This is a genomic window from Chryseobacterium shigense (assembly GCF_900156575.1).
Classification (GTDB): Bacteria; Bacteroidota; Bacteroidia; order Flavobacteriales; family Weeksellaceae; genus Chryseobacterium; species Chryseobacterium shigense.
Genome location: NZ_FTNY01000002.1, coordinates 1 through 115343, shown reverse-complemented (window position 1 = coordinate 115343; position 115343 = coordinate 1). Strand labels below are relative to the sequence as shown.

The following is a 115343-nucleotide window of genomic DNA, read 5'->3' as shown; positions in this document are numbered from 1 at the left end:
AACGGATACAATCAAAACCTTAAATGGGAAGAAAGTTTAAAATATAATCTAGGACTGGATTTCGGATTCTTACGAAATAGAATCAAAGGTACATTGGACTTTTATATGGCAGATACAAAAGATTTGTTATCTATAGTACCGGAAGGACCTTTGGAGAACTTAAGAATTATAGGACCTAAAAACATAGGGAAGCTTCAGTCTAAAGGCATTGATCTTGGATTGGACGTAAAAGCCATTCAGAAGGAGAATTTTACCCTGAACTTCAACTATAATGTATCCTACAATAAAATAGATATAAAACAGCTTGAAGTGAATGGTATTGATAAAGGAGGAGTTGGTTTAGGAGGTTTTGTACAGACGTTCAGAGAAGGCTATTCTCCTTACGCATTCTGGGTATATCAGCAGATTTATGATTCCAACGGAAGACCGGTAGAAGGAGCCTATGTAGACAGAAATGGGGACGGAACCATAACTTCTGCGGATAAATACAATTACAAAAAACCTCAGGCAGATGTAACAATGGGACTAATGACCAATGCGACCATCGGCAAAAACTGGGATTTTTCAATGGGCTGGAGAGCAAGTATCGGAAACTATGTGTATGATCAGATTTCTGCAGACAGATCTCATGTAGGAAATATCAACAACACGGTAGACAATACAATTAATAATGCTCCTGTAGATTTCAATTCCACACATTTTATAACAGCAAATAAAATGTCTGATTATTATGTGAAGAACGGAAGTTTCCTGAAGCTGGACAATGTTACCGTAGGATATACCTTTAAGAATTTTATAGGAAATAATGCATCCCTAAGGGTGTATGGTGCAGCACAGAATGTTCTTATTATTACGAAGTACAAAAACCTTGATCCGGAAATCTTTAATAACGGGGTTGATAATTCGATCTATCCGAGAGCCAGAATGTTTACTTTAGGTATTAATGCTAATTTTTAATCCGCTTTTACAATGAAACTTAACAGAACAAAAATATTTAAATTAAGAAATTTAGCCATTGCGGGTTTATTTCTTTTTACAACTTCATCTTGCTTAAACGATCTGGATGTTGAAGTAAACGACGACGAATTATATACATCAGAACAATTTTATGCCAATCCGGCTTCTTATAAACAATTTCTTGCTAAAATATATGCAGGACTGGCTGTAACAGGTCAGAAGGCAGGAAACGGAGAATCTGATTTGGGTGCTGAAGAAGACGGAGGTCCGAATGAAGGTTTTTCACAATACTTAAGAGGATACTGGCAGCTGCAGGAATTGACTACAGATGAGGCTATTATTGCCTGGGGAGAAAGTGATAACCCCACCATCAAGGATCTGAATTTCAATAACTGGAATGCAGATAATGTTTTCAACGAAGCTTTTTTCGCAAGAGTATTTTTCCAAATAAGCCTTGTTAATGAATATCTAAGAGAAACAACCGATGAAAAGCTGGCCTCAAGAGGAGTTTCAGAAGAGTTAAAGGCCCAGATTAAAACGTATAGAGCTGAGGTGAGGTTTTTAAGAGCTTTATCCTACTATCACGCGATAGATATTTATGGGAAAATGCCTTTTGCTACAGAAAATGATGCTCTGCTTACGAAGCCCATTATGCAGACCAGAGATTTCATGTTCAATTATGTAATCAATGAATTGAATGCTATAGAAGGTGAATTACCTGCTCCGAGAATGAATGAATATGGAAGAGCAGATAAAGCAGCAATCTGGATGCTGAAAGCCAAATTATATCTGAACGCCAAAGTATATACCGGTACAGATAAAAGTACTGAAGCACTGGCGGAAGTAGAAAAAGTAATTGGCTCCACTTATAAAATAGCCCAGATTCCTTATGCTAGCTTATTTAAAGCAGATAATCATATCAATGGTGCTCAGGAGGAAATCATTTTCCCTATCGCATTTGATGGGGTTAGAACACGAACTTATGGAGGAACTACATTCCTTGTGCATGCCAACTGTACCAATGAAGTAGGAGTAACCTTAGGGGTAGACTTCGGATGGCAGGGATACAGAGTGAGACAGGAATTTATGCAGTCAGCCGGAAGTACAGACCCGAGAATCATGAAAGTAGCAGGAAATACTGATCCAGCTTCCATTTCCGATTATCTGAAATTTGATCAGGGAACAAAACTGACCAAATTCTCCAATAAGACGTCTACAGGTGCCAATGGAAGTGATGCTAATTTTGTAGATGCAGATTTTCCACTATTCAGAATGGCAGATGCTTATTTGATGTATGCTGAACTTGCAGTAGTTAATGGAAAAGGAAGTCTGGCAACAGCTTTAAACTACATCAATGCACTTAGAACAAGAGCTCTTGCACCTACGGTACAGCAGTCAGCACTTACACCTGATTTTATCCTGAACGAAAGAGCAAGAGAGCTATATTGGGAAGGATACAGACGTCAGGATCTGATTCGTTTCGGAAAATATCTCTCAGGGTATACATGGCAATGGAAAGGCGGAAGTATGGGCGGTGGAAATCTGCAGGAATCCAGATTACTTTTCCCGATACCGAACAAGTATCGTAATTTAAATCCTAATTTATCTCAGAATCCTGGTTATTAAAAAACAACAAAATGAAGAATCTTTTTAAAATATGGATAGCTCTTTTCGTAGGAGTGTTGGCTGTTTCTTGTGAAAAAGACGAGGATCGTGCCGTAATCAGTGAAACAACAGCGGCAAAAGTATCAGCAGACAAAAACGCTGTGGTACTCGATGAGCTTAAAGGAGCCGAAACCTCCATCTCATTTTCATGGACGAAAGCAGGTTTTAACATTGCTTCTGTTCCGGCACAGCAAATAGAATTTGCGCTGAAGGGAACGGGTTTCAAGAACAGTACGACTTTTAATTTTGATAAAGATGCTGTTTCAGGAGGAATTACACACGCTGCACTGAATACCATCATGTTTAATATTGGAGCTGTTTCCGATACAGCTAATGATATTGAAGCAAGGCTTATAACTTCAGTGGGAACTGCTCCGTTTTATTCCAATGTAATAGATGTTAAAATAACACCGTTTACCCCTAATCCGGATATTATTTATCCTAAGATCAATGTTCCGGGTGCCTATGCAGGGGCAGCCGGTTATGCAAGCTGGACTCCGGCTAATTCTCCTAATCTGTTTTCCCCTGAAAAGAATGACAGTTACAGAGGATTTATCTGGATTAGCAATCCAACAGGTGATAACGGTAAGTACAAATTTACGATCAATCAGGATTGGCCGGGGAATAAAGGTGATGACGGAACAAAAACCGGAAAATTGGTTGCGGACGGGTCGGATATTGTGCCGGCTTCAGCAGGAACCTTCTACATGAAAGTAGATTGGGCTAACAACACTTATTCTTCTATGCTTGCCAATTTTGGAGTAATTGGGGATGCTACACCTACAGGATGGGGTTCAGATACAGATTTTGTCTACAGTCCGGTTTCTAAAACCTTTGTCATCAACTCCATTATGCTGAGCAGTACCGGAGTATTTAAATTCAGGGCTAATGATGATTGGGCAATGAAATTCCAGCCTAAAAAAGATGAGCAGACTTTGGTTTCAGGAAAAGCTGTACAAACCTATTTCAATGCTGAAAATACAGTAGAAGGAGATCCGGGTTATAAAGTATCCGAAGCAGGAAACTATAAAATAGAGCTGGATCTTCATAATTCAGCGTATTACAAATTAACCGTTACAAAGTTGTAAAATATACCAATTAAGTTGATAAAGTGTTGCTTTACCGCAGCACTTTATCTATTTTTAAGTTTATAAATAGTCATTATGAAGAAAATTACAGTTGGAGCAATGTTGCTCTCAATGATGTTCGTAGGGGTGAAAGCACAGTCTTTGAAATCACCGGATGGAAAATTTGAAATGAATTTTCAGCTGAAACAGGGAGTACCTTATTATAACCTGAAGTATAACGGAGCTGTGGTGGTGGAAGATTCTAAGTTAGGATTAAGATTATTTAAAGACTCAGCCATCAAATTCGCATCTGAAATTGCCAAAGCAGATGACGCCAAATTTGATTTGAACAACGGATTCACCAAAACAGATGAAAAACGTGACTCCAAAAACGAAACCTGGCAGCCGGTTCTGGGCGAAAAGAAAAATTATATCAACCATTACAACGAACTTGCAGTGACGCTGGATCAGTCTTCTACAAGCAGAAGTATAGTTGTAAAATTCAGACTGTTTAATGACGGCCTTGGATTCCGATATGAATTTCCACAGCAAAAAAACCTCAATTATTTCGTGATCAGGGAAGAAGATTCTGAAATCGATTTTCCAACCGATATGAAGGCCTGGTGGATTGTGGCAGATTACGATTCTCAGGAATACCAGTATCAGGAAACAAAAATCTCTGAAATTCCTGCACAATGGGACAAAGCATTCGATGCGAATGCCTCACAGGCGTTGGTGAAAAATGCAGTTCAGTCTCCGTTAATGCTTAAAAAAGAAGGCAAAGATCCTTTATATATCAATGTTGCGGAAGCAGCCGTTTTAGATTATCCCGCTTCCCATCTTGAAGTGGATGCTCAGAATTTTAAATTCAAGACCCATCTTACTGCCGACAGACAAGGAGCGAAAGGATATATTCAAACCCCTTCAGTAACGCCTTGGAGAACCATTATTGTGTCACCGAAAGCAGAAGAGGTGATGGAGTCTAAAATGATTTTTAACCTCAATGAACCTACAAAATATACCGACACCTCTTATATTCACCCTACAAAATATATGGGCGTATGGTGGGAAATGATCATCGGAAAATCACAGTGGGCTTATTCTACAGCTGAAAACGTTCACCTGGATAAAACCGACTTTTCAAAGCTTACCCCGAACGGAAAACACGCTGCCAACAATACAAAAGTAAAAGAATACATCGATTTTGCTGCTGAGAACGGTTTCAAAGGATTACTGATCGAAGGCTGGAATATCGGTTGGGAAGACTGGTTCGGTCACTCAAAAGAATTTGTTTTTGATTTCATTACTCCATATCCAGATTTTGACATCAAAATGCTCAATGATTATGCCCATTCAAAAGGCATCAAGTTAATCATGCACCACGAAACGTCAGGCTCTGCCACCAATTATGAAAGATGGTCAGACAAAGCCTTCCAATTGATGAATAAATATGGCTACGATGCCGTAAAAACAGGGTATGTAGGGGATATTATTCCAAGAGGGGAACACCATTATTCTCAATGGACCATCAACCATTTTTACAGAATTGCTGAAAAAGCAAACGAATATAAAATCATGGTCAATTCCCACGAATCAGTTCGTCCTACAGGAGAAAGCCGTACCTACCCGAATTATATTTCCGCAGAAGCCGCCAGAGGAACCGAATATGAAGCATTTGGAGGAAACAAGCCGGATCATCAGACCGTTCTTCCTTTCACAAGATGGATGGGTGGATCTATGGATTATACGCCGGGAATTTTCCAGACTAAACTGGATTATTATTTCCCTGGTGATACACGTTTCGTTAAAACCACACTGGCAAAACAGCTTGCTTTATATGTAACAATGTATATGCCTCTTCAGATGGCAGCAGACCTTCCTGAAAACTATAAAAAACATATGGACGCATTCCAGTTCATTAAAGATGTGGCGGCAGATTGGGATGACACTAAAATTTTATCTGCTGAGCCGGGAGACTACGTGATCACGGCCAGAAAAGCCAAAGGAACTGACAACTGGTTCGTTGGCGGTATTACAGATGAAAACAAGCGTGATTACACGGTAGATTTCTCTTTCCTGGATAAAGGAAAAAAATATGAGATTACAGTATATGAAGATGGAAAAGATGCAGATTACATCGATAATCCTCAAAGCTATAACATCTACAAAAAACAGATCACCAGCAAATCTAAATTGAATTTCAAAATGGCCAGAAGCGGCGGTTTCGCTATTTCTGTTAAACCTGTTAATTAATAGGTAAATTTATATGAATTATGCCCCGGCTCATTCTGTCTTAGGAAAAATGATTCGGGGCATTAATTTTTTATTGAACCCAATTGACCCTGTTTTTTAAAATATAATATTAAATTGAAATCAGATTCCGAATCATGAAAAAAATATATGTTGTATTCGCGCTTTCAGCAGCTGCCACAGCTTTTTCCCAAACAAAACCTTTAGAAAAGGTGGAGCCCGCCTTTTGGTGGAAAGGAATGAAAAATCCCGAACTTCAGATTCTGGTGTACGGAAAAGATATTGCCCATAATGAAATTGAACTTTCAGATGGAATCAAAGTAAAAAACATTCAGAAAGTTGAAAACCCCAATTATTTATTTGTTACGGTCAATACCAATGAGATCAATGTCCCGAAGTTTAAAATCAATCTTAAAAAAGGAAAAAAAAGCATCGGTTCCTATACCTATGAACTGAAAGAAAGAGCACCCGGATCTGCCGACCGTGAATCTTTTACCTCAAAAGATGTGATGTATCTAATCATGCCGGATCGTTTTGCCAATGGAGATGAAAAGAATGACTCCAGGCCGGATCTCATTGAAAAAGCAGACCGAAGCTTACCAAACGGAAGACATGGTGGTGACCTTCGGGGAATTATCAACAACCTTGACTATATCCAGAACCTCGGGGCAACTTCTGTCTGGCTTACTCCCGTTAATGAAGACAATGAAAAAGTGTATTCCTACCACGGATATGCACAAACAGATTTGTATAAAATCGACGGCCGATATGGAACCAACGAAGAATACCGCGAACTTTCACAAAAACTGAATCAACGCAATATGAAGCTGGTCATGGATTATGTGACCAATCACTGGGGAGTGTCCCACTGGATCATCAAAGACCTGCCTTCAAAAGACTGGATTCACTGGTTTGACGAAGGGAAAAATGGTTTTTACCGCTCCAACTACAAAACAACCACCCAGTTTGATACCAACGCCTCAGAAATTGATAAAAAATATGCACTGGATGGCTGGTTTGATACCACGATGCCTGATATCAATCAAAAAAATCCGCTGGTCTTAAAATACCTGACCCAGAATGCCATTTGGTGGATTGAATATGCAGAATTAGGCGGTCTCCGTGTAGATACCTATCCATATAATGATAAAGAAGCCATGGCCAGCTGGGCAAAGGCAATTACCGATGAATATCCCAAATTTAATATTGTAGGGGAGACATGGCTGTACACGGCAGGACAGATCTCTGCATGGCAGAAAAACTCCAAAACAGGAGAAGCAGCGAATTACAATTCAAACCTGCCTTCCGTAATGGATTTTATGCTCTTCGCCGATATGCCGAAAGCCCTTAAAGAAAAAGAAGGCTGGGACACTGGAATGATCAAACTTTACAATGTTTTTACCAGCGATTTCCTGTATCCGGATATCAATAATCTTCTGGTCTTTTTTGAAAATCACGACACCGAAAGATGGAATGAGATCTTCAATGCCGATCCTAAAGCCTATAAAATGGCATTGACCATGATTTCTACAGTCAGAGGTATTCCGCAGATCTATTATGGTTCTGAAATAGGCATGAAAGGCGATAAGAAAAAAGGTGGCGATGCAGATATCCGCAGAGATTTTCCAGGAGGATGGAAATCAGATTCAAATAATGCATTTAATCCGTCATCACAAACGGCACAGCAAAAGGAATTTTATCAGTTTAGCCAAAAATTATTAAACTGGAGAAAAGGTAAAGAAGTGATTCATAGCGGGAAAACTAAAAATTACGTTCCTCAGGATGGAGTCTTTGTTTATTTCAGGGATAATGATAAGGACAAGGTAATGATCATCATCAACAATAATGACAAAGACCAGACGTTAGACTTAAAGCGTTTTGCAGAATCTTTGGGCAGCGTTACCAAAGGAAAAGACATTATTTCAGAAAAAGAATTTTCTATAGAAAAAAATCTTACAATACCTGCAAAAACTCCAATGGTGATTGAACTCCAAAACTAAATTAATTATACAATGAAAAATATAACAATAATCTGCACGATGATGCTATTGGGACTTGGTTTTACAGGAATGAATGCCCAATCTGATACTGCTCAATTTGAAAAAAACAAAACAGAAATAGGAGTTATGCTCGATGGATTTAACGCTGCTGCTGCAAAGGCTGATTTCAATACCTATTTCAATTATTTCGCAGATGAATCTACTTTTATCGGGACAGATGCCACCGAAGTCTGGGATAAAAAAGCCTTCATGGTTTGGGCGAAACCGCATTTTGACAAAAAGAAAACCTGGAATTTCACTGCTCTGAAAAGAAATATCTATTTCAGCAAAGATGGGAAACTGGCCTGGTTTGATGAACTGTTGGATACCCAGATGAAAATATGCAGAGGTTCAGGGGTCGTAGAAAAAATAAAAGGTAGCTGGAAAGTAAAGCAATATGTACTCTCTGTAACCGTTCCCAATGACGTTGTTGATAAAGTAGTTGCAGAAAAGACACCGATTGAAGAGGTTTTAATTAAAGAATTAAAAGCAAAATAATGGAGCCACCGCACAGTTCACTTTCACAAAGAATAAAACCCAATCTTTCCATGCCTCAGATCATCAATATGAGTATGGGGTTTTTGGGAATCCAGATGGCTTTTGGTCTGCAAAATGGTAACGCCAGCAGAATTCTGGCCAATTTGGGCGCTGACGTTCATGAACTGTCATGGTTCTGGCTGGTAGCGCCCATTACAGGATTGATCGTTCAGCCGATTATCGGGCATATGGGAGACAACACCTGGAGTCCTTTGGGAAGGCGAAAACCTTATTTTTTAATTGGAGCGATCCTTTGCGCCCTTGGCCTTGTGCTTCTTCCCAATGCAGCCACCGTGACCCATCTTTTTGCTGCTAACGCTTTATTGCTGGCTGTACTATTTCTGGCGATGATGGATGCTTCCGTTAATATTGCAATGGAACCTTTCCGGGCTTTGGTAGGAGACATGCTTCCCAAACATCAGGGAACCCTGGGCTTCTCTGTTCAGACCATTCTGATTGGGATAGGCGCAGTAGTCGGATCATATATCCCGGGTATACTGACTTCGTTAGGCGTGTCCAATGAAGCACCTGAGGGATTTGTAGCAGATAACGTGATCTACTCTTTTTATGTGGGAGCCAGTATACTCCTACTGACCATTTTGTACACTATTTTTACAACTAAGGAATATTCTCCGGAGGAATTTGCAGCTTTTGAAGACGGGAAAGAGGCCCCGCAGGAACCTTCAAAATTCACGGATATTTTTAAAGATTTTGCAGGCATTCCGGCACAGATGAAAAACTTGGGTGCTGTACAGTTCTTCTCGTGGTTTGCATTGTTCACGATGTGGGTATTTACGACAAGTGCTTTAGCGACTCACCATTTTGGGCTTTCTCCTGAAGATACCCATTCCAAAGCATTCAATAATGCAGGAGATCTGACCGGCAAACTATTCGGAATGTATAATCTTTGGGCTATTCCCTTTGCGTTTTTATTAACCCCGATCGCCAAAAAAATAGGAAAGAAACAAACACATGCATTGGCCCTTTTGTGTGGCGGATTTGGTTTGATTTCCATGTATTTTATTAAAGACATTAATCTTCTATGGATTTCTATGATAGGCCTGGGATTCGCCTGGGCGAGTATTCTTGCTATGCCTTATGCGATGCTTATTGAAGTGATTCCACAAAGGAAGATGGGAGTTTACATGGGAATTTTTAATTTCTTTATTGTTATTCCACAGATTATCAATGGTTTGTTAGGTGGTCCTATTGTAAGCAATATCTTCGGAAATCAGGCTATTGATTATATTGTTGTTGGCGGTGTATGTATGCTGATTGGAGCTGTTGTTACCATGATTTTCGTCAAATCAGAAGACGAAACACCGAAGGAAATAGAAGGAGAGATCAAACAAGTACATTTTTAGAAGGTAGATATAGAAGTTAGAAGGTAGAGAATGGAATATCTCAAAAGGTATTACAATAATAGATCACAATAAAACATAATAAGCGGACTAAAGTCCGCTTATTATGTTTGGTAAAAGAAAAGATATAGCCATAACTTAATGATCTTATCTCTTTAATTTTTCTTAATGGTTTAAAATAAAATTGCTCATGAGCAATTGTCAAAACTGACCATTCACTGATCTAGGCCAAAGCGGTTTCAATCGCTGCAACTGCCTTTGAAAAATTCTCCTCTTTTAGTTGAGGAACCATCATTCCCTGAGATTTGAAAACTTCCACATCGGTAATTCCAATGAATCCAAACAGAGTTCTTAAATAATGCTCCATATTCTCAATAAGTCCGTTTTCATAAACGCCGCCAACCGCAAAATTAAGATACAGTTTTTTGTTTTGTAAAAGGCCTTTTGGTGTTCCATCCGCATAAGAAAATGTCTTTCCCGCTACCGCGATACTGTCTATCCATGATTTTAAAGTAGAAGGAAAAGTGAAGTTGTAGAAAGGAACACCAATAACAATGATATCAGCCTCCTGAATTTCTTTTAATGATTGCTCGGAATATTTCGAGGCTTCCTTCTGTTCATCATTCTTTTCTTCGTCCGGAATTCGGGAAGCATTAAAATGATGAATGTCCAAATGGGGAATCGGGGTTAAAGCCAGATCACGAACCGTCACTGTACTGTCAGGATTTTTATCTAACAATTGATGGATGACCGTTTGAGAAAGTTTATTACTTACTGAGTCTTCTCCACTGATACTGCTCTGAATATTTAAAATATTTGCCATTTTGTTTGAAATTTTTTCGTTTTTATTAATGACAAAATTATTGTAATTTTACTTTCCAAAGTATAGCAGTTACCTAAAGGAAAGTGAAAAAAATGGAAAAACAGCATAATCATAAAGATTGCATGCAGGCATTAAAACCTGTCCGGGACACGCTGGATGTTATTAATGGGAAATGGAAATTGCAGATTATCATTTCTTTGAATGCAGGCAATAAACGTTTTACGGAAATTGAAAGAAGTATTCCTAAACTGACATCAAAAGTTTTAGCCAAAGAATTAAAAGAACTGGAACAAAATGGTTTAGTAGAAAGAATTGTTAAAGATACCTATCCGGTAAGCATAGAATACCATCCGACGAACTATACCGGTACCTTACATCCTGTAGTAGAATCTTTAAAAGATTGGGGCGAAAACCACCGTAAACACATCTTCGGAATTCCCACGGAAACTGAAACCCCCGAAAAAGCTAAATAAATGCTCATTACCATTGAGAAATCTGCTCAATCCGCAAAATCCGCGCGAGATAAAAAATAATACATTACAGGAATAAATAGGGATTAATTTGAATATAAAATTCAATAGGAGCGGGCTTTAGCCCGCTTTCAAATTAAGCATATCAATAAAGGCTTTTGCCAAAACTTAAAATTCCACCAGATCAGAGCACATGAAATCACATATCAAAACTAATCAATATCCCCAATCAATTTTATCTTTGATAAAATCCTCGCGCCTTAAATATCCGGAGAGTAATAATCTTGCGCCTTTGCGTTTAACCAAAAAACAGCCTAAAATCCTTTCTTAACCTACATCAACACTTTCAAACACCTCTATATCCTACATTTGTACCATAAAATAATCACAGTATGAAAACAGTATATCATAAAGCAGATTCAAGAGGCCACGCAGATCACGGCTGGCTAAATAGCTACCACACCTTCAGTTTTGCCAACTATCAAAACAAAGACAGAATGAATTTTGGTGTTTTAAGAGTATTGAACGACGATACCGTTTCACAGGGAATGGGATTTGGAACACACCCGCACAGGGACATGGAAATTATATCAATTCCTTTGGAAGGAGATTTGGAACATAAAGACTCAATGGGAACTACTGCCGTTATCAAAAAAGGAGAGATCCAGGTCATGAGCGCCGGAACCGGAGTGATGCACAGCGAGTACAATAAAAATAAAGACGAAGCAGTGAAATTTCTGCAGATCTGGGTTTTCCCTAAAGAAGTGAATGTGGAACCGAGATATGATCAGAAAAGCATCAAAGAAGGGGAGAAAATCAATGGATTCCAGCAGATTTTGTCTCCCAATAAAAATGATGACGGAGTTTGGATCCATCAGGATGCATGGTTTAATCTGGCTAATTTCAAAGCAGGAAACGGCAAAAATTATATGCTGAACAAAAAAGGAAATGGAGTTTATGCCTTCGTTTTAAAAGGAAGCGCCAAAGTAGGAGACCGGGTTTTGAATGAAAGAGACGGATTGGGAATCTGGGACACGCAGAGTTTTAATATTGAAGCAGTAGATGATGCTGAAATCTTATTAATGGAAGTGCCAATGGAGCTTCCGGATTATTTAAAATAATAAAATACAGATTTTGAAAATCTTTGCGATCTTTGGGTAAAAATAAAGACTTATTAATAATCAAAATACATTAAACAGATAAACAATAATGAAAGTTTTAGCAATAGCAGGAAGCAATTCAGATGCTTCAATGAACAGACAGTTAGTAGCCTATGCATCATCTCTGTTTGACCATGAAGAAGTAGAAGTAATAGATTTAAACCCTTTCGAAATGCCCATCTATAAGCACGAAAGAGAATTGGCAGGAGGTGTTCCTCAGGAAGCAAAAGATTTTGCCTCAAAAATTGATGGAGCTGATCTTCTTTTGGTATCATTGCCTGAGCACAACGGAACTTATTCTACAGCATTCAAAAATGTGTTCGATTGGGTATCCAGAATTAAAGACAGAACGGTATTTAATCAGGTGCCCATGTTATTGATGTCAACCTCTCCGGGAGGCAGAGGCGGAGCGGGAGTTTTAGAAGCTGCATCGAAGCGTTTTCCTTCCCATGGTGGAAATATTGTAGAAACTTTCTCACTTCCTTTCTTTAATGACAACTTTGATAAAGCGGCACAAAAGATTTCCAATGATGAGAAAGACAGCGAATTAAAAGATAAAATCAAGAAGATTGCAGCCATTGAAACCCTCCTTGAAAAATAGAGTTTGAATATTAATTTAAAATTACTATTTTTGCAAAAAGAAAAAGATGAAAATTCAGACCACTTTTAAAGAATGTTTCTCAGAGAAAGGGAAAACTGTGGACTCTGAAATTCTGAGATAAAATAACGGCCGATAATCTACCAAGATTGTCGGCTTTTTTATTTTCTAAAACCGATATAAAAAGTAATTATAGAAATAAAATGTACCAATATACCAATGTATCAATATACCAGTTTTTTGGTTTTCCAAACAAGATGATTGTTACATTGTTAAACTGATATATTGCTACACTAATAAAATTATTAAACATGAGCAACACTTACAAATCAGCAGGCGTAGACAAAGAAGAAGGGTACAAAACGGTTGATAAGATCAAAAAAGCAGTAGGCGAAACCCATAACTCAAATGTATTGAACCATTTGGGGAGTTTTGGAGCTTTCTATGAGATCGGAGGATATAAAAATCCGGTGCTGGTTTCAGGAACAGATGGAGTAGGAACCAAGCTGAAAGTAGCTTTGGATACCAAACAATACGATTCTATCGGGGTCGACTGTTTCGCCATGTGTGCCAATGACATCCTTTGCCATGGTGCAAAACCTCTATTCTTCTTAGATTATCTGGCTTGCGGAAAGCTGGATTCAGAAATTGCTGCTGAAATCGTTCTTGGAATGGTGAAAGCTTGTAAGGACAACAACTGCGCATTGATTGGTGGTGAAACTGCTGAAATGCCGGGAATGTACCAGCCGGGAGATTATGATGTTGCAGGATTCTGTGTAGGGATCGTGGAAAAAGATCAGATTATTGACGGTTCTACCATCAAAACAGGAAATAAAATCATCGCACTTCCAAGCTCAGGATTCCACTCCAACGGATTTTCATTGGTAAGAAAAGTATTCCCTGACTTCCAGGAAGAGTTTGAAGGAAAACCTTTATACGAAACCCTTTTAGTACCTACAAGATTATATTACAAAGATATTCATAAAGTGTTGGAGGAAGTAAAAGTTTCCGGTATTGCTCACATTACAGGAGGAGGACTTTACGAAAATGTTCCGAGAATTATTCCTGAAGGGCTTTGTGCTTCTATCGATGCTGCCAAGATCAAAATTCCTAGTGTAATGCTTGAACTGGAAAAAAGAGGTGGCGTATCCCGTGAAGAAATGTTCGGAACCTTCAATATGGGAGTAGGAATGATCATCGTAGCTGATGCAGATCACGCAGAAAAAGTATTACATCTTTTAGACGATGCTTACGAAATCGGAGAGATCACGGAGGGAAGCGAGAAAATCAATTTAACAATATAACAATATAACAATGTACCAGTGTACCAGTGTACCAATTGAATTCATTGTTACATTGCTAGACTGATCCATTGTTAGATTATCAACATGAAAAATTTAGTTATACTCGTTTCAGGTTCCGGGACCAATCTGCAGAGAATCATAGATACCATTGACAACGGAGAAATCCAGAATGCAAAAGTATCTTTGGTAGTGGCAGATAGAGAATGTTACGGACTTGAAAGAGCAAAAAACCATCATATAGACCATCTTTTGATCCCAAGAGGAAAGAACTTCAGCAATGAATTGGGACATGTGATTCCGAAAGATACAGATCTGATCGTATTGGCAGGATTCTTATCCATTCTAAAACCTGAATTCTGTGAAAACTGGACAGGGAAGATTATCAATATCCATCCTGCATTGCTTCCTAAATTCGGAGGAAAAGGAATGTGGGGAATGCATGTTCACAATGCCGTTATTGAAGCTGGGGAAAAAGAAAGCGGTGCAACCGTTCATTTTGTAACTCCAGGCATTGATGAAGGAGAACCGATTCTTCAAAAATCATTTGAAGTAACGGCAGAAGATACTCCGGAAACGATTGCAGAGAAAGTACATCATATTGAATATGAAATATTTCCAAAAGCGATCAATAAAGTTTTAGGAAATCAATAGAATAATGTACCAATATAACAATGTACCAATGTACCAATTATGATCATTATTACATTGCTAGACTGTTACATTGATCCATTGTTACATTAAAAAAGAAATCTAAGTAAATAAAAGTAAGTCCGGGGGTGAAAGACCGGGCTACAGTTTGAAATAGCTGTGAAAAGTAAAAATTGAAAGTAAAAGTCTTGAAGGGACAATTTAATCAAGGATAGGATTTTTATCCTAATGCTTATAAAAAATCCCCAAGGACGATTTAAAACAAACATAGGATGCAATCCTATGGGAAAAAATCAAAAAGTAAAAATGAGTAAAAAGAGAGTTTTAATCAGTGTTTCTGACAAAAGCGGCCTGATCGAGTTCGCCCAGTTTTTGGAAGCCCAGAATTATGAGTTGATTTCTACGGGAGGAACGTTCAAGCATTTGAAAGATGCTGGTTTAAATCCGATTCAGATCGATGAGGTAACCAATTTCCCTGAAATGCTGGACGGAAGAGTGAAAACCCTTCACCCTAAAGTACACGGAGGTCTTTTAGCAGTTCGTTCCAATGAAGAACACATGAAAACCGTTCAGGAACATGGAATTGATCTGATCGATATGGTGATCGTCAACCTTTACCCTTTCTTTGAAAATGTAAACAAAGATATTTCTTTACATGAGAAAGTAGAATTCATCGATATCGGCGGTCCTTCAATGCTTCGTTCGGCAGCTAAGAACTTCGATTCTGTTACCGTAATTACCGATGTGGAAGATTATGCAACGGTAAAACTGGAAATGGAACAGAACGGTGATACATACATCGAAACCCGTAAAAAGTTGGCAGGAAAAGTATTTAACCTTACTTCAGCTTATGACGGGGCTATTTCAAGAATGCTTTTAGATGAAGAATATCCTGCGTATCTTAATGCTTCTTATAAAAAAGCATCTGATTTAAGATATGGTGAAAACCCTCACCAAACTGCTGCTTACTACGTTTCTACGTTTGAAAACGGTGCGATGAAAGATTTCGAACAACTAGGTGGTAAAGAACTTTCTTTCAATAACCTTCGTGATATGGACCTTTGCTGGAAGGTAGTAACCGAATTCAAAGAAGAAATGGCATGCTGCGCAGTGAAGCACTCTACCCCTTGTGGAGTAGCCATCGGAACTTCAGCATTGGAAACTTACCAAAAAACTTTCGAATGTGACCCGATTTCTATTTTTGGCGGCATTGTTGCAATGAACTACAAGATCGATGCAGCAACAGCTGAAGAGCTGAACAAAACGTTCCTTGAGATCGTCATGGCTCCGGAATTTGATGAAGCAGCTCTTGAAGTTTTAAGAAAAAAGAAAAACCTTAGAATTATAAAAATCGTTAACCCGGTTTCTGACAAGCAAACGTGGGTGAAAATTGACGGAGGTATCCTGGTTCAGGATAATGACTCCCATTTTTCAGACGATATCAAAGTAGTAACTGAAGTACAGCCTTCAGAAGAACAGAAAAAAGCCCTTCTTTTCTCTCAGAGAGTCGTGAAGTACGTAAAATCAAACGCGATTGTTGTTTCCAATGGTATTCAGGCCTTCGGAATCGGTGGCGGACAGGTGAACAGAATCTGGGCGACCGAGCAGGCCATTGAAAGAGCAAAAGAGAAATTCACAGGAGATCTTGTACTGGCTTCTGACGCCTTTTTCCCTTTCCGTGACGTAGTAGATTTCTGCGCTAAAGAAGGAATTAAAGCAATCATCCAGCCAGGTGGAAGTGTAAAAGATCAGGACAGTATTGAAGCTGCCAATGAGCACGGTATTCCTATGATGTTTACCGGGGTGAGACATTTTTTACATTAATTAAAATAGAATTAAAAAATAATTTGGGATTGTATTTATAGCATTCAAAATTATATATTTGTAAAATAGACTAGATAATAAATAAAGTATGAGAATATTAATCATAGGTGAAGGCGGTAGAGAATCTGCTTTAGCAGCAAAGCTTCAGAATGACCCAAGAATTTCTAAAATGTTTTTTGCTAACGGTAATGCTACCACCGATGTAATAGGGAAAAATGTTCATTTATCAGAGATCAAAGAACTGAGAGATTTTGCCATTAAAGAAAAGGTGGATCTTACCATTGTAGGTCCTGAAGCACCTCTTGTTGCAGGTCTGAAGGATGAATTCAAAAAGCACGATCTTAAAGTTTTCGGTCCGAACCAAAAAGTAGCGAGTCTGGAAGGAAGTAAAGCTTTCTCTAAGAAATTTATGCAGACCTATGATATCAAAACGGCTAAAGCGGTAGTATTTGATTCATATAATGATGCTAAAGAATATGTTCAGACTCAGCAGTATCCTTTAGTAGTGAAGGCAAGCGGTCTGGCAGGTGGAAAAGGGGTAGTTATCTGTGACAACCTTGAAGAAGCTGAAGCTACGATCCACGATTTCATGATCAGAAGAATTTATGGAGATGCAGGAATCCGTCTGGTTATTGAAGAATATTTAGAAGGTTTTGAAGCTTCCATCATTGCATTCTCCAACGGTGAAAAGATTTTCCCTTGTATCGCGGCCAAAGATTATAAAAAAGCTGGAAATGGAGATACAGGACCAAATACCGGTGGTATGGGATCTGTAGCACCAAGCCCTGATTTTACGCAGGAGCATTATGCCGATTTTGAAAAAAATATCTTACAAACTACCATTAACGGTCTTAAAGGAGAAGGATTCAGCTTTAAAGGAATCATTTTCTTCGGATTGATGGTGACTAAAAACGGAACTTACCTTCTGGAATACAACATGAGATTCGGAGATCCGGAAACTCAGGTATTAATGGCATTAATGGAAAACAATCTTCTTGATGTGATCCAGGACTGTATGGAAGGAAAAGATATCGAGCTTAAGTTTAAAGACGAAAAAGCAGTATGTCTTGTTATGTGTTCAGGAGGTTACCCTAGAAATATTGAAACAGGTTTCGAAATTGTAGGAGAGGACAAACTGAAACATTCCAAACTTCTTTACGCAGGTGCCGTAAGAAAAGCGGACAAAGTAGTTTCTAACGGTGGAAGAGTTCTGAACATCGTTGCTACAGGAGCTACCTATGACGACGCCCGCAAAAAGGTTTACGAAGATGCAGCCCATATTCATTTCGATTACGGCTTCTACAGAGAAGACATCGGAAAGTTTTAAAATAAATCACGAAAAAAGATTTGGAACCTTTCCAAGTCTTTTTTTGTAAAACAGTCAATATTAGATACCGGATGCAAGATCTCAGATACCAGGCCCAAAGTCTGAAATCTGAGGTCTGAAATCTGAGATCATTCAAAACATATCAATCAATTATCATTTATAAAATAAAATGAACAACGGTATTATCATATTAGATTTCGGGTCACAGTACAACCAGCTTATCGGAAGAAGAATCCGTGAGATGGGTGTATATTCCGAAATTCTTCCTTTCAATACACCTTTACAGGATATTTTAGCAAAACAGCCCAAAGGAATCATCCTTTCCGGAGGACCAAGCTCTGTGAACGCAGAAAATGCTCATCTGGTAGAAAAAGAATTGTATGAACAAGGGATTCCTGTATTGGGAATTTGCTACGGAATGCAGCTTACCGCTCACCTTTTAGGCGGAAAAGTAAACAAGGGTGAAAAAGGAGAGTACGGAAAAGCTCATTTGGATATTGTCAAAGAAAATGCTTTGTTAAAAGGAGTTACTCAGAATTCTATCGTATGGATGAGTCACTTTGACGAAGTAGGAGAATTGCCTTCAGGTTTTGAATTAAATGCAAAATCAGGAGTTATTGCTTCTATTTCGAATGAAGACAAAAAAATATATTGCGTTCAGTTTCACCCGGAAGTTTCTCATACGGAAGAAGGCGGTAAAATGCTTGAAAACTTTGTTTTCCCAATCTGTAATGCTGAGAAAAACTGGAAACTGACGAACTATATCGAAAAAACAGTTGAAGAAATCCGTGAAAAAGTTGGAGACAGCAGAGTAATCCTTGGACTTTCAGGAGGTGTTGACTCTTCTGTAGCAGCGGTTCTTATTCACAAAGCCATCGGGGATCAGCTGACGTGTATCTTCGTGGATACAGGGTTATTGAGAAAAGAAGAAGGCCAGAAAGTAATGGACAACTATGGAGAACATTTCCATATGAACATTAAAATGGTTGATGCTAAAGAAAGATTCCTTTCAAAATTAGCAGGAGTAGACGATCCGGAACAGAAAAGAAAGATCATCGGAAACGAATTTATTCATGTTTTTGATGAAGAATCTCACAAAATTGAAGGCGCTAAATTCTTAGCTCAGGGAACCATCTATCCTGACGTTATTGAAAGCCAGTCTGTGAACGGACCATCTGCAGTGATCAAGTCTCACCACAATGTAGGAGGACTTCCTGAAGATATGGAATTCGAATTATTGGAACCTTTAAGAGAACTTTTCAAAGATGAGGTTAGAAAAGTAGGTGAGGAGTTAGGTATTCCACATCATTTGGTACACAGACACCCATTCCCGGGCCCTGGATTAGGAATCAGAGTATTGGGCGCTGTAGATGCTGAGAAAGTGAAAATCCTTCAGGAAGCTGATGATATTTTCATTGAAGAATTATACAAAAATGATCTTTACGAAAAAGTATCTCAGGCTTTCGTAGTCCTTCTTCCTGTGAAATCAGTAGGAGTAATGGGAGATGAAAGAACGTACGAATATACAGCAGTAGTACGTTCTGCCAACACCATCGACTTTATGACGGCAACGTGGAGCAGACTTCCTTACGAGTTCCTGGATACAGTATCCAGCAGAATTATCAACGAGGTAAGAGGAATCAACAGAGTAGCTTATGATATTTCAAGCAAACCGCCTGCAACGATTGAGTGGGAATAATCTTGCTTAAATTAATATACATAGATCCTGCCTCTGGGCAGGATTTTTTTATGATATTGGGTTTAAAATTGTTTTATAGAAAATAGTATCAATACAATACTTATTAAGATTAATAAAAAATATATTCCTTTAAATATTTTATTCTCACCAACCATAAAATAACTTATCAATAGTGATAATCCTGAAAAAAAATAAAGGAGATTTTTTCCATCACGGCTATTGAGATTTGAACTGAATAATAAATTTAAATTATGAGAAACATTATTTGCTGAGGCTGAATTTAAAAAAAATAAGGCAAAAATGATGAGGACTGCTATAGAATGAATCAGACGAAATATTTTCATTTTTATGGATGTGTTTTGGGAATAACTTTCTCTGCTGATTATTTTTCCCTAAATTTAAGTAAAATTACGTCAAATGCAAATAGAAACAAGAGCCCTGACCCTTCAGGATTATGATGAATTGGTAGTAACGATGAAACGCGCGTATCCGCAGATGTCCGAATCTATTTGGTCTAAAAAGAGCATCGAAAAGCTCACCAGAATATTCCCTAAAGGTCAGATCTGTATCACTGTGGATGGAAAACTGGCTGCGGTAGCCCTTTCCATCATTGTGAATTATGACGAATTCGGAGATGATCATACCTATGTAGATATTACAGGAAATTATACCTTCAATACCCACCTTTCCACTGGAAATGTACTCTATGGAATTGAAGTTTTTGTAGATCCTGAATTCCGTGAGCTGCGTCTCGGTAGAAGACTGTATGACGCCAGAAAAGAATTATGTGAATTGCTTAACCTGAAGTCCATCATTCTGGGCGGAAGAATTCCGAATTATCATAAATACAGTGATGAGCTTTCTCCAAGAGAATACATCAGAAGAGTAAGAGACAAAGAAATTTACGATCCCGTATTGTCATTCCAGCTTTCCAATAACTTCCTGCCTATAAAGATCCTAAAAAAATATCTTCCTGAAGATGAATCATCACTGGAAAATGCCGTTTTGTTGCAGTGGAACAATATCTACTACAGCAAAAAGCCCAATACCATGCAGGACAGCATCATCCGTTTGGGATTGGTTCAATGGCAGATGAGGCATTTTAAAAATATCGATGCTTTTTATGAGCAGGTAGAGTTTTTTGTTAATGTAATGGGGGATTACAAGTCCGATTTCGTTCTTTTCCCTGAGCTGTTCAATACTCCGTTGCTGGCACCATTCAATAAGCTTTCAGAAAGAGACAGTATGATAGAACTGGCTAAACTGAGTGAAGAAATCAAAAACAAAATTTCTGAACTGGCCATTAGCTACAACGTCAATATTATCTCAGGAAGCATGCCTGTTTTTGATACATATACTAATGATTTGTATAATGTGAGCTACCTCTTGCACCGTGACGGTCGCATTGATGAATACCGTAAAGTCCACATCACGCCAAACGAAAGAAAATACTACGGCATGAAAGGCGGAAACGAGATCAGAGTTTTTGATACCGACTGCGGAAAAATAGGTCTGGTGATCTGCTATGACGTAGAATTTCCCGAATTGCCGAGGATTCTCGCAGATCAGGGCATGAAAATTCTTTTTGTCCCTTATCTTACAGACACTCAAAATGCCTATATCAGAGTACGTCATTGCGCGGCAGCGAGAGCGATAGAAAATGAATGTTATGTTGCTATAGCAGGATGTGTCGGCAACCTTCCGGGAGTCAATAATATGGATATACAGTTTGGGCAGGCTGCCGTATTTACCCCTTCAGATTTTGCCTTTCCATCTAATGCCGTAAAAGGTGAAGCCACTCCTAATACAGAAATGACCCTCATTGTAGACGTAGACCTTAATCTTCTGAAAGATCTCCACCATAACGGCTCTGTTCAGGTAATGAACGATCGTAGAAAAGACCTCTATGAAACCTACCTGAAGTAAGAAGAGTATAATAACAATAAAAAATATCCTGTCATGCGGCAGGATATTTTAATTTTTACACCTTAAAATATAGAGCATTTACCCAGATCTGACTCCGGTCTCTGTTATTCTCAAAGTTCTTAAGCATCAACTTCCGGTCGTATTGTATTTTTTTGTCGAAATACAGTTTCCCGTTGATAAAGACTTTGATTTTTTTGTCAAGATCAACCATTTCAGGAGAGATGAGGATTGAAAGAGACTGAATACAGGACGTTTCGATCTTAAAAATATTGCCGGAATATTCAGCTTTTACTTTACCCGATTTTCTTGGGAAATCAAAAGCATTTTTATTTACATCTTCAGTGATTAAACTGTCCTTTTCATCATACTTCATCCATTTTGTTATTTTAAAATTTAAAGCTTTGTGCCACTGCGCTTTGGATCGCAGCGTATCAAGCCTGATATCAGAAAGCCAATCCGCATTTCCATACTTTTCGTCATCATATTCCCAGGAAATTTCTTTTGGAAAAGGATTTCTTCTTCTGGTTTTTAAATCACTGAAAAGTATGTTGTAAGCCGCTTCCGATTCATCAAACTGCGGAAACCAATGTGGAAACCCATTGTAACGCTCTTCCTTATAGTCGGCTTTGATCCCTTCCATTAACCTCGTGAAATCATCATTGGCATTCGGAGGATAATAATAGTCCTGATCAGTAGAGAAGTTGATAAAAGAACGATTTTTTATATTTTCAATAAAAGTTCCGCCTGTAAAAACTTTAGGATACGTATTAAATCCATAGAAACCTGCAAACTGTCCGGGCTGTTTCATCAGATAAGAAAACGAGCCCGTTGCGCCGTTGGAATGCCCGGAAATAAAAACCTTATTATCATCCACATTGATAGCCTTTTTCATTTGTTTCAGCATTTCCGGAATCATAAAAAAACCATCATCGGGAGTCATCCAATTGTATTTTTTGCCTCCTTTCGGAAAAACCAGAATGACATGATTCAAATCTGCATATTTCTTGTAAAACCTGTTCCATCCGCCAAGGTTTTCCGCAGGCATCTGATAATCTGTGAGGACATTGTTGCGAACGGCACCGTGAAGGAAAAAAAGAACCGGATATTTATTTTCGGGATCATAGTCTTTGGGCAGATGAACCAGATAAGAGGTTGTCGTAGAATCATTTACTTTGAACAAAATGGAATAGTTCTGTTGCTTTTTCGGTAGATAAGGAGCAGAATTCTTTATTTTTGAATACAGTACAGCTGCCTTTTCTTTTTCCTTAAAAGAGTAGTCCTTGATCCTGAAAAATTCATCCTGAATTTCTCTCAGGTCTCTGTAAAACAATTCTTTGTCCCGTAATGCACTTTTTACAAGCGTTTTCCATCTGGGATCATCCAGTAAATTTTTATATTCACTTTTAGAAGATTCCCCAATGACATAATCCCAGCCGGGATAACCATCTTCATCTGCTTTCATTGCTGCTAAGGGGATAAGGTACTGAAAAGCTTTATCATAATTTTTCAGCTCTGAGGCCAGCACCGAAGCTTTGTAAAGTCCTGTTCCGTCAATGCTGTCGGGATAGATTTTAAAAGCATCTTCATACAGTGTCAAAGCTTTTTGATATCCGGTCTCATCTTTAGCTTTCCACATGGTTTCCAGTGCCTTTTGAGTTAAAGTGGAATAGTTTTCCTGTCCGTTGACAAGAAAACAGAGCAGGGTTAATCCCAATGTTAAATAATATCTCATAGATTTAAAAGTCGATGGGACAAACCTACGAAGAGCAGATTTAAAAAACTTGTAAAAATGGAACCTTGAAAATTAAGGTTGCAGATACCAGAAAGTATCCTGAGTGCCCAATACGGTACCCTTATCAAAAAAGCTTTTAGGCGAGTTTTTTGTGAAATTTTTATAGACTTTGTTAAAATGAGACTGGTCATTATAATTGAACTCATGCGCCAGCTCTGTGAAATTTCTGTCGGGGTTGTCAAACAGTTTTTCATTAATGGTCTTTCGGAAAAGGACAATTTCATGAAATTTTTTTACAGAAACCCCTAAATGAGCCTGGAAATTCCTGTTCAGATATTGTCTGCTAATGCCTAATGTGGAGGAAAGCGCTGCAACCGTAAAATCGTCACACCGACTGAAAATATACTCTATAGAGTGCTCAAGAATAGAATGGTCAAACCTTTTAAACCTCTTTTCTAAGCAATTGTCCAAAAGATTGGTGAAGACTTCCGGTTGATCCGTTGAAAAAATTTTCTTCAGCTCATCTTCACTGAAGAATTCAAAATCAGTTATATATTCTGCAAAGTTCAGATGTTTGTAAAACTGTTGTATTCCCAAAGGGTGAAAGACAATCACGAGTCTGTACACCTCTCCAGATTGTATGATATGCAGTACTTTCTCCCGGGTTGGGGTAAAGATCTGTAAAGGTTTGGCATTTTCATCGAAAACAATATGCCCCTTTTCGGCAAGGATATGAGATCTGTAAAGAGAAATCGTATTGTTGAAGTGAGGAAAGCATTGAAATTCATTCACATGGTTGCAGGGTTTTACATCGAGATAATAATAATCAATGTATTGTCTGATCAACGAACTTTTCGGTTTGAAAGTTTTAAATGTTTCTTTCATGTAGTTTTCAATGTTTTAAAACCTTTGCTTAAAAATAAAAAAAGAGCAGATCATGTTCTGCTCTATAGTAATAATGACTTTATACATTTTATACATACTGCGGGCATATCACAGCCGGACAGATCAGTCGGGGACATCTCGGTCTTCCGTCAGTAGGGCAGCATTCATTCGAACAGTTCCCGCCGATAATGATACCATTTCCGCTGATACCTTTTAATTGCGTTCTTGAAAGTTTGTTGTTTTTTAAATTTTTCATTTTGTAATATTTATAGGTTAGTTTGTAATTTGATAAATATAAAGATAAAAAAAACCTTTAAATAATAGTCTATATAGATTTTTTTTTATTTGTATCGATTTTATTATCTGGAGGTTAGGAAAATAAATGAAGAAAAATTGTTATTTTTTTTTCATGATATTCTCGAAATTTACTATCTTCACTGATCAATTTAAATAAAATATAATGACAGGAACAGTAAAATGGTTTAACGAAACAAAAGGTTTTGGTTTTATTACACCAGACGGAGGCGGAAACGATATTTTTTGCCATCATTCAGCCATTCAGTCTTCAGGCCTTAGATCTTTAAAAGAAGGACAGGCAGTAGAATTTGATATTAAAGAAGGTAAAAAAGGACCTGAAGCAGACAATGTTAGAATAGTAGGATAATAACTTATTAAGATATTGTTTAAAATAAAGCTGCCATACTATGGCGGCTTTTTTTATGGCTGGGGTCAGGCAGGAGACTGTTCTGCTGATCGCATGAGCATAGATTCAAATTCAAATAAAAATAGCAATAGGAACAATTTTTGGAGTAATTTGCATCAACTATCTACAAATATATGTTTGACAAGCAGCAAAGAAAACTGAAAAGATCAGCCAGACTTATTTCCGTACTCAGTAAATACGGATTTAAAGATATGCTGGCAAGAATGAATGCAGGGAATAAGCAGGAACCGGTTTCTGCTGATCCCGATGAAGTTGTTTCAAAAGGTACCGTATATGAAAGAATCAGGCTGGTGCTGGAAGAACTGGGACCTACTTTTGTAAAATTGGGTCAGACATTCAGTAACAGGGAAGATCTTCTTCCCCCTGAACTTATTCAGGAGCTGCAAAAGCTTCAGGATAAGGTAGATATGATCGATATGGATGTCGAGGAAATTCTGGAAAACGAATTTAATATATCGGTAAAAGATCATTTCCTTGAAGTAGAGAAAGAACCTCTGGCAACAGCATCTATTGCTCAGGTATACAAAGCTGTTTTGCTTAATGGAAGTCCTGTCATCCTTAAACTTAAAAAAGCTGATGTGCAGACCCTCATTGAAGACGATCTGCTTCTCATCAAAGACCTTGAAAAATTGGTTTCCGCTTATTCGGAGATAGGAGAAAAACTAAATCTTAAACAGGCGATATCAACTTTTGAAAAATCCTTACTGGAAGAGGTCTCTCTGATCAACGAGAAAGAAAATATCCTGCATTTTGCCCGAAATTTCAAGAATAACAAAGAAACCTACGTTCCGAAAATCTATGAAGAATTTTCGAATAACAATATTCTTTGTATGGAATTTATCGATGGGATAAAGGTGACTGATAAAGCCGCTCTTTTAGCCCATGACATCGATCCCGTAAAGGTTTCTGAAGTGGGTTTGAGACTATTTGTATCTCAGATTCTGGATTACGGTTTTTTTCATGCCGATCCGCATGCCGGAAATATTTTGGTGAAAAAGAATGGGAAGATTGTCTTTATCGACTTCGGTGCAGTAGGAAAGATACAACCCAATGATAAGGAGATCCTTGAAAATATGATCGTAAGTTTTGTGGCTAAAAATCCCCATAAAATAGTTCGTTATCTCAAAAAAATGGCAGTCAGTTATGAAATTCCCGATGAAAGAAGATTTGAAAATGATGTAGAAGATATTCTGAATTTTGTTCACAGCTCATCATTGCAGGACATCAACGTTCAGGTGATCATTAATAAAATGAAGGATATTCTAAAAGACAACAGGCTTTATATGCCGGACTATTTTTATCTTTTGTTTAAAGGAATCAGCCTGATAGAAGGAGTAGGAAGAACCATTAATCCGGATCTGGATATTGTGAAAAGCCTTCATCCGTATACCAGAAAAATAGTAACGAAAAAGATAAGTCCAAAGAACCTTTTAAAGACAGGAATGGACAGAATGCTGAATTTTACAGATAATGTAGATGAAATTCCGAAAGAACTCCGGTCTGTTCTTCAGAAACTGGATGATAACAAATTCACCGTATCCAGCGAGATTAAAAATATTGAGAAGACGAACCAGCTGATCAAATCCAGTATCATCAATTTAATTTTGGCCATGATCCTTGGTGCTAATATTATTGCTACAGCTATCGTATTTACTTCAGAATCGGGACCAAAAGTAGGAGAGATGTCTTTGGTTGCTGTTTTGGGGTTTGCTTTTTCTGTAATATTGGTTTTGGTCATTTTGTTGAGAGTAACCAGGAAGTGAGAAAGAAGAGTGTAGACAGGAGACATCAGATCTCAATTATCCTCTTTAACTTTTCATTCTAATTAATACTAGAGCATAAAAGCAGAATCACGGAACTCAAAAAGAAAACTATTCTATGAAAAAACTAATCTTAATCGCTGTGACTTTAACCGGTTCGTTATGCATGGCTCAGGAAGCTTCTGCGGAAGGCCTTCTGGGCGACTTTGATGGCAATGGAACCAAAGAATATGCCTATACTAAAGTCAGTGACTGTACTGATGAATGTGACGGAAAGTGTGAAACCACCATTTATTTCAGTGACAAAACAATAAAACCTTTTATAGTTTCCCCGGCTTACGATGGTACTTTATATAATCTCGGAGATCTTAATGAAGATGGAAAAGATGAAGTCGGTTTTTATCCCGGATGGTGCACCAGCTGCTGGCGCGGCTTCCTGGTATATACCTTAAGCAAAACAGGATGGAAGACTCTGCTTCCTTCCATCTCCACCCATTGTTCACAGTGGGAAGATGAAAAATTCCCGATCAAAAAAGATCCTAAAAAGAAAGGATATGTGATTATTACATCAAGCGAATGGGAAAACGATGATATCAGGATTAAAAGTAAGAGTGTGAAGGTAAATTGAGCTTCGGAGTGAGTCAAGCTGTCAGTTGCTGGTTATTAGTTCGTAGTAATTAAATTAATGAATTCAGCGTCTGATGTCTGAAATCTGACGTCTTGCATCTTGCATCTTGGCTCTTACATCTTAAAATTCACCATTCACACAAGATTATCCTCTAAATTTAAATACCTATCTTTGCACCATGGAAAAACTCACTTTTGCGGATTTTGACCTGCCGGTTAAAATTCTTGATGTTTTAGCGGATCTGGAATTATTCGAACCTACCCCTATTCAGGAAAAGAGCTTAGGCCCTATACTTTCCGGAAGAGATGTAATGGGAATCGCGCAAACCGGAACCGGGAAAACATTAGCCTATCTTCTGCCCGTTCTTAAAACATGGAAATACAACAAAGCAGGGAATCCTACTGTTTTGATTCTTGTTCCTACAAGAGAATTGGTGGTGCAGGTAGCCGAAATTGTTGAGAAACTGACAGAAAATATTACCGCCAGGGTAATCGGAATATATGGCGGAAAAAATATCAATACACAGAAGCTCTTATTTAATGCCGGATGTGATATTTTGGTAGGAACTCCGGGAAGGGTAATGGACCTAGCGATCGATAATGCCATTTCACTGAAAGAAGTTAAGAATCTGATCATTGACGAATTTGATGAAATGCTGAACTTAGGTTTCAGACCACAGCTTACCCATATTTTCGAAATGATGAAGCCCAAGAGACAGAACATTCTTTTCTCGGCTACGATGACGGAAGCGGTGGATGAAATGCTGGAACAGTATTTTGCAAGCCCGATAGAGCTTTCACTGGCCAAATCAGGAACGCCTCTTGAAAAAATTGAACAGACCGGTTATAAAGTTGAAAACTTTAATACAAAAATCAACCTTCTTGAGCATTTATTGAAGAATAATGAAGACATGTCTAAAGTCTTGATCTTTACCAATAATAAGAAAAACTCTGACCTTCTTTTTGCTAAAATTGATGAACTTTTCCCTGAAGAATTTGATGTCATTCACTCAAACAAATCCCAGAACTACAGGCTTAAAGCCATGAAGAGGTTTGAAAATGAAGAGATCCGAGGATTGATTACTACCGATGTAATGGCCAGAGGTCTTGATATTTCAAATATCACCCATGTTATCAATTTTGAAACCCCTGAAATCCCTGAACAGTATATTCACAGAATAGGGAGAACGGGTAGGGCAGACAAAGACGGTAAAGCAATTACTTTCGCCACTAAAAAAGAAGAAACTTCTATTCTCGACATTGAAGTATTAATGGATAAGGATCTTAAGTTCCATGATTTCCCGGCAGAAGTGAAAATAAACCCTAAGAAAATCGCTTCCGAAGAAGATGTGATCATTATGAAGAATCCTGCACAGGTGAAACTGTATGAAGGAGGAGGCGCATTCCACGAGAAGAAGGATAAGAACAAAAAAGAAAACTGGGGTGGACCTTCAAAAAGAAAAGCACCTAAGAAATTTGGAGCCAACAGAGCTCAGCAGAAGTCGATATCAGTATCAAAATCTACTAAGAAAAAGAAATAAAAAAAGGCCGTCTCACCATTAGTGAAAACGGCCTTTTTTATGGTTTTTCCCCGAGCTCCTGCAGGAGAATGTTTTTTGTATGAAAGATTCTCAACCCACATGATTTAGTGGGGAGACCAATTCTTTTGTTACAGCTTCTTTAGGAAGCCTTTATTATTTCATATAAGGTTGCATCACTTTTGCCCATGCTTCATATCCTTCCGGAGTCAGGTGGAGCATATCTTCCACGAAAAGATCTCTTCTTACATTTCCATTAGAATCTTCCATGGCTTTCGTAATATCAATAAACTCGGCATTCGGTTCTTTTTTCATGAAAGCGGCGATCTTTTTATTCGTTTCTTTCATCTGTGGCCAAAGAACTTCGCGGCTGGGAGAATATTTTATTGAAATAAAATCCACTTCGATGGTAGGAAATTTTTCACGAATCTTTTTGTAGAACGTTTTAAACCTGTTGACCACCACTTTGGCTTTCAGGTCATGATTGTCTGCAAAATCGTTATCACCACAATAGATAATGATCTGTTTAGGCTGATAAGGGCTTAAAAGATCATCGGCAAAATCATTCAGATCCGTCATTCTTGAGCCGCCAAAACCTCTGTTAATAATCGTTTTGCCCGGAAAATAGCTGGCGACGTCTGTCCATTTCGTAAAAGAGGAACTTCCTATCAGAAGAATGGCGTCTTTTGGAGGTGGATTTTCCTGATCGGCTTTTTTGAAATTCTGAATGTCTTGCCAGAACATTGGCTTTTTTTCCTGTGAAAAGGACAGGGCGAAATACAGCAATAGAAATGCTGAAAGAATCTTCTTCATTGTAATCAAATTTTAAATGTCGTATAAAAGTAATAAAAAACTCCCGATAAAATCGAGAGTCTGTGTTTATCTTTTGTAGGTAACGTAGATCAGATCGTCGATACCGTCATTGTTCAAATCCGATGCTGCGAACAGCTGTGCTAGTTTCAGATCCTGACTTGTCAGCACTTCCACTCTGTACCACCTTTCAGTGTCATTGTCATTTTTAATGCTTAGCAGTTTAGACTCTTCAGTGTAGGTATATTTACCTTCAGTTTTTCCGGCTATCTGGCATTCAAGCCCTGCTGCGGAATAATAAGTATTACTGGTGTAATAATCAGTTCTGAAGTACAGGATATTTTTAGCTTCACAGTCAGAAGGAGTTTCAGTCTTAAGTACTGTTTTATTGTCTTTTCCGGAAATAGTTTGTATTTTACTAATCTTCCAGTCTCCGCTCATCATTTCCAATTCATAAGCTTCTATGTTGTCATCTTTACAGGAAGTTAGTGCCATAGCTGAAAAGGCAAATAAAAGTAGCTGTTTTTTCATTTTCACAAATTTAAGAATATGCTAAAATATAAATAAATTTGAAATATTTATAATGAAATCCTGCTTTTTTAAACGAATGTTTATAAATAACAGGATTTTATATAATGAATTTTTGAAAGGGATACGTTTTTATGGGAGTAAACAGTCGGTTGCACGCAATAAAGATCATGTTCAAGTTGGCATATTAGGTCAGTGATCAATTTTGCTTCGCAAGGAAATCGTTAGTTTACTAATTAATAAGCCACGAGGAAAGATATCAGAGACTAACTTCATAACTCATTTACCCCGATCCGGCAAACCTAATAACTCATCTCCACAATCTTATAAGCATCCTGAGGCGTCAGTTTTTTATACTCACCCAGGCCGGACCATTTTCTGTCTGTAAATGCTTTTTCTACTCTTTCAGCGGTACCTTTGTAATCTTCTGTATATTCGGAAAGTTTAGTTTTGATATCCAGGCTGTGGAAGAATTCTTCCATCTTTTTGATTCCTGCCTCAGCTTTTTCTTCCAATGTTCCATCTTTGATTCCCCATACTCTTTCAGCGTACTGAGCCAGTTTTCCTTTTTTGGTTTCAAAGTTATAACGGTAGTGGGAAGGAGCGATAACGGCTAAGGTTCTCGCATGATCAATTCCAAAATAAGCAGTCAGCTCATGCCCCATAGCGTGTACCGCCCAGTCTGTGATCACTCCTTTCTGGATAAGTCCGTTCAGAGCCATCGTACAGCACCACATAAAGTTTCCGGCAGCGTCATAATTAAAATCATCAGCTAAAACTTTTGGAGCTGTTTCCTGAAGGCTGATCAGAATACTTTCCGCAATTCTTTCCTGAAGGTCTGCAGAAGAAGGCGCGGTCATATATTGTTCCAATACATGCGTGTAAGCATCTGTAATTCCGTTGACAATCTGGTTTTTAGGAATTGTTCTGATAACTTCCGGATCTAAAACAGAAAACTGAGGGAAAAGGCCCGGTCCGCCTGAAGACAATTTTTCGTTGGTTTCTCTTCTTGAAATGACATATCCTGAATTCATCTCAGAACCAGTTGCCGGAAGGGTCAGAATAGTTCCGAAAGGCATTCCTTCCCCTTCAAATGTTCTCACTGAATTTCTAAGGATTTCCCACGGCTCCCCATCATAATTGGCGGCAGCTGAAAGAAATTTTGTTCCATCAATTACAGATCCTCCGCCTACGGCCATAAGGTAATTGATATTTTTTTCTTTGATCAAGCTTAAAGCATTGATCAGTACTTCATACTCAGGGTTCGCAGGAACACCTCCGAATTCATATACATCATGATCTATCAGCGCTTCCTTTACCTGATCGTAAACACCATTGTTTTTGATGCTTCCGCCTCCGTAAATCATTAATATTCTGGCATCTTTTGGAACTTCACGGGAGATCCTGGCGATTTCACCTTTTCCAAAAAGTATTTTTGTAGGATTTTTAAATTCGAAATTAAGCATTGTTCTAAATTTATTTAATTCAAATTTACGGAAAGCAATATAAAAAGTGAGTTAAGGAAATTTTAAAATTACGATCACTCTGTTTTATAATAACAATTTAAAATTTAATCCAGATTGGAAATAAGATGTTTAAGAAGCAAGACATCAGACATCAGACATCAGACTGAAGACTTTGGACCGCTGTGGAATTTGAATGGTGAATTTTTATAGTAAACATGAGATATCTGATCATATCTATCCAATGCTGATCCGATAAGTTTAATAGCAATAGATTGATAATCAATTATTTTCAATTTTTTAAATGCCCTGTGAAAGATAAATTTTAGCGTCCCTGATAAACTTTTCTTTGTCTTTTTTTATATTTTCAACCAGTTTCTTCCTTTCATCTGGAATCCCTAGATACTTTTCACCCCAGAGATTAATTTCAACAATGATGGGAATCAGGTCAATCCCTTTTTCTGTAAGATGATAGAGAATTTTTAACTTTCTGTCCGGATGGTCTTTTTTATCGATAATTTCCGATTCCAGCAAATGCTGAAGTCTGGAAGCCAGAATATTGGTTGCGATCTTTTCGTCTGCTTTCAGAAAATCTCCATACGTACATTCTTTCTTTAACATCAGGTCGCGGATAATCAGAAGGGACCATTTATCCCCCCAGATTTCCAGAGACGAACTGATAGGGCAGTCCGATCTTTTTTTACTCATAGCCATATATTTTAAATAATACTTGCAAAATGAAAGTATTTATTTTAATTTTACTTTCGTTTTGCAAGTAAATTTAAACATAAAAATTGAATAAATCAAATGGAGAATTTTGATATTGCCGTTATCGGATCAGGACCTGGTGGTTACGTCGCCGCGATAAGAAGTGCACAACTTGGCTATAAAACAGTGATCATAGAAAAATATGATACCCTGGGCGGCACCTGTACCAATGTAGGGTGCATTCCTACCAAAGCTCTACTGGACAGCTCCCATCATTATGCTGAGGCATCTCATCAGTTTGGAGATCATGGGATAAAGCTGGAAACTCTGGCTGTAGATTTCCCGCAGATGTACAAAAGAAAATCTGAAGTCGTATCCAAAAACACCGCCGGCCTCGATTATCTGATGAGTAAAAATAAGATTACCCGTTTAAAAGGTACAGCGGGTTTTATCAATAATTCTTTGATAAAGGTTACTGATGAAGATCAAAGTATTGAAATCAATGCCCAAAATTACATTATAGCAACAGGTTCCAAACCTTCATCCATACCCGGAGTAGAGATTGATAAAAAAAGGATTATTACCTCTACAGAAGCGCTGTCTTTAAAAGAACATCCGAAATCCATGGTCATCATAGGAGGTGGAGTGATCGGAGTAGAAATGGCATCCATATTCAGTCGTATTGGAACTCAGGTGACCATTCTGGAATATGCTGACCATCTTATTGCCGGAATGGATCATGAACTGGGCAAAAGCCTTCAGAAGATTATGAAAAAAGAAGGTGTTGACATCCGTTTGGGCCAGTCTGTTTATAAAACAGAGAATTCAGGATCTTCTGCTAAAGTATTTTTCAGAGATAAAAATAATGCAGAACATGAACTGGAAGCGGAATATATTTTGGTTGCGGTTGGAAGAAGCCCTTATACAGCAGGCTTGGGATTGGAAAATACAGGAATACAGATGGATGACCGCGGATTTATAAAGGTTGACGAAAAAAGAAAGACTTCCGTTTCCCATATCTACGCAATAGGTGATGTGGTTGGAGGGGCGATGCTTGCTCATAAAGCTGAAGAGGAGGGCGTTCTTGTTGCAGAAATAATCAATGGACAAAAACGTCAGATCCATTATGACCGTATTCCTTCGGTGGTATATACCTGGCCGGAAGTGGCTTCTGTAGGATTTTCTGAAGAATATTTAAAGAAAAACAATAGAAGCTATCATGTTGGAAAATTCCCCTTTTCTGCCAGTGCAAGAGCAAGAGCGTCCATGGATACAGAAGGTTTTGCAAAAGTCCTTGTAGACCCTAAATATGGTGAAATACTCGGCGTGCATATCATTGGAGCCAGAGCCGCAGACTTGATTGCTCAGGCTGTTATAGCACAGGAATATGAAGTTACGGCAGAAGATATGTTCCGTATCTCCTATGCGCATCCTACCTATTCCGAAGCTCTTAAAGAGGCTTATTTGATGGCTTCCGGTCAGGGAGCAATCAATATTTAATATAATAAAGAGGTTGTTTCAAAAGGTGAATGGAAATTCTTGCATGAATTTTCATCTGTAAGCATTTTTCAACATAAAAATCTGTGCAATCAGCTTATCTGCGTGAGTTTTTTATCTTTTGAAACAGCTCTTTTATTTAGAATCGGTTTGAGAAGAAGTATTACAATTCTCACTTTTAAAATAAACCCCATTGTTTTTGGACTCCAGTTTACCGTTTTTTCTGTTGATCTTTATAAAATATGACTCCCTGATTTCGGGACAGCCTTTAGACTTTGAAAGGTATAGATTAATATGTCTGTCCTCAATTTTATATGAACTTCCTGCTTTATTACTTGTATCTACCGAAAAACCATACGTTTGAGCCAATAACAGAGCTTCCGGAAGATTATCCACCGTTCCGATAAATTCCCTCAACTGCTGTTCACTGGAAAAATAAACGGATCTTTCTTTTTTGCAGGCAAGAATGTAGGAAAAGCATCTGTTGCCAATGCATTGCTGGAAAAAACCTCTCTCAGGAATCGGCTCATTGACGGTCATAAAGTCCGGCATCTGACTTTCATAGATCACAGCCTTTTCAAGATCGGTGTCATTGGTAAGCACCCTCCAATAGCCATAGTCTTTATCAGGAACAATAAACGGGTATAAATATTCTGTAGTATCCAGAATGTCCGGAATTTTCCTGTAGTCATCCGGAACTGCAGTCTGTGCAAAGAACAGATGGGATAGAATCAGCGAAGCGATGACCATGAGTTTCATAAAGTAAATACTTGCGGCAAATTTACGAAAATGAATGATGATTTATTTTTTATCCTTTAAATAATTCGCCGCATTGGTATTATCGGGATTGAGAAGCAATGATTTCTTATAATTCATAATGGCTTCTTCTTTACGTCCCAGTGCATCTAATATTTCACCATAACTGTCAAAAACATTGGAACTGTTGGGAAATAATTCCGTATTCAATTTAAAAACAGCTAATGCTTCATTTTTAAGATCACGTCCCATCATCTGATAGCCCCATGAATTGATCTCATCCTCAGACACCTTAAAGCTTTTGTTTTTCTTTTTGATTTTCTGATAAACCGAAGCTACATTTTGATAACCGTCTGCACGAGTTTGTAAGTATAGCATTTTCATGTTGGGACTGAGCCCAAAACCATTTTCAGCTTTCATATCAGGAAAATAGTAGCCTGCAATTTCATCAATGAACCATTCAGGATTTGAGCCTTGCAGATTGGTTAAAATGACAATGGACAGGTGATCCTGAGGATATACAAATAGGGCAGAGCGCATACCGCCCACAGGAGCAACAGCAGGATGTTCAGTTCGTACAACAGTAGGCCATCCCAGAGCATAACCATTCGTGAGTTTATTGAAACCGCCTATATCACCGTTATTGAGTTTTATGGTCGTGAAAAGTTCTCTGATGCTTTTTTGATCCTTAAGCAGTTTGCCTTCCTGTAAAGCTAGTATCCATTTGCTTAAATCTTCTGCTGAAGACAAAATTCCTGTAGCTGTCCGGAAAAAGAGTGGGAAAGTGGCATAAGCGTTGTGAAGTTTTCCATCGTTGATCCAGTGGCCGTCGTTATTGATAATGGTAGAGTAGGCTCCTGCATTGTTCTCAATGATATCGTTGGAATCTCCAAATTGAGTGACCAGCAGTTTGGAAGGTTTGAATTGATTGTCTTCAATAAATTTTGTGAAATGAACTCCACTTAACTGCGTAATTATTTTTCCTAAGATAAAGTATCCGGTTTGGTTATAACTGAATTTTTCACCGGGTGAAAACTCCATCGGAAGGGTCTTGACGATTTCCCAGTTTTTACTTTCAATGCCTTCACCCAATACCTGTTCTTTTTCATCAATATTATTGGGAAGTCCTGAGGTATTACTCAGTAGCTGTCTAATTGTTATTTTTTTCCAGTTTTCAGGAATGTCGGTGATGTATTTGGAAATAGCATCATTGGTTTTTAATTTTCCCTGCTCCTGAAGCTGCATGACAGCAACCCCAACAAAAGCTTTTGTCATTGAATTGATAGAAAATACCGTATTGTTTTTTGTTGCGATCCCATGTTCTATATTGGCCAGTCCATAGCTGCTGAGTTGATCAATTTTTTCGTTTCTGATGACAGCCAGTTGAAGTCCCGAGATTTTCAGTTCCTGCATTGTATGGGTGATGAAGGCATCAATGCTGTCAGAACGCTTTTGTGCAGTATAGTTTTGTGTAAATAAAACGATAATAACAAGAAATGATTTCAATGAGGTTTTCATAGGCCGTTTATTCTAAGACATTGTAAGATAGCTTTTTATTACATAGGACCTGTTCTTTTTCAATCTGACCTTTGTCTGCTGCAGATTAAATGCATCATGAAGACTATTGAAGTACGATTTTATAATATCCTTTTTCATCCGTTACGTTGATCCCTACCCCTGTAAACGTTAATTTATTGATCTCAAAACCATCACAACCTCCTTTAAACTCTGATGACTGTATTGAAAAATCAAAAACTTTAATGTTAGATTGGAAATTGTATTTTTTTATCCCGTTATAAGCACCTACATTGTCTAAAATGATCAGGTCCTCGGATGTTTTGGTTAATGATATCCCAACCTGATTTTCATCTTTAATAGAATAAGAGGTAAGGGTTCCATTCGTGATCAGATCTTCATCATTGGAATTCACCAATTTAAATGCTATAGTCTGAGGAGCATTGTAGCAATCATCACCACAGCCTGTGAAAACAGAAGCTATGAAAAGAAATATAAATAAGTGTTTCATTGGAGGTTGATTAATTTCTGTAAAAGTAAAATTAATCATTAAACCGTTGTATTCAAAATTATAATAAACCTGAATTGTTATAGCGGGCCCTAAATATTTTTAGAACCTGTGAAAGCTGGTAATCTGTAATGTCAAAATCGTCTATAGTAGTTTCTATTTTTTCGTTGTTGTGAAAGAAGTATAAATAATTAACTTCAGGTTGGTAATCATGTTTGGATTCACGACTTACCAAACGTTTGACAATAATTTTTTCAAGCTGGATGTCATTCCACAAATACCTGGGGTGATCTTCCATCTGGATTCCTTTCTCATTAATGGAAATCATGACTTTGGATATTTTTTTTATTTCTAAAATAACTTTTACAATGAAATAAATCGTAAAAGCGGCTAACGATGTCAATATAAGCATCGTCATAAAGTTGAATTTGATCATGAGGCAAGAAAGAAAGAATATTCCCGGAATTACAAAAATACTATAGATAGAAATAGCAATAATCCTTCCTGAACGGGAATATTTAATAACCACTTCATCTAAAGGTGCATTTACATCATATTCAATTTGATCATTTTTGTGGATATTATATTCTTTATAAATAAAAACGCCATTGATGAATGCGCCGATAAAAAATATAATAGAAAGGATGAAAAAATATTGAAGCAAATAAACCCCTATTGATAAAGCTAAAATTCCTAAAACTGAATAGAAAATAATTCCAAATTTCATTGGTGTTGTACATCTTTTGCAAATATATATTTTAAACTCATGTATAGAAACCCCAATAGAAAATATTATTTTTTAAAAGAAGAGGTTGACGCTCTTTTTTACTGATAAGTAGTTTTAAAAAAAAAAATATTAAAATAATTTTATTTCCGGTCATGCTTTTTTTGTCATTTATCAATTCATTTCATTTCAAAATCCATTACATTTGTTATATGATACACGACGAACGAGCAGAAAAATTCAGGCAGATCGTGGAGAATAAGTTCCAGATCTACAATTCATTATTTATGAGCCTGCCTTATGATAAAATGACCAATATCGGGATGCTTCTTCCCTTCCTTTACGAGGAAAGCCGAAACGGATACGAAGAAGGAAAAACTCCTGAGGAGATTGTTGAAGAATTTTTTAAGAACCATACAGACCTTCAGACGGAAGAGCAGAAATTGGAACTGCTTTTCAAAGTCATACAATACATCGAAAGACAGGTGGTTTTATTTGACAGTATTGAGGATGCTGCATTCCCCAATCTCCATTCCGAAAGCGACAGCGGAACAGTAACCAACCTTTTTGAACGGTCGTACCAGGATCACAAACTTGAAAAAGTGCGTGAAAAGCTGGAAGACTTTACGGTAAAGGTTGTGTTTACGGCACACCCCACCCAGTTTTATCCAAGTTCGGTACAAAGAATCATCCAGGATTTAAGAGGGGCTATTACCAGCGACTCAGTAACTCAAATTGACATGCTTCTGCAGCAGCTTGGAAAAACGCCTTTCGTGAATAAAGAAAAACCAACGCCCATCGATGAGGCATTGAGCATTATTTCCTATTTGAGATATGTGTATTATGATACGATCGGGGAACTGTTTACCAAGATTAAGAAAACTTTTGGAAGCAGTCATTTCCATCTTCATGAAGATATTATTCAGCTTGGTTTCTGGCCAGGCGGTGACAGAGATGGAAATCCATTTGTGACCGCGGATGTTACCAAAAGAGTCGCAGAAGAACTCCGTTCTGCCATTCTGAAATCCTATTACAGCCATTTGAAATTTATCAGAAGAAGATTGAGTTTCAGAGGGGTTTCTGAAGTATTGACTCAATTAAGTGATGACCTGTACAAAGCTATCTTCAATGGTAATATCATCACCGCAGAAGATATTCTTAAAAAGGCAGATGAAGCAGAAAAAATACTGGTAAATGAACATAATTCGCTGTTTTTGGACCTTCTGGCTAATTTTAGAGACCGGGTGAAAATTTTCGGAACCCACTTTGCAACGCTGGATATCCGCCAGGACAGCAGGATTCATCAGAAAGTGATTGACGATGTGTTTACAAAAGTATATGGAAATACAGAAGTTTCTCAGGAAGAAAAATTCAATAAACTGATTCAGCTTCAGGAAAAAGTAGATGCAGATCAGTTTGAAGATATTGTGAAAGATACCTTACGGACGGTTTCACAGGTTGCCCAGATTCAGGATCTGAATGGACACAGAGGCATGAACCGTTATATTATTTCAAATTCTGATGCGGTAAAAGATGTGATGAATGTCTATGCATTTTTTAAGATCTGTGGTTATCAGGAAGATCAGATCAAAATGGATATCGTTCCGCTTTTTGAAACGATGGAAGGTCTTGCCAATTCTGAACAGGTCATGAACGAACTTTACCAGAATCCTATTTATAAAAAGCATCTTGAAAGCAGAGGAAACCAGCAGACTATTATGCTTGGTTTTTCAGATGGAACAAAAGATGGTGGTTATCTGAAAGCAAACTGGGAAATCTATAAGGCTAAAGAGGTCTTAACTAAACTTTCCGTTCAAAATGGTATTAAAGTCGTATTCTTTGATGGTAGAGGAGGGCCACCCGCCAGAGGAGGAGGAAAAACCCATGATTTTTATGCTTCACAGGGAAATACAATTGCCAACAATAAAATTGAGCTGACCATTCAGGGACAGACCATCACCAGTATTTTCGGAAATAAAGAGCAGGCCAAGTACAATTTTGAGCAGCTATTAACTGCCGGGGTTGAAAATGATGTCTTTAAAAATTCTAAAAAAGATCTGACAGAAAAAGAAAGAAAACTGATTGCTGAGCTTGCTGATATCAGTTATAAAAAATATTCAGATCTGAAAGCTCACCCCATGTTTGTTCCTTACCTTCAGGAGATGAGTACACTGGAATATTATGGGAAGACCAATATCGGAAGCCGTCCCTCCAAAAGAGGAAGTGGCAGTGAGCTGAAATTTGAAGATCTCAGAGCCATTCCATTTGTGGGCTCTTGGGCACAGCTGAAACAGAATGTTCCCGGATTTTTCGGATTCGGATTTGCCATGCAGCAGATGAAAGAGCAGGGAAGGCTTGAAGAAGTGAAAGAGTTGTATAAAGGTTCTGATTTCTTTAAAACTTTGGTTCTTAACTCAATGATGAGTATGAACAAATCCTATTTTCCTCTGACCTATTACATCAAAAATAATCCAAAATTTGGTGCATTCTGGAATGTCCTTTTCGACGAATATACCCTTTCAAGGGATATTATGCTTGAACTTACAGGATTCAAATTGCTTCAGGAAGAAGATCCGCTTTCCAGAAAGTCGGTAAAGATCCGTGAGAAGATTGTTTTGCCATTATTAAGTATTCAGCAATATGCACTGATGAAAATCCAGAAAGGAGAAGGCAATAAAGAAGCTTATGAAAAGCTGGTGACCAGATCACTGTTTGGAAATATTAATGCGAGTAGAAACTCAGCATAAGTCCTTATAAAGAACGCCTCCCAATTTGAGAGGCGTTTTCTTTTAAATATACTATTCCTTTAAAAATTTTTCATAAAAACTTTTGTCTTTCATCTGAATTTTAAGATAATAAGTTCCTTTCGGGAATTCTTCTACTTTTATCGATTTCTGGCCGCTGTTTTTTCTGACCAATTTCCCAAGATTGTCATAGATTTCAAGGGATGATACCTCACGTTCAGAAACAACATTCAAAATATTTTTAACAGGATTCGGAAAAATGGCAAATTCCTCTTTTTTCACTATTTCAGAAGTATTCAGCACCTGATTATAGACACTTCCAAAGTTGAGAATACCGTAGCCCATCTGGTCTGTATGATTGGGATAAAGGGAAGCTGTTTGTCTTAGTTTTGTTCTCATGAGCTCTCTGTTCATCGATGGGAAAGCCTGAATAAAACATGCCACACCGCCAGCTGCAATAGGGGTTGCAATGGAAGTTCCGTTGACAGAAGTTAATGTACTGTTGGTGACTGTTGCTGAAGCAGTTCCCCTGGCACTTCCGTCAGGTTTTACAATCCCCAGCGAATTGGGCCCATAAGAGGAGAACCCTGATGAATTCCCCGTGGCATCTACAGAACCGATACTAAAAACCTTAGCATTATCAGCCGGGGTCATGAGGTAATGCCATGCCTGCTGACCTGCATTTCCTGCTGCGGCAAGAACAAAGATGCCCTTATTGGCAGCTATTTCAGCACCTCTTGCAATGAAAGAAGTAGTTCCATTCATATCAGAGTAAGTATAGCTATATCTAGGATCATCAAAAATATTATATCCCAGAGAAGCTGTGATAATATCAACCCCTTTTCTATCAGCCTCCTCTGCCGCTTCTATCCAGTATATTTCCTCTTCAGGAATCTCACCAACAGCATTTTCGCTGCGGTACAGATAAAAATCAGCATCAGGAGCAGATCCTACAAAAACATCTTTGATATATCCTCCGATAGCCCCCAATACTGCGGATCCATGATTACTGATCGATGTATTGTAAACATTATTGGTTTTGGTGACAAAATCATAAACCGCTTTGATCTGATTATTCGTCCTGAGCCTATCAAACGCAGATCCTGTATCTACATAAGGAAATCCTGCATCTATAACGGCAATAGAAACTCCCGTTCCTGTAAAGCCTGCCAGATGAAGAGGTCTCACATTGATCTGGTCTATTTGGGCTGAACCTGAGCCATAATCAAAAACGGTCAGTGTTTTTTGACTGTCAGAAGTAGTATTCCATTTATTTTGAATCGCTGTTTTAGGTACGGATGGGTTGTTTTTGGCGAAACGTCCCACAGAAGATACATAAGACTGTGCCTGTAATACTGCAATCTGTGCCGGAGTGGCATTCACAGCTGCCCCGTTCAGCCATTTAGAGTAATCTGTCACTGTAAAACCAAGGTTCTGAAGATTCTGGATATAGGACTGCTCAATAGGAGCATCCTGATCATTCAGGGCAATGCCTAATGAAGTCCTTCTGTTAAGGGATTTTTGAGTCAGTTCTGAAAGAGGATTGGCATAAAAAGCAGCTTTGTTCGGTTTGCCTGTAAAATAAACAAAAACCAGCTCTGTCTGTGCATTGGCAGCAGAGTAACCTGCTAAAAGACAAAAGAGTAAAAGTTTTTTCATGAAGTTATTTTTTATAAAGATAAAACAAAATGAATAAAATTTTTGAAAGGATTTTAAATTCCTTATTTTTACACAAATATTTATTTATGAAAAAAATTCAGATGGTTGACTTGCAAAGTCAGTATTACAAAATAAAGAATGATGTAGATAATGCAGTTTTAAATGTAATGGATTCTGCGGCTTTTATCAATGGCCCCGAAGTAAAGTCTTTCCAGAATGAATTGGAATCTTATTTAGATGTAAAGCATGTGATCCCGTGTGCTAACGGAACGGATGCTTTACAGATCGCGTTGATGGCTTTGGACCTTCAAGAAGGAGACGAAGTGATCACCGCTGATTTTACTTTTGCTGCTACAGTAGAAGTTATTCATCTGCTTAAACTGAAGTCAGTCCTGGTAGATGTAGATTACGATACATTCACCATCTCTCCCGAAGAGATCAGAAAAGCAATCACACCTAAAACAAAAGCAATCATTCCGGTACATATCTTCGGACAGTGTGCTAATATGGAAGAGATCTTAAAAATTGCTGAAGAACACAATCTTTATGTAATTGAAGACAATGCGCAGGCAATCGGAGCAGAATATACATTCGCAGACGGGACTCAAAAATATGCAGGAACAATGGCAACCGTGGGAACAACTTCATTTTTCCCTTCTAAAAATTTAGGTTGCTATGGGGACGGTGGTGCCATTTTCACCAATAACGACGAGCTTGCTCACCGTTTAAGAGGAATCGTTAATCATGGAATGTACGAAAGATATTACCACGATGAGGTAGGAGTGAACTCAAGATTAGACAGTATTCAGGCTGCGGTTTTAAGAAAAAAACTTCCTCATCTGGATTCTTATAACGAGGCAAGAAGAAAAGCAGCAGATTACTATGACGAAGCATTTGCCGGAATTGCAGACATTCTTACGCCGCAAAGATCTGAAAACTCTACCCATGTATTTCATCAGTATACCCTGAGGGTTATCAACGGAAAACGTAACGAGCTTCAAAAGTTTCTTACAGAAAAAGATATTCCGGCCATGATCTATTATCCTGTGGCACTGAGAAAGCAGAAAGCCTATTATCAGGAAAGCAATGATGCAGATTTTGTGAATACAGATAAACTTCTGGATCAGGTAATATCTCTGCCAATGCATACGGAATTAGATGAGGAGCAGCTGAAGTATATTACGGATGCGGTGATTGAGTTTATGAAGTAGAATGAAAAGACCGGTTTTTCAATATAAATTAATGTATTGGATCGCTATTGTAGTAAATATAAGCATATCATTCTTTTATGGTACTTTTACTTATTCCATGGCAGCAAGTTCCGATATTGATCCTCAAGAATATATTTCTGTATTATTAATAGCAATTACATGGATACTTTCTCTTGCTTCATTATTTTTTTTATTAAAAAAAAGAGGTTTGCGGTAGTGAGTCATTCAATAGTACTCGTATTGGTGATCATTAATTTTCTGAAAATTATATTGGAAGCTGTATTTTATAAAAAACAAATGCAGAAAGGTCTTTCTCCGGAAGATTATATCATATCTTCAGCTATTTATTTATTATTTTTTGGAATTTGGTTAATACTTGTCCGTCATTTCAGATATATAGATAACAAGCTCGATTTACAAATAGAAAACATAGGAAAACACAACGATTAAATAATTTATTAAAAAAAATGGCAGTACTTGTTACAGGCGGGCTTGGATATATCGGTTCCCACACAGTAGTAGAGCTACTTAACGACGGTTTTGAAGTCGTTATTGTAGATGATTTATCCAACTCGGAAAGATTTATTTTAAAGAATATCGAAGAGATTACAGGCAAAAAGCCGTTTTTTTATCCTTTCGATTTAAGACGAAGAGAATTGCTTACGCAGGTTTTTGATGCTCATCAAATTGAAGGATGTATCAATTTCGCAGCTTCCAAAGCAGTGGGAGAGAGCCAGGTAAAACCAGTGGATTATTATGAAAATAATTTATTCACACTCATCAATATTCTTCAGGAATTCAAAGAAAGAGGAATCTCTAATTTTATTTTCAGTTCTTCCTGTACCGTTTACGGACAGGCGGAGAAAATGCCAATCGATGAAAATACACCGCTGAAACTTCCGGAAAGCGTTTATGGTAAGACCAAGCAGATGGGAGAGCAGATTTTAACTGATTTTGCGAAAGCTTATAACAGAAGAATTTCTCTTTTGCGATATTTTAATCCTATTGGGGCTCATCCGTCAGGGAAACTAGGTGAACTTCCAATGGGAGTTCCTAATAATCTGGTTCCTTACGTTATGCAGACAGCGGCAGGAATTCGTGAGAAACTGAATATCTGGGGAGATGACTATGACACGGAAGACGGAACACCGGTGCGTGATTATATTTATGTTGTAGACTTGGCCAAAGCTCATGTAAGTGCACTTAAAAAGTTAATGCATAGCAATAAGGAAACAGTAATTGATATTTTTAATCTGGGAACAGGAAAAGGAGTGTCGGTACTGGAAGTTGTGAAAGCTTTCGAAGTAGCCAATGATGTAAAGGTTCCTTATCAAATCTGTGCAAGAAGAGAAGGTGATATTACCGTTGCCTTTGCCAATGCTGATAAAGCTGAAAAAGAGCTTCACTGGAAGTCTGAGACAACATTGGAGGAATCACTAAGAACAGTCTGGAAATGGCAGATGTATCTAAACACACAAATCGTTTAAACAAGAAAAAATCAAAAGCAAATTATAAGATATTCTTCCTGATCTTCATTGTTTGATACTTTAGGAAAATGGAAGTTTTTTTAATAGAATTTTAATTGAAATTAATATGAAAACACAGAAAATAGGTATTACATTTTCCTCATTTGATTTACTGCATGCAGGACATATTAAAATGCTTGAAGAAGCGAAAACAATATGCGATTATTTGATCGTAGGCCTTCAGATAGATCCTTCTCACGATCGTCCAAACAAAAATAAACCGAGCCAGACTATTGTTGAGAGGTATATTCAGCTTAAGGCTGTCAATGCTGTTGACGAGATTATTCCTTATTATACGGAAGAAGATCTGTTGGATATTTTGAAGTCATTCGTGATTGATGTAAGGATCATCGGTGATGATTATATGGATAAAGATTTTACGGGTAAACAATATTGTGAGGAAAAAGGAATAGAGATCTTTTACAATAAAAGGGACCATAGGTTTTCTACCAGTGATCTTAGAAAAAGAATCTATGAAGCCGAGAAAGAAAAATACGAAAAGGCCGAAACCATAAAATAAAAAAAATCCCGAAAAATATTTTTTTCGGGATTTTTTGTGGTATTACATTGGACCTTGTTGGTCGTCTCCAGAGGCGTTGGAGTTGATGTCTTTTTTCCTTTTAGGCTGTTCTACCTTCTCACCTTGCTTGAATCTGTAGGTAAGAGAAACAGAGAACTGTCTCGGTTGCCACTGCATATAAGAATCCCTTACGCTATTGGCTGTATAGGTTGTAGATCTCATTGCTCTGGTATTAAAAATATCCTGAACGTTGAATGCTAAAGTTCCGTCACCTTTCCAAATGGTTTTAGAAGCACCAAGACTGATGGCATACATGTCTTTTCTATCCTGATAAGCCGTTTTCTGGCCCCCTCTGTAGAATCCTTGTAACTGGAAGCTGAATGTTTTATCTACTTTAAATGTTGAAGAAAGTCTTGCTCTTGTTGAAAAACCCTTACCATTAAAATCAGCAACCGCCTGAATAGGATTGCCATTTTTATCAAAGGTATCATATAGCGTGCTTCCTTTTGTATTGTAACCAAAAAGGTCTACATTTCCTAAGAATTTCAACCAACTTGTTGCATCCCAGTTGAAGTTTAAATCTAAACCGAAACGGTCATCTGTACCCAGGTTAATAGGTTTTGTATGAGATTCTATACGCTTTGGATTAGTAATAACTCCATTTTCATCTGTAGCCAGAATATTATACACTAACATTTTTGTGTCATCAGTCTGATGTCTGTAATAGAGCGTAGGGTTAATCGTAAATTTCTTTTTTGAAATACTGTACCCAAATTCAAAAGAGTCTACGTAGGATGGATTCAGATCAATGTTTCCGTCAAAAATATTCTGGTTATCGTTATAACTCGGGTTAGGAATCATAAAGAATGACCTTGGGCGGTCTATTCTTCTTGTGTAGTTTAATAGCAACTGATTATCCTTAGCGAATTCATAACTTAAATAGACGCTTGGGAATAAGTTATTGTAATTTTTAGTCGTTGCAGGCACATTTTTCTTGGGGTCAAGGCTTAGATAATTAATATCTACATTCGACAATTCATCTCTTACACCTACCTGATACCCTAATTTTCCGATTTTACTTTTGAATTGTAAATAAAAAGCATTGAAAGTCTCCTTATAGGTTGCATCGTAAGTGTATGGCTTAAGAAAATCTAATGGCTTTGTTGCGGTGCTTTCACGCACATCATTGCTATAATCATTGGTATTGATATCAATTCTATATCCTGCTTCCAATTTTGAATAGTCACCAATAGGCAACTCATAATCAGCTTTACCAATAACAGATCTATTCGTGGTATTTTGATTAATGATATCTTTCAAATTATCAATAGTATCATCAATATTGGTATCATTGTATGATCGGCTTCTCTGTAAACTTAATGATAATGATAAATTCTGTCCTTTATCATCAAATTTATGATCTAACCCAAAATCACCTTGAAAAGCAAGGTTATTGTTTGTTCCGAAAGTACTTCTGTTTGATGTATAAAAAGGATTTTTTAGCGGAGTATAACGATAATCAATATTTCCAAAATTTTCACTGTCAAAAGTTCTTACAGTTCCGGATGCATTTACTGAGGTTTTTTCAGAAATGTCATAAACGATACCTGCAGAAGCATTATAGTTGTTGTTTTTACTTTTAGTTTCAGAGTTAGTATTTCTTTGTACCAAATCATCATCTAATACGGCATTGTTAAAATAATCATCATTTCTGCTGGTATTTTTTGACTCCCTGTATCCCCCTCCGCCATTTAGAAACCATGTAAAGTTTCCTTTTCTCCAGTTAAGGTTGGCGTTCAGGTTGGTTTGAGGAAGATATCCTAAAGTTCCGATAACACTACCGTTGAAACCTGTTTTCTTGGTTTTCTTTAAAATAATATTCAGAATCCCCGCTGTACCGCTTGCTTCAAATTTAGAAGAAGGGTTCGTGATCACTTCAATTCTATCGATCTGGTCTGCCGGAATACTTTGAAGTGCATTGGCACCGTCATCTATTCCAAGAAGGGCAGACGGCTTTCCGTTAATTAGGAACCTTACATTGGAGCTACCTCTCATCGAAACAGTACCGTCCGTATCTACGGAAACAGAAGGAACGTTGGAAAGGACATCCTGAAGATTTCCCCCTTTACTTACAATATCCTGAGAAGGGTCGTAAGTTCTTTTGTCAAGTTCTACTTTATAAGGTTTTGTGGCCGCAGCAGTAATGACTACGCCCTGGATCTCCTGAGTTTTATTCCCGGCAGTACTTGTAGCTTCAGCTTCTATCGACAAAGCACCGATATTTCCTGCACCTGCAATATTTTTGGTAATAGTGCTTTTCTTGTAGTCAATGGCTTCTACGGTGATATCATAGTTTCCAGGAGCTAATTCCAGTTTGTACTGTCCTTTTTCGTCGGTAAGTACAGCGTCGCTTAATGCTTTGTTCACTTTATTGCTGAACGTCACAGAAGCATAGGGAACCGGCTGGTTGTTTTTGTTGACAATCATTCCCGTAACGCCTGCTTTATCTTGCGCAAATGCCATTGCAGCTGCCGAAAGTACAAAAGTAAGTGCTAGCGTTTTTTTGGTGAAAATGTTGACAATTTCCGTCTGATTCATAAGGTATTGTTTGTGTAAAATCGTGAAAGTATAACTTATAACATTATGAAATCATTAATTGGGTTGATTTTCAAAATATTATAATTTATGTATTATTTATAGATGTATAAGTCGTATGTAAGTGTTAAAAGTTAATTATCGTATTGTTAAATAAAAGTTAAATTAATTTTTTATTTTATATTTTTTGAATTCAGCCAGTCCTGGTACGCTTTTGCATTGATGGCATGCTCTTCTGCGCTGGCCGTAAATTTATGATAGCCAAACCTTGCCGGATCTGCACACATAAATATATAATTGTTGTTTTCTGCATTTAAAACAGCATCTACCGAGTTTTTGTCTACCACACAAATCGGTCCCGGAGGAATTCCTGCATTAGCATAAGTATTATAAGGTGAAGGGGTAGACAGATGTTTATAAAGCACCCTTTTGATCGGTTCCTTGAAATTAGTTTGTTTATTGATCGCATAAATGACCGTAGGATCAGACTGAAGCTTCATTCCTTTTCTATATCTGTTCATATACAAACCTGCAATGGTTTTCATTTCGTCTTTCTTGCCTCCGGATTCTTTATAAACAATCGAAGCCAGCGAATAGATCTGATCTCTGGTAAGACCTGATTGCTGTTCCTTGGTTTTTCTTTCACTCGTCCAGAAATCATTATACTGTTCATCAAATTTTTTGAAAAATTCCCTCGGACTTACCGTCCAGAAAAAATTATAAGTATCAATAAAGAAATACTTCTTTAAATCTTCTGCATTTTTATAGCCTTTTTCCACCGCAATTTGGTTCAGGTCATTCACAAAGTGTAGAGAATCCAGCTCAGTTTTTTTTGTAACTTTTCCTATCATCTGGTACATGTCTCCAAAATCTCCGATTCTGAAACTATTTTCAGCCTGGTTTCCTGCCTTAATCATATTCACAAGCTTTGTGTTTCCTTCCCCTGCCTGAAAATGGTAACGTCCAGGTTTAAAATACTGATCCAGATCTTTATCCCTGGCCACAGCTTCAAAAGCTTCCTTATCTTTTATATAGGGACCCACCGAATCAAGAATCTGCTTGAAATCCGCCTTGTGGGGAATCAGAACGTAACCGTCCTTCTCCACATTGTTTCCATAATATTTATTATAAAATCTCAAACCAAAAAATCCTGCCGCTCCAAAAATAACAAGAGCGATAACGAGAACAGTTTTTTTCATTATTAAAAAAATTGATTAAAAGTTTGTTTTTAAATAAGATCTATTTTACCTCTAAAAACTTGCTTCGCAGGACCTTCCAACCAAATATTTTGAAAAGAATTTCCGTTTTTCTCAGCATGAACCTTCAGATTTCCGCCTAGGGTTGTAACTTTTACAGAGATTAGATTATGTTTTTGCAGAAAAGTTAAAGCAGAAGCGGTAACTCCTGTTCCACAACTGAAAGTTTCGTCCTCAACCCCTCGTTCATAGGTTCTTACAAAAATTTCATCATCTGTAATTTTTTCAACAAAATTCACATTAATGCCTTTTTCCTTATAATTTTCTGAATTTCTGATGCTATGTCCTTTTGCAAAAACATCGTAATTGACCAGGTCTTCCACATATTTTACATAATGGGGAGATCCGGTATTCAGGACTGTATCTTCTCCATCCATGGAAACCGCATCTACATCAATCATCTTTAATCTGATGATGCCATTATGGATCTCAGCTTCATGTTCACCATCAGTTGCAATGAATTTACATTTGTCTTCAAAGATATCTAGGAAGAAAGCAAAAGCCACGAGACATCTTCCGCCATTTCCACACATGGTGCTTTCACCACCATCTGAATTGTAGTAAACCATTTTGAAATCATAATCGCCTTCGTTTTCCAAAAGGATAAGCCCATCGGCACCGATTCCAAAATGTCTGTCACATAATTTTTCAATAAGATCTTTCTCCTTTGGAAACTGTAGGTCCCGGTTGTCTACCATCACAAAATCATTTCCAGTCCCCTGATATTTATAAAATTCCATATTCTTTTAGTCTAAAATTGACGAGCAAAATTAATATATTTAAAATGAAAACGAACAGGGTGAGCTGTTCGTTTTCTTATTTATAATCGTTTTATCTAAATCCACCTCCGCTTGACTGCTGCCTTGTGGAACCGCTGCTTTGCTGAGGAGTGCTTGGAGAACTTGTACTTCCTCTAAACCCGCCGTTGGATGACTCCACTGGTCTGGTGCTGTTTTGGTTCTGATTATACTGTGTTGTATTTCTGAAACCGCCACCGCTTTGATTATTTTGAGTTCCCTGATTATTACTGTTCTGATTTCTGAAGCCTCCGTTACTCTGGGTGCTTTGTGATCTCTGGTTATTATTCGAATTAGTGTTATTCGAATTTCTGAATCCGTTATTGGTACTACTTCCTCGGTTGTTATTAAATCCGCCACCGCTATTGTTATTGTAGCTGCCACCGTTGTTAGTCGTACGGGTATTTTGGAATCCGTTGTTGGGTCTCTGTGAAGTTACCGTAGTTTTTCTTTCTACATAAACTTTCCTTCTGCTATTTCCTGAGTTATAGTAATAATAAGGAGCACCATTATCATAGTAATAATTGACGTCGTTTCTGTAATAGTAACCGTCATTTCCATAATAACCGCCATTTCCGTAATAACCGGAAGGAGCATAGTAAGCTCCGTTATTATAATAAGGATCTCCGTAACCATTGTTTGAATAGCCATCACCATAAGCTAAACAGGATGACAAACTGGCAATAGCAACGATGCTGAATGCTATTTTAAATAAATTTTTCATGACTTTATTGTATATTTTTTTATTTTAAACTTTTTTTCCAATTAAGGTATCCTAAGATAGCCATTATAGTAAATACCAAATATTGAACCGAAGTGATTCCAAGCTCCTTAAAAATCATCATCGGGATGCATATAAAATCTCCAATGATCCAGAAAATCCAGTTATCAATGCGCTGTCTGGCCATCAACCACATACCCACCAAAAATATAGAAGTTGTGATGACATCCAGCCAATTGGCCCAATCAAGATGGTCCAATCCTAAGGTGGTTCCTTCCATAGAAAAGTCATGGTCTATATAAGGTTTGTAATAGTAGATAAGCGTAACCAATGCCATACTTAAGAAAAAAAGAACTCCTGCGAATATTCTTTCTTTTTTAGTAGCCCAGCTCACTTCTACATGAATGTGATCTTTAGAGTTTTTTGACCATAATATCCAGCCATAAATACTCATTGCAGTATAATATACATTGATCATACAGTCTCCCAACAGACCGAAATTGAAAAGAATGTACACATAGATCATCGTCGATATGATGCCGGTAGGGTAAACCCAGATATTCTTTTTAATTGAAAAATAGACGCTCAAAATTCCGAAAACCGTACCTGTAGCTTCCAGTAGAATTTGTACAGCGCTGTAGTTTTCATACGGCTTTACAAAAAGATCATATAAATTCATGCGATCAAAAATAAACAAAAATTAACACTTTTGAAAATAAATTAAATAAAGTGTAAATCAGTTTTTTAAATATTTTAATGTAAAATAAATCACGAAAGTTTATCAATAAACGTTAAGGTTTGTAAAATTTTTATATTTTCGTAAATCTTTAATTAAATAAAAAAACATGTCTAAAATTTGGGTTAAGAAACCAATGAGTGCTTATGAAGCTGATATCAAAAAGAGCCAGCTGAAACGCGTTTTGGGTAAATGGAGCCTTACTGCTATCGGGATCGGAGCCATTATCGGAGGAGGAATTTTTGTGCTTACGGGAACGGGTGCTTACTATAATGCCGGGCCTGCACTCGCACTTTCATTTGTCATAGCGGGAATTGCCTGTGTATTTGCAGCACTTTGTTATGCAGAATTTGCTTCCATTCTTCCGGTAGAAGGTTCAGCGTATGCTTATGCGTACGGAACAGTAGGTGAAATTTTTGCATGGATCATTGGCTGGGGGCTGATCTTGGAATACGCAATGGGATCCATGACCGTCGCCGTCTCCTGGTCCGGATATTTTGCCAAGCTCCTCAAGATGTTTGGATTGCATTTGCCTGCCTATCTTACCTCAGATCCGCAGACCTATATTGCTGCAGGAAACTCTGGTTTCTCAATGAATTTACCCGCGTTTTTGATCGTATTCTTTGTGATTTCTATCCTGGTGAGAGGAACAAAAGGTGCTGCTAAAGCGAATAATTTTATTGTAATCCTGAAGGTTTCTGCTATTATTTTTGTGATCATCGCAGGAGCTTATATCATTTTAAACTCTGCTGATCCATTTAAAAACTGGATTCCTTTTATTCCTGAACCCACCACTATTACTGAAAATGGGGTCTCCCATTCCGCATATGGTATTGCCGGAGTAGTGGCAGGAGCTTCTGCCATCTTCTTTGCTTATGTAGGTTTTGATGCCGTTTCTACTCAGGCAGGAGAAGCAATTAACCCTAAAAAAGACGTACCATTTGCCATCATCGCTTCATTGATTATCTGTACCCTTTTATATATTCTTGTTTCTCTGGTATTAACCGGAATGATGCACTATACCGACTTCAATCCGCTTGGGAAATATCCGGATGCGATCAAAGCTCCTGTAGCGTATGCATTTGATATTGCCGGATACGCATGGGCAGGATACATTATTACCATTGCTGCTACAGTAGGATTAATCTCTGTATTGATGGTTATGATTATGGGACAGTCAAGAATTTTCTTAGGGATGTCTAAAGACGGATTGATTCCTGCTACATTTTCAAAAGTAAACCCTAAAACAGGAGTGCCTACAAAAAACCTTCTTATCTTGGGAGTGGTTATTGCAATTATTGCATCTCTTACGCCTATTAACGATCTGGCACACATGACAAGTTTCGGAACTTTATTTGCCTTTACCATGGTATGTGTAGCCGTTTGGGTATTACGAGTGAAAGAACCTCATTTGCAGAGAAACTTTAAAGTTCCTGCTTTACCTGTTATTGCCTGTTCAGGGATCGCAATCAATGTTTATCTGATCTTTAACCTGAGCAAGGAGGCACAGATGTATTCTTTCGCCTGGCTGATCATTGGATTTTTTGTTTACTTCCTGTACAGTAAAAAACACTCTAAACTTCAGAAAGGAGAATATGGTGAGACTTTTAAAGCAGAACAGGAGCCTTTAGAAAAACCTGATTTAGATTAAAAAAAATATACACTCAAAATCCGCAGATGCCTGCGGATTTTTTATTTTTGTTCATTATGAAAAAAACTTTTTCCATTTTATTTTTAAGTCTTGGACTATGGGTGTTTTCACAGCAAATAGAAAGCTTTAACACGATTCTGAATGATAAGATAAGTATAAGAGCTCTTGAAGTTGACGGTGAAAAGGTCTGGTATAGCGGAACAGATTCAAAGTTAGGGTTTGTTGATTTGAGAAATTTCAAAAATCAGAAACAGATCAGACTCTCTGAAATGAAACTTCAGTTCAGAACGCTGGCACAGGATAAAAATTCATTCTATGCGATCAATATAGAAAGCCCTGCCTATTTTTTTAAAATCGATAAAAAGGATCTGAAATCAGAAATTATTTTTACAGATACTGTGAAAACAGCTTTTTATGATGCGTTACATTTTGTGAACGATAAGCTGGCATATAGTTTTAGTGATGCAGATAAAGACCATATGCTTAAATTGGCAGTTTACAGAAAAGGAAGATGGGGAATGTTGAAAAGTGCTTTACAATTGAACAACGGTGAAGCCGCATTTGCAGCAAGTAATACTAATATCACTTCAACAAAAAAATACCTCTGGATTGCTACGGGAGGGAAATCTTCGCGAATTTTAAGATTAAATTTTAAAACGGAAGAGATCGAAATATTTAATACCCCTTTTATTCAGGGAGAGTCTTCTCAGGGAATGTATTCAATAGATTTTTACGATGATCAATTCGGTGTTGCAGTAGGAGGAGATTATACAAAACAAGCGGCCAATATCGATAACATTGCAACAACACATGACGGTGGGCAAACCTGGCAAATACAAGCTTCAGGGAATAATGCAGGTTATACAACCTGTGTGAAAATAAAACCTGGTTCGAACGGCAAAGAAATAATATCAGTAGGAGATCAGCATATCAGCTATTCTTTTGATTCCGGGAAAACATGGAAGAAAATTTCCGATGAAAAAGGATTTTTTGTTTGCAGCTGGATAGATAGAAATACTGTGGTTTTAGCTGGCAAAGACCGGATTTCCGTGATGACGTTGAAGTTTTAGCTATTAGTTAATAATCATAACAGCAGTCTGAATATTTTTGTCAAATGACTCTATCAGAATTATAAATCTTACGAATAGAATTTATCATTCTTTGAAAAATCCCAGTAAAGACCGTATTTAGACTCATTATAAAATACGGGCTAATATATTTCATGGTTTAAAATTCATAAGGAATGGTTAATTTTGCAGAGTGAAATTTTTTAGGCTAAATTTCATCCTTCGATAATATTTTAAATTTTGAAATGAATTCTTTAATAGATAAGTATAATATTCCCGGACCACGTTACACGTCTTATCCTACCGTTCCTTATTGGGATGAAACTACATTTTCGCCTGAAAAGTGGAAGGAGACGGTGATCAGGTCTTTTCATGAAAGTAATGCAGAGGAGGGGATTTCTATTTATATTCACCTGCCTTTCTGCGAGGCATTATGTACGTTCTGTGCCTGTCATAAGCGTATCACCAAACAACATAGCGTTGAAATTCCTTACCTGGAAAGTGTTTTAAAAGAGTGGAAACTTTATCTTGCTCTTTTTGAAGAAAGACCGAAGCTGAAAGAACTTCACCTGGGAGGAGGAACACCAACATTCTTCTCGCCCAAAAACCTGAAAACGTTACTGGAAGGAATCTTTGAAACGGTAGACATGGCAGAGCATCCAGAGTTTTCTTTTGAAGGACACCCCAATAATACAACAAGAGATCATCTTCAGACTTTATATGATCTGGGATTCAGAAGAGTGAGTTTCGGAGTTCAGGATTACGATCCTAAGGTTCAGAAAGCAATCAACAGAATCCAGCCTTTTGAGAATGTGAAAAATGTAACGGAATGGGCGAAGGAAATAGGGTATAGCGGAATCAGTCATGACCTGGTATTCGGACTTCCACATCAATCCTGGGAGGCGATGGAACATACGATCAGAAAAACAATGGAACTGAAGCCGGATAGACTTGCATTTTATTCCTATGCCCACGTTCCCTGGGTAAAAGGAGTAGGACAAAGAGGTTTTGATGAGAATGACCTGCCAAGTGGTGAAGAAAAGCGCCGTTTGTATGAAGATGGAAAAAAACTGCTTCAGGATTTAGGATATATTGAAGTGGGAATGGACCATTTTTCTCTGGAACACGATGATCTGTACCAATCTCTGATTCATAAAAAACTCCACAGGAACTTTATGGGCTATACTTCAAGCAATACCCAATTAATGGTAGGCCTTGGGATGTCTGCTATTTCAGATTCCTGGTATGCTTTTGCCCAGAATGTCAAAACAGTGGAAGAATATCAGAAAATGGTGGAAGAAGGTAAAATTCCTGTGGTAAAAGGTCATATTCTGAATGAAGAAGATCTTACCGTGAGAAGACATATCCTGAATCTCATGTGTCAGCTTGAAACAACATTTAATGATAAAAATTCATTCCCTGAACTGGAAAATGCATTTGAAATGCTGGAAGAAATGGAAAGAGATGAATTGGTGGAGATCTCTGACCATCAGATTAAGATTACAGAAAAAGGAAGAGCATTTACGAGAAATGTCGCCATGGTTTTTGATCTCAGAATGATGAGGAACAAACCGGAAACGAGAATTTTCTCTATGACGATATAAAACAAAAGCGGTTCAGATTGAACCGCTTTTTTATTGAAAATGAATAGAATTTCTACTCCTAATAGTTTCGGGATTGAGTAAAAGTGTTATTCAATAATAAGTTTCTGACTGTAAGATTTTACATCCCCTGATTTGAGGATAAGATAATAAGCTCCGGCAGGAATTCCTGTAATATCTACACTGCCATCATTTTCGATTTTCACACTGTCCAAAACGATTTTTCCTTCCGTGCTGATAAGTCCTGCGGTACTTTTATTTTTGCCGTCTGCAAAACCTTCAATAAATACTTTTTCAGAAGCCGGATTAGGATAGACCTTGATGGAAGGCTGGCGGCTTAAGTCTTCCGTTCCCAGGGTGCCAGTCGTGATTTTAAATATTTTTCCGCTCGTCACTGCAGCTACAAAAAGTTCTTTCTGAGAATTCTGCCCGAACGTAGAAAAATTATTCCCTGTACTTGCAGGGCTCCAAACGATTGAATTATCCGGATTTAACATTCCAATCTGGGTAGAGCAGTAGTCTGCAAAGAAATATTTCCCCTGAAGTGAAGGATACTGAGTTCCCCTATATACATAACCTCCGGTAATAGAGCATTTTCCTCCGGAATGATCATAAACAGCTACCGGGAAAGTCATTGTGCCCATCGCAGCACATCCTGCCGTATTGTAGGCATTATTCCCTTCATAACAGCGCCAACCGTAATTGACTCCGGCTTGCGTAATGGGGATTTTATTAATCTCTTCAATTGCTCCCTGACCTACGTCTGCAATCATTGCATTTCCTGTGGTGGTATCGAATGAGAATTTCCAGGCATTTCTAAGCCCGTAGGCCCAGATTTCATCAGCCCCGTCAACTGCTCCGGCAAATGGATTTCCGGCAGGAATATTATACGGTCCGGTAGCATTGACATCTATTCTTAACATTTTCCCCAAAAGTGAATTTTTATTTTGAGAGTTGTTATTGGGATCTCCGCCACTTCCGCCATCTCCTGTAACGATCCAAAGATTTCCATCCGGAGCGAAATGAATACTTCCGCCATTGTGATTGTCAAAAGGCTTTGGAATATTCAGTAAAATCTTTTCCGTCGCAGGATCTGCAACGTCAGGATTCGTAGGATTTACAGAATACCTTGCTACAATAATATTTCCCGCAGTATTGTTATAATAAACAAAGAAATATCCATTAGTTGCATATTGCGGGTGAAACGCAAGGCCCAAAAGACCTCTCTCTCCGCCATACAAAACTTTGGAACTGATATTCATAAAATCAGCCCCGTTAATCGTTCCGTTGGGTTGAATAATTTTGATAATTCCGTTCTGCTGGACCACGAAAAGCCGGGTGTCATTGGCATTCGTAATTTCGACGGGACTGGTCAGGCCGGAAGCAAATTCAACCAAATTAATGCTTTGAGCATTAGCAATTAAAGAAGAAAAGATGCTTAAGGTAAAAAATAGTTTTTTCATAATATTTTGATATTTAGTGTATTGATAAATGAATGAAAATTTTATACCAATCAGGATTTGAAAATTTCATTACGATATGTAAGAAAAATTATTAAATCTTAAATAGAAATTAAAACCCGGATATATCTGAAAATAAACCATTTCTGCTGTTAAAAAATTCATAAAATAATAATAAAATCATTATATTTGCCGACTTAATTTAACGTAGTTATAACAAAATGCAAGGAAAAGGACTTATTACAATTGTTGCTATTGTACTAGGGTTAATTTGCTTAAATGAGCTATTACCAACTTGGTACGCCAGCAAAATTGAAAGGCAGGCGACTGCTGTTGCAGGAGACAATCCGGAAAAGTATCAGAAAGAACTTTTAAGACTTTCTAAAGATACTTTGAACCTGGGATTCACAAAACTTTATTACACTAAAGCCAAAGACAAGGAAATGAAACTTGGTCTTGACTTGAAAGGTGGGATCAACGTTCTTTTGGAAATTAACCAAAGAGACTTAGTGAATGATTTAACCAATTATTCTACAAATCCTGTTCTTATCGAGGCTTTAAACAAGACAGATGAAGTTCAGAAGAATTCTACAAAATCTTATATTGATAATTTCTTTGATCAGTTCGAGGCGATCAATAAAGCGAAAGGAACCAACCTTAAGCTTGCCGATCCTGAACTTTTCGGAAATACCAATTTGTCAGAGATCAAGTACAATACTTCTGATGATCAGGTAAAAAGTATCATCAAAAGAAGAATTGATCTTTCTGTAGGTACAGCTTTCGAGGTCATCAGAACCAGAATCGATAAAATGGGTGCGGTGCAGCCAAACGTTCAGAGAGTACCGGGTACGGCAAGAATTTCTGTTGAAATGCCTGGGATGAAGGATATCGACAAAGTGAAGAAAATGCTTCAGACTTCCGCAAAACTTCAGTTCTGGGAAGTACAGCAGGTTCCTGAAATTGCCCCTTATTTCCAGACATTGACTACCATGGTGGCAATCAAAGGTGATTCTATGGGCGTTGCGAAGAATACCAACTTCATGAATCTTTTAAACCTTGACAAATTAAGATCAAACGGTGTTGCCAGTGTAAAACTTTCAGATACTGCTGCGGTAAACAAAATTTTGAACAGCAAAGTAGGGCAGTCATTACGTCCGGCTAACATTAAATATACACAGTTCATGTGGGGTTACAAGCCTGAAGCTACAGATGCTCAAAGTTTAGTATTGTATGCGATCAGAGGTAACATCAACCAGAAAGCTCCGGTAGACGGTGCTGTTGAAACTGCAAGCATTGGCTATGATGAGCTAAGCAGAGTAGTAGTAGACATGCAAATGGATTCTAAAGGGGCGAAAGAATGGAAAACATTAACAGAGAAAAACGTAGGTAAGCCAGTAGCGGTAACGTTAGATGGCAGAGTATATACGGCACCAAATGTGGTGGGCGCTATTCCTAACGGTAGAACTCAGATCTCCGGTAACTTCTCTCAGGAAGAAGCTAAAGAGCTGGTAGACGTTTTAGGAGCGGGTAAATTACCGGCAGGAGCAAAAGTAGTTCAGGCTACAGTAGTAGGACCTTCATTAGGACAGGAGTCTATTGATGCAGGTGTTATTTCATTTGCCATTGCATTCCTTATTATTATTGTTTATATCATTTTCTATTACGGTGGAGCAGGGATCTACGCAGTAATTGCAATGATTATTAACTTATTCTATATTTTCGGAATTATGGATTCCGGAGACTTTACTCTAACACTTCCTGGTATCGCTGGTATTGTTCTTACGATGGCCATGGCGGTGGATACGAACGTAATCATTTACGAAAGAACGAAGGAAGAATTATTCGCAGGAAAGAGCATTTTAGAAGCTTACAAAGATGGTTTCAAACATGCATTAAGTGCGATTGTTGATGGTCACTTAACGACCTTATTAACAGCGGGTGTACTTTTCTTATTCGGAACAGGACCTATTAAAGGATTTGCTTTGACTTTAGGAATTGGTATATTAATGACATTCTTTACTTCTGTATTGCTTTCAAGAGTAATGATCTTCTCAAGACTGAACAAAGGAAAACACCTTTCTGTTTGGACAGCACCAACGAAGAACCTATTCAGAAATACCTGGATCGATTTTATCGGAAAAAGAAAATATGCTTATATCGTTTCTGCTGTTTTAACGGTCGTTTGTATTGCCTCTATTGCAATCCACGGATTCAAATACGGAATCGACTTTACAGGAGGTAGAAACTACGTGGTAAGATTCGATAAAGATGTTAATGCTGAAGAGATCGAGCAGAACTTAGTGAAAATATTCAAAACTGAAGATGGGAAAAACTCTTCTGTTGAAGCTAAAACTTTTGGAAATGACAGACAGCTGAAGATCTCTACCGATTACCTTATCGAGGATGAATCTTTAAAAGCTGACCAAACGGTAGAACAGAAACTATACGAAGGATTAAAATCAAGCTTACCTGCTAATACGACTTTGCATGATTTCAAATCTGCAGACAAAGAGCACGCAGGAATTATTTCTTCCGAGAAAGTAGGACCTACGGTAGCAGATGATATCCAGACTCACGGTATCCTTGCGGTAGTCGCTGCTTTGGCAGGGATCTTTATCTATATCTTGTTAAGATTTAGAAAATGGCAATTCTCATTGGGTGCTGTTGCAGCATTATTCCATGATGCGGTAATCATTTTAGGAGCTTATTCATTGCTTCATAAATATATGCCGTTCAATATGGAAATCAATCAGGATTTCGTTGCAGCGATTCTTACAGTATTGGGATATTCAATCAATGATACCGTTATTATCTTCGATAGAATTAGAGAGTATCTGAGAGAGAAGAAATCTCTTACACTGGCTGGATTATTTGATGACTCTATTTCCAGTACGCTAGGTAGAACATTCAATACTTCATTCACAACGATTCTTGTAATCCTGGCCATCTTTATCTTCGGTGGTGATAACTTAAGAGGATTTATGTTTGCGATGTTAATCGGTATTGGATTCGGTACCTATTCATCTATCTTTATTGCATCGGCTATCGCGTATGACTTCCTTAAAACAGGAAAAGAAGACGAGGTACACGGTAAAACGACAAGTACAAAAGAAGTACTTGCTTCAAAATAAGATCAACTACAATAAATAAGTAAAGGCCGCTTCGAAAGAAGCGGCCTTTTTTTGTTGCTTGTTCAGGATACGAGTTGCTGCTAGATTTAGTTTACTATATTTTAGTTTCCTGATTCAAAAATTTAATAGTTAAATCTAAAAGTTTGAATTTATATTTACAAGTCTGAAATCTGATATCTAATATCTGAAATCTGATTCAATTCTTCCAAACTCGAAATTTAGAACCATTATATTTCAGATTTGATTAATTTTGCAGCATTATGAAAAACTCAAATAAAAAAGCGGCCATCAGCTTTATATTTATAACCTTGCTGATTGACATCACAGGGTGGGGAATCATTATTCCTGTAGTTCCCAAATTGATTGAGGAACTTATCCATGCAGATATCAGTGAAGCTGCAAAATACGGAGGATGGCTTGGTTTTGCCTATGCATTTACTCAATTTATTTTTTCACCTGTTGTAGGAAACTTGAGCGACAAATATGGAAGAAGACCTATTATTTTGATTTCCTTATTTGGATTTGCAGTAGATTATATTTTCCTTGCCCTTGCTCCAACCATTTGGTGGCTTTTCCTCGGAAGGATTATTGCCGGGCTCACCGGAGCCAGCGTTACAACAGCCAGTGCCTATATTGCCGATATTTCCACAGATGAAGACAGAGCCAAAAACTTTGGCCTTATCGGTGCCGCATTCGGGCTTGGTTTTATTATAGGACCAGTGCTGGGTGGTCTTTTAGGACATTATGGGGCAAGAGTGCCTTTCTATGCAGCAGCAGGTCTGTGTCTTTTAAATTTCCTGTATGGGTATTTTGTTCTGCCGGAGAGTTTGGATAAAGATAAAAGAAGGGAGTTCGACTGGAAGCGGGCCAATCCTGTGGGTTCATTTAAATTTTTAGGTAAACACCCTGAAATTTCAGGATTGATCTTTGCTCTTATTTTAATTTATATTGCAGGACACGCGGTACAGAGTAACTGGAGCTTTTTCACCATGTATAAATTCAGCTGGACCGAAAGAATGGTTGGAATTTCATTAGGAGTAGTGGGTCTTTTGGTTGGTTTGGTTCAGGGAGTTCTGATTCGCTGGACAACTCCGAAGCTGGGAGAACAGAAAAGTATTTATTACGGATTGGCTTTGTATGCATTAGGAATGCTGCTCTTTGCTTTTGCTTCAGAAGGCTGGATGATGTTTGTGTTTCTTATTCCTTACTGTCTGGGAGGAATTTGTGGGCCGGCACTTCAGTCGGTGATCACGAAAAGTGTTCCTTCCAATGAACAGGGAGAACTGCAGGGGGCATTGACCAGTTTAATGAGTGCAACATCCATCATCGGGCCACCCCTGATGACCAATCTGTTTTACTATTTTACGCATGATGAGGCGCCGTTTGAATTTTCAGGAGCCCCATTCTTCCTTGCATTTATTTTAATGGCGATAAGTGTGGTGATGACTTATAATGCTTTTAAGAAAAAAAATAAAAATGTGATCAGGAAACTATAAATAGACAAATTATTCCAGACCAGATTTAACAGTTCTGTTTTTGAAAAAATTAAAAAATAAAACGGGGAGGCTATTAAAGCCTCCCCGTTTGTTCTGTATTGAAAAAATTGAATAATGAGTGGTCAATTTCTATGGATACAGCGATTTTGTACCATTGCTTACCACATTACTTCCCAGTCCCGAAAACGATACCGAAAAATTACTGCTGTTAAAACTTAATGAACCTGTAGGCGTACATAATCCAAGTGCGTATCTGCATTGTCCGTATGCGCCTGTTCTCTTGGTTACTTTACTTTCACTTTTAGCTTTACCTAAGCTGATATTTCCCCAGTCACTTACATCAACATTAGAAACACTGGAACCCGAATAATAGATCGTGATCTGATACCCTATTTCGCCTCTTTTAGAACCCCAAAGCCAATTGGCTGTCCACCATTCTTTAAACCATTTGGAAGATACTTTAGCCTGAGCATCATGAGGAGAAACCTCAGAATTTCCTCTTGCATCCATCATAACAAGTCCGGCAAATACGTTATCCCAGATAATACCGGATTCATCATAGAAGCATAGAGATGTGAAATTTTCCCCTTTGTAATTCCACGAAATTTCGAGAAGGTCGGCACCTGCTTTGATTTTCTCAGAAGCTGATTCTTTAAGCCCTTTTTGAGCTTCTGCCAATTGATCTCCGGAAAATAATACTCCGATTTTTCCCACTTTTATGGTTCCCGGGTCAAGAATATTTCCTTCAGCGACAAATTGTTCTTTGTCAGAAATGAGGTCCTGAGAGATTTTAATACCTTTCTGTGTTGAAAGTTTCCCTAAAATAGTGATACTCGTGATCTGCAGATCACTTTTCAGATACTGTTCAAGGTTTTTCTTAGAATCACTGATCTGGGTCTGAACAATCTCCGGAATCGTCTTCAATCCGGGGGTAATTTCCTTTTTCAGATCAGCTGCTGATACTTTAGATACAGTAGATTCCTGAATCATTTCACTGTTGTCATCCTGACACGCAGTAAGCGTTAATACCGATATCACGGCAAAAAGCTTGAAAGTAGTAACAAGTTTTTTCATAGTGTAATAGTTAATGATTTTGTGTCTATTAAATATAATAAATTCCATCATAAATCCCATTCATTTGAATTAAATAATTGTAAACTGAAAGTTATCGGGAGATGAAGAGGGTAGAGAGGCAGGATGTAAGAGGTAAGATTTCAGATTTTGGACCGTACATCATTTACTGGACAGCAGGCAACGCTCCAGCCCGTTTATCCTCTCACTCAAGCCCTCCAACCCCTGAAAAGTTACAAAATCTTAAAATTTGTTTAAAATTTTAGTTTACTGCGAAATAAATGTATAATCTTTCGTAATTTTACCCCTATGGAATTAAGCATTGGAGAAATGGCACTGATCGCGATAGCGATTGTTGTATTATTCGGTCCGGATAAACTTCCTCAGATCGCTCGTGACTTAGGCTCAGGGGTAAGAAAAATGCGCGGCGCAGTGGAAGACATTAAAACTGAGATCATGAAGGAAACTGATAATCCGGTTTCTGAGATCAAGCGTGAAATTGAGAAGGTAAAAGATGCGGCAAAAGATTTCAATCCTATGAAGGATATTGAAAAAGACGTCGTAAAGGAACCTTTGGCAACGAATGAACCTCCAAAAATAAAGCCTGCCGACGATGAGACCTACGAAGGGCCTGTAAGCAGATAATTCATGGAGGAGATCATTCAGGAAGATAAAAAGGTATTTTTATACCTTAATAATTTGGGCGATACTTCTTTCGACCAATTTTGGATGCTCATTTCCAGTACATGGATCTGGGTGCCCCTTTATATTATATTTCTTTATTTTTTATACAAAAATTATAAACTAAAATCTTTAGTTTTCATCCTTATATTTATTGCCTTGGGGGCTACCGTTTCAGATCAGCTGGCCAGTGTTTTCAAATACGGAGTTGCCAGACTCAGGCCGTGTCATGATCCCAGTTTGGAACATTATATGAGGATTGTAAAATGTGGAGGACAATACGGGTTTTATTCTGCCCATGCTTCCAACACATTCTTTTTAGCCGCTTATTTAAGTATTTTATTGAAAAAGAAGCTCAATTGGTTTCCATATGCTATATTTGTATGGGCTGTGATCGTTTCTTACAGCCGAATATATTTAGGAGTACATTTCCCGATAGATATTTTGGTGGGGGCGTTTGTTGGATCTTTATTGGGAGTGATATTTGGAGTACTCGCCAAAAAAGTCATCAACAAACAAACTATAACTTCATGAAAAAATCTTTATTACTCACGGCATTGATATGCTCCTCATTCAGTCTTTACGCACAGGACAAAAAAATGGCCGAAGAATGCTTTAAAAAAGCAGACTATAAATGTGCAGAAGAACAATATACCAAACTGGCTGAAAAAGAACAGATTCAAAAGTATCAGTCTGAATATTACAACAGCCTGGGGACAGCTCAGAGAAGATTGGGAAAGACGGTATTAGCTTTGAAATCTTATGAGTCTGCTTTGAAAGCCAATCCTTTATCAGCCCCGGTATATGCTAATCTTGCCTCCCTCAACAGCCAGAAAGGAAACAAAACAAAAGCTTTGGAATACATTTCCGAAGGACTTTCGATTGATGCTGAAAATCCCGAGTTTTACCTCACCCGCTCCAAGATCTACGATAGTCAGAGCAAAAAAGAGCTTGCGATTAACGACCTTAAACAGATCCTTACGTTTGCTCCTGATAATATTTACGCAAAAACAGGACTGGCTAATCTGAAGAAAAACAGCGGTGATCTGGACGGCGCTTTAAAAGATTACAACCAGCTGATCTCCGAGAAACCGGAATCACTTCTTTACAATGGAAGGGCAGACGTTTATTTCAAAATGAAAAAGCCTAAAGAAGCCCTTACAGACGTTAATAAAGCAATTTCCATCGATCCTAAATTTGCGCAGTCTTATGTGACCAAAGCTTTGGTTTTATTTGATACGGCGAAACCTAAGGAAGCCTGTGAAAATCTGAACAAAGCAGTCAGTTTAGGCTATGAAAAAGCAGTGCTGGCAGATTACTATACAAAATGTACGGTAAAATAACCTTATTTTGATCATCCGTTTTTTTGCGAAAACCTGAATCGATTAATCATCGACCCTTACGCTGAAAGTTAATTTTAACCATAATACTAAATAGAGTTCATTCTCAGTTTTAATTATTTTGAACCTCATAAAAATATATAGATGTTGAATATTGTTCTTGTAGAACCCGAAATACCCAACAATACAGGTAATATAGGACGATTATGTGTAGGAACAGAAAGTAAATTACACCTGGTTCACCCGTTTGGATTTGTGATCAATGATAAGAACCTGAAAAGATCCGGCCTGGATTATTGGATGCACCTTGACGTTACCGAATATGCCAATGTGGAGGAGTGGATAAAAAGTATTCCTGATCCGTCCCGTGTTTTCTTGATGAGTTCCCATGCTGAAAAATCCTATCTGGAAAATGATTTTCAGGAGGGCGACTGGCTGGTGTTCGGTAAGGAAAGCGTAGGTTTGAGCAAAGAAGTTCTGGATCAGTTCCAAAATCATTTGACCATTCCGATGTCCAAATTAATCCGAAGCTTTAATATTGCCAATTCCGTCGCTTTTGTAGTTGGTGAAGCGAAAAGGCAGATTGGTTTAAAAGTTTAGATATCCATTATTAAACAATTTATAAAGAGAAGTAAAGTTGAAATCAATTTCACTATTCTGATGAATAGAATAGATACAGATCACATAATTTTAAAATCTCACGCAGATTAATCTGATGATGCAGATTTTTGACTTTTGATCATCTGCTTTATGTATATCAGTGATGAGAAAAATTCGAACCATTAAGATTTCTGTTGAGCTTTTAAGAATATTAAGTTTTAGTATAGCTTTAAGGCGTACAGCTTAAAGAAAATCATTTGATTTTTTCTTAACTAAGCTTACATCCTTCATTGATCTTAATATTTAGAAAACCATAAAATGATAATCTGTTCTATCGGCTCAATCTGCGAGAGAATATCATTATAAACCCAGAGTCGAGATTTTTAATCGTTATGATAAGGTTTCCCCTGTAAAATCTGGTCAGCGCGGTAAAGCTGTTCAACAATAAATAAACGGATCATCTGATGCGTGAATGTCATTTTAGATAATGACATTTTTTCGTTGGCTCGGCTATAAATCTCTTCTGAAAAACCGTACGCACCTCCAATCAGGATATGGACTTTTTTAACTGATGAATTCATCCAGGTATCAATTTTCTGGGCAAATTCGCGGCTGGTCAACTGTTTTCCTTTTTCGTCCAGAATTACCACCAGATCATTTTTATCAATATGATTCAAAAACAGCTTTGCTTCTTCCTTCTTCAGAAGGTCGGGAGAAAGATTTTTTGCATTTTTTACATCAGGAATTTCAGTGATTTCGAAGTTCCAGTGTTTGGGAAGTCTGGTAATATAGTAACTGATCAGAGAAGTAATCTCTTTGTCATCTGTTTTGCCGATACAAAGTAAGCCGATTCGCATGTATAGAAGATTTCAAAGGGCAAAGATACCATTTTATAGGGTAAATTAAATGAATAAGGATGAAAGCGGGACGTCAAATGTTAAAATAGGAAGGGCTTTTCATTTTCAAGGTTTTTAATGTTTTACTCATTTAATTTTAAAATCCATGTATTTTATATGATTTCTATTTGTTGAGAAGGGCCCGAATTCCTGATCTGTTAAATAATTGCCATTTTTTAGCGTAAGCGGTATAAGAATAAGGATGGATAAAATGTTTATATTTGTATAAAGACTTATGAAAAAGCGGTAAATGGTTCTCCAGATCAGGAGATAAATTGGGCTGTTTTTTTAAGTGAAATGCACCAAATCGATGAGTATAAAAGTTCCCAGATTTATCTTGAAGATTCAAGAATTTTTTGACGGTATTCATATTCCTGTTTTAGGAATATCATTATGGCAGATGTTTCAGATTTATATTTCCGGTATTTTCAAAGGAAATATTGGGAGGAAAGCAGCCGCTATTTCGTGGAGTTTTACCATCAGTCTCTTTCCATTTCTTCTCTTTCTTCTTTCCGTTTTGCCTTATATGCCGCATTATGACAAGCTTCAGTTTTACATTTTTGAAGTTCTGATGCACAACGTTTTTCCTTCTAATATGGAAAATGATGTGAGAGGATACATTGAAACCAATATTATCCCGAATATGAAAGGGATCAGCAACCTGACGATCGTACTGGCATTGGTATTTGCAACCAACGGAACATTTTCACTGATCAATGGATTCAATGAAAATTCTGATGAAAAACTCACGGATGTAAAAGAATTCATCCTTTCCTTTTTTATCACCATAGGATTTATTACTATTGTTTTTCTGGCGCTTTTCGGAGTCTATTATGTGGAAGTTGTGATGAAGCTTTTTACGCCTGCCTATGACATTTCGTGGCTTGTAAAAAACCTTTCCAAGATCATTGGATTCGTATCTTTTCCACTTTTCTACTTTATTCTTCTTACTCTTTTTTACTGGTTGGGAACAGTAAAGATCGCACGATTCAGACAGGCTGTTCCCGGAGCTATTTTAACGACGGTTTTATTTGTTCTGACTACTTTTATCTTTGCGATCTATGTGAAAGATATCGCCCGCTATAACGTTCTTTACGGATCCATTGGCAGCATGATTCTGCTCATGGTTTGGGTGAATGTCAATGTGTACCTTCTCCTGTTCGGAAACGAACTGAATATGGCACTCAGAAAACTGAGAATAGAAAAACTGATGTCAGACGAAATCAAAAGAGAAGCTGTTCATTACCAGACAAGAATTACAGAACCCAACCTGGAAAGCGATGAGAACCATAGAAGAAACATGGACGAGAAGAAAAAAGATTAATTTTCTATCTCGTTCATATCCTTTTTAGAGCTCATACTCAAGATGACGAATCCTAAAACAGCTGCTAAGAAAGAAGCGATCAGAATCGCAAATTTTGCTTCGTCCTGAATCGGAATGTCATCTTTAAAGGAAAGCAGTGCAATAAAAATAGACATGGTGAATCCTATTCCTGCGAGCAAGCCAACTCCTGCCATTTGAGTCCAGGTGCTGTTTTGTGGCAGTGAGCTCAGTTTTAATTTGATGGCAATAAAAGAAAACAAATTGATCCCGACCAGTTTTCCTAACACCAGCCCGCAGATAATACCCAAACCTAACGTACTTGTAACACCTGCTACCATTTCACTGGTAAAAGCAATATTAGTATTCGTTAAAGCAAATATCGGCATGATGAGAAAGCTTACCGGAAAATGAAGGCTATGTTCAAGTTTTTCAAGAGGAGAAATTTCTACATGAGATACATTGGTAGGAATCGAGAAGGCCAGTAAAACTCCGGCTATTGTCGCATGGATCCCTGAATGATGAAGAAAATACCATAAAAATAATCCAGGAATAATATAAAAAACAAGACGGGTAACTTTTAAAAAGTTTAATAAAAATAATAAAGCAGCCGTCCCAAAAGATAACAACAGATAAGTCCAGTGAATTTGCTCGGTATAGAAAACGGCGATTACTAAGATAGCCCCCAGATCATCCACGATAGCCAGTGCCGCAAGAAATATCTTGATAGAATTCGGGATTTTTTTTCCAAGCATTGAAATAATAGCCAATGAGAAAGCGATGTCCGTAGCCATGGGAATTCCCCAGCCACTGCCATATTCGGTTCCGGAATTGAAGAAAGTATAGATGACGGCCGGAACCAGCATTCCTCCCACGGCAGCAAAAATAGGCAATGAAGCATTTTTAAAAGAAGAAAGCTCGCCTTCTACCATTTCTCTTTTGATCTCAAGCCCTACGAGAAGGAAGAAAACAGCCATTAACCCATCATTGATCCATATACTGACAGGATAGGTAAGGTGAAACAGGTGAGTCCCCACTTCCTGATCCAGAAAGTGCTGAAAACCTTCACCAGCAGAAGAATTTGCGATTAATAATGAAACAAGTACACAGAAAATAAGTATAATTCCCGATGCCTGGTTGCTGCTAAAAAATTTTTTAAAATATAAGGATAAATTCATGTTTATGATTGTAATCGTCTCACAATGGAAACGCCGTCGATGCTTTTAAGTTTTTTAAATGTCTCTTCAAGCTGACCTTTGTTTTTAACTTCAAGATTGATATTTCCTGTAAAAATACCATTATTGGATTCTATGGACATACTTTTCATATCCATTCCCATGCTTCCGCTGATCACGGTTGTGATATCGTTGATCATTCCCATTCTGTCAAGACCTTCAATTTCGATCTTCACTCGGTTCTTAAAGCTTTCCGCATTCACCCATTTGGCAGGGATCACACGGTAATCATACTGTGCTCTCAGATTGATGGCATTCGGGCAGTTGTCGCTGTGGACTTTGATACCGTCAGAAATGGTAATAAACCCGAAAATTTTATCACCGGGAATTACCGTACAGCATTTTGCATAGCTGTAGTTGAGCTTTTCTTCATCCTTCCCGAAAATAATCATGTCAAGATTTTGCTCTTTCGGCTCCTCAAAATGCTGATTTTTCGTTGGTGATTTTCTGAATCTTGAAAGTAAGTTATTGAATACATTTTTACTTTCAATATATTTTCTCAGACTGCTCACATCCAGTTCATTGCTTTGAAATTTGAGGAATAAATCCTGAGAGGTTTTCAGATTAAAGAATTTCTGAAGTTTGTTGATCTCTTCATCGTTGAAGTTGATTTTCGCGTGTCGCAGTTTTCTCTGAAGAATTTCTTTTCCTTCTTCTACCAGCTGATTCTTTTGGGAATTCAGGAAACTTTTGATCTTAGACTTTGCTTTGGAAGTCACTACAAATTCCAGCCAGTCCGACTTCGGTTTTTGATTCTGCGAAGATAAAATGTCGATCTGATCACCATTTTGGAGAACATATGAAATAGGCACCAGTTTTCCGTTGATTTTCGCGCCCAGACATTTCATTCCAAGATCTGAGTGAACGGAAAAAGCAAAGTCCAAAGCCGTAGCATTGGTTGGCAGAATCTTAATTTCTCCTTTTGGAGTAAATACAAATACTTCTTTGGAATATAAATTAAGTTTAATATTATCTAAAAGCTCAGAGGTAGAAAGATTTTGCTGCTGTTCAAGAACTTCACGGATCTCAGTGACCCATTTTTCAAAATTCCGGTCATCGGAACTTTGTTTGTAGCCTTCTTTGTATTTATAGTGGGCAGCAACTCCTTTTTCGGCAATTTCATTCATTCTTTCTGAACGAATCTGTACTTCGATCCATTTTCGATCCGGGCCAAGCACTGTTAAATGGAGACTTTCATATCCGGTAGAACGGGGTTGTGTTATCCAGTCTCTCATCCTTGAAGGATTACTGTGATAGACATCCGTTACAATAGAATAAATTTTCCAGGCCAGGAATTTTTCATTTTTAGCATCTGATTTATAAATAATCCTGATGGCATAGTTGTCGAAGACTTCCTCAAAAGAAACACCCTGTTTCAGAATTTTTCTGTAAATAGAAGAGATGGCCTTGGCGCGGCCTTTAATGGTGAAGTTCAAACCTTCTTCTTTTAGCCTTTCTGAAACTTCAGTTTTAAATTCTTCAATATATCGTTCACGGTTTTCTTTGGCAGATTCCAATTTCTCCGTGATCTCGTTATACACTTCAGGATTGTTGTATTTTAGAGAAAGATCTTCAAGCTCTGATTTTATATTGTAAAGTCCCAGACGGTGAGCCATCGGGGCATAAATGTAAACGGTTTCTGAAGCAATTTTTTTCTGCTTGTCCGGAGCCATACTTTCCAGCGTTCGCATATTGTGAAGGCGGTCGGCAATTTTGATGAGAATCACCCTGAAATCTTCCGATAGCGTCAATAAGAGTTTTCTGTAATTTTCAGATTGTACAGAAATATTCTGATGATTCATGATCGAGATCTTTGTGAGTCCGTTCACAATATTGGCAATCTTTTCTCCAAAAATCTTTTTCAGATCTTCGTAGGTATAGTCCGAATCCTCAACAACGTCGTGCAGCAAAGCACAGGCAATGGAAGTAGCCCCCAGACCAATCTCAGTTGCTACTATTTTAGCAACAGCAATGGGGTGGTAGATGTAAGGTTCGCCGGATTTTCTCCTTTGATCTTTATGGGCATCCAATGCAATATCAAATGCCTTCCGGATGAGTTTATTATTTTCCTCGTCCAGAGTTCTGTATGTATTTGAAATCAGATCCTTATATCGGGCAAGGATCTCCTTATTTTCCTGTTCTAAATCGTAACTCATTTGTGTTAATGCCTATATTTAAACGAAAATACGAAAATTTTTAAACTTTTCAAGCATAAAAAATCCACAGAACGATCTGTGGATTTCCGGTTATTAGATTTTATGTTTTGATCAGAATTTAACTTCTGAATCCATACCGCTGCTTGATGCCTTTATTTTCACATCGGGGCTGTTATGGATTTCCGCTCTGTTTCTGGCATCGATAAATCTTTTGATTTGATCATAATTGGCCTCTCCAATACCCATATTCTCGAATAAATAGGTCTTCAGTACTGAATTTTGGCTAAAAATATTCTTTGCGCCGTCAGTTTGGTTATTATCTTTTACCGCAACACTCGCCAGATACTGAGAGGTATCAGAGTCGTTATTAACATATACTATGTAATCTGAATTTTCAAATCCTGAATTTTCCAGATCCGCTTCAAGTTTTTTGTAATCGCTGTGATGTGCAAATAATCCAGCTAATATATTTGACATAAGCAATGGTTTTTAAATTGTACTTAAAGGTAATAAATATTTTTTGATATTATTGGTAATAATTTATTAAAATTTACGTTTTAATGTTTTGTCTATATTTTTATGTTAAAATGTTTGAGAATATCTATTGAACAGGTGTTTAAGTTTGATGATCTACTACTTAATAAAGATTAAAGAAACAAATTCATTTATTTGCGTCATCCGTGAAATCTACGCGAATAAAAAATACTCATTCTTAAGCATTATTATCAAAAAAACGGACCGAAGCCCGTTTCTATAATATAGGATTTGAATTTAAATCTAAATTCTTTCATTTTTGATTTCCTCTACAATTTCCGGATTCAACAGCGTTGAAATATCTCCAAAATTACTGAAATCTCCTTCTGCAATTTTTCTAAGGATTCTACGCATGATTTTCCCTGAACGTGTTTTAGGAAGCCCGGAAACAAACTGGATCTTATCCAGTTTAGCAATCGGTCCTATCTGTTCCGAGATCAGCTGATTGATCTCCTTCTTAAGGTTTTCCTTGTCACGGCCTTCTCCTGTTTCTTTCAAGATTACAAAACCATATAAGGCGTTTCCTTTAATGTCATGAGGATATCCCACAATCGCAGATTCAGCCACAGCAGGATGTTCATTGATGCTGTCTTCAATAGGCGCTGTTCCCAGATTATGTCCGGAAACAATAATTACGTCATCCACACGGCCAGTAATTCTGTAGTATCCCACTTCATCCCTTAAAGCGCCGTCACCGGTAAAGTATTTTCCCGGGAATGCCGTGAAGTACGTTTCTTTATATCGTTGATGGTCGCCCCAGATGGTTCTGGCAATTCCCGGCCAGGGAAAACGGATACATAGATTTCCGGTTACCTGATTTCCTGTAATTTCGTTGCGCTTGTCATCCATCAGCACAGGTTGGATTCCCGGAAGAGGAAGGGTAGCATAGGTAGGTTTAGTAGGCGTAACGAAAGGAAGAGGAGAGATCATGATACCTCCCGTTTCCGTTTGCCACCAGGTATCCACCACAGGACATTTTTTCTTTCCGACATGATCATTAAACCAGTGCCATGCTTCTTCATTGATCGGTTCACCTACTGAGCCAATGACTTTCAGAGTACTCAGGTCATGTTTGTCAACCCATTCCGAACTTTCTTTAGCTAATGATCGGATGGCGGTAGGAGCGGTGTAGAACTGAGTGACTTTATGTTTTTCGATCACTTCCCAGAAACGGTCGGGTTCAGGATACGTAGGGACACCTTCAAAAATGACTGTGGTGGCTCCGTTAAGCAGCGGCCCGTACAGGATGTAAGAATGTCCAGTGATCCATCCAATATCCGCTGTACACCAGTAAATGTCATTTTCTTTATAATTGAATACGTTTTTAAAAGTATAGGCGGTGTAGACCATATACCCTGCGGAAGTGTGAAGCATTCCTTTAGGTTTTCCCGTGGAACCGGAAGTATAGAGAATGAAAAGAGGATCTTCGGCATCCATGATGACAGTGACGAAATCGGCAGACGCTTTTTCGTACAGATCAGCCATCCAGTAGTCTCTGCCGTCTTTCATTTTGATTTCGTTGTGAGTTCTTTTCACGACCAGAATAGATTGTATGCTTGGGGTTTTCTCCGCAGCTTCATCTACGATGCTTTTCAGATCCAGAACTTTGTTTCCTCTGTAGCTTCCATCTGATGTAATGATCATTTTGGCATTACAGTCATTGACTCTTGATGCTACCGCTGATGCAGAAAATCCTGCAAAAATTACCGAATGTACCGCGCCCAGTTTAGCACAGGCAAGCATGGTTATGGCCAGTTCCGGGATCATAGGAAGATAAATGCAGACTCTGTCGCCTTTTTCAATTCCCATTTCGCGTAAAACATTAGCGGTTTTATTAACACGGCTGTATAATTCATTGTAGGAGATATGTTGTGCCTGCTCTTTAGGATCGTTGGGCTCCCAAATGATTGCGGTTTTTTCTCCTCTTACGGTAAGATGTCTGTCTATACAGTTTTTAGTGATATTTAATTTAGCATTTTTAAACCATGTGATCTTGGCTTCATTCATATCATACTTAACCACCTTGCTCCATCTTTGGTACCAGACAAAATTTTGATCAGCAATCTTATCCCAGAATTTTTTGGGATTTTTAATAGACTTTTTGTACTCTTCAAAATAATGTGGCAGATCTTCAATTAAGTAATTTCTCATATCCCTTCTTTTTTTGAAATTTGAATTTTATTAATATTAAATATATGTTTAATTTATGGCTTAAGCCCTGTAATCATTGATTTTTTCCTGAATTTCTTCAATGATTTTTTCGTCATCTATAGTGGATGGAATCTGAAAATCTTTCCCATCCAGTAAGGTTCTGATCAATTTTCTTAAAATTTTTCCTGACCGTGTTTTAGGTAAACGTTTGACAACCATTGCATTTTTTAGAAACGCTACAGCACCTATTTTCTCCCGGACCATACGGATAATGTCCTTTTCTACCTCTTCTTCGGTTATAGGCGAACCATTTTTTAACACAACCGCAGCAAAAGGAATCTGTCCTTTCAGCTCGTCATCGATGCCTACCACAGCGCATTCTGCCACGTCGGGATGTGACGATACGATTTCTTCCATTTCTGAAGTGGAAAGCCGGTGTCCGGCCACGTTGATCACATCATCCACTCTTCCGGTAATGAAAATATAACCGTCCTCATCCTGAATGGCGCCGTCTCCGGAAAAATAATACCCTTTGTATTGGGACAGATAGCTGCTCTGAAAACGGTCATTATCATTCCAGATGCCTAAAAGCGCGCCGGGAGGAAGTGGAAGCTTGATGATTAAGTAGCCTTCTTGGTGAGCATCAAGTTCATATCCATTCTCATCAAAAATTTTAATGTCATATCCCGGAATAGGCTTTCCGGCAGAAGCTCTTTTGATTTTATACTGATCGTCTAAAGTCATTAAACCTAGCATAGGCCAGCCGGATTCGGTCTGCCACCAGTGATCGATAGCAGGAACTCCAATGTGTTCAGCAAACCAGTCCAATGTCGCGACATCACATCTTTCACCAGCCAGAAACTGTTTTTTAAAATGGGAGAGATCATATTTTTTAACTAATTCTCCGTTCGGATCTTCTTTTTTAATGGCTCTGATAGCGGTAGGTGCTGTAAACATCGTAGAAACTTTATATTCTGAAATAATTCTCCAGAACGTACCTGCATCGGGGGTCATAATAGGTTTTCCTTCAAAAATAATCGTTGTATTCCGGTTGATGAGCGGACCGTAGACGCTGAAACTGTGCCCGACTGCCCATCCGAAATCAGACGCTGCCCAGTAGGTTTCGCCTGGTTTCACCCCATAAATGTATTTCATTGAAAATTTCAGGGCGGTTGCGTAGCCTCCGGTATCCCGTACGATTCCTTTTGGTTTTCCTGTGGTTCCTGAGGTGTAAAGCAAATACAAAGGATGGGTAGATTCTACTGCAATACAATCGGCAGGTTTTGATTTTTGTACTAATTCTTCATAGTCAATGAGCCCTTCAAACATTTCGTGCTGATTATCTACTAGTTTCCTGTTGTAAACAATAATGTGGTCTACTTTATCCTGTGCCAGTTCAATAGCTTTTTCAACAAGCGGTAAATAGGGAATTCTTCTCGCTATTTCTACGCCTGCGGTGGCTGTGATTAAAGCTTTTGGTTTACAATCATCGATTCTCACGACCAGTTCATGCGGAGCAAAACCTCCGAAAACCACGTTATGAATCACTCCAATCCTTGCGCAGGCCAGCATTGCAAAAAGAGTTTGCGGAATCATAGGCATATAAATAACGGCTGTATCGCCTTTTTTTAACCCCAATGAAACAAGACCTCCGGCAAATTTTGAAATTTCCTCTTTAGCCTGGTTAAAAGTATACGTTTGCTTCTGATTGGTAACGGGGGAATCGTAGATGATCGCTGGCTGCTCTCCGAAACCGTCTTCAATGTGTTTGTCAATACAGAGATGGCATATGTTGAGTTTTCCGTCAGCATACCACTGCGGATAATCATTTTTATCTTGAGAAAGAATCTGTTCCGGAAACTGAAACCAATCTATTTCTTTGGCTTGTTCTTTCCAAAAATGTTCTTTGTCTTCTATGCTTTGTTTAAACAGAATATCTGTATCCATAGTAATTTTTGTGTTTCATGTTGATATCGTCATTGTGAAAAAGAAGGTGATGTACATTTAAAAATCTTATTATTTATAAGAATGATGAGAGATTGCTTCGCTTCGCTCGCAATGACGGCGTGTGTTATTGACTTAATATCCAGTATAAGTATCGTTCCAAGTCTCGTGTCTGATATCTAAATCCCGCTACCCAAACATCTCCTCAATCTGCTGCATCAGTTTTTTAATGGAATATGGCTTTGTTACATAGGCGTCAGCTCCCATTTTCAGTCCTTTTTCAATGTCTTTAGGATTGTTTTTAGCACTCAGAAATATGACTTTTGTGTCTTTCAGTTTTTCCTCTTTTTTAATGGCTTCCAGGGCGCTGTATCCATCCAGGTTGGGCATCATAATGTCAAGGAGGATCACGTCCGGAACCATGGTTTTAAGAAAGTCCAGGACTTCGGTTCCGTCTCTTGCAATATATACGTCATAGCCGTTTTTCTTAAAACTGTATTCAAGTGACATGAGTATCTTGTGTTCGTCATCGGCAATAATTATCTTTCTCATAGAAGGTTATTGGTTGTGTTCAACTTCATTTCGGATTTCATTTTTTATATTGTAAGGAATGCTTATCGTAAAAGTTACACCCAGACCGCTGTTTTCTGCTTTTATTGTTCCGAAGTGAGCCTGAACAATCTTTTTGGAAATCGCCAATCCGAGTCCGCTTCCTGTAGGTTTTAGAATATTTTGATTTTTAGACTGATAAAACTTGTCAAAGATCATTTCCAGATCCTCTTCAGGAATATGTCTTCCGGTGTTGAAAATGCTGATGATGAGGTGGTTTTCTTTTTCGGAGAACTTGGTTTGTATGGTTCCTTGTTCATCAGTGAATTTTAGAGCGTTTCCGAGAATATTCTGGAAAAGCTGAATCATTCTTGCTTCGTCATGCTCAAATACGGTTTGATTCAAAAGGTTAACTTCGCTTAAATGAAGATCCTTCTGATGGATCAGGTGAAGGAGTGGATTTAAAGCTTTTTTATACGTTTCAAGAATGTTATTGTCTTTGATATTTAACACAATTTCACCATGTTGCAGTTGATCCAGATAAAGAATATCATTGATAATTTCGCTCAGTCTGTCAGATTCCGTGATGATATTATTTAAAAATTCCTGTTTGATGTCCAGTGGAATATCGTCATCGTCTGCTAAAATTTCTCCTGCTGAACGGATGGCGGTGATAGGAGTCCTTAATTCATGGGCAACGGAATCTAAAAAGTCATCTTTCTGGCGGTCTTTAACGATCAGGTTTTCATTGGCTGTTCTCAGGTCATCAGAAAGTTTTTGCAATTCTTCAGACTGTTCTGTCAGCTTTTTATTGAGGGTAATATTTTCTTTGGATTCCTCTAAAATATTTAAAACTTCCTTTAATGATATTTTATCCTCTTTGGTCACGCCTTCAATCAGGATTTTTGCCGATGCAGTTCCGATTCTTCCTGCCAGAAGATTTTCTGAAAATTTGATAAACCTTGAATCTGCAGTTTCAGTTTTAGAATCGATATTATATTTCAAATTAAAAATTCTTAAAGCCTGCTCAGTTTTATTTTTCCCTAAAAATCTTTCCAGGATATTTTTAATGTCTGATACATAGGCGGTTCCGCGCCAGATGAATGCATTCTCGTGATTTTGGATGTGCTTATCAATATCCACATACAATTCTGCAAAATTTCTTTCCCTGTAATTTCCCTTCACGCTTACAGAAATAATGGTGAAAAGCGAGGTATTCACCAAGGTCGACCAGAAGAAGATTTCCGGGATACTGCTTAAAAAAGAAATATTAAAGAATCCGAAAACGTCATATATTTCCTGGATAATCCCCTTGAATTCCTGATTATAAGAAAAGTAATACTGAGGAATAATTAGCCCGAAATAGCAGATTGCCAATCCTGCAAGCAGTCCTGCTACAGCGCCTTTGTAACTTCCTCTCCTCCAGAATATCGCTCCGAAAAAAGAAGGAGCCAGCTGGGCAATGACAACAAATGAGATCAAACCTACAGAATCCAGCGATGTTTTCAGAATGAAATATTTATAGAAGGCAAACGCCATGATAATCAGTGCGAAAATGCTGAATTTCCTGATATTCGTAATATTTCTTGTATTCTGAACCTCATTATCAGATTTGAATTTCCCCAATAAACCGTATGGAATGATAAGATTATTGGAGAGCATGATGGATAAAGTGATCGCAGAAATAATGATCATGGAAATGCATGAGCTCAATCCGCCAAGGAATACAAAAACAGTGATCAGAGTATTGTCAAAATGCTGTGGGATCAAAATAGAGTAGAACTCCGGATTGACCTTTTGTCCATCGAAAATAAGTCTTCCGCCCCATGCAATAGGAAAGATGAAGATGGTAAAAATCAATAAGTAAAGCGGAAAAAACCAGATCGCCGTTTTGATGTGCTTTTCCTGTCTGTTTTCGATGATAGCTGTGTGAAACTGTCTAGGGAGGATGCAAATGGCTGTAGCGGAAATCATGCAGAGAACCATCCAGTTCATCGCGCCCTCGATTCCGTTGAATGTATTTTTTTCTTTAAAATCTTCAAATCGGCTGGCTTTCTCATAGATATCCGAAAAACCATCAAATACGAAGTAAATAACGAATATCCCCAGAATAATGATAAAGAAAAGCTTTAGGAAACTCTCCAGAGCAATCGCCGAAATAATTCCTAAACGTTTTTCCGAAGCATCCACATATCTGGTCCCATAATAGGAGGAAAACAAAGCAATCAGAATAACGACAAATGTTGCGTTATCAGTCAGTATATTGTTGGATATCGAAGTTTCCGTCACCAAGTGAAAGGTTTCGGAAATCGCTTTGATCTGAAGTCCGATATAAGGAACAATGGCCAGCAGACAGACGATCGTGATTATCGCACTGAAGCTTCTGCTGTTTCCGTATCTTAAGGAAATGAAATCCGCAAGACTACTGATTTTGTTAATTCTTGATATTCTTACGATTTTCGTATTGATGTAGATCCATGCAGGAATGATCATAATCGGTCCGATGTAAATGGGAAGATAATTTAGTCCGCTTGTTGCTGCGACACCAATACTTCCGTAGTAGGTCCAGGCTGTACAGTACACGGCCAGAGACAGCGCGTAGATGTAAGGATTATTGATCCATCGCTTACTTTTCTTCTTCTCTGCCAGGTGGGCAACTAAGAACAAAAGAGCGAGATAGATTAAGACCACAACAAATAATGCGAAACTACTCATCATACTTTTTTACGATTACAAAAGAAATAATGATGGAGATCATCCAGACCGCAAACAGATAGATCAGAATCATTGGGTAGCCAAAAACATTTTTTTCACTGTTGAAAAGCAGTGAAATAGGGATGCTGAAAGCCATCATCAGTCCGATACTCAGGATAATCAGTTTTTGTTCGTGTCTTTTTTTCATAAATGATATTGGATCAATGATAATTAATAAACTGAAGATATAGTATCCATCATTATCAATTATCATTGATCTTTTGAAAATTAAATCTTATCGTCCGAATACTCTCCTGTCAGCGAATAATAGCCGAAAATGGCCAGTCCGCCAGAGATAATCGGCATCAGTACAAATAAGATGATGATCCCGAATACCAGATCTTCCTGCTTTCCTGAAGTGATTTTTGGAATTCCAAGAACCGTTGTTCCGAAATATCCTACCACCAGGGCTATTGCAATCCAGAGTAGGCCTAATATTTTTTTGATTCCGTTCATTTTAGTAGTTTTAAAATTAGTAAAAAATTAAGTGATTTGCTATCTAATCGTGAATATTATTATTCTTATTTTTAAGATAAAATAATCCGATGATCAGACAGACTGCGGCAACTCCAATCGGATACCAAAGTCCTTCCAGATACCACGTAGGGTGTCCTGCATCTTTTCCCTGAGTAACCAGATACGTGGCCACTGCCGGAAGAAGTCCCCCGAATACTCCGTTTCCGATATGATAAGGGAGTGACATCGAGGTGTAACGGATTCTTACCGGGAACATTTCAACAAGAAAAGCAGCGATCGGGCCGTAAACCATGGTTACAAAAATCACCTGAAGGAAAACCAGAAACACCAGATACCATCTTGTATCATTGCTCAGTGTGATTGATTTTGTGACTTTGGGCTCTTCTGCTTTTCCGTCTTTCATCACAGGACCGGCTGCAGACCAGTGTACAATGCTGTCTTTTTTGATGAAAGTTCCGTCTGTGTAGGTAGTTTCTTTGTGAAAGGTAATTAAGCTGTCTGATGCAAGGTCTTTATGAATGGCGGCGCTTCTTGTCTCTTTGATCCCGTCGCTTGCAACCGTTTTAGCTTCAATATTGACACTTTTATACATGCTGTCATAAATCGGTCTGTAGGCTAAAATAGCCACCAGCATACCGGTCATCATGATTGCTTTTCGTCCGATCTTATCGGAGAGCCAGCCGAAAAATACGAAGAACGGAGTTCCCATCAGCAGGGCAGTCGCCATTAAATAATCCACCTGCATCGAATCTATATTCATTACTTTCTGAAGGAAACTCATGGCGTAGAATTGTCCGGTATACCAGATCACACCCTGACCCATTGCAGCGCCGAATAGCGCTAATAAGACGAATTTGAAATTGAATTTATTTCCGAAGCTTTCTTTTAATGGATTTTTAGAGGTTTTTCCTTCACTTTTAGCCTTTGCAAAAAGCGGAGATTCTTTCATGTTTTTTCTGATGAAATATGATACTCCCACCATTAAAATTGAAATCCAGAACGGAACTCTCCATCCCCAGGAATCAAATTCTGCTGCAGATAACGTGTTTTTAGTAATTAAAATCACAATTAATGAAATGAAAAGTCCTGCAGTAGCCGTCGTCTGAATCCATGATGTCCAGTAACCTCTTCTGTGCGGCTGCGCATATTCTGCAACATAGGTTGCTGCACCTCCATATTCTCCTCCCAATGCCAAGCCCTGTAAAAGTCTTAAAATTAAAACTAAAACCGGCGCCATAAATCCGATGGTTTCGTATCCCGGAATACATCCGATCAGGAAAGTAGAAAATCCCATGATCAGAAGAGTCACAAGGAATGTGTATTTTCTTCCGATAATGTCGCCTAATCTTCCGAAGAATAAAGCTCCGAAAGGCCTTACTACAAATCCGGCTGCAAAAGTAGCCAGTGTAGATAAAAAGGCTGCAGTAGGATTGTCAGCAGGGAAAAACTTGGTCGCTAAAACGATCGCTAAGCTACCAAAAATATAAAAGTCATACCATTCTATCAGAGTACCGAGGGATGAGGCAGTGATCACGCTCCAGATGGTGCGGTTCTTCTGCCGTTCGGTCATATTCTCGTAGTTTTCGTGGTGATTGTCGCTCATGTTGATTGGTTTTTGATGTTAATGAATTAAGATATTAAGTTCATCCTGGGGTTAAAGGTAAATTTGGAACTGTACAATGAATTCGCCTTTTGAGGAAGGGCTTTCCGTTGGACTGGTGTAGATGGGTCTTGTAGAATACTGAGTGGTAATCTTGGCATGATGCCCGTCTATAAACCAGTTAGCCCCTACGTCGAATTGGGAAGACGGCTTATCGAGGGCTTCAAAACTTTTATGGGTATACGCCGCGAAAGGCTGTATTCTGATCTTTGGTTTCTCTGCCTGGCTTGGAAGCAATAATCCGGCCTGGGCATATACTACATTCCCTGTTCCTATCATCGGTTGTAGATTTCCAGGACCTGCAATAGCTCTGTTTCCTGCAAAATTGGGATCATTGGCTGCAATATTCATCGTTCCCAGATTTCTTATGTAGTTAGGACCGAAATTGTAGTTATAATATCCGGCATAGGCTGAAACGGCCATCTTGTGCTTGGCATTTCCCAAAGGAATATCTGCAAATGCATCCACTGCTACGAGTGTAATATCATGTTTTTCAATATTGGAATTAATAGAAGTTCTTGTCCCATCAGCCTGATGGTAAAAACCGGCCCCTATATTGAACACTTTCTTGGTTCCTAAATACGAGCCCACTTTGAAAGGAAGTGTATTGGATTCTTCATCAAGAAACTGATATTCAACATAGCCTGCTTTAGAAAAGCTTGGATTTCCATTATTGTCAACAGCTGCAGCTCTTGAAGGATCTGTAACATTGACCGGGACCAGGTCTGTTGCGAAAGGTTTATTCAGACTGAAACGGTATTCCAGTTTCCCATACTTTCCTTTAGCAAACATCCCGAGCTGTCTTGCAAATTGATCGGAATTGTCAATCAAAGGCCATGAGAAAATAGGAGAGTCTACCGTAAGGAAATTAAGGGTTGAAGCCATCGTCATACGGGAAAGTCCCATGTAGTAATGAAGGCCTGCCCCTAAAGATAAACTGAATTTTCCCGCTTCTCCAGGTAAAATAACTGCGTACTCATTCCACGCATCATGAAAAAACAACTGAGGTTTCTTACCGTTTCCGTAACCTCCTGTTCCTGTGGCGCCTGTAGCTCCGCCATTGATGAAGGTTTGGTTATTGATCCCGAAATGGGCAAGGATCATGTATCTTTTAGAGATTTGCGCATACATTAAAGCGCGCAATCTTCTGTTTCCAAGACTCCAGGAATTGTCAGTAGCTTCTCCGCCAACCATACTTCCCGGGTTCATTTGGGTATTCCTGAGCCAGAACTGGTCCCACAATATAAATCTGATGTACTTATCTCCTTCAGGATTGAGGTTTATTTTTAATCCGCCTCCGTAATCAGGAGAACCCTGTCCGTATAAAGAACTGCTTATTAAGGCTAATCCAATAAATGAAAGTAATTTCTTCATAAATTATCAATTTTTGGCGTTGTTTTTTGTGAATGCCAAATTGTAATTAATAATTTATTTACAAAAATTTAATATATATTAGTGGTAATGGTATAGTTTTTTGTAACCGACTGGTTTTTAGTCGCGATTTATTAGATTTGAATTACGGATTTTAGCGTTAGAAAGCCTGAGTGTTGGACAGTGAATGTGTCAGGATAAAGTTGTGAGTTGAGTTTTGATTAATAAATGACAGGTGCCTGGTGGCTGAGGCTCCCGAAGCTACCACTCCTAATGTCTAAAATCTAAGATCTGAAATCTGATGTCTTGTATCTTGCTGTAGTGTCTCAATTACTTCTTAAATCTCTCCCATTTAATCAGCATATACTTATCCGCAAATTGAGTAATGATAAGTCCTGAATTTTTGATGTTTTCTTCCTTCGCGATATATTCAATCAATTCATTCTGTTTTAATATTTTATAAACAGGATGGAATTCAGAATGAGGAGGTCTTGTGATGTTGTATTTTTTGATCCAGGAGCTGATCGTGACGTGGGAGACCCCAATGATTCTTTCTATTTCACGGAAACTTAAGCCTTCAAGATACAGCTGAAGCGCTTTGGTGACATAGTAGTCATCGATCTGTTTCCCCATTTTTTTTACGGTAAAATAATACTTGCAGTCTTTGCAGAGAAAACGTTGTTTTTCGTTGATAATTCCGCTTTTGACGATCTTATCGCCGCCGCATTTTGGGCACTTGTTTTCCATAGCTATATGTTTTTAGCAAATATATAATAATTTAGCAAATTTATATTTTATTGTAAAGATAAAATTACCTGTTTATTTCTTCAAATCAAAAAAAATATCTTTTTAATTTGGTTTTTAAAGTTATTATGCTTTAAATTTGCCAAAAAAATTAGATAAATAAATGGAAATAGAAATTTCCTCATGCGAACATCTAATGTATGTGAGTGAAATACAGCAGGAAATGTATGATTCTGCACAGCGAAGAGGAACGGGGATCGCAAAACGTTCCATCGAATATTTAACGAAAAAGATTTCAGAGGGTAATGCTGTGGTTGCTACTGAAAATGGCGAATGGGTCGGGTTCTGCTACATTGAGACATGGTCGCATGGTCAGTTTGTAGCCAACTCCGGACTTATTGTATCTCCGAATTACAGGAACAGAGGAGTAGCCACTTTGATCAAGAATAAGGTTTTCCAGCTATCTAGAGAAAAATATCCCAATGCAAAGGTATTTGGGTTGACCACAGGACTTGCCGTCATGAAAATTAACAGTGATCTGGGTTACAAGCCGGTCATCTATTCTGAATTGACTCAGGATGAAGAATTTTGGAGCGGGTGTAAGAACTGTGTGAATTATGAGATTTTAATGAAAAAGGAACGTAAAAATTGTCTGTGTACAGCGATGCTTTTCGTTCCTGACAATAATAATAAAGTAAACGGGACTGAAATTCAGCAGTCCGAAATTGATGATTACAATGGAGAAAAAGAAAGTAGTCTTAGCGTTTAGCGGAGGTTTGGATACCTCTTACTGTGCTAAATATCTTAGTGAAACACTGGGGTATGAAGTGTATGCAGTCACTGTAAATACCGGAGGTTTTTCAAAAGAAGAAGAAAAGGAACTGGAGAAAAAAGCCTTTAATCTTGGGGCTAAAGAATACAGGTGCGTAGATGCTCAGGAAGATTACTATAACTCTTGTGTAAAGTATCTGATCTTCGGAAATGTGCTGAAAAACAATACTTATCCGTTATCTGTAAGCGCTGAGCGAACCGTTCAGGCGCAGGAAATAGCAAAGTATGCCATTGAAACCGGTGCTGATGCTATTGCGCACGGAAGTACAGGGGCTGGAAATGATCAGGTTCGTTTTGATTTGATTTTTCAGGTAATGTGTCCGGAAGTAGAGATCATTACACCGATCCGCGATATGAGTCTGTCCCGTGAAGAAGAAATTGAATTTCTGAAAAGCCATGGGTATGAAATGGAGTTTCACAAAGCACAATATTCAGTCAATAAAGGACTTTGGGGAACATCCGTTGGAGGAAAGGAAACATTAACATCCCGAAATTGTCTTCCGGAAGAAGCTTTTCCATCCCAAATTAAAGAAACTCAGCCTTCAGAACTGGAGATTGAATTTAAAAACGGTGAGGTTATAGCGGTAAACGGAGAAAATTTTGAACATCCCGTGAAGGCGATTCAAAAAATTGAAGAACTGGCTTCAGCTTATGGGATCGGTCGTGATATTCATGTTGGAGATACTATTGTGGGAATTAAGGGAAGAGTAGGATTTGAGGCAGCGGCGGCATCAGTGATCATCAAGGCACACCATTTATTGGAAAAACACACGCTTTCAAAATATCAGCAGGTGATGAAGTCTCAGCTTTCCGACTGGTATGGAAACTGGCTTCATGAAGCATTATTCCTGGATCCTGTGATGAGAAATATTGAATCTTTCTTAATCGATTCTCAGGAAACGGTCAGTGGAAAAGTATTTGTCACCCTTCATCCATACAGGTTTGTTTTAAACGGAATTGAATCCAAGCACGATCTGATGTCTGATAAATTCGGAAGCTACGGCGAAGCCAACAGAGCCTGGACAGGAGAAGATGTAAAAGGATACACAAAAATTGTAAGCAATTCCTTAAACATTTACCACCAGATCAATTCAAAATAAAAAACTTCAGTTAAGGAACTCTAAATAAAGATTTATAAGTAAAGAGTTCATACGGAACGATTTACCCAAGGATAGGACGCAGTCCTATCAATAAAAACGATTTATCCAAGAATAGGATGAAATCCTATCAATCATAATCAAATCATCATATCATTAAAAATATGAAAAAAGCAGGAATTGTAGGCGCCAACGGCTACACAGGGAGCGAATTGGTCCGTGTGCTGGCTTTTCATCCCAATGTGTCATTGAGTTTTTTATATAGCCGTTCCAATTCGGGGACAAAAATTTCAGATTTGTACCCGGATTTAACGGCAGTTTGTGAGCAGGTTTTAACGGATGAGCCGAAAGAGGTGGATATTTTATTTTTGTGTCTTCCTCATAAGGAGAGTCAGAATTGGCTTATTAAAAATTCAGTAAAGGAAGATACTTTAGTTATTGATCTTGGAAATGATTTCCGTTTGGACGGAAGTTTGGGAAACAGAAATTTTATCTACGGACTTCCTGAAATCAATAAAAAAAACCTGGAAGGTGCAAAAAGTATCGCCAATCCGGGATGTTTTGCCACAGCGATTCAGCTCGCTCTTCTTCCATTAGCTGAAAAGGGTTGGTTGAATGAAGTGTACACGACGGGGATTACAGGTTCTACGGGTGCAGGCCAGTCTTTGCAGGCAACGACACATTTTACCTGGAGGAATGATAATATTTCGGCATACAAGACGCTGACGCATCAACATGTGGATGAGATTTTACAGCAGTTAGTTTCGTTTAATCATAAAGATATCAGTCTGAATTTTGTTCCATGGAGAGGAGATTTTGCAAGAGGAATTTTTACAAGTTCTACAGTGAAAACAGATTTAGTACTTTCAGATATCGTTCAGTTGTATCAGGATTTTTATGAAGAAGAGCCTTTTGTGAAGGTAAGTGAAAATGCAATTGATTTAAAGCAGGTTGTCAATACCAATCGCTGTGTGATTCATATAGAAAAGAGTGGGAATGTAGCGGTCATTCACTCAGCGATTGACAATTTGTTAAAGGGAGCCTCCGGACAGGCGGTACAAAACATGAATATTGCGATGGGCTGGGAAGAAAGCCTGGGACTGAACTTAAAGCCTGTAGCATTTTAAAAAAGTGAATGGTTAATAAGGTGAATGGTCAATAAGTCAATTGTGAAATGTGAAATGTGAAATGTGAATTGAAAAACAGAAATATTCGACTTAGGAAAATGGAGCGTTAAGAAAAATAGTTTTGTGAACGTTAAGAAAATTCTACTGTTCGAAGCGCGAGACAAATTTCGAATCGAAGAACAAATGTCAAATTAGCGCAGGTTTTAGAATTTTTAGAGAACAAAAATATTTTTTAGCGGAAGTTTCCAGTCTTGAACTTTTGTTTCTTTTGTTTGACTACGTCGAATCTTCGATTTCAAGACAAAAGAAATTAATTAAAACAAAAAAAATGAATTTATTCAACGTATATCCATTATTCAACATAAATCCGGTAAAAGCCCAGGGCTCATTTCTTTGGGACGATAAAGGAGAAAAATATCTTGATTTTTACGGAGGTCATGCAGTGATTTCCATCGGACATAATCATCCGCACTATCAAACTCAATTAAAAGAGCAACTGGAGAAAATATCTTTCTATTCAAACTCGGTTCAGAATGAATTGCAGACTGAGCTGGCTGATAAATTAGGGAAACTTTCAGGCTATGAAGATTACAACCTTTTTCTATGCAATTCAGGAGCTGAAGCCAATGAAAACGCATTGAAACTAGCCTCTTTCCATAACGGTAAAAGTAAAGTGCTTTATTTCTCAGGATCCTTCCACGGAAGAACTTCTGCGGCGGTTTCTGTAACAGATAATCCAAAAATTGTTGCTGCGGTTAATTTTTCTGAAAGATTTATTAAGTCTGAATGGAATGATATCCAACAGCTTGAAGAGATCTTTGAAACTGAGGGAAGTGAAATTTCATCCGTCATTATTGAAGGAATTCAGGGAGTAGGCGGAATTATGATCCCGACGGCGGAATTTTTATCCAAAATTAAAGAACTGTGTGAAAGATATGACGCAGCTTTGATTCTGGATGAAGTGCAGTCAGGATACGGAAGAAGCGGATATTTCTTTGCCCATCAGGAATTTGGTATCCAACCGGATATGATCACGACAGCCAAAGGAATGGGAAATGGTTTCCCGATCGGAGGTGTCCTGATTCACCCTAAGTTTCAGGCAAGCAATGGTTTGCTGGGAACAACTTTCGGAGGGAATCACTTAGCCTGTGTTGCTGCCATTGCGGTTTTGGATGTTATGAAAAAGGAAGGTCTGATAGCAAATGCTCAGAAAATGGGTGATTATATTGAAAACGAAATTAAAGATTTTCCCCATATTAAATCCATTCGAAGGAAAGGATTAATGATTGGAGTAGAGCTGGATCAGGACTGTTCAGAAGTGAGGAAAAGTCTATTGTACGATCATCACATTTTTACAGGAAATTCCAATGATAAAAGTGTATTGAGGATCCTTCCGGCTCTTACTATCGGCAAAGAAGAAACAGATCTTTTTGTCGGTGCTTTAAAAGAAGTTTTAGATAAGATTTAAACCAAAAAAGTTACAAAAGATATAAACACTTTAGTAATGGTAAAGAAACTACTAAGCGCTTAAGAAGAACACTTGAGTTTTCTGAAAACCTTTGATTTTCATCTTATGTGAACTTAAATATACACAATCATTTTAAGGTTACTTATGTGTTCTAATGTGTTTAAATGAAAAAAAATTTGTGTTTAAGAGTATCACAAGTAATTAAAAAATTCATCAAATGAAAAAATTCACCTCTGTAAGCGACGTAAAAAACTTACAGGAAATTATAAAGAAAGCGTTACAAATTAAAGAAAATCCTCATTCCGAAACAGAGAAAGGAAAGGGGAAAACTATAGGCCTGGTATTTTTAAATTCAAGTTTAAGAACACGTTTAAGCAGTCAGATCGCCGCACAGAATTTAGGATTGAATGTCCTGACTTTAAATGCAGCCCAGGAAGCCTGGAATCTTGAATTTGCAGACGGAGCCGTAATGAATGGCGATACCGTTGAGCACATCAAAGATGCGATAGAAGTATTAAATCAATATTGCGATATCATTGCAGTACGTTGTTTTGCGGGCATGAAATCTAAGGAAGACGATGTTAACGAAAGTATCCTGAGCCAGTTTGAGCAGCATGCGAAAGTACCTGTGATTTCTCTGGAATCCGCAACGCGACACCCGCTTCAAAGTCTGGCAGACTGTATTACCATTACAGAAAACTGGAAAGAGGAACGCAAACCGAAAGTAGTTCTGACCTGGGCGCCACATATTAAGCCGATTGCTCAGGCCGTAGGAAATTCCTTTGCAGAATGGATGCAGGAAATGGACGTAGATTTTGTCATCGCCAATCCTGAAGGCTATGATCTGGATAAAAACTTCACGAAAGATATCAAAGTAATCCATAATCAGGAGGAAGCTTTAAAAGACGCTGATTTTATCTATGTAAAAAACTGGTCCTCTTTCGATGATTATGCAGTCATGCCGGAAGTAAAAGAAAGCTGGATGCTGACAGCGGAAAAGCTGAAGAACACCAACGATGCTAAAGTAATGCATTGCCTTCCTGTCCGTCGTAATGTAGAATTGAGCGATGAGGTAATGGATGGAAAAAACTCCATTATCTATCAGCAGGCCAAAAACAGAATTTTCTCTGCACAAGCCGTTTTTTCAGAAATTTTGAATGAATTGAATTCTAAATAACTGGAATTCCTTTCAATCCTTGTCAAGGTTTTAAACCTTGACAAGGATAAGAATCTCAAGAACATTTAAACCCACAAAGAGTTCCAACGGAACGATTTAACCCAAGATAGGATGGAATCCTATTAATCAAAATGAAAGAAAAATTATACATCATAAAAATAGGAGGAGCCCTGATCGATGATCCGGAGTTGCTTGACCAATTTTTAGAGCAGTTTTCTGAAATTAAAGAAAAGAAAATTCTGGTGCATGGTGGTGGAAAATTAGCAACCACTTTGGCGGATAAACTGGGTGTTGAACAGAAAATGATCAACGGAAGAAGAATTACAGATAAAGAGACGCTGGATATTGTGGCGATGGTGTATGCAGGAGGAATCAATAAAAATATTGTAGCAAAACTTCAGCAGAAAAAATGCCAGGCAATAGGCTTTTCCGGAGCGGATGCGAATTTAATTAAAGCCAAAAAAAGAGAACATGCAGAAATAGATTTCGGATTTGTGGGAGATATTGAGAAGAAAAGTGTGAACAGGAAATTGATCTCAAAATTGATTAAACTTAAACTTGTCCCGGTTTTTTCAGCGATAACTCATGATAAAAAAGGAAATCTTTTTAATACCAATGCAGATACGATTGCTTCGGTTATTGCTCAGGCTTTGTCTTCGAAATATGATGTAGAATTATTGTATTGTTTTGATAAAGAAGGGGTGTTGGAAGATGTGGAAAATCCGGAATCTGTTATTGGAAATATTTCCGAAGAAGAATTTTCGGTTTTAAAACAAGCAGGAAAATTGCATAAAGGAATTTTACCCAAACTTGAAAATGCTCTCGGAGCTGTAAAAAATAAAGTAAATAAGGTATTCTTAATTAAAGAAACCCAATTAAAAAATCATATAGAAAACCATCATGGAGGAACTGAAATCTGTTTATAGTAAAGAAGAGCTACTGAATCAGGCCGTTGAATTGCTTAAAAAACTGATTGCCACTCCTTCATTCAGTAAAGATGAATACAATACCTCCGTAGAAATTGAGAATTTCTTCAAGAAAAATCAAATTCCTACGAAACGTTTTAAAAACAACATCTGGGCAGTCAATAAAAACTTTGATGTATTGAAGCCTTCCATTTTACTGAATACCCATCATGATACAGTAAAGCCGAATAAAGCCTATACGCTGGATCCTTTTCTTCCGGTTGAGCAGGATGGAAAACTGTACGGATTGGGAAGCAATGATGCCGGAGCTTCTCTGGTATCTATGGCTCAGGTTTTTGTGCATTTTTATGAGAAAGAAGATTTAAAATATAATGTAGTGATTGCGTTGACGGCTGAGGAGGAGATTTCAGGATTTGATGGAATTGAGGCCTTATTTCCACAGCTTCCGAACATCGAGCTTGCCATTGTAGGAGAACCCACGCAGATGAATCTGGCAATCGCGGAAAAAGGACTTTTGGTCATAGATGGGGAAATGAAAGGAACTCCTTCTCACGCTGCTCATCCGAACGACGATAACTCTATTGTAAAATGTATGGAAGATCTTCAGCATATTCTGAATTTCAGATTTCCGAAGGTTTCAGATTATCTCGGGGAAGTTAAAGTGACGCTGTCTGGAATTCATGCAGGTGTTCAGCACAATGTAGTTCCGGAAGCCTGTACTTTCACTCTGGACGTCAGGGTTACCGATGAATATTCCAATAAAGAAGCTTTTGAAATCATCCAGTCCCAGATGAAATCTTCATTAACGGCCAGGTCCTTCAGATTGAATTCTTCAAAAATAGAGATGGATCACCCGTTTGTAAAGGCAGGCTTGGAAATCGGAAGGACAACCTATGGTTCACCAACGTCATCGGATCAGGCCATTATTCCATGCACCTCTGTCAAAATAGGCCCGGGTGACAGCAGGCGCTCCCACACAGCGGATGAGTACATCTATATCAAAGAGATTGAAGAAGGAATTGAGATCTATATAAGGATCTTGGAAAAAGTTTTATAAGACACAAGATTTTCAAAAGTCTGATATCTGACATCTGAAATCTATCATCTAAAAAATGTTTTAACCACGCTCAGCAGGCAGATCAAAGTTCAGTTTTTAATAAGGATTTATGCAAAAAGACAATTAAAAACGAAAACTTTTCAATGCGGAGATGTTTTTTTATAGTTAAAGAGGCTTTGCTGAGCAGGTTGAAACGAATTAAATATTGTAAAGAATAGTATTATGAAAAAAATATGGCAAAAGGATAACCTGGCCACCAATATATTAGTCAACAAATTCACAGTCGGAAAAGATCTTGACTTTGATGAGCGTTTAGCAAAATACGACGTTAAAGGTTCTATGGCGCATTGCCAGATGTTGGCAGAAACCGGAATGATCTCCGGTGAAGAATCAGAACAGATGCTTTCTGTATTGACAGATATTTTAAAAGATATTGAGAACGGAGACTTTGAAATCGATAAAGAAGCAGAAGATATCCATTCTCAGATTGAAGCGATACTCATTGAAAAGTTAGGCGATACCGGAAAGAAAATTCATACCGCAAGATCACGAAATGATCAGGTTTTGTTGGATATTAAACTCTATCTATTGGATGAAATTCGTGAAATTACAGCTTTGACGGACGAGTTCTTCCAGATTTTAATCAAGCTCGCTGATCAGCACAAAAGTAAATTGCTTCCCGGCTATACCCATCTTCAGATTGCCATGCCATCTTCGTTTGGATTATGGTTTGGAGCCTATGCGGAAGCGTTGTTAGATGATGTTGAACTGTTGTTTTCGGTGAAGAACATTATCAATAAAAATCCTTTGGGTTCAGCCGCAGGATACGGTTCCTCTTTCCCTATTAATCGGGAGATTACGACCTACAACTTAGGTTTTCAGTCGATGAACTATAATTCAGTTTATGCGCAGATGACCCGTGGAAAATCCGAAAAAATGCTCTCCATGGCCATGGCAACCTTGGCGGGAACTCTCGGTAAATTTGCTTATGATGTCTGTTTATATTTAAGCCAGAACTTTGATTTTATAAGCTTTCCTAAGGAATTTACCACTGGAAGCAGTATTATGCCTCACAAAAAGAACCCGGATATTTTTGAACTGGTTCGTGCCCGATGCAATAGAATTCAGTCTTTACCGAATGAGCTTATTTTACTAACAAACAATCTGCCGTCAGGATACCACAGAGACGTACAGCTGACAAAAGAAATTCTTTTCCCTGCTATCGATTCCCTGAAAGAATGTCTTGAGATTTTAAGCTACACCCTTCCGAATATCCAGGTAAAAGATGGAATTCTGGAAGACGGGAAGTACAAATATCTTTTCAGTGTGGAAAAGATCAATGAAGAAGTGAAGAAAGGAAGTTCATTCCGCGATGCTTATGTAAAAGTAGGGCAGGAGATTGAAAATAATGAATTTGAGTTTGAAGTCGGAAACTTAGACCACAGTCATCAGGGAAGCATAGGGAATCTATGCCTGGACAAGATAGAATATCAGTTTAATAAGCTGAAGAATAAATTATTTGGTTGATTTTGAACCATTAAGATTATTGAAGCTTTTAAGTTGAGTTAAGAAAATCTACGATTTTTAAAAGCAGTTAGCTTGTTAGAATTCGCTAGTGAATCCTTAACTATCCTTAATCACTTAAAGAAATCTTAATGGTTTAATTAAATTTAAAAATGATTATTCCAGATCAATTTTAAACTTAGTCGATTTTTTCACCTCGTGAAGTACAATAGAACTGTGATACTGGCCAATATTAGGAATGTTTGAGATCACATTCACTGCGAAATCATTATAAGAATTAATATCCTTTGCTATGATTTTAAGCATATAGTCGTATTCGCCGGAAAGGCTGATAATCTCCTGAACTTCATCATGTTTCATGATGTTTTTCTCAAAGGTTTCCAGTACTTTCTGCGACTGTTCCTTAAGACGGACATTACAGTAAACCACGATATTCAAACCCAGTTTCTCACGATTCAAAAGACCGACATATTTCTCAATGATGCCCTGTTTCTCCAGCTGTTTGATTCGTTCATAAGTAGGAGTAAACGTAAGACCTATCCTTTCTGAAATTTCTTTTACCGATAGCGTAGAGTCTTCCTGAATAATGCTGAGAATCATTTTGTCCTTTAAATCCATAGGGTGGGTTGAGTTTTAACAAAAATATCAATTATAAATGAAAATAAGGAAGGAATGCCGGTTTTAATTTATTTGGAACTTTAGTTTTGCAGATTCGTAAAAATAGTATATCTTTGCACCTAATGAATAAAAGAGCATTTATATCATTAGATTTACCGGGCGAAAGCGCCCTTTACGATATTTATTATTATTAAGCGAAGATCCTGTCTTCGCTTTTTTTATGCACAAAAATTAAGAATTATGTTTACGATCACAGAACTAAGTACCGAGAGAATCAACAGTATACTGACCGAAGCACTGGCTTTTGCCAACGGGAAAACTGCAAAAATTGAAGGAGAAGTTTTCTGCTCAAATCTTTTCTTTGAAGACAGTACAAGAACAAAGACAAGTTTTGATATGGCAGAAAGAAAGCTTGGCCTGCAGGTAGTTCCTTTTGATGCTTCCCACAGTTCTGTAAACAAAGGAGAGAGTCTTTACGACACCGTAAAAACGATTGAAAGTCTGGGAGTAAATCTGGTCGTTATCAGAGATAAAAAGGACCGGTATTTTGAAGAACTAAATAATATCAATATTCCGGTGATCAACGGAGGAGACGGAACAGGAAATCATCCGTCCCAATGTATGCTGGATCTGATGACCATCTATCAGGAATTCGGAAAATTTGAGGGACTGAAGATAGGCATTGTAGGCGATGTAAAACACAGCCGTGTAGCCAACTCTAATGCTGAAGCATTAAGAAGATTAGGGGCTAAAGTGTATTTCTCAGGACCTGAACACTGGTTTGATGAAGGCGCTTTGATTAACGGAACTTATTTGTCAGTAGATCAGCTTATTGCTGAGGTAGATGTTCTGATGCTGCTAAGAATTCAGCACGAAAGACACGATGCCCAGATGAGTTTCTCCGCTTCCGAGTACCACAGAAAATACGGTCTGACAAAAGAAAGAGAAAAAGGAATGAAACAGGGAGCGATCATCATGCATCCAGCACCCATCAACAGAGGCGTTGAAATTGATACAGACCTTGTGGAATGCGAACGCTCAAGAGTGTTCAAACAGATGCAGAACGGTGTCTTCGCAAGAATGGCCATCCTGAAAGAAGCACTGGAAAAAGAAGGATATACCTTTAAAGAATTGTAAAAAAGTAAAATGTAAAAAGTAAAATGTAAAAAGTAAAATGTATGAACATAAGATACATTATACAACCGACATTATACATTGTACAAAGAAATTATACAGAATAAAATAGAATAAAGAGATAAATAAAATGAAGAAAAAATTAATACTGGAGTCCGGTGAAGTGTTTCATGGAGAAGGTTTCGGAGCAGAATCGGAAACTGCCGGAGAAGTAGTTTTCAATACCGGAATGACAGGGTATCAGGAGTTGATCTCCGATCCGTCATACTGCGGTCAGATTGTTTGCATGACCTATCCGCTTATCGGAAATTATGGTATTAACCGTGATGATTATGAAAGCATCGAGCCGGCCATTAAAGGACTTATCGTAAAAGAACTTTGCGATCTTCCTTCCAATTTCCGTACGCAGATGACTTTAGATGAATTATTTAAAAAGAAAAACCTTTCAGGGATTTCAGGAATCGATACCAGAAGATTGACCAGAATTCTACGTAATTCAGGAGTGGTAAAAGGAAAAATCGTAAATGCAGAGACTGATGAAAATACAGTCGTAACAGAGCTGAAATCTACGACTTTCCCTATCAATCAGGTAGAAATGGTTTCTACAAAGACTTCTTATGCCAATCCGGGAAGAGGATTCAAAGTAGTGTTGGTAGATTTTGGTTCCAAACTGGGGATTATCAGAGAATTGTCTCAGAGAAATTGTGATATCACCGTAGTTTCTCATGATACAACAGCCGAAGAAATCCTATTGATGGATCCGGACGGAATCATGCTTTCAAATGGCCCTGGTGATCCTGAAGATAATCCTCAAGCTTTAGAAATGATCCGCGGATTATTAGGAAAAGTTCCGATTTTCGGAATCTGTCTTGGACATCAGCTGATCGGTCTGGCATGTGGCGCAAAAACGTTCAAACTGAAATTCGGACACAGAGGAGGAAACCACCCGGTATTGGATCTTGAGAAAAACAAAGTATCCATCACTTCTCAAAACCACGGATATGCAGTAGACCAGGAAAGTCTTAAAGACACAGACCTTGTAGAAACTCATATCGCCCTGAACGACAGAACCAATGAAGGTCTGAAGCACAAGATCCACCCTTGTTTCTCCGTACAATATCACCCGGAAGCAAGCCCAGGCCCTGAAGATGCAAACTATTTGTTTGATGAGTTCATCGATCTAATGTACCAATTTAAAAATGTAACAGTTTAACAATAATTAAATGATCAATTTCGAAAACAATCCTTTAATTGAAAAAACCGTGAAATTCTCTTTAGATATTATTGAGTTTTGCGAATTATTGGAGCAGCATAAGAAATTCGTCATTGCTAAACAGTTATTACGCTCAGGAACAAGTATTGGTGCCAATTCTTTTGAAGCACAGAATCCTTACAGTAAAAAAGATTTTGTGAATAAGATAAAAATTGCAGCCAAGGAACTTGAAGAAACAAAATATTGGTTATATCTGTGCAAACATTCCAAAAATTATCCTTTTGAAGATAAGTTGGAAACACAGATCATAGAAATTGGGAAAATTATTTATAAAATTTTAAGCACAAGTTTATCAAAGGAAAACGGTTTGTAAACATTGTTACACTGTTAGATTGATAAATTGTTACATTTTAAACCTATGAAAAGAAACGACATAAAAACAATTTTAGTAATCGGTTCAGGGCCCATCATCATCGGGCAGGCAGCTGAATTTGATTACGCAGGAACGCAGGCTTGTCTGTCTTTGAGAGAGGAAGGCTACAAGGTGATTTTGATCAACTCAAACCCTGCGACTATTATGACGGATGTAGAAATCGCAGATAAAGTATATATCGAGCCGATTTCACTTCAGTTTGTAAGCCACATCATCAGAAAAGAACGTCCGGATGCTTTGCTACCAACGCTTGGAGGGCAGACAGGTCTGAATATGGCGGTAGAGCTGGAAAAATCAGGAATTCTTGAAGAATGTAAAGTGGAAGTTTTGGGAACAACACTTTCTGCGATCAACAGAGCGGAAGACAGAGATCTTTTCCGTGAACTGATGAGAGAGCTTAACGAACCGGTTCCTGAGTCAGATATTGTAACTACAGTAGAAGGAGCGATCCGTTTTGCTGAAGAAATCGGATATCCTGTCATTGTTCGTCCTGCCTTTACAATGGGAGGAACCGGAGGTGGGATTGCCTCTACAGAAGCTGAATTGAAGGAGATTGCTGAACTGGGATTAAAATACAGTCCGGTGACGCAGTGTCTTATTGAAAGATCAATTGCAGGTTTCAAAGAAATTGAATACGAAGTAATGCGTGATGCGAACGACAATGCTATTGTGGTTTGTAACATGGAAAATATAGATCCGGTAGGAGTTCACACAGGGGATTCTATCGTAGTAGCCCCTTCTCAGACGCTTTCTGACAGAGAGTACCAGTTACTGAGAAACGCTTCTCTGAAGATCATCAGAGCCTTAGGAATTGAAGGAGGATGTAATGTTCAGCTGGCTTTAGACCCGCATTCATTCAACTACTATATCATCGAGGTGAACCCTAGAGTTTCCCGTTCATCAGCATTGGCAAGTAAAGCGACAGGATACCCGATCGCGAAAATTGCAGCAAAAATTGCGGTTGGTTTAACGCTTGACGAGATCATGAACCCTGTGACAGGAAAAACATACGCATGTTTTGAGCCTGCCCTTGACTATGTGGTGACAAAATTCCCAAGATTCCCATTCGATAAATTCGAAACGGCGGACAGGAGATTGTCTACCCAGATGAAAGCGACCGGAGAAGTAATGGCCATCGGAAGAAACTTCGAGGAATCTTTACAGAAAGCCGTTCGTTCTTTAGAAACAGGATTAAGACATTTAGGATTAAAAACAAAACAGGCAGCAGCATTAACAGCCGAAGATATTGAAAGAAGAATCAGAGTTTGTGATGACGAAAGACTGTTCATTATTTGCGACGCCCTAAGAAGAGGTTACGACTGGGAACAAATTGTAGAATGGAGTAAGATTGATAAATTCTTCATCTGGAAATTAAAGAAACTTGTTGATTTTGAAAAAGTAATTGCAGCCAATAAATTTGACAAAGAAACTTTAATTCAGGCTAAAAAACTAGGCTTCTCAGATCAGAATATCGCTCATTTATGGGAATCCAAGCAAAGAGAAGTTTACAATTTCAGAAAAGAAAACGGAGTGATCCCTGTTTACAAGATGGTGGATACATGTGCTGCAGAATTTGAAAGTGAAACTCCTTATTTCTACGGAACTTACGAAGAAGAAAATGAGAGTGTAGTTACCGATAAACAAAAAGTAATTGTTTTAGGTTCAGGACCTATCAGAATTGGTCAGGGCGTTGAATTTGACTACGCAACCGTGCATTCGGTTTGGGCGATCAAAGAGATGGGGTACGAAGCGATCATCATCAACAACAACCCGGAAACGGTTTCTACAGACTTCTCGATTTCAGATAAATTATACTTCGAACCTTTAACGGAAGAAGATGTAATGAGTATCATCGATCTTGAAAAGCCAATGGGAGTGGTGGTTCAGTTCGGAGGACAGACTGCCATTAACTTAGCTGATAAACTGGCAAGTTACGGAGTGAAAATTCTGGGAACTTCATTAGAAGATCTGGACAGAGCTGAAAACAGAGATAAATTTGAAAAAGCCCTTCAGGAAATGGGAATTCCACAGCCTTTAGGTAAAACGTCCACTTCAAAAGAAGAAGCCATTACCATTGCCAACGAGATCGGTTATCCGGTTTTGGTTCGTCCAAGTTATGTACTGGGAGGTAGAGCCATGGAAATTGTTTACACTGAAAGCGAATTGGCTCATTACATGGAATTTGCGGTAGATGCAAGCCCGGAACACCCGGTTTTGGTAGACCGTTATATTACCGGAAAAGAAGTGGAAGTAGATGCCATCTGCGATGGTGAAACGGTTATTATTCCAGGAATTATGGAACACATCGAAAGAGCGGGAGTTCACTCCGGAGACTCTATTGCAGTATATCCGCCTCAGAATGTTTCACAGGAGGAAATCGATACTTTGGTAGACTATACACAAAGACTGGCCAAAGGATTGAATGTCATTGGTTTAATGAACATCCAGTACGTCCTTTTCGAAGGAAACGTCTATGTGATCGAAGTGAATCCACGGTCATCAAGAACAGTTCCATTCCTGTCTAAAATTACAGAAGTTCCGATGGCGAACCTGGCAACAAAAGCAATTTTAGGACAGAAACTGAAAGATTTAGGATACAAAAACGGATTAGTTCCAAATAAAGAAGGAGTTTTCGTAAAAGTTCCCGTATTCTCTTTCTCAAAATTAACGAAGGTCGATATCTCTCTGGGACCTGAAATGAAGTCTACAGGAGAAGTAATGGGGAAAGACACCACTTTGGAAAAAGCCCTTTACAAAGGACTGATCGCCGCAGGAAGAAAAGTTCCGATGCACGGGTCAATTTTGTTCACAGTTGCCGATAAACACAAGCAGGAAGCGGCAGACCTTGCAGCAAGATTTCACGAAGTTGGTTTCAGAATCTGGGCAACAGAAGGAACGGCTAAATTCTTTGAAGAAAAAGGTATTCCTTGTAAAATAGGATATAAAATCGGAGAAGATGATGTCAACCTGATCGACCTGATCCAGAAAGGAAAAGTGCAGTACGTAGTGAATACCATGACCAAAGGAAAGCAGGTAGAAAGAGACGGATTCCAGATCAGAAGAATGAGTGTGGAGAACGGCGTACCTTGTTTAACATCCATGGACACTGTAGAAGCCATTCTGAAAGTAATTGAAAGCATGAGTTTCAAAATGGAGACGATGTAATCATCGAGACCAGATAATATATTTCAAACCCCGTGAGTTTTCTTGCGGGGTTTATTTTTTATTTCCATTAAAAAATACCTGTCCGTTTTTCGGTTGTAATCAGAATTCTGTCAATTTAAATTTGTAAAAAAAGAAAATGAATAATTTTAAATTGGAAGCATTGCATCATTTGAATTTTGCATATTTGAATGACCTTTCTGAAACTGAACTCTCAGAGCATACTATTAAAAAAATAAAAGCAGATAAATTCCCGGGATTTCCATGCAGGGTTACTTTGGAAGATGCTGCGATCGGTGAAACGGTTTTCCTCCTCAACTATGATTTTCATAATGTCAACTCTCCATATCGGGCTAGCGGACCTATTTTTGTACGGGCAAATCAGCTAACAAAAACGTATACACAAAACGAAATTCCCATAATGTTCAATCATAGATTGCTTTCCATTCGGGGATATAATAAAGAAGCGATGATGATTTTTGCTGATGTTTGTGAAGGCAGGTTTTTAAAAGATAAACTTTTGCAAATTCTGGAAAATCCTAAGATTGAATATATACATTTGCATAATGCAAAACCAGGATGTTTTAATTGTATCGTAAAAAGAATATAAAATACTTGTCCGTTTTTCGGTTGCATAAAAATAAGATCCCCGGTACTTTTGATAAAAAAATAAAATGACAGCAATTCAGAGATTCAGAGAACTGCATAAGCAGGAAGATCCATTATTAATAGGAAATGTTTGGGATGTCCAAAGCGCAAGAATATATGAAAAATCAGGCTATCAGGCAGTAGCCACTTCAAGCTCGGCCGTGGCATTTACCCTGGGATATGAAGATGGCGAAAATATGAGTTTTGATGAATATTTTTATATCATTGAAAGAATTTTAAAATCTATATCAATTCCCCTCTCCGTAGACCTGGAAGGAGGCTACGGAAAAACTGCGGAGGAGATTGTTCTAAACATTTCCAGGTTGGCAAAGGCAGGCGTAGTTGGGATCAATATCGAAGACAGTGTGATCATTGACGGAACTAGAAAACTATTGAGCACCCATGATTTCCATGAAAAATTAAATGCAGTCATTCTTCAACTTAAAGAACAGAATATAGATATTTTCGTCAATGTAAGAATAGATCCGTTTCTTCTGGGAGTAGACAATACAATACAGGAAACACTTGAACGGATAGAAATCATCGAAAGAGTAGGTGCGGACGGAATCTTTGTTCCATGCATTACCGAAGTACAGGATATTGAAAACGTTATTAAAACGGCAAAACTTCCGTTCAGCGTGATGTGTATGCCGGAACTTACGGATTTTCAAACCCTTAAAAAATTAGGAGTTAAAAGAATTTCATCAGGAAATTTCTTAAATGGGTATATTTATGGTCAGTTAGAAACCGCGTTAAAAGCTATTGGAGAGGCCGGAAGTTTTTCTCCTATTTTTTAGATATCATGAAACTTACAGAAGAAAGAATGTATCAGGCATCTTTAGAAAAAGATTCCTCATTTGAAGGCATTTACTGGATGGCTGTAAAAACTACAGGTATATTCTGCCGGCCCACCTGTACTGCCCGAAAACCCAAGAGAGAAAATGTAGAATTCTTCATCAATACAGAAAAAGCCATAGAAAACGGCTACAGACCTTGCAAAATATGCCGGCCGCTTGAAAAACTGAATGAAACGCCCCGATACATTCAGGATCTGCTGGATGAGCTGCAACAGAATGAATCGTTAAAGATCAAAGATGCAGACCTTCTGAAAAGGAATATTGAACCGGTAACCATCAGGCGCTGGTTCATTAAAAACCATGGAATGACCTTTCAGACTTTCCAAAGAGAATTCAGAATGAATAAAGCATTCAAGAAAATAAAAAAGGGGGAACGTATCATAGACGTAGCGCTGGAATCAGGCTACGAAAGTTTAAGCGGATTCAATGAGCGGTTCAAAGACATCATTGGGACTACTCCCAAAAAAACAGGTCACCAGAAAATCATTGATCTGAAAAGAATCGAAACTCCATTGGGGCCCATGTTTGCCTGTGCCTGTGAAGAAGGAATCTGCCTGCTTGAATTTACGGACCGGAAAAATATAGACCAGCAGCTTGCCCGCCTCTCCAAGGCAATGAATGCAGAGATCGTTCAGGGTGAAAATAAACACTTTCAACAGCTGGAAGTAGAGCTGAACCAGTATTTTGAACGGAAAAGGACCAAATTTGAAGTGCCTCTTTATATTACCGGAACTGATTTTCAGAAGAAAGTCTGGAAGCTTTTAACAGAGATACCCACAGGAGAAATCCGAAGTTACAAGCAACAATCAGAGTTTTTGGGTAACCCTAAAGCCGTGCGTGCTGTAGGAACGGCTAATGGAATCAATAAAATAGCCATCATTATTCCGTGTCACAGGGTGATAGGTTCAGATGGGGAACTGGTAGGCTATGCAGGAGGAATATGGAGAAAACAAAAACTGCTGGAATTGGAAGGGGCTATTTTATTTTAAATAGTATGCGGAATGACTACGAAATTCAAAGGTTGTTCTTCACTTGAATTTTTTATATTCGCTGAGCATTGAGGCTTTCAAAATCCACCCGGTCGCAAAGCTCTGGAATGCAACAATAATTATGAGAATTAGCGGTAATTTTTTCGACAGGTTCAAGCATACTATTTTTCCTATGGCCCTGTTTTGTGGTCTTATTTCCAGTGTTTTCGTCACCCAGACATTACAGGCTTTTCTTGTGCTCGTCACTATAATTTTTGTGGTGATTTGGATAATAGATACAATTTTCATCGTACAAAAGCTTGGAATTCCTCTGAATAGACTGTATCTAACGGATAAAATTATGTTTAATAGTATGGCAATAGATTCATCCCGGATTATCAAAATAAAAGTAGAAAACCTATATCCTGATTCTGTAATCTCTAAATGGAGAATCACTGCAATTCGGTTTATATTAGACGATAATACAGACTTTTGCATCCTTGGAAAACCCCACTCCCTATTTTTCTATATCAGATATGCAGCCGGTATTTTTAGATCATATTATGCTGATAGGCGGAAATACAAAAGTGGTCAGCAAAGAAGTTTTGCCCCATTGTCAAGTTACTTCGTTAAAGAAACGTCCCAAACTTTACATTTTTTGATCTTGAAATACCCAGGTTTAAGACTAAAAGTGGTTTAAAAAAATTGGGTTTTTCAGTCTTATTTAATCTGATAATACGGTTCCGAAAAATACTTGCTAGGCTTGATATACGCTGTTTTTTTGTCTGCATCAAAAACCCAGTTGAATCTTCTCAAAAGATCGGCACCAAAATAATTAACCGTTTGTTTCTTCAGATCACCAATAAAAAATCCTGCGGAAACATCTTTTAGAACATTATTTCCTACTTTAAGGAAAGGAAGTATGGCCTGTTTGGTAACAATGCTTTGTCCACTGGAATTTTTTAATGTTTTTTCTCCTGTGATCTTCAGTTTTTTGTCCAGATTCTTTTCTATGGCAAAATCATTACTGTATAGCAATCCTCCTGAGTATCCGGATTGAAGCACAAAATAAGCTTCCTGCTGTTTATCTCCATCGATAACGTTGTCAGCTACCAGATAATAAGCTTCATGATCATATAGTGTAGTAATGGGCTGGTAATCTTTCACATCTGGCGCCTGATCATAAATAATGAATTGGTTGTTATCATAATCAATTTTAAATGCCTTTCCGCCAAAAAGAACGGTTCCGATCTTTCCATCCGCTTCGTGACCAGCCATTTGATGATCAGAGAAACGAACGTTATTCAAGGTTAATTTTCCAATCTGCACCGTATTATTTTCACTTATTTCCTCTTTATCGAAAATAATATGATCCGCTTTGCGCTGTCTTTCCGGGGAAATAGCGGCGTCTTCCATGGCAATCTGGAACATCAGATCCAGAGAATCCTTTTTATTCACCAGTGTTTTTACAATGATATTATTATGTTTAGTGATTCTGAAAGGGATGGTCTGTTGTGCATGTAGGCTGAAAAGACCGGATGAAAAGAGAAGAGTAAAGCTTATTTTTTTGAACATTATGAAGTGATTAGTGGTTAAAATCAGGAATTTTAAAATTACCTATTATCTTTGAAACAGCAAACAGGAATGTCAAATGATTCAAAAACTACTTAACAGTGGCCTTTATTGGGAGGAAAAAGAATTCAAAAGAAATGAATTTCTCAAGATTTCAGGAAGTACAGATACTGATATTTATTTTGTAGACAATGGCAGCGTCAGGATCTTTATGATGGACGAAAATGAAGAACGCATTATCCGCTTCGGATATACAGGAAATATTATTGTTTCTTTGGATTCCTTTCTGTCCGGTAAACCTTCGGATTTTTATATTCAAGCGATCAAAAAAACACGGGTAAGGATAGCTTCTAAAAAAGATTTTTATCAATTTATTCAGTCAAATGAAGAAAATCTTAAGTTTTGGAACCGTATTTTGGAAGACCTTGTTTTGCAACAGATTGAACGAGAAAAAGATCTGCTGATCAGTTCCCCTGGTGAACGTTTCAGCAGAGTATTGAAGAGAAGTCCCAAACTGTTTCAGGAAGTTCCGAATAAATACATTGCCAATTACCTCAGAATGTCTCCGGAAACTTTGTCAAGGCTCAAAAAATCTTGAGTTCAGTCAAGATTTAAGAAAAAACAGATTCCGAAATTTGTATAAAAACTATCAATGAAAATGTCTGCGTCAAAATTATTGGACCAACTGAAAATACAGGTACAGGAACATAGTCAGTTAGCGAAAAATCTTCTGCATGAATCTGAGGTAAAACTCAATTCCAGAGCTTCACATGAAAGTTGGAGTGTGCTGGAATGTCTGGAGCATCTGAACCGGTACGGAAACTTTTATATCCCTGGGATCAGTCATAGAATCTCAGCTTCCAAAACTTCTCCTTCACCAGTTTTTAAACCGGGAATTTTAGGAAACTATTTTGCTCAATCGATGCTTCCCAAGGAAAAATTGAACAAGATGAAAACTTTTAAAAACATGGATCCCATCAACAGTCAGCTGGATAAAAGGGTGGTGGAAGAGTTCATCAGACAACAGGATCAATTGCTGGAATTACTTACAAAAGCAAGGAATATTGATCTTAATAAAGTAAAAACAAGCATCAGCATTTCAAAACTGATCAAGCTTAAATTGGGCGATACCTTTCGTTTTGTGATCTATCACAATGAGAGGCATATTCTTCAGATAAAAAAAATCATGAAGAGTTTTTGAAAACAATGAATTGCAGAATTTACTTACAGATTGACTATAAATGATTACGTGATATTCCACCAATGTTCCATCTCAATTGGATGGATCTTATCAAGACTATGACTGAAAATACTCAAAAGAAGTCAGGCATTAGTAATGTTACACTGAGTGAAAGGGAAGTAGGTCAATTAAATGTATTTATTTTCAGTAATTTTATATAATAGAGATCATGATTGTAAATATTGGGGAACATCACTGTATATTTTTATCTTAAACAAATGCAACTCATCTACAAAAAAACGCTACAAACTCCGTTGGGAGAAATGGTTGCCTGCGCTGTTGACCAGGGAATCTGCCTGCTCGAATTTACCGACCGGAAAAATTTTGAAAAACAATTCATATCCTTATCAAAAGCATTAAAAGCAGAAATTAAAGAAGGAGATCATGTGCATTTCAAACAGCTTGAAGAAGAGCTGAAGGAGTATTTTGAGGGCAAAAGACAAACATTTGATGTTCCATTGTACACCACCGGAACCGGGTTTCAGGAAAAGGTTTGGCAACTTCTGCGCGAAATCCCTATGGGGGAGACCAGAACCTATAAACAGCAGTCTGAATTTTTAGGAAATCCCAAGGCAATACGTGCTGTGGGAACGGCCAATGGCATTAATAAAATCGCTATTCTGATACCCTGCCATCGGGTCATTGGCTCAAACGGAGAGCTGGTGGGCTATGCAGGAGGAATCTGGAGAAAGCAAAAATTATTGGAATTAGAAAAGGCTATTTTATTTTGATTTTTGTAAATTTAGGCAAAAATTTACACGTGAAAAAGTTACTATTTGCACTTTGCCTATCAGCTTCGGCTTTAAGTTTTGCTCAGGATTACTCAGTACCGGCTGCAAGTCCGCGTCAGAAGGTCGAGCAGCAGTTTTCAATGTCTAAAATCAGCATCGATTACGGAAGACCTGGGGTGAAAGGACGTAAGATATTCGGAGAGCTTGTTCCTTACGGACAGGTTTGGAGAGCAGGAGCGAACTCATCTACAAAAATCACATTCGGACAATCTGTTAATTTCGGTGGAAAAATGGTTCCGGCAGGAACTTACGGTCTTTTCATCGTTCCTACAGAAAAAGAATGGAAGGTGATATTGAATAAAGATTTCCAGCAGTGGGGCGCTTACACCTATGATCCAAAACAGGATGTGGTAGATATTACAGTGCCTGTCAATAAACTGGCGGATAAGCAGGAATGGTTTGAAATCACATTAAACCCGACCGACGAAAATTCAGGAAACTTAGTTATTAAGTGGGATATGGTTCAGGCAGAAGTGGCTCTGAAACCTGCAAAACCTGATGCGGTAATCAAAATTTCAGATAAACTGAAAGAAATCAAGAAAATAGAATCTGACGCAGCAAAAGCAAAAAGCTAAGCAATGAAATTTTCAATTCAACCTGTTTTAGAAAATCAGGAATATCAATTAATCCCCTTACAGCAAGGGGATTTTGAGTCTGTATATGAAGTGGCGTCCGATCCGCGGGTTTGGGAGCAGCATCCCAACAAAGACCGCTACAAAAGAGAAGTATTTGAAAACTTTTTTAAGGGAGCTATGGAAAGCGGAGGCGCTTTTAAAATCATAGAAAAATCTTCCGGTGATGTTTTGGGAAGCACCCGGTTTTATAACTTTGATGAAGAGGAAAACCATATTTTCATTGGCTATACCTTTTATGGAACAAAATCATGGGGTAAAGGAATTAATCCGCAGGTAAAGAAACTCATGCTTGATTATATCTTCCAGTTTGTAGATAAAGTACATTTCCACATCGGTAAGGAGAATTTCCGCTCTCAAACGGCTTTGGAAAGAATTGGCGGAGAGAAGATTGGAGAAGAGGAAGTCGCTTATTTCGCAGAGCCTACAAGAACCAATTTTGTGTATGAAATCAAAAAAGAAAATCACTCATGAAAAAATATAAAATCCAGAAGTCACCCTTCGTCGTTCCTACTACAGACGGAAAACTGATCGAAGAACATTGGGGAAACTCCACAGGAAATTCTAATGTATCCATTGCCCATATGGTGGCACCACCAGACTGGAGCGAGCCGCATCAGACTCCCGAATTTGATGAATTTACCCTTATTATTTCGGGGAAAAAGCAATTTGAAATCGATGGAGAAATTGTCATTCTTGAAAAAGGACAGAGCATTCTGATTGAAAAAGGGGCAAGAGTACGTTACAGTAATCCGTTCTCAGAACCTTGCGACTATGTTGCCATCTGTCTTCCTGCCTTTTCTATGGAATTGGTGAACAGGGAAGAGTGAAAAAATAGACCAATATAACAGGGTAGCAATTGACTAATTACATTCCGTGGTAAAATCATTGTTACACTGTTATACTGTTAAATTGTTACATTGAAATCAATTTCATTTATTTCAGTATTTCCTTCAAAAACAGCAGCGTATGATTCCACGCTCTTTTGGCCATCACTTCATTATAATCAGGGGATTTCGGATCAGTGAAGGTATGCTTTGAGTGAGCATAAGTGATGATCTGCCAGTCCGCATTGCCCTCGTTCATTTCCTTGATTAAATTATTATAATCTTCAGGAGTCACTCCCTGATCGTCAGCTGGATTTTCCACTAAAATCTTCGTGGCAATAGGTCCGTTTTTTCTGGTCTGATCCTTTCCGATACTTCCATGAATGGAAACTGCTCCCACAACCGGAAGGCTTCCCCTTGCAGATTCCAAAGCACCCGTTCCTCCGAAACAATATCCGATCACAGCAATTTTATCGGAAATCGCTCCATTCTTTTTCAATTGTTCCAGTGCCAGAGAAATACGTTTCTGATAGGCCTCATAATTCTGTTTGTAGTATCCTGCAGTTTTACCGGCAGAAGCATTATCTGTAGGAATATTTCCTTCTCCGTAAATGTCTGCAATAAAGGCAATATACCCTTGCTTTTCAAGTTCGGCAGCAGCGGTTTTAGCTTCATCATCAATGCCTTTCCAGGCTGGAAGGATCAAAACACCAGGAAGTTTTTTTCCGGCGTTGGAAGTGACAAGGCCATTCAGTTTTTGTGTTCCGTCCTGATAAGAAACGGTTTTAAGCTTCTGGCTGAAAAGTGTTCCTGTGCTCATTATACAAGCTGTTAATAAAATGGTACGTATCATATTTTGTAATTTAATTAAAGGATTAAATGCATGTCTGTTCTCGTGGTGAAGACGCTATCTTTAATGCTTGACCGTTATCGGACATAAAAAATCCTCATCTAAATTACTGAAAATAACTTATGATAAGGATAAATATAAATTTTAAAACTGGAAGCCAATCAGAGCTTAACGCCTACGTTTTCCAGTTCCTGTTTCAGATCCGTATCAGGATTGATTTTGATGGTGATAAAGCCTAGCGACTTAGCCATTTCAATATTCTTAGGATTATCATCAATGAAAAGAGATTCACCGGCCTTGATATCATATCTTTCCAGCAGTACATGCCAGATTTTCGGATCAGGTTTAATTAGTTTTTCTGTTCCTGAAACAACGATTTTTCCATCAAAGATTTGAAAAAAGTCATAGTTTTCCAATGCGTACGGAAAAGTTTCTTCAGACCAGTTCGTCAGTCCGAACAAGTGATACTCTGTATTTTTTAAACGTCTTAAAATCTCTACATTCTCAGGAATATCACTTTTCAGCATTACCGTCCAGTTGTCATAATAGGCTCTGAGTTCCTTTTCCCATTCAGGGAATTTTTTCACCTGAATATCGGTGCCTTCAGCCAGACTTCTTCCTTTATCCTGTTGTTCGTTCCATTCAGACTGAGCAATGTTTTCCAGAAAGTATTCCATTTTTTCATCATCATTGAAATAATCTTTAAAGAAATATCTGGGATCCCAGTCCATTAATACGCCGCCAAAATCGAAGATGATATTTTTAATTTCCATAGATATTTTTAAACTTTTTTAATTTTATTTAAACACAAAAGTCGCAAAAGTTTTGGTATTTAAAGCCCTTGGAAGGCTTAAATTTCAAAAGATTATAATTCTGTAAGCATTAAGTTCATACCAACAGAAAAGCAAAAAAATTATAAACATATGTATATTATTTAACCACAAAAGTCACAAAAGTTTTTATTTTTAATAGGTTTACCATCTTGAAAATAATAAGCTCACATAAGGAGAAAATCAGAGATTTTCATAAGAACTTAAGTGTTCTTCTTGTGCGCAATACATTTACTTAAAAATAACTAAAGTCGTTGACAGCTTTTGTGACTTTTGTGGTGGATATTATTCTTTTTTAAACCACCCTGTCAAAAATTCTTTGAATTTTCGCCAGCCCTCCGGAGGAGAGGAATAGGAGAGCTAATCCGGGAATTGAGGTTGGGATTAGCGGGCTTTCTTGTTATTTCAAACTTTGTAAGTGAAAATGCCAGCCGTTTACTCCGGTTTATAAAACTGATACTGTTCGTTTTCGTAATAGGCGTTGATATGATGAAGGCCATTTGTGAGGATAATTTCTTTCGCTCCGATAATGGAGTTATACCTTGCGGTTTGTTCAAAAGTTTTCTCCGTCAGTTTGATCTGTGGGGCTTTGCATTCGATCAGGATGACGGGTTCGGTTTTCTCTGTCACCAGGAGGTCGATTCTTTTGGTGAGGCCGTTCAGAAGAATCTTTTTTTCAGTAATCAGTGCTGATGCAGAATACCCTTTTACTGTAAGATAATAGTGGATCCAGTGCTGGCGGACCCATTCTTCAGGAGTGAGCAGAAGGTAAGTTTTGCGGACCAAGTCATAAATAAAAAACTTATCTTTGTCTTTCTTGAATTTAAAATCAAAAGTTTCCTGAAAATTCAGTTTTGGAAGTTCCATTAATAAGATGAAAGAATTAGATTTAATCCTCAAAAATATTAAAAATAAAGAAGTTTTACCTATTTATTTTTTCCACGGAGAAGAACCTTACTTTATTGATGCTGCTGTAAAAGTGCTTGAACATGACTTTCTGGAGGAAGATGAAAAAGCTTTTAACCAGACGGTGGTATATGGAAAAGATACTTCTTATCAGGAGATCCTTTCTCTGGCCAGACAGTTTCCGATGATGGGAGACAAGCAGGTGATCATCGTCAAGGAAGCGCAGGATCTGAAATTCAATGAAGATGAAAACCGGGTTCTGGAAACCTATGTGGAAAATCCTGTTCCTTCTACGGTGCTGGTTTTTGCCCATAAACACAAGAAACTTGACAGCAGAAAAAAAGCGACAAAAGCTTTAGACAAAGCCAAAGCACTTTTCTTAAGCGAATCGGTAAGAGATTCCAATCTTCCCAAATGGATTGCTGACGAATGTGCTCAGCTGAAAATCAAAACAGCTCCGAATATTTCCCATCTGCTTGCAGAATATCTGGGAAATGATCTTTCAAGAATTGCCAACGAGCTGAACAAGCTAAAGATCATCCTTAAAGAAGGCGAAATGCTGGACGGAACGATCGTAGAAAATCATATCGGAATCAGTAAAGAATACAATGTTTTTGAGCTTCAGAAAGCTTTGGGAACCAAAAATGCAGATGCTGCTTTCAGGATTGCCCATTTTATGGGTAAAAATCCAAAGAACAACCCATTTGTCATGATGTTGGCCAATCTTTACAGCTACTTTTCCAATGTGATTATTTATCAGACGATGGCCGGACAGCCGCCGCAGGTTATCGCTTCACAAATGGGTGTCAATCCTTATTTTATCAAAGATTATGCAGAAAGTGCAAGACTTTATCCTTTGAAACACGCTACCAGAGTTATTTCGATCTTAAGAGAATTCGATATGAAAGGAAAGGGCCTTGGAGCGGTCAATATGGGAGAAGCAGAACTGATCAAAGAACTGGTGTATAAGATCATCAATGTGGATAAGATTAAAATGAAGGTGTAAGGAGTTTTGAGAGTATTATTTTGGGCGTGTTTTAAGGCTTTATTTTTTGTTGATATGAGAAAAAGTATCTTGCTGATTGTTTTATCTTTGTTTTTAATGGTTTTTGCGACTCAGAATGTTTCAGGGCAGACAATAAAAGGCCGTCATTATGAATTAACGATTGCAAAGGACCAGAAAGTGGTCCTTGTTTTATTTCCCTGCTTTCCCTGCAATATTGAACATACGAAAACTGAAGCCGGATTTTTAAAAGGCATCGAAAAGAAAGGGGTTACCACGATTCTTTTAGATTATAATCAGAAATTATTTTTAACGGAATCTGAAAAACAGGAGTACGCAAAATCGTTACACAAGATATTTAAGCGCAATAAAATTTCCACAGACCATACATACATCGGAGGTTTTTCCGGAGGTGGAAATGTCGCACTTCTTCTGGCTGCTTTTTTAATTAAAAATCATGATCCTATACAGCCCAAAGGTCTGCTGGTTGTAGATTCTCCAATTGATCTTGAAAAGCTGTATGCGAATGCGAGAAAGGATGTAACCAAAAATGCTGATCCTGACGCCGTAGAAGAAGGAAAGTTCCTGACTGAACTTCTGGAAAAAGAAATAGGAAAACCGGGTATGAACCGTGAAAAATATAAAACATTTTCACCTTATTTAATGTCTGCATCTCCTGATGAAGGCAATATCCACTATCTTAAGAATATTAAAACAAGATTTTACTGCGAACCTGACTTGAAATGGCAGCTTGAAAAGAAAAACAGAACCTACGAAGAACTTAATGCCTACGTACTGGAAAAAGCCGTTCAGACCTTACAGAAAGAAGGAAGCAAACATACGGAACTGATCCAGACCCGGGACCGCGGCATCCGGGCAGATGGAACAAAACATCCGCATTCATGGAATATTGTGGATGGCAATGAGCTGGTGAAGTGGATGATGGAGTAGTTGGAGTGAAAGGTTAATTGTGAAAGGTTAATTTTGCTTTGCAAGTGAATGGCGAACTTTGGGAAATATGTGGTTTCAGACATGAGGAATGGTGGTTTCAGAGCCGCAGTAACCCGATCTATTTGCGCTGTATTAACCAGGATTTTAGACGTCAATCAGACGATAGGCTATTAACCCGATAATACGATCTACAGCAACCAATCCAACTCGCATCCCAAAACCCTGGTATCTTAACATATTAACCCTAAGAACCAGCAACAAACAACTGATAATCCTCTCCAAACCCATTTATCTCCCAACTCTCTAACTTTAATACCCTTAAACCGTAATTGACAGTTTACATATTTGATATTGACAAGTATCATTAAAAATCCTTTAATAAAACATTAAAAATTACGAAATTAGCGGACTGAATTAAAATCTTTTTGAACAAAGTAAATTATGGAACAAAACATTTTAGATTGTGTGATCGTTGGATCCGGGCCTTCTGGCTTTACAGCGGCTATTTATGCAGCAAGAGCAGACTTGAAACCAGAATTATATACAGGTTTGGAGCCGGGCGGACAATTAACCACAACTACGGAGGTTGATAACTTTCCAGGATATCCGGCAGGGATTACAGGACCTGAAATGATGATGGATCTTCAGAAGCAGGCGGAAAGATTTGAAACGAAAGTTCATTACGAAATGATCACCAAAGCTGAGTTCTCCAAAGAAGAAGGCGGTGTTCATAAATTATACGCAGGAAATAAGGAGATCTTCGCCAAAACAGTGATTATCTCTACAGGGGCTACGGCAAAATATCTGGGTCTTGATGACGAAAAGAAATATGCAGGAGGCGGTGTTTCAGCATGCGCAACGTGCGACGGATTCTTTTACAGAGGAAAAGACGTGGTAGTTGTAGGAGCGGGAGATACAGCGGCAGAAGAAGCAACTTATCTTGCAAAGCTTACAAGAAAAGTAACAATGTTGGTAAGAAAAGACGTGTTCAGAGCTTCTAAAGCGATGATTCACAGAGTAGAAAACACCCCGAATATTGAAGTGAAATTCAACCATGAGTTAATTGGAATTGAAGGAGAGAACAGCCTGGTAGAAAGAGCAATGATCATCAACAACCAGACTCAGGAAAAATCTTCAGTAGAGGTGGACGGGATCTTCATCGCTATCGGTCACAAGCCGAATACAGATATCTTCGTGGGACAGATCGATCTTGACGAAAATGGATATATCCTTACTGAAAAAGGATCTACAAGAACCAATCTTCCGGGGGTATTTGCTGCTGGAGATGTTCAGGATCATATCTACAGACAGGCGATCACGGCTGCAGGAAGCGGATGTATGGCTGCAATGGATGCAGAGAAGTATCTTGCTGAATTACATTAATATCCAACTTTTCACAATACAGAGCGTACCCATTGGGTACGCTTTTTTTATGTCACTCGCTCCCGCTTCTTACCACAAAAATTGTAACCGGCGCGCATCACATTCCCCTTCTCCGGAGGGGTGTCAAAAATTCAAAGAATTTTTGACGGGGTGGTTTAAAAAAAGCACAGATATCCACCACAAAAGTCACAAAAGCTTTCAAACACTTTAGTTATTTTTAAGTAAATATATTGCGCATAAGAAGAACACTTAAGTTCTTATGAAAATCTTTGATTTTCTTCATTGCAATAGTAAATCTGTCAAACCCATTTTAATTAGCAGGGATCAACATTCCCCTCTTTCGGAGGGGTGACAAAAATTCAAAGAATTTTTGACGGGGTGGTTTAAAAAAGAATAATATCCACCACAAAAGTCACAAAAGCTGTCAACCACTTTCGTTATTTTTAAGTAGGTATATTGCGCATAAGAAGAACACTTAATTTCTTATGAAAATCTTTGATTTTCTTCATTGCAATAGTAAATCTGTCAAACCCATTTTAATTAGCAGGGATCAACATTCCCCTCTTTCGGAGGGGTGGCGAAAATTCAAAGAATTTTTGACGGGGTGGTTTAAAAGAGTAATATCCACCACAAAAGTCACAAAAGCTTTCAACCACTTTCGTTATTTTTAAGTAAGTATATTACGCATAAGAAGAAAACTTAATTTCTTATGAAAATCTTTGATTTTCTTTATTGCAATAGTAAATCTGTCAAACCCATTTTAGTTAGCAGGGATCAATATTCCCCTCTTTCGGAGGGGTGGCGAAAATTCAAAGAATTTTTGACGGGGTGGTTAAAAAAGATACATATAAACCACAAAAGTCATACATCTTTAAACCCTTTTTGTCATTGCGAGGAGCGTAGTGACGAAGCCATCTATTTAACCAGAATTTTTTATAATGAGCTGAATGAGATTGCTTCACCTACGGTTCGCAATGACCGTCAGACTGTCTTTGTGATGAGTTGAAAATCATTATACTGAATAGAAACTTGCTTTAGCCCGTTTAAAAAGACACCAGAATTTTAGCCTACGATTTCAGCTTTTATCTCCCGCAGATTTAACAAATGACGCAGATTTTCATGCCAATTCGTTCTTCAGATAGTTCCGAACTCTCTCTGGGTGGTCTGCAAAATGCCTCCCATCATTTCCTTAATTGGCTTTACCACTTTATGGAAGTGGTTTTATCAGTTTAGGTAATAGGTATATCGGCTTATAAAGTGTTTGCGTAAAGTTTATTTACGGTCTCCAGCAGGTTCATCAAATGGTTGTGACCACTTCGAAAGTGTTCTGAGGCAAATACGTAACTACTTATACTTCCTTGGTGAAGGGGGTTTATCCACTTATGGAAGGGGGGAGGTACCACTTTATGATGTGGGACATATACTCTTGAGTGAAACCTCTTTGCTTTCTTAGAGTTCTTAGCTTTAGGGTATATGAGGTGTTTTATAAACAGATAGAAAAAAACAATTTCTGAAGCGGAAAATAAGTCTATAATATCAATTGCGATGAATCCTTTATTATACTTAAACGAAAATAACCAGTTTTTAAATAAGGATTATATCTATTATGGGTTACCGCAGAATATCTGTGATAATTGTTTATTTCTTTGCTGAAATTTTTTGATTATGAATAAACTATTATTGTTTTTGGCAGTAACGATTGCCACGTTAAGTTTTGCACAGGAAACTCCAAAGTATGTCTATGCTGAAATTGTTGGTACATCTAAATTTCTAAGTAAAAAAGTTACTGTTGAAATTGATTACGGTCAGGCTACAAGTTTCTGGCAAAGTAATAGAATGAAGAATTCTGATGGATCAAATAAAGAATTCAACTCTATGGTTGATGCTATGAATTATATGGGAGCATTAGGATGGGATTTTGAACAGGCTTATGTGGTAACTATTGGTCAACAAAATGTTTATCATTGGTTAATGCGTAAGGAGTTTGTAGATCTTGATAACGATATCAAAGAAGAACTGAAAAAGAACTTTTCCACAAAACGAGACTTGAAGTAGTAGTACTTTAAATGTTGTAAAAAACAGTCCCGATTTAGGGGCTGTTTTTCTATATCTCATCCTGTTAAAAACAAAATAATATTCAGTTAAACTAAAATCCCTAAATTTATCACCCATCAAAAATTACAATCATGCACAACAAAATCATAAAAATAAAACACATCACAGGAACCTATACCATTGATGTAAAGGAGGGGAAGCTGAACGAAATGCAAAGCCAGCTGGACAAATGCCTGAACGATGAGCAGGGCGCCATTGTGGTGAAGGGAGAAAACGGAGATCAGTTTGTATATCCGTCGGATTTTCTGAAAAACAGTTTCATTTCCATTGTGGATAGGGAAGAAGTGAAGGAGATCTAAACAAAACAAAAGTCCCAAACGTACTACAAAGACTACACTTTTAGTTCTGGAACGTAATAGTCGGGATCTGTTGTAAAGAAATGAGTGAAAATAATTCGCCTGATTTTAAGCCTATTATTAAGTTTTGTTAAAATTTATCAGGGAAAAGTTTTGCAGAAATGTAAAATCGTTTTATATTTGCACCACTGAAAACAACGGTACAGCCGTTATTCAGGAGAGATGGCAGAGTGGTCGATTGCGATAGTCTTGAAAACTATTGACTGTAACAGGTCCGGGGGTTCGAATCCCTCTCTCTCCGCTAAAGTTAAACATAAACCTACTGATCATCAGTAGGTTTTTTTTTAATTAAAGTTTTCTTCCCTACATTTAATTACTCTGCCATTTGGTCAGATAATGAGCTGCTTTATTCGTTGATACTGTTAAAATGAGGTTTCACATTCTGGATGAAATCAAAGTGGTCTTAATGTCATTTCAGACATCATAATAATCAGAGTTCAATCGTAGTTTTACTACACTTTTTGAAATTTTTCAAAATTAGGATATGGGATATTGTATATTTATCTATATTGGGTGATATAAACACAAATAGCACAGTATTAATGAGAAAGAATATTTCCAA

General features: G+C 37.9%; 98 protein-coding genes, 1 tRNA gene and 1 pseudogene (1 of these 100 running past the window's edge). 62 read left to right on the top strand and 38 right to left on the bottom strand.

Annotation, left to right across the window (positions count from 1 at the left end; all coding sequences use genetic code 11):
• The 7 genes from BW964_RS05990 to BW964_RS05960 all read left to right on the top strand — a co-directional run.
• On the top strand, positions 1–957 hold the end of the coding sequence (locus tag BW964_RS05990; RefSeq protein WP_076505660.1) for a SusC/RagA family TonB-linked outer membrane protein. 1758 nt of this gene lie to the left of the window's left edge; the window shows 957 of its 2715 coding nt (coding positions 1759–2715); the start codon falls outside the window, past its left edge; it ends in the stop codon at positions 955–957.
• Between the two features lie 12 nt (positions 958–969).
• Complete coding sequence (locus BW964_RS05985; protein WP_076505658.1) at positions 970–2583, top strand: RagB/SusD family nutrient uptake outer membrane protein; 1614 nt, start codon at positions 970–972, stop codon at positions 2581–2583.
• A gap of 11 nt (positions 2584–2594) precedes the next feature.
• Entirely contained in the window at positions 2595–3710 is a 1116-nt protein-coding gene (locus tag BW964_RS05980) for a SusE domain-containing protein (RefSeq protein WP_076505656.1), read from the top strand.
• A gap of 75 nt (positions 3711–3785) precedes the next feature.
• Positions 3786–5942 carry a glycoside hydrolase family 97 protein gene (locus BW964_RS05975; protein WP_076505654.1) on the top strand — a complete coding sequence of 719 codons (2157 nt, stop codon included), beginning with the start codon at positions 3786–3788 and terminating at the stop codon, positions 5940–5942.
• A 134-nt stretch (positions 5943–6076) separates the two neighbouring features.
• Positions 6077–7939 carry a glycoside hydrolase family 13 protein gene (locus tag BW964_RS05970; protein WP_076505652.1) on the top strand — a complete coding sequence of 621 codons (1863 nt, stop codon included), beginning with the start codon at positions 6077–6079 and terminating at the stop codon, positions 7937–7939.
• A 12-nt stretch (positions 7940–7951) separates the two neighbouring features.
• A complete protein-coding gene (locus BW964_RS05965; RefSeq protein WP_076505650.1) occupies positions 7952–8476 on the top strand; it encodes a nuclear transport factor 2 family protein in 525 nt (174 codons plus the stop codon).
• On the top strand, positions 8476–9879 hold the full coding sequence (locus tag BW964_RS05960; RefSeq protein ID WP_076505648.1) for an MFS transporter: 1404 nt from the start codon (positions 8476–8478) through the stop codon (positions 9877–9879). Before BW964_RS05965 ends, BW964_RS05960 begins: the two co-directional genes overlap by 1 nt.
• Positions 9880–10099: 220 nt before the next feature.
• Here the strand turns inward: BW964_RS05960 and BW964_RS05955 are convergent, their stop codons facing one another.
• Positions 10100–10699 carry an FMN-dependent NADH-azoreductase gene (locus BW964_RS05955; RefSeq protein WP_076505646.1) on the bottom strand — a complete coding sequence of 200 codons (600 nt, stop codon included), beginning with the start codon at positions 10697–10699 and terminating at the stop codon, positions 10100–10102.
• A 92-nt stretch (positions 10700–10791) separates the two neighbouring features.
• Between BW964_RS05955 and BW964_RS05950 the strand changes: the two genes are divergently transcribed.
• From BW964_RS05950 to BW964_RS05910, 9 genes are all read left to right on the top strand, one after another.
• Positions 10792–11172, top strand: a complete 381-nt coding sequence (locus BW964_RS05950) for a winged helix-turn-helix transcriptional regulator (RefSeq protein WP_076506676.1) — start codon at positions 10792–10794, stop codon at positions 11170–11172.
• A gap of 389 nt (positions 11173–11561) precedes the next feature.
• Complete coding sequence (locus tag BW964_RS05945; protein ID WP_076505644.1) at positions 11562–12290, top strand: pirin family protein; 729 nt, start codon at positions 11562–11564, stop codon at positions 12288–12290.
• Positions 12291–12378: 88 nt separating this feature from the next.
• Positions 12379–12930 (top strand): NADPH-dependent FMN reductase, encoded by a 552-nt coding sequence (locus BW964_RS05940; protein ID WP_076505643.1) that lies wholly within the window; start codon positions 12379–12381, stop codon positions 12928–12930.
• 308 nt (positions 12931–13238) lie between these two features.
• Entirely contained in the window at positions 13239–14231 is a 993-nt protein-coding gene (gene purM, locus BW964_RS05935; protein WP_076505642.1) for a phosphoribosylformylglycinamidine cyclo-ligase, read from the top strand.
• Positions 14232–14315: 84 nt separating this feature from the next.
• Complete coding sequence (gene purN, locus BW964_RS05930; protein ID WP_076505639.1) at positions 14316–14882, top strand: phosphoribosylglycinamide formyltransferase; 567 nt, start codon at positions 14316–14318, stop codon at positions 14880–14882.
• A gap of 303 nt (positions 14883–15185) precedes the next feature.
• Positions 15186–16703, top strand: a complete 1518-nt coding sequence (purH, locus tag BW964_RS05925) for a bifunctional phosphoribosylaminoimidazolecarboxamide formyltransferase/IMP cyclohydrolase (RefSeq protein WP_076506675.1) — start codon at positions 15186–15188, stop codon at positions 16701–16703.
• Positions 16704–16791: 88 nt separating this feature from the next.
• Complete coding sequence (gene purD / locus BW964_RS05920) at positions 16792–18030, top strand: phosphoribosylamine--glycine ligase (protein ID WP_076505637.1); 1239 nt, start codon at positions 16792–16794, stop codon at positions 18028–18030.
• A gap of 169 nt (positions 18031–18199) precedes the next feature.
• A complete protein-coding gene (gene guaA / locus BW964_RS05915; RefSeq protein ID WP_076505635.1) occupies positions 18200–19729 on the top strand; it encodes a glutamine-hydrolyzing GMP synthase in 1530 nt (509 codons plus the stop codon).
• 417 nt (positions 19730–20146) lie between these two features.
• Complete coding sequence (locus BW964_RS05910) at positions 20147–21655, top strand: carbon-nitrogen hydrolase family protein (RefSeq protein ID WP_076505633.1); 1509 nt, start codon at positions 20147–20149, stop codon at positions 21653–21655.
• Positions 21656–21710: 55 nt separating this feature from the next.
• Here the strand turns inward: BW964_RS05910 and BW964_RS05905 are convergent, their stop codons facing one another.
• From BW964_RS05905 to BW964_RS22480, 3 genes are all read right to left on the bottom strand, one after another.
• Positions 21711–23387 (bottom strand): alpha/beta hydrolase-fold protein, encoded by a 1677-nt coding sequence (locus BW964_RS05905; RefSeq protein ID WP_076505631.1) that lies wholly within the window; start codon positions 23385–23387, stop codon positions 21711–21713.
• A gap of 72 nt (positions 23388–23459) precedes the next feature.
• The gene (locus tag BW964_RS05900) at positions 23460–24272 is read right to left on the bottom strand and encodes a helix-turn-helix domain-containing protein (protein ID WP_076505628.1); all 813 of its coding nucleotides are present in this window, start codon (positions 24270–24272) and stop codon (positions 23460–23462) included.
• A gap of 88 nt (positions 24273–24360) precedes the next feature.
• Complete coding sequence (locus tag BW964_RS22480) at positions 24361–24528, bottom strand: hypothetical protein (RefSeq protein WP_165789178.1); 168 nt, start codon at positions 24526–24528, stop codon at positions 24361–24363.
• A gap of 201 nt (positions 24529–24729) precedes the next feature.
• On the opposite strand from BW964_RS22480, the gene BW964_RS05895 reads away from it, so the two are divergent.
• The 4 genes from BW964_RS05895 (at position 24730) to BW964_RS05880 (ending at position 28924) form a co-directional block, all read left to right on the top strand.
• Entirely contained in the window at positions 24730–24936 is a 207-nt protein-coding gene (locus BW964_RS05895; RefSeq protein WP_073336871.1) for a cold-shock protein, read from the top strand.
• 173 nt (positions 24937–25109) lie between these two features.
• Entirely contained in the window at positions 25110–26759 is a 1650-nt protein-coding gene (locus tag BW964_RS05890) for an ABC1 kinase family protein (protein ID WP_076505626.1), read from the top strand.
• Positions 26760–26874: 115 nt separating this feature from the next.
• A complete protein-coding gene (locus BW964_RS05885; protein WP_076505625.1) occupies positions 26875–27384 on the top strand; it encodes a hypothetical protein in 510 nt (169 codons plus the stop codon).
• Between the two features lie 178 nt (positions 27385–27562).
• Positions 27563–28924, top strand: a complete 1362-nt coding sequence (locus BW964_RS05880; RefSeq protein WP_076505623.1) for a DEAD/DEAH box helicase — start codon at positions 27563–27565, stop codon at positions 28922–28924.
• Positions 28925–29077: 153 nt separating this feature from the next.
• Here the strand turns inward: BW964_RS05880 and BW964_RS05875 are convergent, their stop codons facing one another.
• The 4 genes from BW964_RS05875 to BW964_RS05860 form a co-directional block, all read right to left on the bottom strand.
• Positions 29078–29734, bottom strand: coding sequence for a GDSL-type esterase/lipase family protein (locus BW964_RS05875; protein WP_076505621.1), 657 nt, complete (start codon positions 29732–29734; stop codon positions 29078–29080).
• A gap of 66 nt (positions 29735–29800) precedes the next feature.
• A complete protein-coding gene (locus tag BW964_RS05870) occupies positions 29801–30262 on the bottom strand; it encodes a lipocalin-like domain-containing protein (protein WP_076505619.1) in 462 nt (153 codons plus the stop codon).
• 299 nt (positions 30263–30561) lie between these two features.
• Entirely contained in the window at positions 30562–31725 is a 1164-nt protein-coding gene (locus tag BW964_RS05865) for an iron-containing alcohol dehydrogenase (RefSeq protein ID WP_076505617.1), read from the bottom strand.
• Positions 31726–32022: 297 nt separating this feature from the next.
• The gene (locus BW964_RS05860) at positions 32023–32430 is read right to left on the bottom strand and encodes a winged helix-turn-helix transcriptional regulator (protein WP_317044326.1); all 408 of its coding nucleotides are present in this window, start codon (positions 32428–32430) and stop codon (positions 32023–32025) included.
• Positions 32431–32529: 99 nt separating this feature from the next.
• On the opposite strand from BW964_RS05860, the gene lpdA reads away from it, so the two are divergent.
• Positions 32530–33930 (top strand): dihydrolipoyl dehydrogenase, encoded by a 1401-nt coding sequence (gene lpdA / locus BW964_RS05855; protein ID WP_076505614.1) that lies wholly within the window; start codon positions 32530–32532, stop codon positions 33928–33930.
• Between the two features lie 132 nt (positions 33931–34062).
• Here lpdA and BW964_RS05850 read toward each other — a convergent pair whose 3' ends face one another.
• The 4 genes from BW964_RS05850 to BW964_RS05835 form a co-directional block, all read right to left on the bottom strand.
• Positions 34063–34686 (bottom strand): hypothetical protein, encoded by a 624-nt coding sequence (locus BW964_RS05850; protein WP_076505612.1) that lies wholly within the window; start codon positions 34684–34686, stop codon positions 34063–34065.
• Between the two features lie 42 nt (positions 34687–34728).
• Positions 34729–36201 (bottom strand): serine hydrolase, encoded by a 1473-nt coding sequence (locus tag BW964_RS05845; RefSeq protein ID WP_084175665.1) that lies wholly within the window; start codon positions 36199–36201, stop codon positions 34729–34731.
• Positions 36202–36304: 103 nt separating this feature from the next.
• Positions 36305–36709, bottom strand: a complete 405-nt coding sequence (locus BW964_RS05840) for a hypothetical protein (RefSeq protein WP_123911941.1) — start codon at positions 36707–36709, stop codon at positions 36305–36307.
• A 58-nt stretch (positions 36710–36767) separates the two neighbouring features.
• A complete protein-coding gene (locus BW964_RS05835; protein ID WP_076505609.1) occupies positions 36768–37433 on the bottom strand; it encodes a hypothetical protein in 666 nt (221 codons plus the stop codon).
• 209 nt (positions 37434–37642) lie between these two features.
• Between BW964_RS05835 and BW964_RS05830 the strand changes: the two genes are divergently transcribed.
• A complete protein-coding gene (locus BW964_RS05830; protein ID WP_076505607.1) occupies positions 37643–40177 on the top strand; it encodes a phosphoenolpyruvate carboxylase in 2535 nt (844 codons plus the stop codon).
• Between the two features lie 51 nt (positions 40178–40228).
• Here BW964_RS05830 and BW964_RS05825 read toward each other — a convergent pair whose 3' ends face one another.
• On the bottom strand, positions 40229–41833 hold the full coding sequence (locus BW964_RS05825) for a S8 family peptidase (protein ID WP_076505606.1): 1605 nt from the start codon (positions 41831–41833) through the stop codon (positions 40229–40231).
• A gap of 86 nt (positions 41834–41919) precedes the next feature.
• Here BW964_RS05825 and BW964_RS05820 point away from each other — a divergent pair, with 86 nt between their 5' ends.
• The 3 genes from BW964_RS05820 to BW964_RS05805 all read left to right on the top strand — a co-directional run bounded on the left by BW964_RS05820 (position 41920) and on the right by BW964_RS05805 (position 45090).
• On the top strand, positions 41920–43044 hold the full coding sequence (locus BW964_RS05820; RefSeq protein WP_076506672.1) for a DegT/DnrJ/EryC1/StrS family aminotransferase: 1125 nt from the start codon (positions 41920–41922) through the stop codon (positions 43042–43044).
• Positions 43045–43511: 467 nt separating this feature from the next.
• Positions 43512–44531, top strand: coding sequence for a UDP-glucose 4-epimerase GalE (gene galE, locus BW964_RS05810; protein WP_076505603.1), 1020 nt, complete (start codon positions 43512–43514; stop codon positions 44529–44531).
• 106 nt (positions 44532–44637) lie between these two features.
• A complete protein-coding gene (locus tag BW964_RS05805; protein ID WP_076505601.1) occupies positions 44638–45090 on the top strand; it encodes an adenylyltransferase/cytidyltransferase family protein in 453 nt (150 codons plus the stop codon).
• Positions 45091–45132: 42 nt separating this feature from the next.
• Here the strand turns inward: BW964_RS05805 and BW964_RS05800 are convergent, their stop codons facing one another.
• From BW964_RS05800 to pnuC, 5 genes are all read right to left on the bottom strand, one after another.
• Entirely contained in the window at positions 45133–47688 is a 2556-nt protein-coding gene (locus tag BW964_RS05800; RefSeq protein WP_076505599.1) for a TonB-dependent receptor, read from the bottom strand.
• Positions 47689–47858: 170 nt separating this feature from the next.
• Positions 47859–48884, bottom strand: coding sequence for an endolytic transglycosylase MltG (mltG, locus tag BW964_RS05795; RefSeq protein ID WP_076505597.1), 1026 nt, complete (start codon positions 48882–48884; stop codon positions 47859–47861).
• Between the two features lie 29 nt (positions 48885–48913).
• Positions 48914–49681 carry a diaminopimelate epimerase gene (dapF, locus tag BW964_RS05790; protein ID WP_076505595.1) on the bottom strand — a complete coding sequence of 256 codons (768 nt, stop codon included), beginning with the start codon at positions 49679–49681 and terminating at the stop codon, positions 48914–48916.
• A 91-nt stretch (positions 49682–49772) separates the two neighbouring features.
• On the bottom strand, positions 49773–50462 hold the full coding sequence (locus BW964_RS05785; RefSeq protein WP_076505594.1) for a hypothetical protein: 690 nt from the start codon (positions 50460–50462) through the stop codon (positions 49773–49775).
• 19 nt (positions 50463–50481) lie between these two features.
• Positions 50482–51138, bottom strand: a complete 657-nt coding sequence (pnuC, locus tag BW964_RS05780; RefSeq protein ID WP_076505592.1) for a nicotinamide riboside transporter PnuC — start codon at positions 51136–51138, stop codon at positions 50482–50484.
• Positions 51139–51304: 166 nt separating this feature from the next.
• Between pnuC and BW964_RS05775 the strand changes: the two genes are divergently transcribed.
• From BW964_RS05775 to hemN, 3 genes are all read left to right on the top strand, one after another.
• A complete protein-coding gene (locus BW964_RS05775) occupies positions 51305–52846 on the top strand; it encodes an APC family permease (RefSeq protein WP_076505591.1) in 1542 nt (513 codons plus the stop codon).
• A gap of 56 nt (positions 52847–52902) precedes the next feature.
• The gene (locus tag BW964_RS05770) at positions 52903–53916 is read left to right on the top strand and encodes a WD40/YVTN/BNR-like repeat-containing protein (protein ID WP_076506670.1); all 1014 of its coding nucleotides are present in this window, start codon (positions 52903–52905) and stop codon (positions 53914–53916) included.
• Between the two features lie 242 nt (positions 53917–54158).
• Positions 54159–55517, top strand: a complete 1359-nt coding sequence (gene hemN, locus BW964_RS05765; protein WP_076505589.1) for an oxygen-independent coproporphyrinogen III oxidase — start codon at positions 54159–54161, stop codon at positions 55515–55517.
• Between the two features lie 86 nt (positions 55518–55603).
• Here hemN and BW964_RS05760 read toward each other — a convergent pair whose 3' ends face one another.
• Complete coding sequence (locus BW964_RS05760; RefSeq protein ID WP_076505588.1) at positions 55604–56977, bottom strand: PQQ-dependent sugar dehydrogenase; 1374 nt, start codon at positions 56975–56977, stop codon at positions 55604–55606.
• 218 nt (positions 56978–57195) lie between these two features.
• Here BW964_RS05760 and secD point away from each other — a divergent pair, with 218 nt between their 5' ends.
• Complete coding sequence (gene secD, locus BW964_RS05755; protein ID WP_076505586.1) at positions 57196–60105, top strand: protein translocase subunit SecD; 2910 nt, start codon at positions 57196–57198, stop codon at positions 60103–60105.
• A gap of 260 nt (positions 60106–60365) precedes the next feature.
• Positions 60366–61601 carry a TCR/Tet family MFS transporter gene (locus BW964_RS05750; RefSeq protein WP_076505584.1) on the top strand — a complete coding sequence of 412 codons (1236 nt, stop codon included), beginning with the start codon at positions 60366–60368 and terminating at the stop codon, positions 61599–61601.
• Positions 61602–61730: 129 nt separating this feature from the next.
• On the opposite strand, the gene BW964_RS05745 is transcribed toward BW964_RS05750, so the two are convergent.
• Positions 61731–62675, bottom strand: a complete 945-nt coding sequence (locus BW964_RS05745; RefSeq protein WP_076505582.1) for a hypothetical protein — start codon at positions 62673–62675, stop codon at positions 61731–61733.
• 306 nt (positions 62676–62981) lie between these two features.
• Here BW964_RS05745 and BW964_RS05740 point away from each other — a divergent pair, with 306 nt between their 5' ends.
• The 4 genes from BW964_RS05740 to BW964_RS05725 all read left to right on the top strand — a co-directional run bounded on the left by BW964_RS05740 (position 62982) and on the right by BW964_RS05725 (position 65293).
• Positions 62982–63317: a Sec-independent protein translocase subunit TatA/TatB gene (locus BW964_RS05740; RefSeq protein WP_073334799.1), complete on the top strand. Its 336-nt coding sequence runs from the start codon at positions 62982–62984 to the stop codon at positions 63315–63317.
• Positions 63318–63320: 3 nt separating this feature from the next.
• The gene (locus BW964_RS05735; RefSeq protein ID WP_076505580.1) at positions 63321–63887 is read left to right on the top strand and encodes a phosphatase PAP2 family protein; all 567 of its coding nucleotides are present in this window, start codon (positions 63321–63323) and stop codon (positions 63885–63887) included.
• Positions 63884–64696: a tetratricopeptide repeat protein gene (locus BW964_RS05730; protein WP_076505578.1), complete on the top strand. Its 813-nt coding sequence runs from the start codon at positions 63884–63886 to the stop codon at positions 64694–64696. Before BW964_RS05735 ends, BW964_RS05730 begins: the two co-directional genes overlap by 4 nt.
• 141 nt (positions 64697–64837) lie before the next feature.
• Entirely contained in the window at positions 64838–65293 is a 456-nt protein-coding gene (locus BW964_RS05725) for a tRNA (cytidine(34)-2'-O)-methyltransferase (RefSeq protein ID WP_076505576.1), read from the top strand.
• A gap of 383 nt (positions 65294–65676) precedes the next feature.
• Here the strand turns inward: BW964_RS05725 and BW964_RS05720 are convergent, their stop codons facing one another.
• A complete protein-coding gene (locus BW964_RS05720) occupies positions 65677–66150 on the bottom strand; it encodes a 23S rRNA (pseudouridine(1915)-N(3))-methyltransferase RlmH (RefSeq protein ID WP_076505574.1) in 474 nt (157 codons plus the stop codon).
• 349 nt (positions 66151–66499) lie between these two features.
• Here BW964_RS05720 and BW964_RS05715 point away from each other — a divergent pair, with 349 nt between their 5' ends.
• Complete coding sequence (locus tag BW964_RS05715; protein ID WP_084175662.1) at positions 66500–67513, top strand: YihY/virulence factor BrkB family protein; 1014 nt, start codon at positions 66500–66502, stop codon at positions 67511–67513.
• On the opposite strand, the gene nhaA is transcribed toward BW964_RS05715, so the two are convergent.
• The 12 genes and pseudogenes from nhaA to BW964_RS05655 all read right to left on the bottom strand — a co-directional run bounded on the left by nhaA (position 67510) and on the right by BW964_RS05655 (position 83088).
• Complete coding sequence (nhaA, locus tag BW964_RS05710) at positions 67510–68688, bottom strand: Na+/H+ antiporter NhaA (RefSeq protein WP_076505572.1); 1179 nt, start codon at positions 68686–68688, stop codon at positions 67510–67512. The genes BW964_RS05715 and nhaA overlap by 4 nt on opposite strands.
• 2 nt (positions 68689–68690) lie before the next feature.
• Positions 68691–70901 (bottom strand): RelA/SpoT family protein, encoded by a 2211-nt coding sequence (locus BW964_RS05705; RefSeq protein ID WP_076505570.1) that lies wholly within the window; start codon positions 70899–70901, stop codon positions 68691–68693.
• 111 nt (positions 70902–71012) lie between these two features.
• Positions 71013–71378 carry a hypothetical protein gene (locus BW964_RS05700; protein ID WP_076505568.1) on the bottom strand — a complete coding sequence of 122 codons (366 nt, stop codon included), beginning with the start codon at positions 71376–71378 and terminating at the stop codon, positions 71013–71015.
• A gap of 300 nt (positions 71379–71678) precedes the next feature.
• Positions 71679–73589, bottom strand: a pseudogene (gene acs / locus BW964_RS05695) (acetate--CoA ligase); the annotation flags it as partial.
• 57 nt (positions 73590–73646) lie between these two features.
• Entirely contained in the window at positions 73647–75533 is a 1887-nt protein-coding gene (locus tag BW964_RS05690) for an AMP-binding protein (RefSeq protein WP_076505564.1), read from the bottom strand.
• A 186-nt stretch (positions 75534–75719) separates the two neighbouring features.
• The gene (locus BW964_RS05685) at positions 75720–76082 is read right to left on the bottom strand and encodes a response regulator transcription factor (protein ID WP_076505562.1); all 363 of its coding nucleotides are present in this window, start codon (positions 76080–76082) and stop codon (positions 75720–75722) included.
• A 6-nt stretch (positions 76083–76088) separates the two neighbouring features.
• On the bottom strand, positions 76089–78794 hold the full coding sequence (locus BW964_RS05680; RefSeq protein ID WP_076505560.1) for an ATP-binding protein: 2706 nt from the start codon (positions 78792–78794) through the stop codon (positions 76089–76091).
• On the bottom strand, positions 78787–78981 hold the full coding sequence (locus tag BW964_RS05675) for a hypothetical protein (RefSeq protein WP_076506667.1): 195 nt from the start codon (positions 78979–78981) through the stop codon (positions 78787–78789). The genes BW964_RS05680 and BW964_RS05675 overlap by 8 nt, the downstream gene beginning before the upstream one ends.
• An 80-nt stretch (positions 78982–79061) precedes the next feature.
• Positions 79062–79289, bottom strand: a complete 228-nt coding sequence (locus tag BW964_RS05670; protein WP_076505558.1) for a DUF6814 family protein — start codon at positions 79287–79289, stop codon at positions 79062–79064.
• Positions 79290–79332: 43 nt separating this feature from the next.
• On the bottom strand, positions 79333–80913 hold the full coding sequence (locus BW964_RS05665; RefSeq protein WP_076505556.1) for an MFS transporter: 1581 nt from the start codon (positions 80911–80913) through the stop codon (positions 79333–79335).
• Positions 80914–80964: 51 nt separating this feature from the next.
• On the bottom strand, positions 80965–82344 hold the full coding sequence (locus BW964_RS05660; RefSeq protein ID WP_076505554.1) for a porin: 1380 nt from the start codon (positions 82342–82344) through the stop codon (positions 80965–80967).
• 327 nt (positions 82345–82671) lie between these two features.
• The gene (locus BW964_RS05655) at positions 82672–83088 is read right to left on the bottom strand and encodes a transposase-like zinc-binding domain-containing protein (protein ID WP_076505553.1); all 417 of its coding nucleotides are present in this window, start codon (positions 83086–83088) and stop codon (positions 82672–82674) included.
• A gap of 160 nt (positions 83089–83248) precedes the next feature.
• Here BW964_RS05655 and BW964_RS05650 point away from each other — a divergent pair, with 160 nt between their 5' ends.
• The 8 genes from BW964_RS05650 to argH all read left to right on the top strand — a co-directional run bounded on the left by BW964_RS05650 (position 83249) and on the right by argH (position 92295).
• Positions 83249–83854: a GNAT family N-acetyltransferase gene (locus BW964_RS05650; protein WP_076505551.1), complete on the top strand. Its 606-nt coding sequence runs from the start codon at positions 83249–83251 to the stop codon at positions 83852–83854.
• A complete protein-coding gene (gene argG / locus BW964_RS05645) occupies positions 83823–85016 on the top strand; it encodes an argininosuccinate synthase (protein ID WP_076505549.1) in 1194 nt (397 codons plus the stop codon). The genes BW964_RS05650 and argG overlap by 32 nt, the downstream gene beginning before the upstream one ends.
• 161 nt (positions 85017–85177) lie before the next feature.
• Positions 85178–86140 carry an N-acetyl-gamma-glutamyl-phosphate reductase gene (argC, locus tag BW964_RS05640; RefSeq protein WP_084175657.1) on the top strand — a complete coding sequence of 321 codons (963 nt, stop codon included), beginning with the start codon at positions 85178–85180 and terminating at the stop codon, positions 86138–86140.
• Positions 86141–86468: 328 nt separating this feature from the next.
• On the top strand, positions 86469–87608 hold the full coding sequence (locus BW964_RS05635) for an aspartate aminotransferase family protein (RefSeq protein ID WP_076506665.1): 1140 nt from the start codon (positions 86469–86471) through the stop codon (positions 87606–87608).
• 217 nt (positions 87609–87825) lie between these two features.
• Positions 87826–88785, top strand: a complete 960-nt coding sequence (locus tag BW964_RS05630) for a Rossmann-fold NAD(P)-binding domain-containing protein (RefSeq protein WP_084175654.1) — start codon at positions 87826–87828, stop codon at positions 88783–88785.
• Between the two features lie 131 nt (positions 88786–88916).
• Positions 88917–89711, top strand: a complete 795-nt coding sequence (gene argB, locus BW964_RS05625; protein WP_076505545.1) for an acetylglutamate kinase — start codon at positions 88917–88919, stop codon at positions 89709–89711.
• Positions 89686–90768, top strand: a complete 1083-nt coding sequence (locus BW964_RS05620) for a M20 family metallo-hydrolase (protein WP_076505542.1) — start codon at positions 89686–89688, stop codon at positions 90766–90768. The genes argB and BW964_RS05620 overlap by 26 nt, the downstream gene beginning before the upstream one ends.
• Before the next feature lie 222 nt (positions 90769–90990).
• Positions 90991–92295, top strand: a complete 1305-nt coding sequence (argH, locus tag BW964_RS05615; protein ID WP_076505540.1) for an argininosuccinate lyase — start codon at positions 90991–90993, stop codon at positions 92293–92295.
• Positions 92296–92448: 153 nt separating this feature from the next.
• On the opposite strand, the gene BW964_RS05610 is transcribed toward argH, so the two are convergent.
• Complete coding sequence (locus BW964_RS05610; RefSeq protein WP_073334824.1) at positions 92449–92910, bottom strand: Lrp/AsnC family transcriptional regulator; 462 nt, start codon at positions 92908–92910, stop codon at positions 92449–92451.
• Between the two features lie 240 nt (positions 92911–93150).
• Between BW964_RS05610 and BW964_RS05605 the strand changes: the two genes are divergently transcribed.
• From BW964_RS05605 to BW964_RS05575, 7 genes are all read left to right on the top strand, one after another.
• On the top strand, positions 93151–94047 hold the full coding sequence (locus BW964_RS05605; RefSeq protein ID WP_076505539.1) for an aspartate carbamoyltransferase catalytic subunit: 897 nt from the start codon (positions 93151–93153) through the stop codon (positions 94045–94047).
• A gap of 127 nt (positions 94048–94174) precedes the next feature.
• A complete protein-coding gene (locus tag BW964_RS05600) occupies positions 94175–95257 on the top strand; it encodes a carbamoyl phosphate synthase small subunit (protein WP_076505537.1) in 1083 nt (360 codons plus the stop codon).
• A 10-nt stretch (positions 95258–95267) separates the two neighbouring features.
• Positions 95268–95630 carry a four helix bundle protein gene (locus tag BW964_RS05595; protein WP_076505535.1) on the top strand — a complete coding sequence of 121 codons (363 nt, stop codon included), beginning with the start codon at positions 95268–95270 and terminating at the stop codon, positions 95628–95630.
• A 45-nt stretch (positions 95631–95675) separates the two neighbouring features.
• Positions 95676–98855 (top strand): carbamoyl-phosphate synthase large subunit, encoded by a 3180-nt coding sequence (gene carB, locus BW964_RS05590; RefSeq protein WP_076505533.1) that lies wholly within the window; start codon positions 95676–95678, stop codon positions 98853–98855.
• A 136-nt stretch (positions 98856–98991) separates the two neighbouring features.
• A complete protein-coding gene (locus BW964_RS05585) occupies positions 98992–99462 on the top strand; it encodes a DUF1203 domain-containing protein (RefSeq protein WP_076505531.1) in 471 nt (156 codons plus the stop codon).
• 64 nt (positions 99463–99526) lie between these two features.
• Positions 99527–100297 (top strand): isocitrate lyase/PEP mutase family protein, encoded by a 771-nt coding sequence (locus BW964_RS05580; RefSeq protein ID WP_076505529.1) that lies wholly within the window; start codon positions 99527–99529, stop codon positions 100295–100297.
• 5 nt (positions 100298–100302) lie between these two features.
• A complete protein-coding gene (locus BW964_RS05575; RefSeq protein ID WP_076505527.1) occupies positions 100303–101346 on the top strand; it encodes a bifunctional transcriptional activator/DNA repair enzyme AdaA in 1044 nt (347 codons plus the stop codon).
• 699 nt (positions 101347–102045) lie between these two features.
• On the opposite strand, the gene BW964_RS05565 is transcribed toward BW964_RS05575, so the two are convergent.
• The gene (locus BW964_RS05565; protein WP_076505523.1) at positions 102046–102900 is read right to left on the bottom strand and encodes a hypothetical protein; all 855 of its coding nucleotides are present in this window, start codon (positions 102898–102900) and stop codon (positions 102046–102048) included.
• Positions 102901–102976: 76 nt separating this feature from the next.
• Between BW964_RS05565 and BW964_RS05560 the strand changes: the two genes are divergently transcribed.
• From BW964_RS05560 to BW964_RS05535, 6 genes are all read left to right on the top strand, one after another.
• Positions 102977–103495, top strand: a complete 519-nt coding sequence (locus tag BW964_RS05560) for a Crp/Fnr family transcriptional regulator (protein ID WP_076505521.1) — start codon at positions 102977–102979, stop codon at positions 103493–103495.
• 54 nt (positions 103496–103549) lie between these two features.
• The gene (locus tag BW964_RS05555) at positions 103550–104098 is read left to right on the top strand and encodes a DinB family protein (RefSeq protein WP_104669434.1); all 549 of its coding nucleotides are present in this window, start codon (positions 103550–103552) and stop codon (positions 104096–104098) included.
• 257 nt (positions 104099–104355) lie between these two features.
• Positions 104356–104868 (top strand): methylated-DNA--[protein]-cysteine S-methyltransferase, encoded by a 513-nt coding sequence (locus BW964_RS05550; RefSeq protein ID WP_076505517.1) that lies wholly within the window; start codon positions 104356–104358, stop codon positions 104866–104868.
• A gap of 29 nt (positions 104869–104897) precedes the next feature.
• Complete coding sequence (locus tag BW964_RS05545; protein ID WP_073334924.1) at positions 104898–105503, top strand: DUF2911 domain-containing protein; 606 nt, start codon at positions 104898–104900, stop codon at positions 105501–105503.
• 3 nt (positions 105504–105506) lie between these two features.
• A complete protein-coding gene (locus tag BW964_RS05540) occupies positions 105507–106034 on the top strand; it encodes a GNAT family N-acetyltransferase (protein ID WP_076505515.1) in 528 nt (175 codons plus the stop codon).
• On the top strand, positions 106031–106390 hold the full coding sequence (locus tag BW964_RS05535; protein ID WP_076505513.1) for a cupin domain-containing protein: 360 nt from the start codon (positions 106031–106033) through the stop codon (positions 106388–106390). Before BW964_RS05540 ends, BW964_RS05535 begins: the two co-directional genes overlap by 4 nt.
• Positions 106391–106496: 106 nt before the next feature.
• Here BW964_RS05535 and BW964_RS05530 read toward each other — a convergent pair whose 3' ends face one another.
• The 3 genes from BW964_RS05530 to BW964_RS05520 all read right to left on the bottom strand — a co-directional run bounded on the left by BW964_RS05530 (position 106497) and on the right by BW964_RS05520 (position 108934).
• A complete protein-coding gene (locus BW964_RS05530) occupies positions 106497–107240 on the bottom strand; it encodes a dienelactone hydrolase family protein (RefSeq protein ID WP_076505512.1) in 744 nt (247 codons plus the stop codon).
• Positions 107241–107398: 158 nt separating this feature from the next.
• Positions 107399–108010 carry an HAD family hydrolase gene (locus BW964_RS05525; protein ID WP_076505510.1) on the bottom strand — a complete coding sequence of 204 codons (612 nt, stop codon included), beginning with the start codon at positions 108008–108010 and terminating at the stop codon, positions 107399–107401.
• A gap of 492 nt (positions 108011–108502) precedes the next feature.
• A complete protein-coding gene (locus tag BW964_RS05520) occupies positions 108503–108934 on the bottom strand; it encodes a type I restriction enzyme HsdR N-terminal domain-containing protein (protein ID WP_076505508.1) in 432 nt (143 codons plus the stop codon).
• Positions 108935–108941: 7 nt separating this feature from the next.
• On the opposite strand from BW964_RS05520, the gene holA reads away from it, so the two are divergent.
• The 6 genes from holA (at position 108942) to BW964_RS05490 (ending at position 115022) form a co-directional block, all read left to right on the top strand.
• A complete protein-coding gene (holA, locus tag BW964_RS05515) occupies positions 108942–109979 on the top strand; it encodes a DNA polymerase III subunit delta (RefSeq protein WP_076505506.1) in 1038 nt (345 codons plus the stop codon).
• Positions 109980–110033: 54 nt separating this feature from the next.
• Positions 110034–110927, top strand: a complete 894-nt coding sequence (locus BW964_RS05510; protein ID WP_076505504.1) for an alpha/beta hydrolase family protein — start codon at positions 110034–110036, stop codon at positions 110925–110927.
• 441 nt (positions 110928–111368) lie between these two features.
• Positions 111369–112310: a thioredoxin-disulfide reductase gene (gene trxB, locus BW964_RS05505; protein WP_076505502.1), complete on the top strand. Its 942-nt coding sequence runs from the start codon at positions 111369–111371 to the stop codon at positions 112308–112310.
• Between the two features lie 1665 nt (positions 112311–113975).
• Positions 113976–114365, top strand: a complete 390-nt coding sequence (locus BW964_RS05500; RefSeq protein ID WP_076505500.1) for a hypothetical protein — start codon at positions 113976–113978, stop codon at positions 114363–114365.
• Positions 114366–114496: 131 nt separating this feature from the next.
• Positions 114497–114724 (top strand): glyceraldehyde-3-phosphate dehydrogenase, encoded by a 228-nt coding sequence (locus BW964_RS05495; protein WP_076505498.1) that lies wholly within the window; start codon positions 114497–114499, stop codon positions 114722–114724.
• 213 nt (positions 114725–114937) lie between these two features.
• Positions 114938–115022: transfer RNA gene (locus BW964_RS05490), tRNA-Ser, on the top strand.
• Positions 115023–115343: the final 321 nt, after the last annotated feature.

Excerpts from the sequence above, each read along its gene's own strand:
- BW964_RS05985 (WP_076505658.1), top strand. The coding sequence starts at position 970 with ATGAAACTTAACAGAACAAAAATATTTAAATTAAGAAATTTAGCCATT.
- BW964_RS05980 (WP_076505656.1), top strand. The coding sequence starts at position 2,595 with ATGAAGAATCTTTTTAAAATATGGATAGCTCTTTTCGTAGGAGTGTTG.
- BW964_RS05975 (WP_076505654.1), top strand. The coding sequence starts at position 3,786 with ATGAAGAAAATTACAGTTGGAGCAATGTTGCTCTCAATGATGTTCGTA.
- BW964_RS05970 (WP_076505652.1), top strand. The coding sequence starts at position 6,077 with ATGAAAAAAATATATGTTGTATTCGCGCTTTCAGCAGCTGCCACAGCT.
- BW964_RS05965 (WP_076505650.1), top strand. The coding sequence starts at position 7,952 with ATGAAAAATATAACAATAATCTGCACGATGATGCTATTGGGACTTGGT.
- BW964_RS05960 (WP_076505648.1), top strand. The coding sequence starts at position 8,476 with ATGGAGCCACCGCACAGTTCACTTTCACAAAGAATAAAACCCAATCTT.
- BW964_RS05955 (WP_076505646.1), bottom strand. The coding sequence starts at position 10,699 with ATGGCAAATATTTTAAATATTCAGAGCAGTATCAGTGGAGAAGACTCA.
- BW964_RS05950 (WP_076506676.1), top strand. The coding sequence starts at position 10,792 with ATGGAAAAACAGCATAATCATAAAGATTGCATGCAGGCATTAAAACCT.
- BW964_RS05945 (WP_076505644.1), top strand. The coding sequence starts at position 11,562 with ATGAAAACAGTATATCATAAAGCAGATTCAAGAGGCCACGCAGATCAC.
- BW964_RS05940 (WP_076505643.1), top strand. The coding sequence starts at position 12,379 with ATGAAAGTTTTAGCAATAGCAGGAAGCAATTCAGATGCTTCAATGAAC.
- purM (WP_076505642.1), top strand. The coding sequence starts at position 13,239 with ATGAGCAACACTTACAAATCAGCAGGCGTAGACAAAGAAGAAGGGTAC.
- purN (WP_076505639.1), top strand. The coding sequence starts at position 14,316 with ATGAAAAATTTAGTTATACTCGTTTCAGGTTCCGGGACCAATCTGCAG.
- purH (WP_076506675.1), top strand. The coding sequence starts at position 15,186 with ATGAGTAAAAAGAGAGTTTTAATCAGTGTTTCTGACAAAAGCGGCCTG.
- purD (WP_076505637.1), top strand. The coding sequence starts at position 16,792 with ATGAGAATATTAATCATAGGTGAAGGCGGTAGAGAATCTGCTTTAGCA.
- guaA (WP_076505635.1), top strand. The coding sequence starts at position 18,200 with ATGAACAACGGTATTATCATATTAGATTTCGGGTCACAGTACAACCAG.
- BW964_RS05910 (WP_076505633.1), top strand. The coding sequence starts at position 20,147 with ATGCAAATAGAAACAAGAGCCCTGACCCTTCAGGATTATGATGAATTG.
- BW964_RS05905 (WP_076505631.1), bottom strand. The coding sequence starts at position 23,387 with ATGAGATATTATTTAACATTGGGATTAACCCTGCTCTGTTTTCTTGTC.
- BW964_RS05900 (WP_076505628.1), bottom strand. The coding sequence starts at position 24,272 with ATGAAAGAAACATTTAAAACTTTCAAACCGAAAAGTTCGTTGATCAGA.
- BW964_RS22480 (WP_165789178.1), bottom strand. The coding sequence starts at position 24,528 with ATGAAAAATTTAAAAAACAACAAACTTTCAAGAACGCAATTAAAAGGT.
- BW964_RS05890 (WP_076505626.1), top strand. The coding sequence starts at position 25,110 with ATGTTTGACAAGCAGCAAAGAAAACTGAAAAGATCAGCCAGACTTATT.
- BW964_RS05885 (WP_076505625.1), top strand. The coding sequence starts at position 26,875 with ATGAAAAAACTAATCTTAATCGCTGTGACTTTAACCGGTTCGTTATGC.
- BW964_RS05880 (WP_076505623.1), top strand. The coding sequence starts at position 27,563 with ATGGAAAAACTCACTTTTGCGGATTTTGACCTGCCGGTTAAAATTCTT.
- BW964_RS05875 (WP_076505621.1), bottom strand. The coding sequence starts at position 29,734 with ATGAAGAAGATTCTTTCAGCATTTCTATTGCTGTATTTCGCCCTGTCC.
- BW964_RS05870 (WP_076505619.1), bottom strand. The coding sequence starts at position 30,262 with ATGAAAAAACAGCTACTTTTATTTGCCTTTTCAGCTATGGCACTAACT.
- BW964_RS05865 (WP_076505617.1), bottom strand. The coding sequence starts at position 31,725 with ATGCTTAATTTCGAATTTAAAAATCCTACAAAAATACTTTTTGGAAAA.
- BW964_RS05860 (WP_317044326.1), bottom strand. The coding sequence starts at position 32,430 with ATGAGTAAAAAAAGATCGGACTGCCCTATCAGTTCGTCTCTGGAAATC.
- lpdA (WP_076505614.1), top strand. The coding sequence starts at position 32,530 with ATGGAGAATTTTGATATTGCCGTTATCGGATCAGGACCTGGTGGTTAC.
- BW964_RS05850 (WP_076505612.1), bottom strand. The coding sequence starts at position 34,686 with ATGAAACTCATGGTCATCGCTTCGCTGATTCTATCCCATCTGTTCTTT.
- BW964_RS05845 (WP_084175665.1), bottom strand. The coding sequence starts at position 36,201 with ATGAAAACCTCATTGAAATCATTTCTTGTTATTATCGTTTTATTTACA.
- BW964_RS05840 (WP_123911941.1), bottom strand. The coding sequence starts at position 36,709 with ATGAAACACTTATTTATATTTCTTTTCATAGCTTCTGTTTTCACAGGC.
- BW964_RS05835 (WP_076505609.1), bottom strand. The coding sequence starts at position 37,433 with ATGAAATTTGGAATTATTTTCTATTCAGTTTTAGGAATTTTAGCTTTA.
- BW964_RS05830 (WP_076505607.1), top strand. The coding sequence starts at position 37,643 with ATGATACACGACGAACGAGCAGAAAAATTCAGGCAGATCGTGGAGAAT.
- BW964_RS05825 (WP_076505606.1), bottom strand. The coding sequence starts at position 41,833 with ATGAAAAAACTTTTACTCTTTTGTCTTTTAGCAGGTTACTCTGCTGCC.
- BW964_RS05820 (WP_076506672.1), top strand. The coding sequence starts at position 41,920 with ATGAAAAAAATTCAGATGGTTGACTTGCAAAGTCAGTATTACAAAATA.
- galE (WP_076505603.1), top strand. The coding sequence starts at position 43,512 with ATGGCAGTACTTGTTACAGGCGGGCTTGGATATATCGGTTCCCACACA.
- BW964_RS05805 (WP_076505601.1), top strand. The coding sequence starts at position 44,638 with ATGAAAACACAGAAAATAGGTATTACATTTTCCTCATTTGATTTACTG.
- BW964_RS05800 (WP_076505599.1), bottom strand. The coding sequence starts at position 47,688 with ATGAATCAGACGGAAATTGTCAACATTTTCACCAAAAAAACGCTAGCA.
- mltG (WP_076505597.1), bottom strand. The coding sequence starts at position 48,884 with ATGAAAAAAACTGTTCTCGTTATCGCTCTTGTTATTTTTGGAGCGGCA.
- dapF (WP_076505595.1), bottom strand. The coding sequence starts at position 49,681 with ATGGAATTTTATAAATATCAGGGGACTGGAAATGATTTTGTGATGGTA.
- BW964_RS05785 (WP_076505594.1), bottom strand. The coding sequence starts at position 50,462 with ATGAAAAATTTATTTAAAATAGCATTCAGCATCGTTGCTATTGCCAGT.
- pnuC (WP_076505592.1), bottom strand. The coding sequence starts at position 51,138 with ATGAATTTATATGATCTTTTTGTAAAGCCGTATGAAAACTACAGCGCT.
- BW964_RS05775 (WP_076505591.1), top strand. The coding sequence starts at position 51,305 with ATGTCTAAAATTTGGGTTAAGAAACCAATGAGTGCTTATGAAGCTGAT.
- BW964_RS05770 (WP_076506670.1), top strand. The coding sequence starts at position 52,903 with ATGAAAAAAACTTTTTCCATTTTATTTTTAAGTCTTGGACTATGGGTG.
- hemN (WP_076505589.1), top strand. The coding sequence starts at position 54,159 with ATGAATTCTTTAATAGATAAGTATAATATTCCCGGACCACGTTACACG.
- BW964_RS05760 (WP_076505588.1), bottom strand. The coding sequence starts at position 56,977 with ATGAAAAAACTATTTTTTACCTTAAGCATCTTTTCTTCTTTAATTGCT.
- secD (WP_076505586.1), top strand. The coding sequence starts at position 57,196 with ATGCAAGGAAAAGGACTTATTACAATTGTTGCTATTGTACTAGGGTTA.
- BW964_RS05750 (WP_076505584.1), top strand. The coding sequence starts at position 60,366 with ATGAAAAACTCAAATAAAAAAGCGGCCATCAGCTTTATATTTATAACC.
- BW964_RS05745 (WP_076505582.1), bottom strand. The coding sequence starts at position 62,675 with ATGAAAAAACTTGTTACTACTTTCAAGCTTTTTGCCGTGATATCGGTA.
- BW964_RS05740 (WP_073334799.1), top strand. The coding sequence starts at position 62,982 with ATGGAATTAAGCATTGGAGAAATGGCACTGATCGCGATAGCGATTGTT.
- BW964_RS05735 (WP_076505580.1), top strand. The coding sequence starts at position 63,321 with ATGGAGGAGATCATTCAGGAAGATAAAAAGGTATTTTTATACCTTAAT.
- BW964_RS05730 (WP_076505578.1), top strand. The coding sequence starts at position 63,884 with ATGAAAAAATCTTTATTACTCACGGCATTGATATGCTCCTCATTCAGT.
- BW964_RS05725 (WP_076505576.1), top strand. The coding sequence starts at position 64,838 with ATGTTGAATATTGTTCTTGTAGAACCCGAAATACCCAACAATACAGGT.
- BW964_RS05720 (WP_076505574.1), bottom strand. The coding sequence starts at position 66,150 with ATGCGAATCGGCTTACTTTGTATCGGCAAAACAGATGACAAAGAGATT.
- BW964_RS05715 (WP_084175662.1), top strand. The coding sequence starts at position 66,500 with ATGAGTATAAAAGTTCCCAGATTTATCTTGAAGATTCAAGAATTTTTT.
- nhaA (WP_076505572.1), bottom strand. The coding sequence starts at position 68,688 with ATGAATTTATCCTTATATTTTAAAAAATTTTTTAGCAGCAACCAGGCA.
- BW964_RS05705 (WP_076505570.1), bottom strand. The coding sequence starts at position 70,901 with ATGAGTTACGATTTAGAACAGGAAAATAAGGAGATCCTTGCCCGATAT.
- BW964_RS05700 (WP_076505568.1), bottom strand. The coding sequence starts at position 71,378 with ATGTCAAATATATTAGCTGGATTATTTGCACATCACAGCGATTACAAA.
- BW964_RS05690 (WP_076505564.1), bottom strand. The coding sequence starts at position 75,533 with ATGGATACAGATATTCTGTTTAAACAAAGCATAGAAGACAAAGAACAT.
- BW964_RS05685 (WP_076505562.1), bottom strand. The coding sequence starts at position 76,082 with ATGAGAAAGATAATTATTGCCGATGACGAACACAAGATACTCATGTCA.
- BW964_RS05680 (WP_076505560.1), bottom strand. The coding sequence starts at position 78,794 with ATGAGTAGTTTCGCATTATTTGTTGTGGTCTTAATCTATCTCGCTCTT.
- BW964_RS05675 (WP_076506667.1), bottom strand. The coding sequence starts at position 78,981 with ATGAAAAAAAGACACGAACAAAAACTGATTATCCTGAGTATCGGACTG.
- BW964_RS05670 (WP_076505558.1), bottom strand. The coding sequence starts at position 79,289 with ATGAACGGAATCAAAAAAATATTAGGCCTACTCTGGATTGCAATAGCC.
- BW964_RS05665 (WP_076505556.1), bottom strand. The coding sequence starts at position 80,913 with ATGAGCGACAATCACCACGAAAACTACGAGAATATGACCGAACGGCAG.
- BW964_RS05660 (WP_076505554.1), bottom strand. The coding sequence starts at position 82,344 with ATGAAGAAATTACTTTCATTTATTGGATTAGCCTTAATAAGCAGTTCT.
- BW964_RS05655 (WP_076505553.1), bottom strand. The coding sequence starts at position 83,088 with ATGGAAAACAAGTGCCCAAAATGCGGCGGCGATAAGATCGTCAAAAGC.
- BW964_RS05650 (WP_076505551.1), top strand. The coding sequence starts at position 83,249 with ATGGAAATAGAAATTTCCTCATGCGAACATCTAATGTATGTGAGTGAA.
- argG (WP_076505549.1), top strand. The coding sequence starts at position 83,823 with ATGGAGAAAAAGAAAGTAGTCTTAGCGTTTAGCGGAGGTTTGGATACC.
- argC (WP_084175657.1), top strand. The coding sequence starts at position 85,178 with ATGAAAAAAGCAGGAATTGTAGGCGCCAACGGCTACACAGGGAGCGAA.
- BW964_RS05635 (WP_076506665.1), top strand. The coding sequence starts at position 86,469 with ATGAATTTATTCAACGTATATCCATTATTCAACATAAATCCGGTAAAA.
- BW964_RS05630 (WP_084175654.1), top strand. The coding sequence starts at position 87,826 with ATGAAAAAATTCACCTCTGTAAGCGACGTAAAAAACTTACAGGAAATT.
- argB (WP_076505545.1), top strand. The coding sequence starts at position 88,917 with ATGAAAGAAAAATTATACATCATAAAAATAGGAGGAGCCCTGATCGAT.
- BW964_RS05620 (WP_076505542.1), top strand. The coding sequence starts at position 89,686 with ATGGAGGAACTGAAATCTGTTTATAGTAAAGAAGAGCTACTGAATCAG.
- argH (WP_076505540.1), top strand. The coding sequence starts at position 90,991 with ATGAAAAAAATATGGCAAAAGGATAACCTGGCCACCAATATATTAGTC.
- BW964_RS05610 (WP_073334824.1), bottom strand. The coding sequence starts at position 92,910 with ATGGATTTAAAGGACAAAATGATTCTCAGCATTATTCAGGAAGACTCT.
- BW964_RS05605 (WP_076505539.1), top strand. The coding sequence starts at position 93,151 with ATGTTTACGATCACAGAACTAAGTACCGAGAGAATCAACAGTATACTG.
- BW964_RS05600 (WP_076505537.1), top strand. The coding sequence starts at position 94,175 with ATGAAGAAAAAATTAATACTGGAGTCCGGTGAAGTGTTTCATGGAGAA.
- BW964_RS05595 (WP_076505535.1), top strand. The coding sequence starts at position 95,268 with ATGATCAATTTCGAAAACAATCCTTTAATTGAAAAAACCGTGAAATTC.
- carB (WP_076505533.1), top strand. The coding sequence starts at position 95,676 with ATGAAAAGAAACGACATAAAAACAATTTTAGTAATCGGTTCAGGGCCC.
- BW964_RS05585 (WP_076505531.1), top strand. The coding sequence starts at position 98,992 with ATGAATAATTTTAAATTGGAAGCATTGCATCATTTGAATTTTGCATAT.
- BW964_RS05580 (WP_076505529.1), top strand. The coding sequence starts at position 99,527 with ATGACAGCAATTCAGAGATTCAGAGAACTGCATAAGCAGGAAGATCCA.
- BW964_RS05575 (WP_076505527.1), top strand. The coding sequence starts at position 100,303 with ATGAAACTTACAGAAGAAAGAATGTATCAGGCATCTTTAGAAAAAGAT.
- BW964_RS05565 (WP_076505523.1), bottom strand. The coding sequence starts at position 102,900 with ATGTTCAAAAAAATAAGCTTTACTCTTCTCTTTTCATCCGGTCTTTTC.
- BW964_RS05560 (WP_076505521.1), top strand. The coding sequence starts at position 102,977 with ATGATTCAAAAACTACTTAACAGTGGCCTTTATTGGGAGGAAAAAGAA.
- BW964_RS05555 (WP_104669434.1), top strand. The coding sequence starts at position 103,550 with ATGAAAATGTCTGCGTCAAAATTATTGGACCAACTGAAAATACAGGTA.
- BW964_RS05550 (WP_076505517.1), top strand. The coding sequence starts at position 104,356 with ATGCAACTCATCTACAAAAAAACGCTACAAACTCCGTTGGGAGAAATG.
- BW964_RS05540 (WP_076505515.1), top strand. The coding sequence starts at position 105,507 with ATGAAATTTTCAATTCAACCTGTTTTAGAAAATCAGGAATATCAATTA.
- BW964_RS05535 (WP_076505513.1), top strand. The coding sequence starts at position 106,031 with ATGAAAAAATATAAAATCCAGAAGTCACCCTTCGTCGTTCCTACTACA.
- BW964_RS05530 (WP_076505512.1), bottom strand. The coding sequence starts at position 107,240 with ATGATACGTACCATTTTATTAACAGCTTGTATAATGAGCACAGGAACA.
- BW964_RS05525 (WP_076505510.1), bottom strand. The coding sequence starts at position 108,010 with ATGGAAATTAAAAATATCATCTTCGATTTTGGCGGCGTATTAATGGAC.
- BW964_RS05520 (WP_076505508.1), bottom strand. The coding sequence starts at position 108,934 with ATGGAACTTCCAAAACTGAATTTTCAGGAAACTTTTGATTTTAAATTC.
- holA (WP_076505506.1), top strand. The coding sequence starts at position 108,942 with ATGAAAGAATTAGATTTAATCCTCAAAAATATTAAAAATAAAGAAGTT.
- BW964_RS05510 (WP_076505504.1), top strand. The coding sequence starts at position 110,034 with ATGAGAAAAAGTATCTTGCTGATTGTTTTATCTTTGTTTTTAATGGTT.
- trxB (WP_076505502.1), top strand. The coding sequence starts at position 111,369 with ATGGAACAAAACATTTTAGATTGTGTGATCGTTGGATCCGGGCCTTCT.
- BW964_RS05500 (WP_076505500.1), top strand. The coding sequence starts at position 113,976 with ATGAATAAACTATTATTGTTTTTGGCAGTAACGATTGCCACGTTAAGT.
- BW964_RS05495 (WP_076505498.1), top strand. The coding sequence starts at position 114,497 with ATGCACAACAAAATCATAAAAATAAAACACATCACAGGAACCTATACC.